This window comes from Fulvivirga sp. AWR4_260 (genome assembly GCF_056158185.1).
The window spans coordinates 346,030-461,372 of the sequence record NZ_JBSWSU010000015.1; the positions used below are offsets into that span (position 1 = coordinate 346,030).

Consider the following 115,343-nt stretch of genomic DNA (forward strand, 5'->3'; position numbering starts at 1 on the left):
GTGAGGGCATGGGCTATATCGCCTGTTAGCCTCCTTTTATTTTGTTTTACTCACTAAGTTTGGTTAATTCCTGTCATTTGGTAGTAGAAGAATGGTATGAACCCAACCTGTTCGCAGACAATGTTAGAGTCTAGCCTATCCCGATCAGTCATAAGGTAAACCATTCCATTTTTATTCTGAAGTTGATTTGAACAATGTGATAGAAGTACTTTGCCAAATCCATTGTTTCGATGCTCTTCTTTGGTAAACAATATCCCTATGTCAGGATCTAATAAGGTACAAAAACTAATGATCTCCTCCTCTTCATTTTGGAGAACAAAAATATTTTCATTCTTAATATGATTGAAAACACGTTCCTCCATTTCTTCAATTGACTTATCATTTTGTCCACTATACTCTTCATGGTAATACTGTTGTAGCATAATGGCCAAGTCTCCTAAATCTGGCATTAAGGCAAGCCTTATGTTTGTGCTTTCATTTTCAATGGTATTTATTTGGTTTGTTTGATAAAAAACTCTCCGCTTCTTCACTTCAGAATTTCTTGGTTGATAGAAATCTAAAATTTGATTAATGAGTTCGTCATCACCTGCAAGTGTAAAGTTGGTGAAATTATTGAGGTTAAAGGTTTGACATATTTCATGGATTTGATCTGTACTCCAGTTTTCTCCATAGATCAGAAGCATGTCGCTATGAAGTATTAACACCCATCCTGTTTCTGAAATATTTAATATTGATGTCTCATAAATTGGGACTTGACCATGTTGTGACTTCTGAATGCAATCACGTAGGAATTTATATTTGTACTCCTCTAAATTGATATCGTCAAAAAGAAACCGATTGAAGTCAGCTTGATTATTTACAGGATTGAGATTCATAAAATTCCGATTAACGTTTTATAAAACATTAACTATCAATTAATTACAATGCATACTTCTTTTAGCCTTTGCCCCGCTATTCTCAAACCGGCTTTAGCACCAGAAATCAATGGTTCTGGTATAGGGGGAATTGAGGCTAACATAGTAATTTCTCATTATAACTCCTTCTTAATCTAGCAAATTTTCAATATTTCGAAACCCTTTCATGGCTACATTAGAAACACTTTATACCATTGACCAATTGTAGACGTAGCCAAGGTTATACCTCTCGGACTGGTCGTAGCATCCGCTATGATCCATATATAGCTTGAGAGTCCGCTCAAATTCCATTCTTTATTTATAAAATGGTGTTCATGAAATACTGACTGCGCATTGTAGCCACAGACACCTGCTTATCTTATTCCGAGCCTATGCTCTTGATTATAGTATGTCGTAGGATCGCTCCGCCTAACCTAAGACCAGTAGGATCAGGTTTTCATAATTTTTGACTAGGTTGAGGCTTGATATCGCTACTTGTCCCAATGAGTAATTATACCACCATACGCAGCATGGCGAGAACGAAGGGACTTTTTTTTATTGAGAGGGCTTTATTCAAGCAATCTATAAATACTATATTGCGGCCAGTAATGGAGAATGAATATACTATCACAAGGGCTATAGTTAAGAAGAGAACCCTGAATTGGTTGGGGTTTGTCCTTTTTCCTATTGTTTTCATCGGAAGTTTCATTGTGATGGATCGACTGGACCTCCCCTTGTGGCTAGGTTTAGTATTTCATTTCAGTCTGATTACTATAATTATTTTACATAACTACAAGCACTTTTATAACCTACCTCAGATTGGATCAATTAAGATAACTGATGATAATATTGTATTGTCAGCGGATGAGAAAATAATAACTATTCCGGGAAATGAGATCAAAGTGATCAACGTATATCCTCATTTAAACCTAGGCTCTCACACATTACATTGGGATGGATTCAAACTAGTAGAAATAGTAATAAAACTTCACTCAGGCCACCATTTCACAAAGATTGTTTACAACACAAAAAATGGATTTGAGTACAAGCCCAACGACCCCTCCAAATTATGGGAAACTCTTGACCGTTTTGGTGGCTTACATAATTTTAGAGTGAACTTACTTTTGAGAAAAAAGAAAGTGAGTAGCTAACAGCGACCCATTCCAGCTAGGTCGCAATTGTATTGCGGCTACATCTTTCCATGCATTTGTAATGCCAGGTTAATATTCAAACATACAAATAATAAGCTAATGCTTTTGCCTACTGACTGGTTGATTGCCTCAGACCTCCACTTATCTCATTCCGAGCATATGCTCTTGCTCATGGTAGGTCGTAGGACCGTTGCGCTTAACCTACGACCAGTTCTCGGCACACCTTAGACCAGATTGAGATCTCTTATATGTTCTCATCCCTGATAGTATTGATTTTTCAAGAGACTTAACATCGGAATTAAGTAGTGCACTAGATATAATAATACTATTTTTAGCATTCCAATTGTTAGCGAAGAGAAGTACTTTTTTTAAAAGATTCAGTCTCTTTAATTTAAAAACCGGTTCTTTCAAAGTTATCTCAATACTATATTTTTTTAATCTTTTTATCTTCTTGATATCACTGAAATTAATTTTTCCTATAGATTCATATCTTGTATTATCAACTAGATAAGTCTCCGAAATGATCAAAGCTTCCTTTTTACTAAACAATTGTCGGATAAAGGAATAAAACATTAACAAACTATATATAAACCCTATAGTTCCAACAATTTGTATATGTATCTTTTTCATTAAAAAATTTCTTATAAAGATTTCAGGATCGATCAGAAACCAAATTGAAATAACATTGAAAAGGACAAGATATACGAGTCCAAACAAAATTTTCCTTTTTTTAAGTAAAAAAGTTTTATTCATAACTTTCTCTTGTTAATCAGTTTTTTTCGTCATCTACAACATTCTCATATATAATTTCAACTCTTTCCTCTCCTACGCATCCTCCGTTCCCGCCATGCTCTGCATGGTGGTACTGTTTCATATCATTAAGGTTACGGCCAACATTCCCTTACCACCAGCGTAGTCGATAGCTGAGCTATAGAGATAATGATGAGGTTCATTAACTTCTCCCGATTCTACAGGATTAAAATGTAAATAATCTAAGTTTTTCTGAATCGCTTCATTACTCCACAATTCTATAGGTTTATTATGTTGCTGTCAAAACTGTATTTTATTTTTGGAGGTATAGTTCCTATGAGCAGCTAGTTCCATAAACCAGATGTAACGTTCTCGCTTACTTTCTAGCGGATGAGTCTTAATCAATTCTATTAGTTCCTTGGCCGTGGAGCTTTTAAAGCTTTGTAACAACCTCTGAGGATTCTGCTCTTTGGCGGAGAATATTAAATGAACATGATTACTCATAATGATCCATGCTCCTAAAATCATCCCTTTCTCTTCTATGCAAAACTTCAAGTGTTTTACAATGCAATCTTTATAAACCCTTCGTGTAAAAATACTTAGCCAAAATACTGTAGCAAAACTCACAAAATACCAGCCTTCAGGATTATAGAATTTATAGTTCCTACTCATTGAATAAAAATAATATTTATCTATTCAGATAGCAAACCACCATGCAAAGCATGGCGGGAACGAGGCTTTTTTTGTTGCAGTGTTTTCTCGATAATATATGTCACCTTTACATAATTCTTTTGCATCTTTAGACGCACATGACAGCGCAGTTCCTTTAGCAACTTCAATGGTAACAATTCCATCTTTTTCTATCGAATTTAATACAATAAGATTGTCAGATAAATCATTTATAAATGAACTTAAAGTTTCAGTTTTGAGTAATTTCAGAATATGATAAGGTTGTGCAAAATATTCTAAAGTTTTATCATCGATACCTATAATTACCTGTCCACCGTCAGAATTGGACATTGCCGAAATTTCTTTGAAAAGTTTAGTTTTAATTGATTTCAATTGAGATTCAGAGTTAGTAGTATTCCTGAAGTCTTTAAATTCAAGTCGATGATTTTCGGTTCTAGATTCTGTTCTTTTCAAAATGTATTGTAACGTAATAATATATGCAATTGCCTATACCTTCATTATATCTTTTCTTCAATATAGCTATTTTTTATTCTTTTAAGTCTACATGTGTATAAATCTCAAAGCCAAGAGAAGAATAATGAACTAATAATTTTTGAATATACCGTAACCCTCCCCTTCCTATAGCAGATGATGAGTGACAAAACTATAATTGAGTATTTAAGCTGTGCCACTTAACGGAGATATTAGGTAAGCTCATAATAAACAAAGCCAGGAGTAACTCTCCCGGCTTTGTTTCATTTATAGTACTGTCAATTATGTACAGCACATAGTATTTATCGAAATGGATCTATTTCACTATGAGTTTTTGGTTAATACTAGAGCTTCCATCGTTGATTTCTACAATGTAGGTGCCCGGAGTTAATGGTCTGCTTACTGATAGGCGACCATTATTAGCCTGAATACTATAGGCCAATTTGCCCAGCATGTTATACACTTTAACTGATTGAATTTTATGGTTAGCATCACGTGCCTGAACAACAAAATTTCCGCTGTTTGACGGGTTCGGATAAAGCATGAAATCCGGTCCTTCCACCTCACTGTCTTCTATTGAGGAAGCCGTTCTTGCACTTTGGTTAGAACTCACAGGAATCAATTCCCAACGTTGGTTATCATTATCATGGCAGCCCCATTGTACTATGTTAGCTCCATTTTCTGAATTTGAGCCTGACAAATCAATGCACAGACCACTATTTTTGTTGATGATTTTGTAATAACCATCACTCATTAATTGAAATTCAAAAGACTGGCAGTCGTGGCCGTTATTGTACCACTGCTGTAGGTTGCCACCATTTTCGTTTGAGGCATCAATAATTTCAACGTTCAGGCCGCTATAATCTGATACTATGGTGTAATAACCATCACTCTGCCTGGTAAGGTTAAAAAACTGACTGGCGCCTTCCCAGTATTCCCATTGTGATATATTTCCTCCGGCAGCAGTAGACCAATCATATACTTCCATTGCTTTGCCGCTACTTTTAGAGATAATGGCATAAGTACCATTGGCTACATTTCCTGCAGCCGGTGTGGCTGATTGTGGCCCTACAGCAATCTCATTACCAGACTCATCGTAAGTTTTTAACCAATAATAATAGGTGGTGCCATTGCTAACATTGGTATCAGTGTAACTATTTTCACCCCACACTATGCCCACTCTGGTTCTGCCTACAGGATCAGGGTCTGTATCTCGCATGACTTGGATGCTGCTAGACGGAATAAAATTAGCTGTCCAGTTTAAGTTAACTTGGCCATTTCCTCCACTGGCGCTAAGTGACATGGTTTTATTGGTATTACCAACTATTACAATATTAGGATTAGGCGGTGTAGTCATGCCTCCTCCAAAATAAAAACCCAAGTTGGGCGGCTGGTTGTAAGAATTATTTTGCCATGCCACTGCCGAGCGGTAATTAGGGTCATGCATTAAGGTATACATTCTTTGAGAAGTACTGTGGGGCGTTACAAAAACCACTAATTGCGTATTGTCTCCACTTCGGTAAATCACCTCTTCACGCCAGTCACCTAAAATATCGGCCATCAGGCATGGGTTAGATTTTGTCCCATTATTATCACTAATACTGGTTATATTATAGAGTGTAGCCGCCCTGTCAGTTCCTTGGTTGGCAGCATTCCACTTGGTAATCACCATTCGGTCAAGCAATTCTCTTTGCACATCGCCATCCCACCAAACGCCAAAGTTGTAGGTACGTCCACCACCAGCCGAAGTCGGTTGATTGGTAGAAATACGTGTACCTGTACTGCTATAGACACCAGAACCTTCTGATCCCCAAATCTCCATACCATAATGGTTTTCATCAATATCAGCCGCCATACAACGGCCAATGTCGCCAGTAGCGGCTAGAGACCACTGAATATTGCCGTTAGCAGCATTTCTCAGCGATAAACCCGGTATAGAAGAACCATTGGCACCTTCCAGACAACTAAAAAACTCTAATCCTGGTATATTCGGATTAATATCGGCCAAATGACCGGCATCTCCATGACCGTGCTGTGTTGAATAAATGCTTTGCCCATTTTCGTTTACAGCCATTGAGCCATAGATGATTTCATCTCGGCCATCACCATCAATATCACCAGCGGCAAGGTTATGGAAGCCCTGTCCGGTGTACGCAGTAGCAGAACCATTAGGATCACTGTCCCAAGCCCATCTTTTAGAAAGAGAACTATTATGGAAATCCCACGCTTCTAATTTTATTCTATGGTAAATGCCACGGCTAATCACGATACTAGGATTTATGCCATCAAGATAAGCAACAGCCCACATGCACTTAGTAGCTCTATGCCCGAGCTGAGAATCGTTCATGCCGGGCAGGCCCCACTGCACCATAGGTTCACGGTCAATATACCAGTTCCAAGCTACTTCTTGTCCTGTTTCGCCATCGAAAATAGAAATATAATCAGGCCCATCAACCCGGTAATAGCTCGAATTAAAAGCCATGGTAGAGCGATAGCTTGTCTGCCCATCACCATCGCGGTCTCCTATATTATGGCCGGTGCCATCAATCATTCCGTCTGAGGTGCGGGTGGCAATCTCTGCCTTTCCGTCATTGTCAAAATCATACACCAGAAAGTTTACCTCCACCGGATTAGCAATGTTAGGCCCTAAATTAATAGCCCAAAGAAAAGTGCCATCCATTTCATAAGCTTCCAGATAATGATAGGTAGTAGCTGAAGGCGTAGCATCATTAGACAGCCGCTTAATAACAATTTCATAGTCACCATCACCATCCAGATCTCCAACCGAGGCATCATTAATATTATAAGCAGCATAACTACCATTAATAGGCCGAACAGGAATGGTAAAATACTGATTAGTAAGCGTACTCACGGCCTCAGAAAGCCCCTGTTCTGCACCATTGATTACCGCTGCTACGCGGTAGCTGGCATTGCTGTTAGTAGCATCTACATAATTAGAAACATTAAGGTTAGATGCAATCAGGCTTGAGCCCCGATAGAGATTATAAGTAGCTCCCTGGGCATATTCATCTCCCAGAATCCGCCAGTTGACCAATACCTGGCTAGTAGAGGTGCGCACGGCTACTGTGCCACGATTCAAATTTTCCATGTAACGTTGCGCATGGATAAGGTTTGTATTGCTTATGAATAGCCATAGCAATACCATAAAGTTAAGTAGTCTAAACTTCATAAGAATTGGTTATAAGGTTGAACGAATAATAATATCATTTTGAAACATTTTGCCTCCTCACGATCTTTTATGCAGACTGCAGGATACTATCAATGTAACTCGGTCCATTTAGAGTTGCGGCCATGAACATTACGTATCCAGTTTGAGCAATTAATTAGTGAAAGCTCATTTCATTCTGCTAATACAAAGCGGAACTAGAAAATCGGTTTACTTATGTATTATGCCCTAAAATCGAGTAATTAGCTCAGGTTTGAATCAAAATGATCAATAAAATAAGGATATTTTTTGGTAAAAGAAATAAGGAAACATTGAAATAATTCATGAATTGCGCTCCGTGTGTTGTGTTTTATCAAGTAGGTAGATTGCTGTTTTTTCTAAGCTTGAATTGAAGGTTGGTATTTACTTTTGATATTTTGCTCCACTTTATATTCCCACACTATCATTCATTGGGCATGGTTCGAAAGAGTAAGTTTCTGCTTCTATATTTACCCTTTGGGAAATGATTTGGAAAGTTTACTATCATCTCATTATTAATGGTTAGTGTAATGGTCTATGACTTTTTTTATACTGATTACGCACTTTACAAAAACTACTCTTTCATTTTATCATGCCTTTTCTTTCTTTTGGCTTTTAATTGTAATTCTATATTAGAATAACTCATTAATTACTACACGCTAATATTTCAATTAATTTAAGGATTTGCTCTACGCTTCAGAACATATCGCCAAGCTTATTAAAGCCGGAGATGAAAAGGCCTTTGAGCATCTTTTTAGATCCAATTATGCAGGCATGTGCGGCTATGCTATGAAATACCTAGGTACTAAAGAGCTGGCCGAAGAAGTAGTGCAGGATGTATTTATGAATTTCTGGGATAAAAGGACTGTCTTAGAAGTTAGTGGATCTTTGGAAGCTTACCTCTTTAGGTCAGTAAGAAATGCATGTTTGAATAAATTAAAACATGCTAAGGTGCGTGTGCAGTATGTTGAATATCAGTTAAATGAGGCAAAACATGAAGAGGCGCAGGTAGCTGATGGTGTAGTAGAGCTAGAGCTGCAAGAGAAAATAGAGGAGTGCATAGGCCAATTACCTCCAGAACGGCAAAAGGTGTTTTTGTTGAGCCGAGAAGAGGGACTTAAATACAGGGAAATAGCTGAAAAACTTAAGATTTCAGTAAAAACAGTGGAGGCCCAGATGGGTAAAGCACTAAAATTCTTAAAAGAAAATTTGCAAGAATATCTGCCTATGCTGTTGATTCTGTCCTATTATAAGCTTATCGGCTGGTTGATGTTATGGAAAGACTTGTTGAATAAGTAAGGGTAAATGCTGTTGTGGGTGTCACTATATAAATGGATTAAATGAAGCATGAAGAGGAACATATCGAATATCAGTTAGTTTCAAAGTTTTTAGCTGGCGAGGCTGATGCTCAGGAAGAGCTACAGTTACAGGCTTGGGTGAAGGCTTCTGAACAAAATAGGAAGGATTTTGCTGATATGGAACGCCTATGGAAGCATACTGGTCATGTTGTGCCTCATGAAAAAGCTGATGTGAATGTTGATGCCGCTTGGGATACATTTAGGCAAAAGACGCAACAAAAAAGTGTAGCAGCTTCGAATACACAGATTAAACCTATGTATTATTTGATTAGAGTGGCTGCTGCTATCATTTTTGGTGTGCTAGTTTATGTGGGTTATAGAGGCTTGCAGCCCAAAGAAGAAGTTTTAGAGAATAAATTGCAGGCAACAGCGGAAACGATGATTCATTCCCTTACTGACGGATCTCAGGTAAGCTTAAATGTGAATTCTACTTTAACATATTCTGATAAATTTAATAGTAAGGAGAGGGCTGTGCAGCTAGTAGGGGAGGCTTTTTTTAAGGTAGCTGCTGATAAGCAGAAGCCGTTCGTTATTAAGGCGGAGCAGCTGACTGTTACTGTAGTGGGTACTGCTTTTTATGTGAATGCTTACGATAGTCTTGGCAATATTACGGTTGGCGTGGAGGAAGGTGTAGTTAAAGTAGCGGCTAATGATGAGGAGTATACGCTTACAAAAGGGCAGCATATCGCGTTCGATAAAAATAAGTCACTTTTTACTGCTGTAAATAGCTATAACGCGAATAAAATATTTTGGAAAACGGGTACTCTTACCTTTCAAAATGATTCATTAAAACATGTTTTTAAAACCATTGAAGAAGCATATCATATATCTGTTCAGGTTGAAAACTCCGCAATATTAAATTGTAAGCTTACAGCGAAATTCAAAAATCAACCTGTAGATAATATAATGGATATTATCAATACTAACTTCAATCTAGTCTCGGAAAAAAGGCAGGGTAGCATTTATATTTCTGGGAAAGGATGTCTGTAGCTATGCTTAGGTATATCTTGCTCTTTGCTTTTTGCATTACCACTTTTACATTGTCAGCTCAGGATGACCTGCTGAAAAGGCGAGTGAATGCACACATCAATAATGAGCCACTAGAAAGTGCACTAATGGCATTGAGTAACATGGCTAGTTTTACTTATTCCTATGACGCCAGCATTTTCAATACTACATCGGTTGTAAGTATAGCGGCTGAAGATAAATCTGTAAAACAAGCTTTGGATCAAATTCTGCCAAAACATGTGGTGTATAAAGTTAGTGGCAACCATTTGATATTACTGAGAAGGCTACAAGAGCCCGAAAGTGAAAAATTTACAGTATCGGGCAATGTGTTTGATGCGAATACAGGAAAGCCCTTGGCCAACGTTATGGTATATGAGGTGAGTAGTCTAGTTTCTTCCATGACTAATGAAAGTGGCGGTTTTAAAATGTCGGTGCCAGTTCAGTATGATCAGTTTGGTATATCATTTAATCAAAATACAATTAGAGATACGGTAATAGTAATACCTCCTAAAAACCATCATTTATCCATTTCTTTATCGCCAATAAAAGCAGCTAAGCAGGTGCAAAATATCGATATTGTTACTGATAAGCCATCGGTGGAATCATTGAAGTTAGTGCAGAAGTTAGTGTCTGATGAAGCATTGGTGAGGACCGAAAATGCTGATATAGTTATTCATAAAAAGGCGCAAGTTTCGGTGTGGCCTAGTGTAGGTACTAATTTAAAAATGGGTGGTTTCATTCAAAATACCTATTCACTTAACTTACTTGTGGGCTATGCTAGTGGTGTTGGAATTTTTGAGTTAGGAGGTCTTTTTAATATCAACCGAAGTGATGTAAGTGGAGTACAGATAGGAGGCGTAGGTAACATTACCGGTGGTGAGGCGCAAGCGGTGCAGGTTTCAGGTGTTTTTAATCATAATAAGGCGGCTATGGACGGTCTTCAGTTAGGAGGCGTTTATAATTTTGTGGCAGATTCGCTTGCCGGTCTGCAGATAAGCGGAGTGAGCAACAATGTACTGCATCAAATGAAAGGTTGGCAGATAAGTGGAGTGAGTAATTTGGTGAAACACAGGGCAAAAGGGGGGCAAATTTCGGGTGTTTCTAACTTTGTGAAAGAAGAAATGACGGGCATGCAGCTATCAGGCGTGTTGAATAGGGCCAAAGATATTGAAGGTTTGCAATTGTCTGGCGTGGCCAATTGGGTAAAAGGAGAAATTAGCGGAGTGCAGATTACAGGTATGCTAAATGTGGCAGAGAGCTTTAAAACTTGCCAGATATCAACTGTGGCCAACTGGTCTAAAAAGCCATCTTCAGGTATGCAGATAGGTGCGGTGCTCAACTATGCGCAAGATATAGAAGGAGCACAGGTGGCTTCGGTTCTTAACGTGGCGAGAAATGTTCAGGGAGTTCAAATAGGGCTGGTAAATATAGCAGATTCAATTACAGGAATACCTGTGGGGCTTGTTAGTATAGTCAAAAATGGCGGCATTCGACCTATTGAAATATCCACCAATGAAGTAACGGCATTCAATGTAGGTTTTAGAACTGGCGTGAGGAAATTCTATAATATATTTACTGCGGGGTATGGAGCTCTTGGAAGTGATACTCGGTGGTCTATTGGATACGGTTTTGGTACCGAGCGTAAATTGTCAAAAAAGTCTTTTCTAAATATTGATTATACCTCCAATTGGGTAAATGAGGGGGGCGGTTTTGTGAAGGAGCTTAGTATTCTTAATAGGCTAGATGTAAACTTTGGTTATGGAAAACAGAAAGGCTTAAAAATGGTGGCTGGTCCTTCTTTTAATATATGGCTTTCTGAAAATAGAGACCCGGATAGTGGGCAATATCTTACTAAGGTGGCGCCATATACTATGGTAGATCACGTTCTGGGTACTACTCTTATGCAGTTTTGGATAGGGGGTAGATTTGCTATAAGGCTTTGATTTGCAGTGTTTTTTCTTTTTAAGATTAATTTTTGATAAATATTTTCAAAAGAGAGTAAGGGTAGATTTATTCATAGTTGTGATCCTGATATAAACCAAAAATTATATCGCAATGAATAGATTTAACTGCTTACTTGTAATGCTACTTACCGTGTTAGCTGGGCAACATATTTACGCTCAATCAGGTCAAGTATGCCCAGTTCAATTGTCTTTTGTCCATCCTCTTGGAACAAACGGTAATTCCGCTTCAGATTATGTAAATCATTTTTCTTTTAATGTATTATATGGCAGTTCTGCTGGTGTTAGTGGGGCTGAGTTTGGGGGATTATTGAATCAGGCTTATGGCGATGTTCGTGGACTTCAGATGGCAGGGTTAGGTAATTACTCTGCAAAAGTAATGGGGGCACAATATGCCGGAATTTTTAATGTTTCTAATAATTTTCAAGGCACCCAAGCAGCGGGCATATTCAACATTAATTCTGGAGATAGCTCTCTGTCAACGGGGCTGCAGATGGCAGGTATCATTAATAAAAGTTCGAATATAGTAAAAGGAGTGCAAGTGGCCGGTATTGTCAATGTACAAACCGATTCTTTGAACGGACTGCAAATGGCAGGGGTAGTTAACCAAGCTAAAGATGTAAAAGGAGTACAAGCTTCGGGTGTTATAAATAAGGCTACTACTGTTACGGGAATGCAAATTGGCTTAATAAATATAGCCGATGAAGTTATTGATGGAGTGCAGTTAGGGTTAGTCAATATTTCCAGAAATGGATACAAAAAAGTAGAGGTAGAATACAATGAGAGTTTCTATTTAAATGTGAACTATAAAATGGGGAAGCGGCCACTTTATAGTATTTGGTCTATGGCTTATCGTGCCGATGCAGGTAAGAAGTATTGGGCTATTGGTTATGGGTTAGGAACTTACCATCAAATAGGTATCCTTACTTCGCTCAATTTGGATGCTATTCATCTCTTTGTAAATGAAGATGAATGGTGGACAGAGAAACTCAATATTCTTGAAAAGTTAAAACTCACCGGGTCTTGGCAGCTAACACCTGGCTTTGAAGTATATGCCGGAGCTTCTGTAAACCTTCAGTTTTCGAAGTTGAAAGATGCGGAAGGGAAGTTGCAAGGTAGCTCATTAGCTGTGCCCAGCTCATTCTATGATGAGGTGCATCATAATACCCGCATTATGATTTATCCGGGATTCCATGCCGGAGTAAGGTTTTAATACAAGCACCTAAAATCCTACATCATGAAAAATATAAAGGTCAATATATATGGTTTGCTGTGTAAAACAGCGGCTATGGCAACGCTCATCTTTTTATCCAATACATCATTTTCCCAGACTATTACTCAAACTATTAGAGGTAGAGTTACGGATCAAGACACCCGAGGTGCATTACCTGGTACTAATGTGGTTGTGATTGGTACTCATCCTGTTCAGGGTAGTGTTACGGATTTGGATGGTAATTTTAGAATAGATAATGTGCCTGTAGGTCGTGTGACGTTAAAAATCTCTTACATGGGGTATGAAGAACGGTTACTTCCTAACTTGCTAATTACATCTGCTAAAGAAATGGTTCTAGATATTGCTATGCAGGAATCGCTTACGGCAATGGATGAGGTGGTAGTAACAGCAGTAAGAGATAAGGCTGAGATAGATAATGACATGGCGCTGATCAGTGCAAGAGGGTTTACAGTGGAAGAAACTAAACGCTATGCTGGGGCATTTAACGATCCGGCAAGAATGGTCTCTGGCTATGCTGGGGTTAGTGGAGATGCGTCTGGCAACAATTTTATTGTGGTGCGAGGTAATTCACCAAAAGGGGTTCAGTGGAGGCTTGAAGGTATTGAGATACCTAACCCTAATCATTTTTCTGATGAGGGGGCTACCGGAGGCCCTGTAAATGCTTTAAATAGCCAAATGCTTGCTGATTCAGAGTTTTATACAGGCGCATTTTCGCCTCAGTATGGTAATGCCTTATCGGGTGTCTTTGATATGAAATTAAGAAAAGGCAATAACGAAAAGAGAGAATATAGCTTTAGCATTGGTGCATTAGGAACCGAAGCCACAGCAGAGGGGCCATTCTCTAAGGGTAGCAATGCCTCTTATCTTATAAATTACCGTTACTCTACAATGGGTATTTTGGATAACCTCGGGGTGGTAGATTTTGATGGAGTGCCAAAATATCAAGATATGTCATTTAAAATATTTGTTCCTACTAGTGCTATAGGCACATTTTCATTATTTGGCCTAGGCGGAAAAAGTAAAATTTTGGAAAAGGTTTATGATGATGAGGATGAAGATAAGCTGTTAGAACAGAATGATTATAAAGCTGATATGGGAGTGGTAGGATTGACCCACTATCTTTCGCTAGGTAAAAATAGTTACCTACAGAACATGCTTTCTATATCTACTAACGGAAGTGGGTTAAAAAGCTATAGACCTGATGGAAGTGCTAGCCTGATACTTCATGATGATGGAACGCTAAATAAGGATACATGGCGAGGAGCATCTACTTTCAATCATAAGTTCAATGCTCATCATAATCTTCAGGCTGGTGTCATTTACAGTGTGTATAACTTTGATTTTACCAATACTTATTTTGATGATGCCGAAGGTAGATTTATTGATGATCAAAATATCGATGGTGATGCAGGTCATTATCAGGGCTTTGTTAGTTGGAAGTATCGCCCTGTAGAGAAGTTGTCATTTGTAAGTGGTTTTCATTTGCATGGCACCACCCTTAATGATGAACTTTCATTTGAACCCCGAGCTAGCATGAAATGGCAGTTTAGCCCTGCTCAGGCATTTGTAGCTGGTTTTGGCGTACACGGTAAAATGGAGTCGCTTACCAATTATTATAGCATTATTCCTGATGCAAACGGTCAGGCTACTATGCCTAATATGAGCCTTGGTTTTTCTAAAGCCCTACATTATGTTTTAGGATATGAAAATCGGTTGGGAGCTAACCTGTTTCTAAAATTAGAAGCTTACTTCCAGCAATTGTATAATATTCCGGTAGAGAAGGATGTTAATAGCTCATATTCACTTATTAATCAGGTAGAATGGTTTACAGACAGGAAGCTTGTAAATGAAGGGAAGGGGCGTAACCTTGGTGTTGAAATTACATTAGAAAGGTATTTTTCTGATAACTATTTCTTTATGGTCACCGCCTCTGTGTATGATTCTAAATACACAGCGCTAGATGGCATAGAGAGAAGTACTAGGTTTAATGGGAATTTTTCTGGTAACGTGTTAGTGGGGAAGGAGTTTTTGTTGAGTAGTAATGACAGTAAAAGTAAAGTGCTAAGTGTTAATACCAAGTTATCCATTCTGGGGGCTAGGCGATATACCCCGATTAATTTAGAAGCCTCTATGGAGCAACAAGAGACTGTATTGTATGAGTCAGAGGCTTTCTCTCTGAAAGAAGATAATGTGTTTATTGGCAACTTGGCTATTAGCTATAGGGTTGATAAGAAGAAGACCAGTCAAGAGTTAAAGTTAGATCTTCAGAATGTTACTAATAACTCTGCTCAATTAAATAGCTATTACAATGATGTTTCTAATAAGCTAGAGTATTCAGAGCAGTTGCCACTGTTGCCTGTTATTATGTACGTGGTTCATTTTTAGTTAGATTGATCTGTATGAGCAGTGAAGGATATTAAATGGGTATATAGTGCATATACCCATTTAATATTTATTATTCTTTTATAAAAGTTAGTTGCGTGTTGGTAGCGGTCCTGATAAGGTATATTCCTTTTTTGAAATGAGAAACATTTATATCGGAATGGTTTTGTGTGCTGAGTACTTTCTGTCCTTTAGCATTGAATATATTAATTATTTCTCCAGTTTTAATTCCTTTAACCGAGATTGAACTGAAGGTGGGGTTAGGATAGACATTTACTGTGCTGATTTTTTCAGCGTTTAATTTAAGGTTGGTGTTTACTTTTGATATTTTGATCCAGTTTATATTCCATCCATCTGTCATGGCCCATAGCCCAAAAGAGTAAGTACCTGCTTCTATATTTACCGTTTGAGAAATGGTTTGCCAGTTTTGCCAGCCTCCTGTGTTTGGAATGTCCATTTCGCCCAGCCTTATGCTACCACTATTAAGGTCTGATGAAAATTGCTTATTATCATAAGGGGAGGCTACTCGATATTCTATCTTATAAGTTCCTGTTTCTGGTAAGGTAATGTTTTCGTATGCCATCCAACTGCCAGCTTCTATGTATGCTACATTTTCTCCGCCCTCGCTGCAGGCTTCAGTTTGCACGTTGTTATAGGCTGAATAATTTTCTGCCTCTATATGAATAGAAAGGTTAGAGGGTTGGTCTCCTGCCGGATTTATTTCGCGAATACTAACCATTTTGTATTGAGCTTCTTGTATGTCAGTATTTCTGATCAATACGGTGCCACCACCTTCAGAAATGATTTTGTTTTCAGCATAACCACAGTCTCCCACAGGTACGCTCCAAGACCCATCATCAATAATTTCGGCCACTTTTGTCCATGTAATGCCTGCCGAAGTATCACCGTTTGATTCTAGATCTACATAGCCTTCTAATTTCACATGGTTTGTGCCGGGTATATTATACGTTAAAAACTTAACACCTATCCACTTATCAGAAGGCATAATTTGGCTACCCGGTAAGAGCCTTCCTGATGATCCGTTTTCTCCAAAAGGATGAGTAAGTTCTTTGTAAAATACCCAAGTACCCGGATATCTAATTCCAAAATAGTAAGTGGTGGCTTCGCAGTTGTCTCTCCCATGGCCATTTATGCCGCTGCGTACTCCCATGATTAGGCCTCCATTGAAGGGGCCATCAGTCCCTATTCTTTTAAAATAAGCTGTAAACTCAGTGTTTTTGAAAAATAGAGGATGCTCTTGTGATGATTGAACGTAAAGGCGAGGCTGATTTCCTCCCATGTGTAACACCCCATTGCCATCGATATTAAATAGGTTGAAATCACCTCTTGGGGTGCTCCATCCAGTGGCATCATAAGGGTCGGGTGTATCTTGGTGTATATTTCGCGATGGACTGCCACTCCAGTGAGCCGAGTTCCACTCTAGTAAGGGCGAGGCTGAGGGCATTAAATATGGTATGCCAAAGGCATCTTTGTTTTGAGCGTTAACATCGAAAAAGACAAAAGCAGTAAGAATAAATGATGCCTTAATCAGGTAAATAAAATGATTCATTGGGTTAAGGTTATTGGTTGATTAATTAAGGGCATAATATACTTTAAAATATTAAATTTTCCGATGATAAATCGATTAAGCAAGTTATTGGGCTTGTCGTGGTTCAATGTAATGAATGATAAGAGGTAGAACCTACTTGATAGTAGTAGTTGCTAAAGTTGAATTTTGCAGCCGCAGCAGGGGCATTTTTTTACGGCATTCTTTTTATTGATTTTTTCCATAAAACCTGCACTTATTATTCCTGTTGGTAAAGCAATTAACCCGATGCCAAGTATAGCAATCAATCCACTTATAAATTTACCTGCTGCTGTAATTGGATAAACATCTCCATAACCTACAGTAGTAAGGGTAGCTACAGACCACCAGAAACTATCTAAAATGTTGCTAAATTTTTCTGGTTGAGCTTTACCTTCTATCTCATACATTAAAAAAGATGAGGTTAGTATTACTAAAAGTGATACGAATCCGGTGATTAATAGCTCCGATTTTTTATTGTTAATGACTGCCCAGATTTGTGTTAAAGCATTATTATATCTATTAATCTTGAAAATTCTGAAGAACCTCATTAGCCTTAATAATCTTAAAAACCTTAAATCTATAGTGATTAACAATGGTAGATAAAAGGGTAGTATGGCTAATATATCAATAATTCCAAATGGTGAAAATATAAATTTTAATGCGGATTTAGTGTGATTGTAAGCAGGGTGGCTTAGGTTGGAGATGTATACCCGTAAGATGTATTCAATTGTAAATATAATTATAGATATGAGTTCAAATATGCTCAGGAAAGAAGATAAAGTCTGGTGTGTTTTTGGGAATGTTTCTAGCATTAGAGCTATAACATTTAATAGAATAAGTGAGGTTATAAAGTAATCAAATATAATATTGATGCGAGAGCCGTGTGCTCCTTTCTCAATTAGTTTATAAATTATTAATTTCATCAATTAAGGTCAGTCAATAGGTTATTCATTTAAAGTATTAAGCCTTTTTAGGTCTTCTTCATATTCTATGATAAATGATTTTAGCTGTTTAGACATAAAGTTTTTTGAGAAATTTTTTTTGTGACGAGCGTCCACGTTTGAATGGCAAAGGATACAAAGACATTTTAAATTAGTATTTGAATTGTTGGATTTATTTCCATCTATATGATGAGTATGCCACCAACGTCTATGTAGTGGGTTTTTAGGGGCTATTGAACATTCCTCGCATATATAGTTTTTTTGACTTCTGTATTGCTTACTTACTTTTTCTTGAGTGTACTGGTATCCAGAAATATCTACATCAAAAATGTTTGCCTCTGTTTCATACTTTTTTAATATTTCATAAAAATCTTGAGTGTTCTTGATCTTTTCTTGAAGAGCACTTTTACAGTAAGCACACACTTCGAGTTTTATATCGTTGTGCTTTGTTTTACTTTGCTTGTCAATTAAATCATTTACATTGGAGTTAGACCATTCATATCGTTGATTGAACTTTCCTTTTCCTATGAATTCTTGAATTTTGCTACATTTTAATAAGTGAAATTTAGGGAAAACAGGAGGTTGACCATTGTAGGATATATAGGCTTCTTTAATGAACATATAACCCCGATATTTCTGACCTTCATTCTCTAAATAAATGCCATCATCTTCAAAATGGATTGCCCCGACTTTGTATGCTTTTGTGAAGTTTATTCCTTGAATTGTTTTGAATCCACTTTTGTAGTCAACCTTGGGGTATTCAAGCAGATCTAATTTTTTATCTAATTTTGAAAAGTTATATAACATTACTTGTCAATTTCAGTTAAGATTTTTTCTACAAGGTTTTCACTCTTAGTGACTATTCTGAATTCAACCCGTCTTGAAAGTTCATTGTTGATTTTCTTCTTACTTTTTATGGTTAAGGTTTTGTCAGAATCTAAAGTTCTGCCATAAGAAAGACCATTTGCGGTTATCCAGAATTGGAGTAATTGTTCAGAGGAGTCAGAAAGTTGTTTGTAATAAGACATATTGCGGAAATATTTTAATACTTCAGCTGAGCGAAATTGGGACAGCTTAACGTTTCCAATGTACGGATCTGAATCGTATTTTGGAGCAGGCACAGCATCTGTATGTCCTTCTATTCTTATTTCAGCAATTTTATCTAAATATTTTTTCTGTAACAAAATGCTAAAGTAGCGAGGTAGAAATCTATTTAATATGAGAGCAAAATGCGGACGGATTTTTGATTTTCCCGATTGAAATAATATGTCGGGGTTCGTGAATTTAATGGATAAATCTTTCCCTAATTCAACTTTCCAGTTTTTGAAGTCATTTGCAAATTCCGTATTTAATTCAGAGTATAATTGCTCTTTAGTTTCTCTAAATTCTTTAAATATAACATTTCTCCTTTGCTGCTCCTTCTGTGCTTCAACCATATAAGATATAGCAATGAACATGAATATCACCATTAACCCTGTCATAATATCACTTAATGATACCCAATTACTTTCTCCGCTATTTGATTTTTCTAATTTCATCATTAATTATAGTTAACAATGATTCGTTGAATTAATGTATCGAGGTTTTGTAATGTGCTATTCAAGCGGTTATAAAATTCATCATTAATACTTTCTAAATCACTTGATAAACGTGTGTTGGCTTTTTCTATCATGGAAACACCTTCATTCAGTTGTGCTTGTGTATTCTCCCAAAATATTTCATTGATATCTTTTATGCGATCTATATCTTCTAGTCTTGTTAAAAGTATAGATACACTGTCTGAAAAGTTCATTTGGTTTCGTACCCACGTATTTAATTTGTTAGTAGATTCATCAAATGAATCAGTATTATCTTTTAAGGTATTAACGGTAGAAGTTAATTGAGAAACAATTTTTTGATATTGCGTGTCTTCAATCATAACTTTTTGGAGTTCAGATATTAATTTGGTTAAATGACCATTGTTGTTAGTTAGTTTTCCTGTGTGGAGTGTTATTTCTTTTATTGCTTCGGATGTGGTTTGAAAGTTTTGAGATGTTTTTTGAAAATGATTAGTTAATTGTATAATCATTTCTTTGTTTTCCTTTTGCCATCCATTCATTTGTTGAACACTGTTATTTAACTCTTGAAAGTTTTCTTGAACGAGTTTTTCAATAAGTGATGACATTTGCTCATTGAATTGTTCTGTGGCAGATTGCATTACATTAACCAGCGCTTCTGTATTGTTTTTAGCTAATAGAGAGGTGAATTCATCGAATTTTTTAGCTAGAAGCACGTTGCTATTGGCCATCGAATCAATAATAAGGTTGATATATTTTTGTGTAGCGTGGGACGTTTCAGTTTGTTCAAGCCTTAGTTTTTGAATTTCAAAAAGTATACTAGCATCTTCATCATTTGATAGCGCCTGTTGAACATTAATTAATGTTTCATTTTGTTTTTGTGATTCAATTTGAATTTCATGCAGGTATTTAGCAATATTTTTATTCTGTTCTCCTAATAATGCTTTAATTAAATCAGCATGATTGTTTCCAAATTGATGTTTTATTTCTGATAAATTTTCAGTTACTAATTCGAGTATTGCTGCCTCTCCTGTAGGCTTAGAGGGGAGTTTGTCCTCAGAGCGTTTATAAGCCCATTTTGTTGTTTTATTAGTTATGAATGAACCACATATACCAAAAATTGAAGTGAGAAATGCTGTTTTAAGACCTTCTAAAAGAGGGGGAATACTTTCTGAGACATTATTTACATCGAATTTTTGTAGGCCGAAATAAATGCCTAAGAATGTCCCTAAAATCCCGATTGTAGTAAAGCCATTGGGGAGTGATTCATATAAATAAAGGTTTATTTTATGGGGCCCTTTTTTCAGGATGCAGAAAATGAATCCGATTGTGATTATACCCCAGATAATTAAAAGGCTATAAATGGCAATCATATATGTTTCCATCTTTATGTATTTCTTTGTTGCAATTTTTATTTTCAGGGTAGAGCTACTAACTATTCTTTTATGATATTATAGTCTACTTCTTCTTTCGTCCTCCAATATTGTACACCTCCATGATGAGAGCACGCCCCACGACCGGTAGCTGAGCTACCTGAGCCATCATTGCATATAGCTCCTACTCTATATGAGTGTTTGTATTTTTCACATCTGCCCTTTTCTATATAATTTTTAGAAACAAAGCCAGTGGTGTCTTCGATTGAAATTTTAATCCAGTCAGGATTTAAAGAATCATCTAATAGACTTACATTATCACAATAGGAAAGTTGGGTTATGATTTTGGCTGTTAGACCTGCTTCATTTCTCAAATTCAGAGATTTTGCGCTCACATAGTAATTTTGACCAAGTAAGTTGCTAGCCGTTAAAAGTAGTAGCATTGCTAGAATGCTTGTATATCTGTTCATCCTCTATATTATTTGAGTGTAAGTTTTAGCTGCATTTGCATCCAGTCCCCTGTATCCATTGGCAACACGGGCCATTACATTGATCTTTGTTTTTGCCAGAACACCCACAATTGGCCGAAGTAGGGCATATTTTTGTTTTTACAGATTTAAGGTGTTCACATGCTTTTCCGTCATTGTCAGCATCTAAGCTGCCATTACAAGTGGGGTCTGCTTCATATGCCGCTTGTGCTTCTTCTTGTGTAGAATAGTTCTCACAAGTATATCCGGGGCAGACTGAGTTGTTTTCAGATCCGCAATTGAAGAGTCCTATGGTGCTCAACAATAAGATTAGGTAGGTTATTATTTTCATTCTTACAGTAAATTCTCTTAATATTTTGTGGCCGTGAAATGATTTTTCCCAGTAAGGTCAATATGTTTCCCAAAGTGCATATTTGGTTTTCAGGTTACTACAACACATAACCCATTACAGGTTATGTGGAGGTGAAAATTATTCTTTGTGACATTCTTTACAGCAAGTCTTGCAGCCGTCTACATTACTGTAATGTTGCTGTGCTCGTATAATAGCACTGTAGCAGTTGGAGTGTAGCCCTAAGGGTGTTCTGTTAGAAGGTTTGGGCATATGAATGCAACCTTCTTTATGAACTTCATGGCTGTAGTTGGGGTTTGAAGCAGTGTTGTTATTTACCCGGTAATTATTCATGTTTTAATGTTTAAATGGTTAAAATATGATACATAGGTAGTGAAGTGAATGGAGGTGTAGAAATAGACTTTCCAAAGCTGGAGTTTTTATTTCCGAATGAGATGTTTAATTGTTTTCGGCTTGAATAAGTTTGGTCTCATTCACAATAGCAACTATTTCAATATTGATATTTATTCCATACATGCTGTCAGGATTTCTGACGCCTAAATACATGGCAGTGTTTGTTATTAGGGGTAGTTCCACTATTCCCGACTTGTAGTTTTCACGACTTCCTGAAGGGAAATATTGAAACGGTTCTTTAGCCAAAAAAGTATTATGGTTATTGGCATCAATGAGATAAATATCGCAATAATTTGAGCCAGGAGCCTGTGTTAGCTGGTTTACTCCGAAGGATAGTGAGCCTGTATTATCTATCAAGCTACTTATTTGAGATAGCAAATTAAGCTTTTTTTCAGTTGATTTAATGTTGCTACTTTCTCTCGATGCAGAAAAGGAGTAGTAACACCTGATAGTATTCTGAGGCAAGGAGAAAGCTAAGCAAATCCTTGATTTACCATTTTTAAAAGTGGCATTAGAACCACTGTTGATATAAAAACTTTGATCGGGTTGTATTACTTTGGACGTGTGAAAATCTTTTGAGATTACTTTGGTAACAAAGTCAATGGTATGGTGAGATGATGGGGTTCTTGATATTTTCATTTTCATATCTCGAGGGAAGGTATGGTAAGTTTTAAAAGAGAGACCATAAATACCCCTTTTTTTAATTTGTATAGTTTCATTGAGATCTTGAAAATTATCTTTTGTGTAGAGCACATAGTTATCAGGGTATGAAAATATAGAAAGGGAATTTGTCCCTTTTTCATTTATCATTTCTAAGTCAACTTTTAGGATGTCTCCTTTTTCTAAAGCATAATAAAAGGTTGGAGTATTTGATGTTTCACTGTGAACAATGGATCCGGGAATAGTAAAATCTACTTCGGCTATGGTAATGGTTTCGGGTGAGTCATCTATATTAAATTCAAATTTTAACACCTGTTGTGAACCAGTTTTCAAGTTCAGGATTTTATTTTTTTCTGTGCCACTTTTGGATAAGGGCTTAACTTGTAAATAATGCTCTCCTGCATTAATCTCGATTTTTTTTGGTATATCGGATGACAGTATTCCTATCGAATCAGCATCTAAATATATGCTTGAATTCTCATTAGATATTAAGATTAAAGTAGAGGTATTTTGACTATATATGGAGCCAAAGTTTATCAGTAAAAATATTAGTACAATAAAGAATTTCATGGTTTTAATGAAAGGTTTATGGGGGAGGGTGTAGTGAATATTAAATAATTGATAAGTGTGATGCTCCTCCCTGATAGTGATGGCTCCTTAAATTTTTATTTTGCTGTTGTTAGAGACGATTGACTCTGGCCTTTTCTATTTGATTTATTAAGTGCTTGATATTGTCTTGGTCTATTCCTTTTGTGAAGAACTCAATTTTGTTGCTTGCTGAAGATATAGCTATAACATGTTTTCTTGAATTAAGAAACAGGACGATAGATGTAATAAATGCTACTAGAAGAGGCATGGAAAAGTACATTTGTGAAGCGAAAAAAAATATAATTCCTCCTATTGCACTGAGAATTGCTATGAGTAATAATATGGGTTTGCTCGTATACTTCACTTCTATGCCGCTTATTTGATCTAGCATAATTGATGTAAATTTGTTGCTGTATGTGTACCTGATTCGATGGTTGGTAACAATCAGATCGTTTAATTCAGATCTTGTTATTAAATTTTCGTTATTCCAGAATTCCATAATATTTTACTAATGATATAGCGTACTTATGTTTGGGGTAAAAGTTTGATTCTGATATTTAAATCAGAGATTAATTTTGAATAGTACTAAAGTAACATGTGTTCTAAATGACATGGATTGAATTTTCCCAATGTAGGTTTTGCGTTTCCGAAAGAAGGATTATTGTGTGCGAGCTAAAACCCATTCATTGTGCTGTTTGGTGAAAGTGAAAACTTCATGTGGCTTAATGCCTGAGAAAATTGTTTGCCTTTTCTTTATCCAATCACTACTTCTAGAGTATGTCAAATGAACAGTAAGGGTACGGATATAATTTTCATAACCTACATATACGTTATATGTCTGAGTGTCTTGATGGTTTACTCCTGTTATTGAATAATCAACCGGTTGCGTATTTATAAATGTGTACTCAGCATCTAATGAAGGAGGTTTAAGTCCCTTGTTTTTAAAATATATTCGAGGAGCTTTAAAACCGTAATTGTCATAAGGGGATAGTGATTCTAAATCCAACTCTATAATGGGCTCTACGTATTTTTTGTACTTGTAATTATTATTGATTGTATTGAAATAGTACTGATTTCTATATTGTGATCTGATGTTTATGTAATTTTCATAAACATCAGTTATTTCAGATAGTAAGGCGGGGCGTCCATCTGTTGTGTTTATTGATGAAAGGTTGTTTAATGCTTCTTCATTTTGAGTTTCTATTCGTTTTATGATACTACTTTTGATTAGTTGTTCAGAGGGTGAATCATCATTGAAGTAAAAGAAACCCATTGAAGTTATCATTAATAATATAAGAATTATACTAATAGATAAAGAGCTTTTTTTTAGATGCTGACGCTTGATTTTTATCGGGGCTCGATTCGTGTCACTATGGTCTTTAAGTGCCTTTACTAATTTTCTGACGATATGATCTATGCCCTTGTCACTTTGAATAGCGAAGTTGTCTTTTAGATTGGGATCATATTTTTCTACATCAGCTTTTTTTATGTTATGCCAAACTGAAAATATAAGACTATTTTCACTATGTTCTCTAGCCCAAAGAACATGCAATTCCCTCTTGGTCCATTCACTTTGGATATAATTAGGGCTGACAATAATAAGGCCGTGTTTTGATTTATGTATACCTTCCTTTATTGTTTCATTAATATCTTTGCCAAATTGTAATTGCTGTGCAGCGTACCATACTTTTATTCCTGCATCCTTTAATTTATCAACTAACTCAGTGACTATGCTTATTTTATCCTCTACTGAGTAAGAGATAAATACATCATATTCATAATCTTTAGAATTCATATCAACCCGTTTTTTGTGGGATAGATATCTTTTCAGTGAGGATTATACAATTTTTATTTCCGAGAAGATGGGTTTGGTTTCCCAATACCTTATTTTACGAGGTTAATTTTTTGCATTACTGAGTCTCGATAGTTGCTACTCATTTGTACGCTATGTTTAAAGCCAAGTTTGATCATGTTCCCATCTATACCTGTGATGTGATTTATGTTGATCACATGGCTTCTCGATATTTTAATGAAGTCATGACTTGCAAACTGATCAAATACTTTTTTGAGACTATTTGAAAGGATATATTTCTTGTTTTGGGTCACAATATGACTGTAGGATCTATTGGCTTCTAAATATAGGATATCGCTATAAGTAATCATATCGGCAGACTGGGTATCTGTGCGGACTAATATACGATCTGTCAACTGAGGTGAGGTATTATTAAGTTGATGATTGGCGTTGTAAAATGCTATCTCCAAAGCTCTCAATAAATCGGCTGGATGAAAAGGTTTGGAAAGGTAATTAACAGGTTTAGTTTGTTTGGCTCTAGAAACGGTTTCATTATCTATATAGTCAGATAAGTATATGATTGGAATGTTTAATGTTTCATTAATTTTTGAGGCTGTTGCAATCCCGTCTAAGTCTCCGGATAAGTGTATATCCATTAAAATAATGTCAGGTCTTTTATTTTCTAATGATTCAAGAGCTCCTTCACCAGTGTCTACAATGTCAATAACATTAAATTGATGATCCTCGAGTTGATATTTTAAATTTCTAGCGGTAATAAGATCATTTTCAACTATTAATATTTCTACCTGTTTCATTTTTGTTAAGGTTTAAGGTTAGTGAGAAAATAGTTTGATTTGAGGTTTGCCATTCAGCGTCAGCTTTAAGCTGGCGCACTAAAGTTTGTATAATATTCATGCCCATGGACCCTGTTTTGTTTTCTTTAGACACAAAGCCTAGTCCATTATCTTGTACTTGTAGTTTTAGAGTTCCTTTTTCATGAGTTAAATGTACTTGCAATCTTGGATTAGGAACTTTAGGGAATGCATGTTTAAATGAATTGCTAACTAGTTCATTAACAATAAGACCTAGAGGTATAACTTTATCAACATCAAGGTTTATGGGGGCAATTCTTATAGATAAATTCTGATGAGTTAATTTGTGTCCATAGCTATATGCTAATGCATTAACGAGATCCGAGAGGTATTCTTGCAAGTTTATGCTTCTACTGCCTGTTTTTCGATATAGCTTTTGATGTATAATAGCCATGGCATTTACCCTATTCTCTCCACTTTTTACCGCCTCAAGGGCATTTTCGTCATTAATAGACCTAGATTGAAGACTAAATATGCTTGATAAAAGTTGTAAATTATTCTTTACCCTATGATGCAGTTCTTGCATTAGCGTTTCAACTTCTGCCTTTCCAGCTTTTTCTTTTTTCCATTGAGTGTATATTAAAACCCCGATGAATAGTAAGAGAATTGCAGTAATTACTAACGTGGAAATCCAAGTTTGTCTGATTTTTAATTCAGCTTCTTGTACTTGTTGGCGCTCTTCTAATAAACTTATTTCATATATTTTTCTATCGGTCTCATATTTTACTTGCATCTCTACTAAAGATTCAATCTTGCTTTGATTGAGAAGACTATCTTTTATTATAATGAGTTTCTTTGAACTTAGTAAGGCATTATTAAGTTGGCCAAGGGCCTCATAGGTTAAAGATAGGTTTTCGAGGTTATTTTTTAACTCCTCTAATAATTTGAGCTTTATTAGATCTTTATTCGCATCTAATAGGTATTTTAATGCAGTTACGGGTTGGTTTTGTAGATAATATAACTTACCCAAATTATTCATTGTAATTACCCTTCCAGTATAATCTTGCGTTTGCTCTCTATTCAGTAGGGCTTGATGTAGGTATATAGAAGCAGAATCATACTGTTTCATTTCCATATACACAGAACCCATATTATTCAGTACCACCCCTATGCCACGGGCATCTTTCGTTTGTTCTTTAAGTGAAAGGGCTTTTTTATAATAAATGATAGTACTATCGTATAAGCCAATTTTCTTGTAAATTATACCAATATTATTGTATGAGGATGAAAGCCCTTGCGTAAGGTTTAGCCGTTGCTTTAGGTTTATACCTAAACGATGATAGTGTAGAGCTTCTTGAAAATCATTTTGGTTAGAGTAAATAGAGGCTATTGTGTTATAACAACTAGCAAGGTCTGCATCTGCTTCTATCTTTTCAAATATTAGGGCGGAAAACGTTAAGTTATCTAAAGCTCTTTCATATAAACCGAGCAGTTTATATTGTTTTCCTAAGTTGGTCGAAACTGAAGCTAAATTTACCGTATCCTTTAATAGCAGGTACTCTTCCTTAGATTTGTTGTAGAAATAAATGCTACTGTCAATTTTGAAATCACTATAGGCGATACCTAGGCTGTTATAAATAAATGCCTTCTGTCTTTGGTTACTTCGTAGGCTGGAATGTAATGCTAGGTGTAAGTACTTTCTGGCACTGTCGTATTCCTTTGCATTTAAATATTCAAATGAAATTTGACTATACCAATAATCCTTTGTTTTAGGTGTTGACTGTAATGAGTCTTTATATCTGGTTAATAGACTTTTATTAATGCTTTGTGCAAAAAGACTATTAGTGATCATAAATAAAATTAAAAGCCTATAAAACATAATATGGAAATGTATCTTAAAAATATTATTTAACAAAGTAAAACCACCGTTTAAGAGTGGTTTTACTTCTATTAATTTTAATTAATAGTATCTAGAGGATATGTTGTGTTATTGGTAGGGGCGGGAGGTGCTATTATAATAGGGTCATCTTCCTCTTCGTCCCCACCGCGTTGAATCGGATTTACTTGATTATCACTACAGGCGAATAACATTGAACTTGCTAGTAAACTAATAGATGTGAAATATTTAAATTTTTTCATGATTTTGTTTTTATAATTTTTGAATTCGCAGGAGTGAGATTGAAATAGACATAATGGTAGTTTGTTCTTACTGATTGATAATCAGTGAGTAATAAGGAAGTCTAATTCCATTCTGGTGAACTGCGTTTACCTGTGGGATTGACCTGAGATGAATTTTTTAGAGGGAGTAATTCCCACTTTACTCTTCTAAAAAATTCATTGATCAGATTATAGAATCAGTTTCGCGAATGCTGATTCGGAATGATTAATCATTACAATACAAATATGAGAATTGGTAGAGGGACCGGGTTCCTTATAGAATACCTGTGTTCACGGTTATTTTACTTTTATTTACGGTTAAATTCTGTTTATTTGAGGTATGGCTAGTTATAATGTGAATTATTTGCAAATGTTGCTCACAGAGGTGTGTGCTAAGTATGGAGTGAATTCAGATCATTACGGATTGATCCATGTGGGGAGAAATATTGACCTAGGTTTTTCTGAGAGGTATTTGTATGAGCAAATATTCAAAAGGTGTGAAAAATCCCAAATAGAAGGTGCCGCTGAGATAAGTTTAAATGCAGACAAGGTGGAGTCTTTAAGCAAACATATAGGGTACCATAGTTTTAAACATTTTGTATCTAGTAAGTCTCCAGATATTCATGATTCTTTATTATCTATGAAAGGACATTATTATTCTTACTTAAGGATGAATAATCGTCAACGGGCATATATTTTACAATCACCTGTAGAGATATATCAAGATGATACTATGAAAAAGATGCTTTTTTTATTGAATGGACCGAAGCGAGATTACGTAGGCGAATTATCATTTGTGGAAGGTGTAGTTACTGTACTAATGAGGAGCGCGGAAGGCAAAATATTTTTTCATATTTATAAACTGGGAAAAACATTTGCGCCTTCAGTTATTCAAGGGACATTTTCGGGGACATCAATGGGGAATGATCCTATAGCAGGCCGTTGTTTGCTAATAAGGGAAGAAAATGAGACTGAGTTTAGAAATCAAAAACATAATATTGTTGATTTGGAAAATTCTTTGGACGATAAGGATAGAAGTATTGCACATTATTTTAAGAATTATGAGAATAATAATCTCGCTATCAATAATCCGATGAGTTATAATATTGAAGATTTATATTAGTTATTATATGATGATAATAATTGCCATGTTGTAAATTGTTGATTTTAAGGTTTTATTCCGTCATAATACCTGTGATCCTGATTGCCCACTGTCTTTACAGACGAACCTATTTCTCATTTCATATTTTTTTACTCCATCATGATGTGTTGCATTTACTGAAATTGCGTAATGACTTCAAAATCCGAAATTATTCGCATTGTTTTACGCAGCACTATTGATCTACTTTTCTAGGACTATTGTAATCCTCCTTTCTAGAAAAGCCATTCATCTTTATGATTCCAAGGATATTCAACTTCAATCTAACCCCCTTGGATAAATAAAGTGAATTTAAAAACTATGAAAAAACTTATTCTAATGTCATTATTTGTGGCATTTGTTGCTACTAGTGTAATGGCTCAAAGCCCCACTAATTTTGCCCACCCTGGAATTATGGTTACTCAGAACCAAATTGATTTTATCAAAGCTCAGGTAAATTCCAATTCAGGAAGTCCATTAGTTGCAGGTTATAATAAATTGGCTTCCGATTCAAAAGGTAGTACAAATTATAACCCTACACCGTATGCTAATGTCCATGTAATTGCGTCAGGTAGTAATGCAGAAGAACTTGCTTTCAGGAGAGATGGTCATGCTATGTATATCCACGCACTTAAATGGGCAATTACGGGTAATACAGCTAATAGAGATAAGGCCATACAAATTGCGAACGCTTGAGGTAATACCTTTCAATCAGTAATTTCTGAGTCTAACCATTCTAACCAAGGTACCTTAGAAACTTCTTGGGCATGTCCTATATGGGTAGCGGCTGGTGAGGTTCTCAAATATGCTAATAATGGCTCGTCAGGTTGGAATTCATCTAGCTTCGATGGTTTTGTTAGAAAACTTTTGACAGCCGTTAATGGTCCTATCGCAAATGCACCTAACTGGTATATATCTAAATATCTTTCACTAATGGCTGCAGGTGTTTATTTTAATGATGCCTCAATGTATAATACCGGTTATAATGGTGTTGCAGGTCAAATCGATGGTATTTCTGCTTCAGGACAAATGCCTGAGCTAACACGTGATTTTGTGCATCCTCAGTATTGTCTTATTGGTATGGCACAGTGCGCTGAAATCGCTTTCAATCAAGGTAATGAGGCTTTATTTACAAGATCTAACAATCGACTGAAGGTTGGGGCAGAGTCTTATGTTAAAAACTTAATGGGTACAGGCATATACAACTGGGTGTCTACATCAGCATGGGCAAGACACAGTGCTCCTTATGAGATTCTGTTAGCGCGTTATAATCAATTAGGTCAGTCCGCACCTAATGTTGAAAATTATGTATTGAATTTTGGTAACCGTGTGGAAGATGGAGCTGAAGACCATTTCATTGGTTGGCTAAGTGCTACGCACGCTGAAGTAACCTCTGCTTACAAACCAAAACCGGGTAACCTAGCGGCTAATCAACCCGCTACAGCTTCTGCAAATGATGGTAATCTGCCTGCCAATGCAGTAGATAATAATGCAGATACTCGTTGGTCTGCCAGTGGTTTTCCTCAATGGTTAGAGGTGGATTTGGGAGCTGTAAAAAGTATAGGAAGAACGGAGCTGGTTTGTTATAGTAATAGAGCTTATCAGTATAAAATAGAGGCTAAAACTAGTGCATCAGGAAGTTATACGCTGCTTGTAGATAATACAGGTAATACTACACCAGGAACAGCCTCATCTCCTATAGTAAGTGCTTTTTCCACAACAGATGCTCGCTTTGTACGCATTACAGTTACGGGTGCTTCGGGTTATACAGGTAGCTGGGTAAGCCTTGATGAATTTGCGGTTTTTGGACCTAATAGCTTTAGCCAAGCCATAGAGGCCGAAAATTATAATTTAATGAATGGAGTGGAAAGTGAAGCTTGTGTAGAAGGAGGTCAAAATATAGGTTATATTGATGCTAACGATTGGATGGTGTATAACACCATTAACATACCTGTAGGCGGAGTTTATGAAATAGCTTATAGAGTAGCCAGCCAAGATGGAGGAGGTGTGTTGCAGTTTGAAGAAGCAGGAGGGGTGCCAGTGTATGGAACCGTGAACGTGCCTGCTACTGGAGGATGGCAAAACTGGACAACCGTTTCTCATACTGTTAATTTAACTGCAGGGATACATAACTTTGGACTGAAAGCACTTGCTGGAGGCTGGAATATCAATTGGTGGTCTATTTCTGCGTCATCGTCAGCACGCATGGCCCAAGAATCACTATTAGTCTCTGAAACTAAGCCGTCAATCATATTATCGCCCAACCCAACTGCGAATTATATTTCTTTAAAAGGACTTAACAAAGATGAGAAAATCACTATTGTTGATAGTCAAAGTGGTAGGTTAGTATTAGAGTCTACAGTTACAGAAGGTGATAAAATAGATGTTTCATCACTGCCTTCAGGAGTATTCTTTTTAAGAGTAAATACTACTGGTAAAACAGTGAAGTTTATTAAAGAATAGCATCTTAAATATTACTATTAAATAAAAGGTCGGCTTGTTTTAATGAGTAGGCCTTTTGTTTAATATATAAAGAAGTTACTCTGCCAAAAATTGTAATAATTCACTGGTTTTGGTTGGTGTAAATTCTATTATTTCATAGTTAGCTAGGTCATTTATTTTGAAAGGATCTAAGGATATAATTTGTTCTACTTCGGCAAGGCTCGATGCTTTTGTAATTATAATACCTCCTGTTCTGGGGTTTTTCCTGCCCGACATTAAAAATTTCCCTTGTTCATACTGCTCATTAAGAAACTTTACATGATCTTCAATGTGAATGTCAATTGCATCTAAGGATGTTTTGTAAGTAATGTTAATAATAAACATGGTTAAAAGAATTTATTAATCGCTGATAAAATGAAAGGCTTTAAATGCCAAAAGCTATCCACGTACTGGTGGATAGCAGGATTTGGAGCCGAATATTTATAGTCCATATAGTGAGTCATGAATTAAATATAAGGCTAATTGGCTGGTGTCTTTAATTTTTAGATTTAATGATAAAGGCCTAGAGATAATTTTTCTCTTTCTATTCCACCACCATCATTTCTTTGATTTCATGTTCTAGTTGTTTAATCCAAGCCTCCATTCTTGATTCGCATAGCTCATATTGATTTTCGAAATCTAAAGCCAGCCCATAGAAATGATCATCATCGTATAAGCCTTTTGATTCATCAAACTGATAACCCGTGGTAGGCCATTTTCCAATGATATAGCCACCGTTTTGAACAATGATCTCGCCAAGAATCCCAAGGCCGTCAACAAAGTATTCTGCATACCCGGTTTGATCTCCTAAACCAAAAAGAGCTACTATTTTGCCTTCAAAATCTATAGTTTTAAAGTCTTCATAAAATCCTTCAAAATCGCTTTGTAAGTCACCATCATACCAGGTAGATAGGCCCAGAATAATTATATCATACTGCTCGTAGTCAGAGGTAGACATGTCGCAAGCTTCGATCATTTCTAATTCAGAAATTTCCCATAATTCTTTAAATAGGTGTGCTATTTCTTCTGTGTTTCCGGTATCTGAACCGAAAAAAAGAACGGTTTTGTTTTCTATTTGAAAAGACATGATATTGATTTAATGTGTTTGATCAGTAATTTGGTTTGAGTATTTCATATACTTCATTCATAATTTGGCACTGTTGGATTACGCTTAGTAGTTGCGTTACCTCTTTGCTAGTCATATACACCCCCATATAGCCTTTGCTGTTTTTTAACAAGGCTTTTGTTGTGCCAAAATGATTATAAGTAAAATCTGATGGCTTTAAGCTTTCTAGTATTTTTATGAAGGTAGCCAGCCCCCTTTTAGTGAACGACAGACAGCTGCAACCGAAAATGATAGTATAGGATTTACAACCGGTACACCACCTGATACTGATAGGTGCTTCTTCTGCTAAAACGATCTGATTTTTTTGATTACACATAGTAGCATTGTTTGAGTTGTGCCTCATAAAGTTGCGATACTTTCTATCGCAGCTTTAGAGGACTTGTATCAGTATCTTTTGATTTTATTGATAGCATGTAAGGACTTACATATTAAAAGATCACTGTTTTTATTTAGACTTAATATAAATAATGCAATTATACATAGTACGACTTAGGCTGTCAATAGCTAATAGTAGCTATTTTAAAATAATAAAAGCGTTAAAAGCCCCAGTCTCCATTATCTGTTATAGCAGCTGATTAAGCGAGCAGGCAGTTATGGTTTTTTCGATGAGACCGTTTTCTCGCTATAGTTGTATTTAGCTGAATGTGAGTGCGATGTATCTTCAATTTTTGTATTAATATTTGAAATTAATCCTTTGAAATATTGACTGAAGTATATTCTTAGTGTATCCTTGTGTTAATTTAGACTTAATCTAAATAATGTAAAAGGTTAATATACTGTCATTTGAATATTTTAAAGAGAAGAAAAGCCGATGTTGCCATGCCTGATTTCAGAACAGAAATTGGTTTTAAGCAACTCTACAACCAGAGTATTGCAAAGCTTTTCTCTATTTGCTACAGTAGAATTAACAACCGGGAAGATGCCGAAGAGATTGTTCTTGATGTATTCAGGTCAGTTTGGGAAAGACGATACGCTATCTATGATGTTGATGGCTCTATTGAAGGTTATTTAGTTAGATCCGTTAAATTAAAGACCATAGATTATTATCGAAAACAATCACACAACACTCAGTCTATAGATGTGGAATTGGAAGAAGCATTTATTGGAGGAGAATGTACCGATGAAAATCTTAATTTTTTAGAACTTCAAGACAGGGTTTCTTTACTGGTAGATCAATTACCATTTATGTGTAAAAAAGTTTTTAAGATGAGTAGAGAAGACGGGTTCAGCAATAAAGAGATAGCTACCAAATTACTCATATCTGAGAAAACTGTAGAATCACATATGACTAAAGCATTGCGTCATTTAAGGAGAAACCTTGTTGCTTGCATTATAGCATTAACGTACTTCATCTAAAATTTTCTTTTTTTTTCATTTCCACTCAGGGGTCAGCTTGTTGTTTACGATTGTATGAATAGATCAAAGTATTTATACAATGAAAGTTACTTCGGCACTATTGCAGAAATATGTAAGCGGACAATGCACTGCGGATGAGATAAAGGAAGTGGAGCGCTGGTTGTCATCTAATGAAGATGATGCTGTGCTATCTGCAAAGGAAATAGGCGCTTCACCTGCAACTATCCAAACTAAGCTATATGCATCATTATTTGAAGAGTCTGTAGCTACAGTGCCGTTGTATAGAAAATTCATCCAATATGCAGCAGCTGCGTGTATCATTTTTGTGGCTTTTTTTGGAGGTAGGTTAACCGCTAATACTGCTACTGCTGATGCCATTAAAGAGAACCATCCCAAAGATCAGCTCTATATTTCGGGGGGTAAAGGAGCTAAGGGTAACTTGCCCGGAAACTCTTTTAAAATAGGGTTTGATGGCGTGCTCAGGTTATATAATAACTCTCATAATCAGAAAAGTATCCATGTTGGAAGTTCTACTTTTTTATTAGAACCTAACCAATTTTATTACCTCATAGGCTCAACCAAAGCCCCCAAACTTATAAATAACGATGATTATACAGATGATCAGTACCAAAGGAGTGTACTTGAGGGGGATTTTTCTATTTTAAGATTGGACAGCAAGTAAGTTGAAAAATAATCTGTTTTTTATAGCGCTGCTGTGTATTTCTTTTCAGGGAATGTCTCAAATAAGGGCTTCTCTAAATGGTAAAGTTACTGATGAACATTCGAATGTTCTTCCGGGCATATCTGTAGTGCTGAAGCCTTCGGGTAAGGGCATAGGTACCAATGCGAATGGTGAATATGAAATTAAAGACATAGCCCCTGGTCACTATTCACTGGCAGTTTCAGGAATAGGCTTCACACCACAAACTCTGGAGTTAGAGCTTGCAGAAGGTCAAAAACTTAGGTTAGATATAAAGCTAAAAGAGACTGCTACCGAAATAGATGAGGTAGTAGTAACAGCGCAATCTGAAAGTCAATTGTTGAGGCTTTCGGCCAAATCAGTGCAAGTACTGGAAACTCGTGATGTAAAAACAAAATCTGCGGACTTAGGAGCTGTGATGGCTAACATAGAAGGGGTAAGTGTTCAGCGTGCGGGTGGCCTGGGCTCTAATACGCGCTTTTCTCTCAATGGTCTTTCAGGTGATAAGGTTCGTTTTTTCTTCGATGGTATTCCTCTTAATTATACTCCATATGCTTTTGGTATAGCCAATGTACCGGTAAATATGATAGATAGGTTGGAGGTTTATAAGGGGGTAGTGCCTATACAGTTTGGAGCAGATGCACTTGGTGGTGCTGTTAACTTGGTGCCTCCTGATGTTTATGAAGGTTGGGCTGGTTCGGCTTCGTATCAGCTAGGTTCTTTCAATACTCACCGTGTAACGGGTAATATAAATTATGCCAATAGTCAATCCGGAGTATACATTGTAGCAGGCGGTTTTTATGATTATACAGATAATAACTACAAAATAGATGTAGCTATAGCTAATGACAAAGGACAACTAGAGCAGCAGAAGGTTAGGCGTTTTCATGATGGATATAAAGCCTATGGTGCTCATGTGAGACTGGGAGTTAAAGATAAAAAATGGGCCAAGAACCTCAGCGTTGAGGGCTATTATGGTAATTATGATAATGAAGTTCAAAACAGTCAGGCACCGGGACTGATTGACCTACCTAGTTTGGGAATAGAGAAAGCCGTGGCAAGTAACCCTTTCGGAGATGTGGAGTTTACCAGTTTTTCTGAAGGTGTTAACCTTAACTATAATGTAGATTTTACAGATGAGCTAGCGCTGGAACTAAAGGCCGGCTATAATTATAATGAAAGGGTGGCCATAGATACTAGTAGGTGTCTTTATAATTGGTTAGGTGAATGCGTTAGAATAAATAATGTAGCCGGTGAGTTTGGAGATGCAAACCACCTGATTACCATTAGTGAAAGTGCATATTTAAGGCAGCAGTTATCATATATTTTATCTGAGAATCATGCTGTTAAACTTACCATAGCACCTACATATAGCTACCGTTCTGGCGATGATTATTTGGTGGATGGCGTATATGATCCTGCATTAGCCCAAGGTTATTTGTTCGATTTGGTAACAGGGCTAGAATATACATTTAATGCAGTGAATGAGAAGCTGCAAAATATTGCTTTTGTTAAAAATTACAGGCAAAATATTCGTATAGAGTCCAATGATCCTAGTTTGGATCAGAAAGCTGTAGATAAACGTGCTGTTAGCCAATATGGTGCGGGTACTGGCCTTAGGTATCGTTGGTCAGGGCGCTTCACTACTAAGCTGAGTTATGAATATGCCTATCGCTTGCCTCGGCAAGATGAGATTTTTGGAGATGGGCAGCTGGTTGCCGAAAATCTTCAATTAAAGCCAGAAAACAGCCATAATATTAACCTTCAATGGAATTATGATAGTAAGCCTTTAGCAGCTTTGCAACTGCAGGGTAACTTCTTTATTCGTAAAATTAATGATCTAATATTTTTATTGGTAGATCAGGATGATTTAGGCTCTTACCAGAATGTGTGGAGTGCTACTTCGCAAGGTGTAGAACTTAGTGGTAAGTGGAGGGGGCTGCTAAAGGGGCTAACGCTTGGCGCCAATACTACTTATCAGCAGTATCACAATACCTCTAGTGAAGGGCCATTTGCTTCATTTGAAGATGACCGCATACCTAATACACCATATTTTTTTGCAAATGCCTCTGCTGATTATCAGATAAAAGATCTATGGGTAAAGAATGACCAGCTATCCCTTTTCTGGAATGCTCGCTATGTGCATCCTTTTTTTATAGGCTGGGAAAGTGCCGGTTTACAACAATCGAAATCGGAAGTGCCTCGGCAAATGATACACACCGTAGGAATCACTCACAAAACTATCATTAAGCAATTTCAAAATACGCTGACCCTTGAGGTTAATAACATAGGAAATGCTAAGGTTTTTGACCTTTTCGGAGTGCAGCGCCCTGGTAGGGCAGTTAATCTAAAAATGACAATACAATTCTAAATTTTAAATAAAAATGAACAAACTAAATAATATAATGAAAGGCGCTAAGCAATGGTCATGGATTTCGATGCTATTCTCGTTCATCATTTTCATAGGTATAACTTCTTGCAGCGATGATGACGATGGAGCTGAGGAAGTAAAAGAGAATGACCCGACCACAGCTTGGCTTTACGGGTACAGGCTTGAGACTCCAGAGGGTAGGGTGTACTATATGAGTGTACATGAAGAGATTCCAGAGAAGGCTGATGCTTCTACTGCCATAGAGTTGAGTTTTAATGCCCGTATTTATTCTTACGGAGAGCATCCTTTCACTTGGAATGGAGATGCTGCTACCATGACTAAATGGGATGTGAATAAAGCTACGCTAGATTTGTCTCCTAGTGGTATTATTAGCTTTGCAAACACTGGGCTATCCGGAGCTAACCTTGCCGAACCAATATTTCTGTCTGAAACACAGGCAATATACTCTAACTTAGCTGAGGGTGTAGTGGTGGACTGGAACCCAACTACCATGGAAATAACCAAAGTTTATGATGTAGAACCACTACCAACACCATTGCTAGATGGTATGGACTATAGCGAATGGACCAAAAATTTAAGTAATGGGAAGATTATTATTCCTATTAGAATGACTAGCCCGGACAACTGCTGCGAATACCCTGAAGAACAAGTGGGAGCTATGGTAGCTGTATTTGACCCAGCCACCGGAACAGTTGTTTACCATACAGATGATCGATTAATATCGGGTTATTATAAGTTGTTAACAGATGTAAGCAATGGAGCTATGTATGTTCAACCTAATAGAGATAACTCGTATATATCTCCTTATTTTGATGTAGAAGACTCAAACTTACCTGATCCATTTGCTTTGCTAAAATTAACCGCTGACGGGAGTTTTGACCCTGATTTTTATATTGACCTAGCAGAGGTGGTACCCATGTCATACTTTGGTATAGCTTCATTTGTTTCTGATAATAAATTAGTCTTTAACTATATAGATGATACCCATGAATGGCCAGCTTCTTATGACGATGCCAGCGGCAGTGTTTCAGGTGTGGTAAAACCGTCTGTAATGGTTGACCTAGAAACCTTGGAAGTGACACCTTTTACTGCTTTTTCTGAGTACGGAGGCGTAAATCCATTAGGCACAGTAGATGGTACTAACTATTATTGGGGCTATAGTTTCTGGGGGAATGGTTATGATGAAGACCATTTGATTGTCCAGAATTCCGCAAATAGCTTTACTGTAGTTTCATCTATAGAAGGTGGAGGATTTCAGCATATTAACAAGTTGTGGTAGTCTATCACAAATTTTAGTTGATTTAAAATGATTATTCAGCTATAAGGATGATGCATGTCTCCTAAAAAAATAATAGGGAAAGTACACCTCTGGCTCGGATTCACTTCTGGGCTGGTGGTTTTTATTCTTGGAATTACCGGAGCTATACTAGCTTTTGAAGACGAAATTAAAGCTATTGTATACGCTCATAAATTACAAGTGACTCCCGAAAAGTCGCAATCGCTCTTGAGTGAGAGCTTTCTCAAAGCTCAGCGTGCCCTTGGTGACACCATACCTATTGAGCGTATTCGTATTTCAAATGAGCCTTCGCATGCTTACATTTTCACACATTATACCGCTAACAAAAAAGCATCTGGCATTTGGTATGGGAGTGATGTTAAGCATTCTTATTGGGTGTATACTAATCCTTATAGCAGTGAAGTTATTGAAGTGGAAGATCATACCTTTGAGTTTTTTAGGGTGGTGGCAGTGCTACACTGGAGGTTGTTACTTATCAATGATATAGGCCAACCCATAGTAGGCATAGCTACTCTTATATTTTTCGTAATGCTTGTTTCTGGGATTATTTTATGGTGGCCTAAAAATAAGGCAGCCCGTAAGCAACGGCTGTGGTTCAGGTGGAAGTCAACTACAAACTGGAAACGGAAAAATTATGACATTCATAATGTGATAGGTTTTTATAGTACGTTCTTGGTGTTGTTTGTAGTTTTTACAGGTCTGGTGTGGGCATTCGATTGGTTTGAAGACAGTGTAAAGTGGATTGCTAATGGAGGTAAAAACATTAAAGCCAATAAATTAGAGGTGTATTCTACCCCGTCAAGAGAGGCTGTTGGTCACCCTGTAGATATTGTATATCATCAGATTAAAACTCGCTATCCACGGGCTATGAGCTATAGCATCAATATGCCAGATGACTCATTGGCACCTGTTAAAGCTTCGATATACTTTCATGAGCGTTATAAAAATTTATCATTACAATTTGATCAGTATGATGGCAAACAATTAGCCATTGCTCGATGGGAAGATAAAAGCAATGGCGACAAAATACGCGATTACAATAAAGACATTCATACTGGAGTTATTGGTGGGGTTGTAGGTAAAACCATTGCTTTCTTTTTAAGTGTTTTTGCCGCTAGCTTGCCGGTTACGGGCTTTTTTATCTGGTGGGGCAGAAGAAAGAAGAAAGCGGTGCCTACACCAACAAGGCTGAGTAAGACTAAACCAACTCGTAAGCCTAAGCCTTTGCTTACTAAGCAATAGGGAGCAGGCATTGGATCTATTAAATGTCTACTGGTTTACTTTGCGGATGTCAGTAGGAGTGTGACCGTATTTTTTTTTAAAAGCTACAGAAAAGTGGGATAGACTCTCAAAACCCAAATCAAGATATATATCTGCTGGCTTTAAATTCTTATGAGCCATTAAAACATAGGCCTCTTCTAATCTTTTTTTTACTAACCAACGGCTGGGCGTATCGTTATATGTTTTTTTGAAGTCTCTTTTAAATGCTGAAATACTGCGGCCTGTAAGAAAAGCAAACCGTTCTATTCCCACGTTGAATTTATAATTCTGGTTCATGAATGATTCGAGGTTAATTTTTTCGGGCTCCGCAAAATCAAAAAATATGCTACTGAGATGTGGTTCGTGTTTTAGTAGGATGATCAGCAACTCCTCATACTTTAATTTTTCAAAGGAAGGATCGAGTGACATAACACCTTTATAGTATGGGGCTAATGACTGAATAAAACTTTGCATCATGCCTATTTTACCTATGGAAACAAAAGCATCTTGGGTTTTAAGCGAAGCCATAGGCGGTACATGTTTTTGCTGAAATTCCCTTAAAAAAGGTTCTTCGAAACAAAAAAGTATAGGATGAAACTCTTCCTTAGTTTCTAACAATATGAACTTTGCTAATTGGTTTTTTCTGGCAATACAGCCTTCTCCGGCATTTAAAGTATATGTTTTGTTGCCATCAAAGAAGCTAATGCCCCCTTTGGTTACATAAATAAAAACATGGTCGGGTATAAACTGCTCTTTCAATAACCTTGACTGAGTATCTTTAGTAATGTCTCTCATTGTATTACTCCATATTTAATCATGCTTTTTAACGCGGCTTCAATCGCTTCTTCTTGCGATGAAATGGGGAGCCAGTCCAGTAGGCGTTTAGCTTTTGAGTTACTAATATTTCTATTAATATTCAAAAGAAGCGCTCCTTCTTTGGCCTTTTCATTAAACAAAGAGGCCATTTTTATAATCCAGTTCGGGATTTGCTTTCTAGGTACTTTTGAGCTTATCGCGGGCATATTTTTTCTAATCCATTCGGCTATTTCTGGCATAGTTATTTGGCTGTCAGCGCTAGCAATAAATCTATGGCCGTTTGCTTCAGGCATTGTCATAGCCTTGATATGTAGATCTGCCACGTCACGCACATCAATAATATTAAGAGGTATGTTTGGCACTGCTTTCAATGAACCATCGAGGAGATGTTGTAAAATAGAAAAACTACCTGAAACGTGCTGATTTAAAGCTGGACCAAGTATTGCTACTGGGTTGATAGTAGCGAATTCTACAGGGTAGTTGTTTTCTTCGATGTATTTCCATGCAGCTTGCTCAGCCAGCGTCTTGGATTTTTCATATACTGATAATCCTTTTATAGAGGTATCTGTCCAGTGTTTTTCTGTAGTTATTATATTGGTGTTGGTTTGGCTAAAGCCAATAGCACCAAAGTTAGAAGTCATAACTACACGTTTCACCTTCGCTATTTTTGCAAATTTAAGAATGCGCAGTATACCTTCAACGGCAGGTCTGGTAGCCTCTTTTTCATTCTTGGGCTTATCGAAAAATACCGGAGAGGCCACACTAAGTACGTAATCACATCCCGTCATGGCTTGTAGCCAGTTATCATCTTTAGTAAGCTCGGTGGTAACAAATGTTAAATTGCCCAACGATGAAATGCCATGGTTATTAAGGGTTTTAATGAGAATATGTTTTTTATTGATGTCACGCAAAGTTGCCTTTACTTTATAGCCCCTTTTTAATAGCTGATAAACTATTTGCATGCCCACAAAACCGGTTGCACCGGTAACTAATACGGTATTAGAATTTGCCATTGCTCTATGGTTTAATAAATATCAATGCAAATATCAGGGGCGTGAGGTATTTCTGTTTTAGTAGGCAGTCCATTCTAACTTTACTGAGAGGTCCATAGATGGTAAAGGGAGAATACCTGAAAAGCTACAGGTTTAACCTGAAATTATACCTGAATGAGGAGGAGAGCTCGGTGTTACTTTGCAGTATGTTCAACGAGAAAAAATATAATTTTGACATGAAACGTATAATTAAGTCAATTAGCCTTAGTGGATTGCTTTTAAGTATAGGGTTTTCCTTTGCTTTGGCGCAGCAAGCTCCTGAATTAGTAGACCAGGCAGGTTATTATAACATGTGGGTAGGGAATATAAAGGTTATAGCATTAAACGATGGCACGCTAGGTATGCCTGCCGATGAGCTATTGATAGGTATAGAACCTAAAAAAGTAGAGAATATGCTAAGAGAAAATTTTCTCTCTTTGCCTTTAGAAAATTCTATTAATGCTTTTTTGATTCAAAGGAATGATAAGTTGATATTGGTGGATGCCGGTACTGCTGGTTTTTTTGGACCAACACTAGGTAAGGTTTCAGCTAGCATACAGCATGCTGGATATTCGCCAGCAGATATAGATGCAGTGCTAATAACGCATTTGCATCCTGATCACTCCGGAGGTTTATTAATTAATGGTAAGAGGGCTTTTCCTAATGCTACGGTGTATTTACATCAAGATGAGTTAGATTTTTGGATGGACGAAAGCCTTACAGAAAAGGCAGAAGGCAATATGAAGTATTTTTTTACTACTGCTCAGCAATCGATGAAGCCTTATTTACAAGCAGGGCAGGTAAAAACCTTCACAGGAGAACAAGAGGTGTTGCCAGGTGTCATGGCTATTCCTGCAGCAGGGCATACTCCAGGACATACTTTTTATAGTCTACAGAGCCATGGCGAACAAATGCTATTTGTGGGTGACATCATACATGTACCTGCCGTACAATTAGTAAAGCCAGAGGTGACTATTCAGTATGATGTAGACACTAAAACGGCTGCCAGCATCAGAAAACAGGCTATGGATGCAGCAGCAAAGGGTGGTTATTGGTTGGCTATTGATCATATGCCATTTCCCGGAATCGGACATTTAAAAAGTGCGGGAGCAGGGTATCAATGGTTTCCTGTAAATTATAGTACCTATAAATAAATGAACGTTCACCTCATGTTATGAGTATAATAAATGGCATGAGGTGAATTTTATTATAAATACAAGAAAAGAGTAATGCTGGTAGAACAAGTAAAAGAAACGTTTGATATATCTATTATAGAGTCAGATAATTGGCAAAACCCATTGCACAGGCATAATTTTTTTGAGCTTATATACGTAGAAAGTGGCAGTGTAAAGCAGCAAATCAATAATAATGCTAAGGAATACCAAAAAGGAAACGTTTTTTTGCTAACACCTGAAGATTCTCATGCATTATATATTACGGCTCCGTCAAAATTGTATTTCATCAAATTTAATCAGCTTTTCTTTAGAGAGCAGAAATGCCAAGGTGATTATGAACAACTGCAAGAGTGGCTGAAAAAGCTAGAGTACGTACTACATAATAGAAATAAATACTGTGGAGCCTTGGTGAGAAATGATGGCGACAAGCAGTATATGCGCACTTTAATTAATTTAATGATAACTGAGCATATTAATAGAGAGGCATATTATAAAGACAATTTAAAAAACCATATACTCACCCTACTTAATATTATCGTGCGCAATGTGGAAAATGAGCAAATGGAAACATTGGCCACTCGGCAGACTAATAATGTGCATTACATAAAAATCATGAATTACATTCAGGCCAATATTTATGAAAGTGATAGACTAACGCATACTCATTTGGCCGATCAGTTTAATATGTCTAAAACATATATAGGTGAATATTTTAAGAAACATACAGGAGATAATCTTTCGCAATATATTATAAAATATAAGCTTAAGTTAGCCAAAACTCGCCTTCAGTGGAGTGACCTCTCTATAAGTGAAATAGCTGACGAACTTGGTTTTACTGATGAGAGCCATTTTAGCCGATCTTTCAAAAAGTATTTGAATTTAAGCCCAAAGCGGTATAGGGTCAACCATACTACTTAGCATGATTTAAAAGCTGAAGAAAAGAAAGTTAATAAACTTTCACTTTAGTGAAAAATGGGAGCTTTCTTTTTGTAAAACTTTGCTTCATAAATAAAATTAAAAATTATGGAGCTTTCATCTATTGGCATATTTCATACAATAATCGGCATAGTAGCGCTGATATCTGCAATTATTTCATACATCAAGTTTGGTAAAATAGAGCTCTCTAACTTGGTAGGTAGGGTATATTTTTATGGAACGGTGATAACGTCCCTTTCATCTTTGGCTCTTGTAAAACATGGTACATTGAACCCGGGACACATAGCTTCATTGTTCATTGTTTTTCTCTTGCTGGTGGCATTTGTGCTGCATTATAAGCTGGCACAAAATAAAAGTGCACGCTACTTTGAAAACTTTATTTTATCATTCACTTTTTTCTTTTCTTGGGTGCCTACTATCAACGAAACTTTCACCAGAATGCCAGCAGGGCATCCCCTGGCTCAAGACATAAGTGACCCTATTATAAAAAATACACTGCTATTATTTTTTCTACTCTTTATTATTGGTTCAGTATATCAATTTCTAGCTCAGCGTAAGGCCAATAGATTGATAGAATCATAATAGATTAACTATAAATTTTGTTAGCTTTTTTTGGGTTGGGTCAGCACTTAGTCGAGAGCTGACCTTACTTTTGTTATTGAAAATAGCCTAAAATATTTCTTCCTATCCATCAAGTTGAATACGGCATTCTATTATAATCCTACTTTATAGAAATTTTAGCCGCATCAACCCAGTCAATACAAATGCATGTCTGGCAGTTATGAGTTAAACTTATCTCATGTCCGCAGTTATCAAAATCACCGTTTTGCCATTAACCCAATTAGTATAATCTTATGATAAATGCTAAGCAGCGAGGTGGGAGATAAATAAAAACGATCTTACTTGGAATGATCGTTCCGTTTAATTACGTTTACGGAATAATCATTCCAAAATAATTTAGATCATAAAAAAATGGAAAAACTAAAAGATAAAATAGCTGTAATTACCGGTGGAAGCACAGGAATTGGGTTTGCGACTGCTGAAGAGTTTATTAATCAGGGAGCTAAGGTGGTAATAACAGGTAGAAATAAGGATACCCTTGATGCTGCCGTGCAAAAGCTAGGTAAAAATGCGCTGGGTATAAAAGCTGATGCCTCTATATTAGATGATACCGAAAACTTGGTTGAGCGGGTAAAAGCAGAATTAGGCTTGGTAGATATACTTTTTGTAAATGCAGGTGTAGCACAACAAGAGCCCGTAGGGTCAATAACAGCGCCTGTTTTTGATGAGCTAATGAGCATTAATTTTAAAGGTGCCGTATTTACAACAGAAAAATTTATTCCAATTTTAAAAGATGGAGCTTCTATTATTCACATGACATCAATTAGCGCATTTGCATATGTTGCTGGCACGTCTATTTATGGAGCCAGTAAAGCTGCATTAACTGCATATAGTAAATCCGTTTCATTAGAATTAGCCGACAGAAAAATTAGAGTGAATACTGTGGCTCCTGCTATGACGGAAACGGAAATCATCTACCGTGGGCAGTTTGCAAGTGAAGAGATACATGATTACATAAGAAGTAAAATGCCTTTTCAAAGGTATGGGAAGCCTGCGGAAGTAGCCAAATTGGTGACATTTTTAGCTTCAGATGATGCCTCATTTATTTCTGGAGCTGAGCACGTAATTGATAGCGGAAGTAGTGTAAATGCACCACTTAGAGACTAACTTTTTTTTGTGTTAACTTGGAACAATCGTTCCAAGTTAACTACCTTTAGCCTATATCTTATACTAAGGAAAGTGATATGGCAAGAAGTAAGGTGTTTGACGAACAGCAGGTGCTTGAAAAGGCGATGAAATTATTCTGGCAAAAGGGCTATAATGCTACTTCTGCGCAAGATTTGGTAGAAGGTTTAGGTATAAGCAGATCTAGCATGTATGACACCTTTGGAGATAAACACTCGCTATATGTGAGTGCCCTTAAACAGTACCGCAAAGAGCGCATAGATCCATATTTAAACGGTGTAGATAGTGCTGAAGACATTGAAGAATATATTAAATCAGTATTTTTTGCATCTATAAATGATGTGCTTAATGAAGAGCATGTTAAGGGCTGTTTTATGGTAAATTCGGCTATAGAATTGGCTACGGCAGATAGTGAGGTGGCGAACATTGCCTACAGCATTATGCGTGATACGGAAAATGCTTTAATCAAGGCCATAGAAAAAGGTCAGCAACAAGGCGTATTTACTAAAAAACAATCTTCTAGGGCTTTGGCTCGCTTTATATTTAATGCACTAAACGGTATAAGAGTAACAGTAAAGTTAGCGGATGATAAAGTGTTATTAGAGGAAATAGTAGCTGTTAACTTACAGGCTTTAAAAGACTAGCCTCTATACCTGTTCTTTATTACTTATTATTTTCATAATGACCAGATGGCGAAAATCCAAAATGCTTTTTATATGCATATGAAAAGTGCGATAGGTTTTCAAAGCCAGCTTCTAGGTATACTTCAATTGGTTTTCGCTGGTTGGTACTTATTTGATAATGAGCAAACTCCAATCTTTTTTGTGTGAGCCACTTTTGAGGAGAGGTATTATAAATTTTTTTAAAATCACGCTTAAAAGTTGTAAGACTTCTGCCTGTGAGGTAGCCAAACTTTTCTGTGGTAAGATTAAACATATAGTTCTTCTCCATAAATTCTGCCAAGTTGATTTTTCCGGGTTCAGAAAAATCTGCCAATATGAAATTTACGTTACTGTTTAATGTTCTCAATATATTGACAGCTTCTTCTATTTTAAGGCTGATGATTTTTTCTGGAATGGCTTTTTGTAGTTCAAAATAAGGCATTAGAGAGGCGAAAAAGCTTTCTAATAGCGCATGTTGTTTAAAAGTATTAATACTAGGCTTTTGAGTATTTGATAGTTTTATCTCCTCCTGACTATATATTTGTTTTAACCGATCAGTAGTAAGCGTAATTAATATCACCTTACAAAAATCTCCATTTTTAGCTGATTTAATTACCGTGGCTAATTGATGCCTTGGTATTAAAAGTGTGTCGCCTGCATTATAACTATGGGTTTTATCAGCCTGTATCACCTTCATGTCGCCAGAGATTACTCGTGCCAAAGTATGGTGTTCAAATACTATTTCATGCTTAAAATATTTCTCTTCTATGCATGACATAACTATCTCTGCATATTGGTTTTGTTGCATCTTGGGCATAATCCTACAAGTTTAAATACTACAGTAAGGAGGAGTTTCAAAATACCTCACTGTAGTATTATTAGTGGAGCAAAGGTCTATATAACTATACGTAATGGCTATCCTAAAAAGTCCATTTCGGCTGCACTAATTTTGATATTGGCTGCTTTTATATTTTCTTCCAAGTGGGCAATAGATGTAGTGCCGGGTATTGGTAAAATTATATCTGATTTGTGCAGTAACCATGCAATGTTCACTTGAGCCACACTAACGCCTTTTTCAGTTGCTAGTTGCTTTAGCTTGTTCTGTTCTGCAGGAAGTGCCGTTTCAAGTGAAAAAAATGGTATAAATGGAATTTTTAGTTCTTCGCAAAGCGGTAGCACTTCTCCTCCTTGCATTTTAAAAGGATTGTCAGGATCGGTCAGCCTCTGAGAGTAACCATAAAGATTTTCTACACTGGCTATATCACAAATTTTGCGGGCTTTGTTGAATTGTTCAACACTTGCATTAGAAAGTCCGATGTGTTGAATTTTTCCTTCTTTTTGCATGTCAGCCATCACACCCAGTGAATTTTCATAATCTTCTTGGCTGTGTGCTGATTGACCAAAGTGCACTAGTTGGAGCTGTTCTAACTTCAGCTCTTTTAAGTTGTTTTCTATGCTTTTTCTAAGTTCTTCCGGTTGGCCGTAAGGTTGCCAACTTTTATCACTTCCTCTTTTTGCTCCTACTTTTGTGGCTATAATTACTTCACTTTTATAGGGAGATAAAGCTTCTGCCAAAAGCCTGTTGGTTACACCAGGGCCATAAAAATCTGCAGTGTCAAAAAAATTAACACCTAGCTCTACAGCTCTTCTTAGTAGTGCAATGGCTCCCTGCCGATCTTTAGGTTCACCCCAAATATCGGGACCTGTAAGTCTCATGGTGCCGTACCCAAGTCTTTTTACTTCTATAGGAGTGCTAGTATCTGCTCCAATGATAATTGATTGCTTCATGATCTATCTTTTTCACAAAAGTACCGTGGGTATTGGCTCGCATGGTTTGTTGAAGAGACCGAATTAGGTTTGTTCAGGAGGCCATTTTTGAATATAAATAACCTTGATTAAACTTATTTCATGCTTCTGTTGAGTATCACTCTAAGCTTTTGCAATGCTTCAGTTATACCTTCTACTCCAGCAGCTTCTTGCTCGCTAACCCATGCATCTTGGATGGCCTCATAGTCTGTGGCTTCTTTAAAAGCATTAACTTCTTGGCGGCTTAGTTCTCTTACAGTAGTGCCTAGTTCTTTAAGTTCATCTATTTGTTCATTATAGCTCATATCCATTCTCTTGCCTAAAAGTTTATAAGAGTAAAATGCAGCTCTTTTAATGGCATCCTGATCTCTTTTCTCAAGTGAATTCCATGTTTCTTTGTTAATGGCTACCATATAAAGGTGACCTAACCACAGGTTTTTAGACATGAGGAGATGTGGAGCATGTTCGTATAGCCTTAAGTTGTAACCGCTATCAACATTAACCATAATACCGTCTAAGGTACCATCGGCCAATGCATCATAAACTTCTTGTCCCCAATGCATTCTTACAGGTATTGCACCTACATTTTTCAAAAAATCTAAATGCCAGAAACTTGCAGATCTCCATCTCCCATCTTTTAAACCATTGAGACCTGTCATAGGATCACGGCTATAAAAACCTACAGGGTAGCCTGTGCCTAAGAATATTTGTACAATGTTGTTTTTGTCTAATTCTTGGTCAAATTGCGGTACATGAGCAAAAACATTTCTGAAGAAAGAAACTTGCTTTGCACCAGAAGGGCCAACGGGGAAACTTTTGAATAATTGGTGAATAGGCAGTTCAGCAGCAGTATATTCAGGAACTACTGTAGCTATATCCGTTTTATCACCTGCGCTTACGGCTCCCAAAGCATCATATGCAATAGCTATTTCACCATCCCAGTGCGCTTCAATTTTTAATCTGCCCTGAGATTCGTGTTCTATTGCAGGGAAGAAAATTTCCTTTAGAAATTTAGTGCGCATTCCTTCTAAAGGTTGATGGTCAGAGTAAATAAGCACTTTCTGTGCTAACGCAGGTTGAAGAGATGACATACCTAATGTAAGCAACAGAAAGCCTAAGAATGGTATGGATTTGAATTCCGTTTTTTTAAATGCTATCATAAAATTTATAGTAATTAATTGTGTAAAGGGGGTTAATTCATCTTTAAAAGCTGATTACTCATTGGGCATACCTCTCCCGTTTTCACTAAAAGTGAATGTTTGGTTTTGAGTAAAAAGGGTGATTATTAGTTAAAAGATTGCCGAAATTTAAGGGGCGAATATTGTGTCTTGGCTTTGAATAACTTACTGAAAGACTGAGAATGTTCGAAGCCTAATTCTATGGCTATTTCGCCTATAGACAAATCGGTAGTCGTTAGTTTAATTTTAGCAGCATTAATGATAGTATCATGAATGTGCTGTTGAGTGCTTTTCCCAGTGAGCGTTTTTAATAATCGGCTGAGGTAGTTTGAAGAAATATTAAGCGTATCAGAAAGGTATTTTACCGTAGGGATGCCTTCTTCCATTATCTGAGGGCTTTTAATATAAGCCTCCAGCACCTCTTCGAGCTGGTTGATAATAATGTGGCTGCTTTTTTTACGTGTTAAGAACTGTCGTTGATAGTACCTGTCTGCATAAATCAGAAACGACTCCAACTGTGCAATAATCAAATTTTGGCTAAAAGCATCTATGTTAGTACTGTATTCAGTAATAATAGTGTCTTTAATATTTTTTAAGGTATTTTCTTCTTTATCCGAAAGGAATAAAGCCTCGTTTACCGAGTAATTAAAAAACTCGAAGTCTTTTATACTTTTTGCTAATGGAGTATTCCATAGAAAATCGGGGTGAAAAAGTATTAAAAAACCTGATAAGTTAGTGTTGAGGTTGACATCGAAAGAAAATACCTGCCCTGGACCAATGAAAGATAATACACCCTCATCAAAATCATACTCTTGCTGTCCGTATTTCATTTTGCCTTTGAATCCTCGTTTTAGAGCAATGGCGTACAGATCGAAAATGTAGGAAATCTTTTTTTCATGGGTAGGATTTTTAATAGTGGTAAAGTCAATTACGCTTATCAGTGGGTGATCTGGAGTAGGAAGCCCTTTTAATTTATGATATTGAGAAACGGTTTTAATTCTATTGATTGCTGGATTTCTCATGAGTATGACTTTAACTTCTAAACGCCTCTGTTATTTTACATGTACCTTCTTATAGATTATAACTTAAATCATTTTATATGATGGTAGCAGATTTCTATAATACAAATCTAGATATGCTACAGGTATAATTTGTGACCAAATCTGCCTTTGTTGTAGTCAAAATTTAAAACTTTGTTAAGGATCTCAATGGACTCCAGAGGCTAATTTTTACTTTCTAAACGAGACCATAACATTGTAGAAAAGTAATTAATGCCGGTTTTGATGCAATTTTCATCTAATGCGAAGCTGGGAGAGTGTGGAAATGCAATAATTCCTTTTTGAAAATCTGATCCGCCCAAAAGGAAGTAAACACTAGGAACTTGCTCTTGAAAATAGGCGAAATCATCTCCTCTGCCATCTGGGATTACGCCATATAGCATAACCGCTTTGTCTGCGCCATATATGGTAGACATGCTTTTGATGGTTGATGCAGCTAATTTAGCATCATTATTAATATTGCCTCTATCTTTAGAAAAAGCTAGTATTTCAGAGCCATAATTGATGTCCATCAACAGTTTTGCATACTCAGAGTCACCAATTTTACTTTGTAGCATTTGCGGAATTGAATCAATTAAGCCCTTGTTACTTGCACTTACATAAGTGCTGATAATCAATTCATTTTTCTTAGTGGTGGTCTTTATTTTTGAATCTACAGTAATATAATTTTTAAAGATGGTATTGGGGTTTCCGATACCAATGTTCGGATCCATAAGATTACGAGTATCCCAAAATTTACTGTCAGCGCTTACATTTTGTAATCCTATTAATGTCTTTTGAATATAATTTTCTAATGCTTTATTGTCTTTATCTTTCGTAAATATGAGATTGATTTTTTTATAATCAGCGTACAAGTATTGTGGTTTGGTGGCTACTACGTTAGAAGGCATGGGAGAGATATGTGCGGCATAAATTTCTTCAGGTTCAATGATATCGAATAAATTGTCGGCTATCATGGCTTTTGCTCCCAGATAGTTTTCTTCTGATGGCTGAAAAATGAAATAAATAGTACCTTTCAACTGCTCTTTTTGAGTGGCTAAAACATTGGCTAAGCCTAAGCCAATAACAGTGTGGACATCATGTCCGCAAAAGTGGGCAACACCTTCAATAGTTGAAGCAAAAGGTGTTGATTCTATATAGTTGACAGGAATGGCGTCAATGTCAGCACGCCAAGCAATCTTTTTGCCTGGCTTTTTGCCTTTTAATATACCCACTACTCCATAGCCACCTATTCCTGTTTTCACCTCTAAACCCAACTTTTGCAGGTAGCCTGTAATTAAGGCAGAAGTGGCTTTTTCTTGCCCACTTAGCTCAGGGTGTTGATGAAGCACTCTTCTTATGCTTACCAGACTATCAAAAATAGCATCGGTATTTTTCTGGAATGTACGGGTCTCATTAGTGGAGTATTGGCCATATGCATTGATAGAAAACAATGCCAGATAGAATAAACTGGTCCACTTAACAAGAGCATGAAATTTGGTTTGCATTAGGTAGGGTGATTTATGAATTTGATAACTGTATGTTTACTTGGACCAATTGTGTTGTTCAAACCGATTCGTCCTTATTTCTATAATTAAGTGTTTGCAAAGGGTTTTGATTAAACTATTTATACTATGGCTTGAGGTGAAGCACTTTGATTAAAGTAATGATAATTAGTGTTTTATCAAAATTTTATATTCATATTTTAATAAGTTGAAAAGTGTTGGCTTATGTTTTTGCTGCTTCGCTTAGAGATTCTGCTGAGTGTTGTTCATGCTGTTAATGGAAAGTAGCTGGCTGTTCTACTGAAATAAAACAGCCAGTTACGTTATTGATTTAATGTATTCATAAACTTCTCTGGATATCTTAAGCCCGAAACTATACCTGAAGGCATAATCTCTTCTAATTTTTCTAACTCATCAGCAGATAGTTGTACGGATGTTGCCGCTACGTTTTCTTCTAAATATTTAATTCTTTTTGTACCAGGTATGGTAATAATATCTTCACCTTGTGCTAAAACCCACGCAATGGCCAACTGAGAAGTACTGCAGTTTTTAAGCTTGGCAAGCTCCGCGAGTTTTTCCACTAGCAGCACATTCTTGTTGAAGTTTTCTTCTTGAAAACGAGGCATAAAAGCCCTGGCGTCTTTTATATCTTCTGTTGTTTTAAATTGACCTGTTAGAAAGCCTCTGCTCAGTGGAGAGTAAGCCACCAAGCCAATGCCTAATTCACGAATGGTGGGTAATATTTCCTTTTCTATGTCTCTGGACCATAGCGAATATTCGGTCTGTATAGAAGTGATTGTGGCTGTTGCTGCAGCGCGTCTTATACTTTGAGCAGAAGCTTCTGATAAACCTATATATCTCACCAGACCATTTTGGACTAAATCAGCTAGTGCACCTACCGATTCTTCTATAGGAATTTCTGGATCTATACGTGCAAGACTGTAAAGGTCTATAAAGTCAGTTTTTAGGCGCTGTAAACTTTGTAGCACTGCATTTTTGATGTATTCGGGGCGCCCACAAATTGGTCCGGGTATAGTCTTGCCATCAGCATTAGAAGATAATAACTGACCTGTTCTTACTGCAATAAAGGCGTTATCTCTTCGGCCCCTTATAGCTTTGCCGATGAGCATTTCATTGTGCCCGGCTAAATAATGGTCTGAAGTATCAATATAATTATTGCCTAGTTCTAAGGCTCTTTGAATGGTCGCTATCGAATTTTTGTCATTGCTAGAGCCATATGCGCCAGACATGCCCATGCAACCTAAACCTACTGCGGATACTGCGGGCCCGTTTTTTCCTAATATTCTGTTCATCACTTAGATTATTTGTTTAATCAAAGTTGATAATCAGTGGGTCAGAATTGCCGGACAAAACGGATTAATACCCTGATAAATCCTGAATAAAGGAGGGGATGCTTTGTCCTGTAGATTTTTTGAAAAGCCTTGAAAAGTATTCTGGGTCGTTATAACCTAGCTTAAAGGCTAATTCTTTTATTGATGTACATTCATTATAATAAAGTAGTCTTTTTGCTTCTAAAATGAGTCTGTTAGAGATGAATTCTTTTGGTGATAGGCCTGAGAATTGTTTAACCAAGTAATATAAACTATTGGTGTTAAGCCCTAAGGATGTAGCTATTTCCTGAATAGATGGCTGATCAGTAAGAGTAGCTTCAATATGCTGTTTAAACCTGATATATTCGGAGAGCTTTGTGCTCGTAGGATTTTTTTCTGAATCGAAGTAAGCTATATTAATTTCTGATAAAAGGCTGTTCAGGTATGGTAAAATCAGTTCGGGGTCTGTGTCAGTGGAAGTCAATAAGCTGGACAGTGATTCAAAAATGGATGTAATGCGTTTAACTATTGCGGGTGTAAGTTTTAATTTTTGGTTGTTATAGGGATTGAGCAAAAACGGAAAATGCTTGGGTAATAATGATAAGCAGTGATCATCAAATCCAATTTTAAAGTAGTTGGTATCATGCCTTGCAGTTGGCAATTGGTGAATTTGGTGAGGCACTATGAATAGGAGTTCATTGGCCAGAATGCTATAATTTTGTAAATCTACCCTTTGAGAACTTTGCCCTTCTAACATTAACAAAATGAAGTAGTATGGTTTTCTATGCGTAAGTCCGTAATTACTCTTTATTTGCTGTGGGACATGACCAAACGTGGGAGAAATTAACCTGATGGCTAGTTTTTCATTCTGAGATATTTCTTTCAGAGAAGTAGGCGAGATTGGCATTTTTAACTTCTGATATTAAGCTTAAGTTGCCTTAAATCTAATAGATTAAATTACAACAACACAGCATATAGGGCTGTGTTGTTGTTCGTCACTATTATTGATTTATTGTATTCATAAAACCTCTTATTTTTTCAATAATTTCTTCAGCACATTCTTCTAATGCAAAATGGCCGGTATCATAGATGTTATAGTCTATGTTTTTGATGTCCTTTTTAAAAGCATTAGCACCGCTTTCAGGGAAATATTCATCGTTTTTACCCCACACAATTAATAATGGAGGCTGATGTTCTCTGAGGTATTCATGCCATTTTGGGTAGAGCTTAAGGTTGTTTTGGTAATCATAAAATAAGTCAAGGTTGATCTTATGTGCACCTGGTCGTGACATTTTCAAGAAGTCCAAATTCCATGTATCGGGGTTCACATTTTCAGCATTTCTGGTGCCATGGGTGTACTGCCAGCGTAGACCATCTAGAGAAAATACGGGTAGTAATGCTGCTTCTGTACTTGCATTACGGTCTGCCCAAAAAGTTTTTACATCCTTCCAAGCTGGCCCTATACCTTCTTCATATGCATTTCCATTTTGGTTAATTATTCCGGTAATTCTTTCAGGGTGGGCTGTTGCTATTCTGAAGCCTACAGGAGAACCATAGTCTTGAATCATAATGGCGTACGATTTTAGCTCTTGCTGTTCCAAAAACGAATCAATCACTTTGGCGATGTTATCAAAAGAGTATTCGAAATCATTTGGCGAAGGGAAATCGCTATTTCCAAAACCAGGGTAGTCCGGAGCTATTAAATGATAATCGTCAGCTAACTGAGTTAATACTTTTCTGTACTGGTGTGATGAAGATGGAAAACCGTGTAACAAAACTATTGTGGGGTTTTTCTTATCTCCAGCTTCTCTGTAAGCGATATTGATTCCTTCAACATTGCTGTTTTTATATTTTATAGTTGTCATATTTATAAATATTTATTATTTACGGAACGATCGGTAAAATTAATAATCAAATTTTTTTAATGCGATGAATAACGGTCTTCAATGTTTTGCATTGCCTGTTTAAATACATTCAAATCATTCATTCCTTTGCACACGATAAGGCTCCCTTGGATTTCTACCAAAGCTTGTGTTGCATATTTGCTGGCAAGGTTTTCTTCTAAGCCAAAAGCTAATCCTAGTTGATGAAATTTATCTATCCAGCTTTGCATGCCTTCATTAATCTGATTTTCGAAGAGTTCTAATCCGCTTTGCATAGACAGTGCACGGAAGAGACACACATTATTACCGTGGTCATAAAAAGTGCTTATATTCTCTAATGCTATTTTCAACCTTATTTTTGGACTATTTTCTTCATTAAGCAATTCAAAAAAGATATGCTCTTCCACCCAGGCAGAAACATACTCTAAGACCATAGCAGCCATTTCTTGCTTGCCTTTTGGAAAACGGTGGTATAAGCTGGCTTTTTTAAGACCTGTAGCGGCAGCGAGTTCTTGCAAGCTGGCTCCTTCATAACCTTGGTTGCGAAAAACTTTGGTTAATCCTTCAAAAACGTCTGTGTCTAAAACTTTTTGTGGTCTCATGCATCAATGTTAGGGTTAAGAAATATAATTACCAAACGATCGGTAAAATATTTTAAATAATAACTCAGCAAGTTTCGGATTTTATTACTGTGCATGTCAAGCGAATTTTGTAATATAAATTTTAAGATAATGGAAACGCAGGAGAACATAAGCTTTAATAGAATAGCTACTGCCATTGAGTATCTAAGAACTCATTTTAAGCAGCAGCCAGATTTGAATGAGGTGGCTGAAAAAGTCCATTTGAGTCCTTCTCACTTTCAACGGCTTTTTACCGAATGGGCTGGTACCAGCCCCAAGAAATTTTTACAATACATCAGTTTAGAACATGCTAAAGGCATTTTAAAACAGCAGGAGGGGGCAACTTTGTTTGATGCTACTTACGAAACTGGCCTTTCGAGTACCAGCCGGTTGCACGATCTATTTATAAATATAGAAGGCATGACTCCGGCTGAGTATAAAAATGGAGGCAAAAGCCTTGCTATTAATTACAGTTGGGCAGAAAGCCCTTTTGGTAATTTATTGGTGGCCTCTACGCATAAGGGCATTTGTCATATGGCTTTTCATGATGGTGAGGATGATGCATTGCAGGTATTACAATCCAAATTTCCTAATGCTACTTTTTCTAAAAAATTAGATTTGATGCAGCAAAATGCATTATTCATTTTTCAAAAAGATTGGAGCCAATTATCTAAAGTGAAATTACACCTTAAAGGCACGGATTTTCAATTAAAAGTGTGGGAGAGTTTATTGAAGATTCCAATGGGACAATTATCCACTTACGGAAGAATAGCCCAGCAAATAGGCAACACAAAAGCATCACGAGCGGTAGGGACGGCCATTGGGAGCAATCCGGTTGCCTTTTTAATTCCTTGCCATAGGGTAATACAGTCTTCAGGAGTATTTGGTGGTTATATGTGGGGACCGACCAGAAAGGCCGCAATTATAGGTTGGGAAGGAGCCAAAGTAGCGCAGTAATGGAGAATATGAACTGGAAAGTGAATGCTGTGGACTGGAAGTCTGTGGCATCAGATATGAATGCTAATGGTTATGCGATATTGCCTGGGTTTTTATCAGAAGAGGAATGTGAGGTACTTAAAACGTTTTATACTGATACGCATCTTTACAGGAAAATAGTGCCTATGGAAAGGTATAGGTTTGGTCGCGGTGAGTATAAGTATTTCAAATATCCTTTGCCCGATTGTATTGATACTATACGAAGAAATGTATATCCTTTTTTGGCTCCTATTGCTAATGTATGGATGAATGTACTCAATATTGATAAGGAATTTCCGAGTAGCTATGAGCAACTGCAGGCCGATTGTCATGCAAATGGACAAATGAAACCGACTCCTTTGATTTTAAAATATGGAGAGGGAGGCTATAATACGTTGCATCAAGATTTGTACGGAGAGGTTTATTTCCCCATCCAAACGCTTGCGGTGCTTAGTGATAGAGATAAGGATTTTACAGGTGGTGAGTTTGTAATGACAGAACAGGTGCCCAGAGCACAATCTAAGGCCATAGTGTTGAAACCCAATAAAGGTGATTTGGTAATTTTTACTACTAATTTTCGACCTGTAAAAGGTGCTAGAGGATATTATAGAGTAACAATGAAACACGGAGTCAGTAAAGTAGAATCAGGAGAAAGGTATGCTATGGGTGTTATTTTTCATGATGCTATGAGTTAATGTTTTTTATATGCTAAATCACTCATCACTATCAAAGAAACAGCTATTTAGCCTCATTAAGTCAAATAAAATCTACTTTGCCGGAAATCAAAAATTGAAAATATATGGTATGCTTCATTGTAAATCAGGGAAACGGATGAAAGTTGAGAATAGGGTATTCTTTACATCTGAAAATGAAGCTATAGCGCAAGGTTATCGCCCTTGCGCACATTGTATGAGAGAATTTTACGAACTTTGGAAATATGGATCTGTTTAGCCCTCAACCCGATAAAAATACTAATTGGCTTCCTTATGAAGGTACGGTACATTACTATGGTCACGTGCTTAGCCAAGCGAAAGCAGATACCTACTTTAATATTTTGATGGACACCATTGCTTGGAAGAATGATGAGGCGGTAATTTTTGGTAAGAAAATTATTACTAAAAGAAAGGTAGCTTGGTATGGAGATCAGGCTTTTGAGTACACCTACTCCAATACCACAAAACATGCATTACCCTGGACACAGGAATTGTTGGCACTAAAGAATATTACAGAAAAAGCTACAGGAGAGACGTACAATTCATGCTTGCTTAACCTTTATCATAACGGAGAGGAAAGTATGGCTTGGCACAGTGATGGAGAAGAAGATTTGAAGAAGAATGGCTCCATAGGTTCGCTGAGTTTAGGGGCCGAACGCAAGTTTGCCTTTAAGCATAAACAAACCAAAGAAAAAGTAGAATTGGTGCTGGCGCATGGTAGTTTGTTGGAGATGACAGGCACTACACAAACGCACTGGCTTCACAGGCTGCCCCCCACCAAAAAAATAAAAAGGCCAAGAATTAACTTGACCTTTAGATGTATTGTGGAATAATGTTATTTCTTGGGTTGTTTTACTAAGTCTTTTTTATACTTTTCTACATCCCAAGAGATATTCCATTGGCTTACATAATCTTCTATGTTGTTAAGTCCCATGTTAGCTCTTCTTTCATTAACATGGTCAGGGGCCTCTAAAGGTATAATATAAAATCCTCCAGCTTCTTCATTTTGGGCTATCTGACTACCATATATTTGTTGTTTTCCTAGGTTTAAAGCAAACCTATCTTCTAACAGAGCTAAACTACTTAAGGAGGCATTGTCTTTGCTCTCAGCTTCTCTCATTATAGGCAAGTATTTTTGTTGAATCTCACTTGAATTACTAAAAATAAAGCTGGGTTCCCTCTTATGCCTATTTTAGTGTCTCCTAGCCATCCTTAGTCATCAATTATTTCACGAGATGCAGGTCCATACATCTTTCTCATTTCACTTTCCTGTAGTCGATATTTTTAATCTTCTTGATAGATAGAGTCTAGCTTATGTGACAGTGCTTTGTATATATTTTGATCTTTCTTTTTTTCAACGTTACGGTTGCATGCTACTAGAGAGAAGATAAATGATATTAAAATAACGATGGCTTTACTTAAAGTAGGTATTGGTGAGATTCAATAAATTAAATTAAGGCAGGAAATAAGATAATATTTATTGTCATAGGTTTCTTTTTTAATGCGATGAAGTCTTTTTGTTTAATTGGATTATTTCTATAGCCCTAGGGATAATAAATGTCGTTTTTAGCCCTGTCGTTTTTTTGTCAGTCTTTGTCGTTTTTGTAACATTCATAGGTTAATCATTCCACTATACTTGTAACATCAAATAAGGCTGAAAGCATAAAATGCATGGCTTCATTAGTAAAAGTGTTAAATGTTTGAAGAACCTACATTGGCAGTAGTTTGATGGGATGGGGAATCATCAGACTCAGCTTTTTGATTTTTAGGTTTTCATGGCAAGTCAAATTTCATTTGGCTTGCCTACATTTTTTTAGCCTGTAGTAATTGATATCAATTAAATGGTTTTCTATTCTTCATCTTCCGATAGAAAAAGTGCTTCGTTTTCCGTATCGTGAAAAAATCATATTCCTATTGTTTCATATTTGTCCTTGTAGTTCATTCTTTTAACATCACCTTGTGAAGGTCAGGCTCAAAATAGCCATTACACTGATTAATGTGTTTGGCTTATGGGAAGCACCTCAGCTGATAAAATTCTGTAACGCTTTTTACTTTTTGAACTTCTTTCGTGTGGCTCGTTTAAAGGTGAAGCAAAATTGACTTTTGCTTCACTGTAGTTTATGTCTTCAATGATTTTATTTGAAATAAATTCCATTTTTTAAATCATCTATTAAAGAAGGTGCTGTAGGAGTCCAGCCCAATGCTTGCTGCGTGGCTTCGCTAGATGCCGGGTTATTAATAGTAGCGAAATGTGCGAACGAACCGTAATATTTTTCAGCCTCGTCAGCATTAATTGATTTGGTATCTATTTTTAGCTTATTGGCTATAATATTAGCTATTTCGTGAAAAGGCACTTGCTGGTCTGCCACGGCATGATAGCGAGTGCCCGGAATAGATATTTTTTCTAATGCCAAGCGAAATGCCTTAGCAGCATCTAACCTATGAACTGCCGGCCACACATTTTGTCCTCCATCTATAATAGGTAATATGTTTTGTTGCTTCGCAATGCTGATCAAAATAGGAATAAATCCGTGAGCATCACCTTCTCCATGTACAGAAGGAGGTAATCTTAATGCAGCTACTTTTACTCCCTTTGCGGCAACATAATTTACGGCTTCTTCAGTAGCTGTTCTTGGAATGTGTTTGTTTTCGGCTTTGTCTTTTTCAGTAACCATACTTTCTTTTGCGGCTACGGCTGTGCCTGAAGTTACTATAAACGGTTTTTCCGTTCCTTCCAGTACTTCGCCCATGGCTTTGATGGCTTCTTTGTCTATTTGGCAAACTTCAGCAAAGCGTGTAAAGTCATGAATAAAGCCTAAATGTATAACGCCATCGGCAATTGTGGCTCCTTTTTTTAATGAGTCCGTATCGGTTAAGTCTCCGCTAAGCGCTTCGGCTCCTAATTGTTTTATCTTTTCTGCAGATGCCTCTGACCTTGACAACCCTACCACCTGATGTCCTGCGGCTACTAGCTCTTTTACTACTGCTGTACCAATGAAGCCTGTAGCTCCTGTAACAAAAACTTTCATAACTATTATTATTTGTTTCGTTACAAATTTCAGTGACCTCAATGCCTTTGATGTATTCAAAACACCTTTGGTTGTAGTCAAAAGGGAAGCATTTGCACCTATACCTAATTCATTTCTGGTTATCATAAAACTAGGTTAAGTTTTGTCATTTTTTTCAATAGTTAATTTGTGTCATCTAATCAAAACACAGTGATTATGGAAAAGAAACAAGCGGTGGAGGAGATGATACAGCAGTATATGAAGGCATGGAATACTCAAGGAATGGGAGTGATTACTCAAGTATTGAGTACTTGCTGGGCTGAAGGAGGCACCTATGTAGATGTTGTTAACCCTCTAACAAAAGGAGTAGATGAGCTGGCAGCTCTTATTAATTATTCGTATGAGGTAATGCCCGGTCGAGCGTTTATCTGTATTTCTAAAATAGAATATAAAAATGGTGTAGGTCGATTTTTCTGGCAAAGGATTCTGCCCGATGAGGAGGTATTGTATGGCATGGATTATTTCGAGTATACAGCAGCTTTTAAGCTCACCAAAATTGTAGGTTTTTTTAATGCCTTGTGAAATTATAGATGATAAATATTGAATTATGGAAATCAACACATTAAATACCGATGCACTAGACAAAGCTGCTGCCCTTTTACCTAAAAACACACCAATAGTGATGGTAAACTTTGTTAAGTTCAATGACCAAGCTCAATATGTTAATGATCAGGTTTTTGAGCCTTGTTCTGGCAGAGAGGCATATTATTACCGTTATGCTCCTGCTTTTAATCAATTGGCGGCTGATTTAAAGATTGAAGGAGTGAAGGTGAGGTATGTTGGAGCTATAAAGGCAGGTTTGGCTATAGCTGACGGTGAAGATTGGGATGAAATAGTATTGGTAGATTATCCTTCTTTCGAAGATTTTAGGAGAATATTGGAAAGCACGGCTTATATTAATGAAACCGAGCTACATAGAAAAGCTGCACAACAAAATTGGCGGCTCTGGGCTACGGTTAAACCTTAATATTAATTGAGATATGTATGATCAAATTATGGCCAGTTTTGCCATGCACATAAGTTTGTCTGAAGAGGAACAGCAGCATATTCAAGCCATGCTGGAAGTGCGTGAGCTAAGGAAAAATGAAGCTCTTCTTAGCGCTGGCCATATTTGTAAAGCGATCTATTTTGTAAACAGAGGTTGTCTGCGCACCTACCATATTGATGATCATGGCAACGAACATACACTTTCTTTTAGTCCTGAAAACTGGTGGGGAGTAGATGTAGTTAGTTTTTCTAGTCAGACTAGGGCTATTTTTTCTATTGAAGCCACAGAAGATAGTGAAGTGGTGAAACTCACTAAAAATAAGCTTGATATTTTATACAAAGAGGTGCCTAAGTTAGAGCGTTTTTTTAGAATCCTTACAGAAAATGGTTATCGCCTTTACCAAAATAGAAATATAGCTAATGTATCCCTTACAGCAGAAGAACGATACCTTTTATTTAAGGAGCAATATCCGCATTTAGAGCATAGAATAGCTCAAAAGGACTTGGCTTCATATTTAGGTATTACACCAGTTTACCTAAGCAGATTGCGTAAACGTATGATTCGTTGAGTTTTAAGATACGAATAGGCAGTTGCTCACTACCTATTCGTAATAATTCCTTACCAAGGAATTTCGCCACCTTCGGGGTTAGTTTCTTCACAAAAGAATTTTCCAGAAGGACCAGATTGATCAATTAATGCATATTTCACTATTCTTTTGGCAGCTTCCATTACACTGCCGCCCCTGTTTCCTGTAAAATCAGTACTTGTAAAGCCAGGGCTTACGGCATTTACTTTTATAGTAGTGTCTTTAAGTTCATAGGCTAATACTACGGTGTACATATTCAATGCAGCCTTAGAAGATAAGTAAACGGCCCCTTTTACATCATAATATTTATAAGTAGGATCACTATGTAACGTGATTGAACCTTGGCTTGAGCTCACATTCACTATTCTTGGCTCATTAGCATTCTTGAGTAAATCCAGAAATGCTTGTGTCACACGAATGGTGCCGTATACATTGGTGTTATATACACTTTCGTAAACTGATATTTTGGTATCAGTGGCAGTTTGAGGAACGAAATTGCCTTCCTCGTCAAATTCTGCTCCGCTAATCCCTGCATTGTTTATCAGTGCATCTAACTTTTGAGTTTGTTGGCCTACGATTTTGCGAGCTTCCTTTACGGACATTTCATCAGTAACATCAAGTTGAAGTACCTTAATGTTGTGAAAACCCTCACTTTTAAGTTGTGCTGCCGCCTTTTCTCCATTAATTTGATTTCTACTGGCCAAATAAACGTAATAACCATTTTGCAATAACTGCCTTGCTGCTTCGAATCCAATTCCTTTATTGGCCCCTGTTATTAATACTGATTTCATTCTTGTGTTATTTATTTTAAACACTACAAAGTTTGAGGATGGAACTATGAAATCATTTGACATAAAGCAAAAAGCAACCTAACGGATGTTTTTTCTTATTCTGCTTAAAGTTGATTGTGTAATCCCGAGATAAGATGCCAAGTAAGACAATGGAATGCGGTTGGCTACTTGCGGATATTGTTCTAAGAAAGTTAAATAACGAGAGGTCGCATCTTTTTCAACAAGAGGGGCTTTCCTCTCTAATTTTTCGATGAGTCCCTTTTTAATGATTTGGTTGACAATACTATCCCATTCAAGAATAGTACGAGATAGGCTGAACCAGTCAGTTCTTGAAAATGCAATTAATTCACAATCGGTAACGGCTTGCACATATTCTGATGACTCTGTGTTGGCTTCGAAATTTTTGATATCTACGGCCAAATGCCCTTCATCAATAAAATATCGAGTAAACTCATTACCTTGATTATCATAATAACAAACCCTTAAAATCCCCTCTTTAGTGAAAACAACATGTTTCGGAACTTTACCTGCTTCAGTAGAGTATTCCTCTTTCTTAAGAAATAGAGGTTTTGCTTTTTGCTTTATAAGTTCAATTTGCTGCGTATTCAAATTCCCAAATTGCAAAAGGTAGTTTATTAGCTCGTTCATTCGGTAAAATTAAAAATGAATAAAGGGTTATTTTTTGACAAATAACAAAAGCTTTTAAATAAAACTTTCTCTATAAGCTTTAGGAGTCCTTTGTGTTTTCTTTTTAAATAGTTTATTGAAGGATTGTGGGTGTTCTATATTTGATGAATATAGTGGAATAGGTTAAAAATTAATTATATTTTATTTATTTTGTATCTATTAGGTGTTTTTTTTAATATAGTGTCATGAGAAAGTTATATATATTCATTTTTGTCATATCTATTCTGTTAATGTTGGTGTCGGGTGTGATATTCATATATGCTTTATGGGAAAATTATACTCATATCGTATTATTCTGGTCGGGGTTGAATATGATTACTCCTGTGGGATTTATTTTTTATCCGACAGCAATAAGCACTTTCCTTTTATGCTTTTCTGTTATAATGCTCAATGACAGGAAATTTTCAAAGAGAGTTTGGCGCTTTTGTACTTTCTTCCTAGCAATTTGCTTCTTTATAATGTTAATGAAATTTTCTGATCAGGGGCTTACCTTGGTTTTTTCAATATTGGGATTTGTATTGCTTGTAGCTGGGATTCTTTCCTTTATTATTAAAGGGGATAGATGGGTTCACTTCGTTTTAATAGGGCTAATAATTGTGGTGTTTTTTACATCTTTAGCCGGAGGAATTCAGTTTTTAAGGGATTGGTATGAATTAGGAAAAGAGAGAATAATGTATGTTAAAGAAGATGATAATTCTCAGTATATTATTAAAAGTAAAAATGGAGTAAATTATAGCCTAATAAATGAGCTGGGCTTTGGTTTGAAATTACATAAAAATCTTTACGATAGGGTATTTGAGTATGGTGATAAGGTCGCTGTTGAAGATGGCCGCTGGCTTAAGAAAGTTACTAATTGTGATTTAATAATAAGAGACGGAGAGGTTCATGATTTTGAAAGTTGCTATAGTAGACAAGCAGATGAATTGGTAGGGACTAATGAGGTTAAAGAATTCGATGCTTCAAAGGAAGGTATGGATGATGCTGTAGAAGAGGAATACGTAGAGGAAGAGCAGGAAGATGTCTCCAATGATGATTTTAAGCTAATTAGCGAGGAAAGTAAAAGTTGGAAAGCAGGAACGGTTCCATCCAAAAAGGTGAGAGAAGATATTTTTAAATATTTACTATTAAATACTTATCAGTCATTTTTTACTGAGGATGATTATGCTGAACCTGATTTTCTTTCTCATTCCATTACTTTCAATGGGAGAAAATTGCTTCCAGTAATTAATGGTATATATGGATTTGTCATTTATGATGGTGCAAATAAAGCATTAACCAAATATAATGCTGATCGTAGAGAGGAAGCAGAAGGTGAATCAAGTGTTGGAGTGGTGTTTGAAACCGATATTTTTCAGGCTCTGATAGGAGAAAAAATATATAATGAGCCAACAGGTATTGTCCCTTTTCATAGTTATAACCCTGCGGCTATTGACTGGGTAACAGATTATATGATTCCTGATCCTGAAGATGAATTTGGCGACTATACATATCAGGATATATATAACAGTAAAGGATTGAGATATTTTCGTTTAATGATGCAAGTTTATTGGCTACTTGAGGCCAAAGATATCACTAATGAATTGTTCCACTATAAAGAGGCCATCGATAGAGGAGAGGATGGGGTAGATTACCTTGACACTCACTATTCATATTATTTTCCGCAATATATGATTAATGATGATTTTGCATACTTAACACCATCTGTTGCGGTAGGATATTGGTTAAGGCGAGCTTGGGATGGCTCCATTTCCTCGTTCTATAGATTTCATAAAAACGTATTGAGAAAATATGATCAGGACTGGTATAATATAAATAATTTACATGATGAAAGGCCTGTGTTTAAAGAAGGAGAGCAAGAAACTTCTGTGTATACTATTAAACAATTCGATCAAAAGTATTTTTATTGGGAGTTCTTTGAGAAGCAAAAAGGTATTAATATTAAAGAATTACCAGAGTTTTCAAATGGCGTTGAAATACTTAAATCAATGGGTACGGAGGTTGGGCCAGGGTTTAACCTGACAGATTTTTCAAAAACGGACAATGAGTTGTTAGGTCGAATATTAATTGGAGGACGAAATGTATTGATTATAAGAAGTAACGCGGGCATGGAAAGAGATTTAATAGGTCTTGTTTATGAAGATGATGAATTTACAGGTGAGTACATTTGGCTCTCTTTAATAGAAAGGTACAGTGAGCAAGAATATGAACTGTCTACTTATATTGATGAGGAAAATGGTGTTGCTATTCAAACAAAAGAAACCTCTGGGTGGGGGTACAATAGACCCACTACTCATGATTATGAAAAGTATAGATTTAATTTAGCAGAGTTTTACTATGAAGAATAATTGTATAAAATGTTTTTTGAACAAAAGCTTTTAAATAAAGCTTTCCCTATAGGCTTTTGGAGTCTTCTGTGTTTTCTTTTTAAATAGTTTATTGAAGGATTGTGGGTGTTCAAAACCTAGTTGATATGCTATTTCGGCTATCGATAAATTGCTGACAGTGAGGTATTCCTTTGCTTTTTCAATCAGCTTGTCATGGATATGTTGTTGAGTATTTCGGCCTGTTACGGACCTTAGCATATCGCTAAGGTAGTGGGTGGAAATATTAAGTTCTGTAGCGAGAAACTCCACAGTAGGCAACCCTTTGTGTAATGATTTGTCACTGTCAAAATAACTGTTCAACAGGTGCTCTATTTTTGTTAGGGTGTCATTATTGGCCACTTTTCTGGTAATAAACTGCCTTTCATAAAACCTGTTGCAGTAGGTAAGGAGTAGCTCTATTTGTGCTATTATAATATCCTGAGTATGATGATCTATATGTTGATATTCAGCATCAATTTTATGATAAATATCAACGATGTTATCTTCTTCTTTTGCAGATAAGTGCAATGCCTCATTTACTTCGTAGGAGAAGAAACCATATTTTTGGATGCGATGAGTCAATGGATGATCACCTAAGAAGTCGGGGTGAAAAATTAAAACATATCCAGTACCACACTGCTCTAACATATTTTGTACTTCTGTCATGTCTATGGACTGTACCTGACGAGGTGTGGTGAAACTCATTATGCCTTTATCGTAATCATAATATTTTTGACCATACTTTACCTTTCCTTTAATGCCTTTTTTTAAGCCAATGGTGTAAAAATCGGTGTAAAACCGATCCCAGATCGGGTTGGGCTGAAATTTCATGTCTTCTACTTTAAATATGCTCACCATGGGGTGAGCAGGTTCAGGTATAGACAGCAACTGGTGAAATTGCGATATGGAGCTAACCGTATTCATTGTAATAAAAGAATTAACGTACAGGTAATTAACAGAGTTAGTTAATTACCTGTAAAAATTAATAATCATTAAGTGCCATTCCGAAATCATCGTATGGATTTCCGGTGTCAGTGCCTAAAGGGACTATATTCTCTAAAGTTTGCAGGTCAGTCTCGGACAATGTTATTTCAGTAGATGCAATATTTTGTTCCACATATTTCACACGTTTTGTGCCTGGTATGGGCACTATATTTTTGGACATTATCCATGCTAATGCAAGCTGAGAGGATGTAATTTTCTTCTCTGAAGCCATTTTTTCGATGGCGTGAACCAGCGTTATGTTTTTATGAAAATGTTCTTCTTGAAATCTGGGCATATTTCTTCTGAAATCATCAGCTGGTATATCATCCATAGATTTAACCTGTCCAGAGAGGAAACCTCTACCTAATGGAGAGTAGGCTACAAAGCCTATTCCTAATTCTTTTAATGTTTTTAGTACACCTTGTGCTTCGGCAGTTCTTTCAAAAAGTGAGTATTCGCTTTGCACAGCTGTAATGGGGTGAATGGCATGTGCTTTCTTTATTGTCTGAGAAGATGCTTCTGAAAGACCGATGTATTTCACTTTTCCTTCTTTTACCAAGTTGCCCATGGCTTCTACGGTTTCTTCTATCGGAGTGTTTTTATCTACTCTATGGAGGTAATAAAGGTCTATGCAGTCGGTTTTGAGGTTTTTTAAAGACCTTTCTACTGATTTTTTAACATATTCCTTTTTTCCATTTATTGCCCAGGTCAGCTTACCTTGGTCATCTATTTCCCATCCAAATTTGGTGGCAATAATGTATTTATCACGATTTCCTTTTATAGCTTTACTAATCAGTTGCTCATTCAGAAAAGGTCCATAAAGGTCTGCCGTGTCAAGAAAATTGCCTCCCAATTCTAATGACCGGTGAATAGTGTTAATGGCTTCCTTTTCATCAGCTTTTCCATACATATCTGCATTGTCGAGCGTAGTCATTCCCATACATCCTAATCCTATTTTTGGAGTGATTAGCCCTTGACTTCCTAATTTAACTTTGTCCATTATATATTATTTTAACCTAAAATCATTTGTCCTAGCTCTTTTCTAAAAGCTTCATTGCCAAGCTGAAGCCTTCTTTGGTACATTTCGTTTGCATCTTTTCCTGCTACATACCGTACTTGATCTTTGTTGTCCGTTGCTGCTTCAAATACTACTTGTGCGATTTCTTCTGCACTGGAGGCCGATTGCATCAGATCATCAAAGGATGAAAACATTTTGTCATGAATTTCCTGGTATTCAGGCATTGAATTAGTATCGAGAGACCTACCAGAAAAATCTGTTGTTATTCCACCCGGGGCTACGGTTTTGATGGCTATACCTTGCTGTGCTAATTCGAAAGACATGCTTTCAGACCAGCCTTCTATTGCAAATTTTGTAGCATGATAAACCGAACTTAAAGGGAAAGAGAATAGGCCTCCTATAGAAGTGGTGGCGATAAATGTGCCGCTTCTATTTGACCTAAAATGAGGTATAAAGGCTTTTGTAACTCGTAAAACACCTAGGAGGTTGGTGTTCAGTTGCTTAGTAATTTGCTCATCAGTAAGAGCTTCTAATTCCCCCATTAGCCCATATCCAGCATTATTAAATACAACATCTATTTTCGCTGATTCGGTAGCCTTAGTTACGGCAGTTTCTATTTGTGATGGCTCAGTAACATCTAGGGGGAGGAGCGTTACATTTTCCAATAGATTTAATTCTTGCTCTTTTTCTGGTGAACGCATGGTGGCAATAACCTGCCAGCCTTTGCTTTGAAATAGCTTTGCAGTGGCCTTGCCTAGCCCTGAAGATGCTCCTGTTATGAATATTGTCTTTTGCATTGTGAGGTCTTTTTATTAGTACAATGCAAAATTTCTGAATAGACAGCACTAAGCTGTTTCCAAAATGAAGCTTAAAGTAGCCAAAATACTGAATTGAGAATTGAGGTATGGAAATGGTGGTTTACAAGATTTGTAAAGTATAGTTCAGCCAACTTTGGAAATATTTGGCCACTGTAAAGCTTGCTGCTATTAATATAATATTGATACATGCCCTAACTACCCATGAATAATTGGAGAAATTATGCTTTAATACCTTAGAGAGTAAAAGCATAATAGACATAATGAAAAACCAATAAGTAAATAGGAGTGAGGTCTGCGATTTCACAATTAGCGATATCAAATCATGGATAGCTCCGCACAAAATGAAAGTTACAATTAATGCCACAGGAGCAGGTATTATTCTTTTAATAGGCTTATATACTTTAGTGCCTAAATAATATCCAAATATAGGATTCCAATGCTGCCAAAACTTACTGAAGTTTTGCGCTCCTAGTGACCTGTAAAGGTTGTTGGAAAGAGATTTATGGCTTGCCGCAGGCTCTCCATTGCGCTTAAGAATATATTCAGATAACCTCATAAAGTTTAATGACTAGGGATGATATTTATTCTAATATATTAAATATCTGTTTTTATACCATATAAATGGGTAATGGCTCTACAGAAGCAGCTGCAGAGCCATTAGGAGCCTTATTTTGCTACTGTATTATTGTTGAAGATATAACGATATATTTTCAATTGATTATTTTCCTTTTTAAGGATAAAAACCTCTTTATTGTTGACATTTATTTCCTCTTCAGAATTCAAAATTTTGGTACTACCCGTTGAGTGAGTCTGTACTATGGTGAAGTTCTCGTCTTCCATTACATCATCAATAACATAATTTACCTTTAGTTGAAACGAGGTAAATAATCTCAGGTAAGCGTCTTTAAGTTGCGATGTAGCGGGTGCTCCTTGTGGCATGAGTAGTCCGTTTTTAGCAAATAGCTGAGCTATAGCCGAGGCATCTGAGTTGTTTAATGCTACTTTATAATTGTTAATAATTTTAGCAGTTGCTGTATTGTAGATCATTTTCGTATTTATTTTAACTGTAATGATCTGTGCACAAATCTTAGTATAGTTTTAAAACATGACAAAGGTGAAGCTTTAAGTCTATTGGCACCCTTAAACTAGTTTAAGAAATTACCTTTGTTGAGCCAGTTTATTTCTGATCTTGCTAAGAAATTCAGGTGTAATGCCCAAGTAGCTGGCTATTTGAGTATTAGGAAGTCGATTAGCTAGTTGCCGATGCTCAGATATAAATTGTAAGTATTTCTCTTCAGCATTGGTGGACAAATGGCTGAGCATTCGATTTTGTAGCGTTATATACTGGTTTTCTATAATTACCCTGAAATCAATATTTAGTTTTTTGTATTTACTGAAAAGAGCAACCAAGCCTGGCTTGTCTAGTTGTAGTAAAGTGGAGTTTTCTAAGGCTTCAATATTTAGCTGGCTAGGCTTGTTGGTATGAAAGCTACTAATGTCCATAATCCAATCATTTTCGCTGGCAAATTGAAGGTTGTGTGCAGTGGCCTGTTCATCTATGGCATACATTTTCAATAAACCTTTTGCTACGAATGTATAATGATCGCATACCTTGTTTTGATGTAAAATGATTTCTTTTTTCTTGACCTTTTTCTCTTTAAAATACTGGCTAATGTCTGATCTTTCTATTGATGTTAGCGGTATTATTTTATCGAAGTAGGTTAAAAGAAGTTCTTTGCTCACGTATTGTCAGGAAATATTTGCTGTAGACTAAGCTAATACCTAATGATAAGAAATGAAAAAAATAGTGCCGAGAGCATGCATCTCGTTTGATGCTGGCTCTGCTCCCGGACTTGATTTCGTGTGACGTCATTTTGTTGTCATTGCGAAGCTACCACATGTATATTTATTTATAACATCATGTGTATTAAACCTATATTATTAATCTGACCGATGATTTAATCTTAAGTTTTTAATACCTAAACCATTCAGCAATACTCACCCTGTTTAGCTAAATGCTTTTTGCCATTTTTTAGAGAGTAAAATCATGATAAAGTTGAAAAACTTAAATGATAAATAGTATAATTTTTCTTTGCTCTATAAAGAAGAGGTTCTTAGTTTAGCATCAATCAATCCTAAACATAAGTATTTCTATAGCCTATAGAATTATAGGGGTATATAAGCTCTGACTTGTAATTTTTTATTTTTTTATTGAAACAGATAATGCTGTTCATTTTCAGCTGTTTACGCACTTTTAATGGGTGCTTAAATACTTGTAATTTTTTAATTTAATCGGGCTGTATTATAATTATTTCAATCTGATTAAGAGCGTTAATTATTGGGTGCCAACAGTTTAAGCAAGAGCTGCTGACATTCTTTTATGATAAAACCTTATTACTTTAATGAATCAATTTGACAAAAGCAAAATCATCACCTTTGAGCCAGGCTCTGCTAGCTCTATTCAGGAGGCACTCAATACATATCAGGAACTACTTAACACTAAACAGGCCTTTAGAAGCTCTACTTTTGATGTTGAATTTAAGGCTAAAACCGAAGATGGAGAAAGGCGCCTACAAACCAGTGACCCTAAAAACAGAGAGGTTTTAAAAGAGGCTTTATCTTATGGAAACGAAGATTTCTATACTGAAATTAAGATTGCAGAAGGTAAAGAGATCTATCTCTCCGAACCTATATTTTTTGCCTTAGCACTGGAGCATGAAGAAATCCTGCCTGACGTAGTAAAAACAGCAGAAGCCATGGTGGCCGCCATCCGCAGGGTTAATGATACGGACGCGGTATGGGTAGATGACATGCGTGTGTTTGGCGCAGAAGCCTTATTTATGTTAGCTGTTCAGCATCCTGAATATGCTTACCTGCTCGGATCATACTTTATACCGTACTGGGATCTGGAGCATGCCACCGGTTATGAAGATTATTTATTCTCCTTATTAAAAAAATATGGCTGGACCAGAGACCTGATTAAAGCTTTCATATGGTGTGATAATGACCACTTCAGACATCATATGCTTGAACCCTATGAAGTTTTCATGGATTCCGACATAAAACCTAATCCTGCTTTGGGAGATTTCTTAAAGGAAAACCCAGAAGAATACGCCTGGTTTAAGCAAGCAATAAAAGAGCGCTTTGAAGCCCAACCGATGCTTTGCTACTCAGAAAATACAGTGATTGAAGAGGAAAATCCGGTACTTAGTCTATATATCTCTCTTTTCTCGCTTAACCGCAACAACGAGTACTATGGTGAAGATGAAGACCAAAGCCCCATTTTACAACAGCACTTCATTACAGACACGCTGGAAAACGAAGCGATGGACCTGCAATTGGAGATCAAAAAGGCCATTAATGGCCCTTTAATGAAGTATGATGAGCGCACTCAGGTAGATATAGACAGAGAAAATTTTTACAACAGAGATGTATACCGAGGTGATGGCACCAGAGATCTTAAAGAGTTTATTTTAGCCTTACCTAATGGTAAAGAAATATGGGATTACATTGAAAAAGGTGATAATGTAGAGATCCTTAGCCAAATCCCTAAGACGAATATGGTAGCCATAGCTGAGCAACACGCGCTCAACTTCTATTATCAAATAACCTATTCCGCTTTTCCTCCTTTCGGCCCTGCGCAAATCAACGAAGAACTTTATAACATTCTCTCTAATGTTATATTCGATTTGGATATACAGGAAGAAGATGATGATGAAGACGTTCGGGAATCTGGCAATGGCTTGATTTTGACAATGACCGTTACCCCGGGTTCTGATGGTGAAAAATCTACTAAAAAAGATAAAAACGAAAAGTTCCTTCGCGTTCTCGATGTGTTTTACAGATTAATGGGTGTAAAAGAGATATCCAGTGAAATGCGAAATATCATAGCTGATGAAGAGGACTACCATATCATTTCTGAAGAGGATTTTTACAAGCGTTATAGTAAAAAAGCACCCAAGAAAAAGGTATGGAAGCTTTCTGAAGACGCCTTTGCTCCCTCCAGTGAAGAGATAGATCATGACGCATTTAACATGGTGAACCGCATCTTAGAAAAAGGTGGCCGTGCAATGTATGACAGCTCTAACTGGAAGTCTGACTCACTCAGCACACAAACACTAGCTGCCTATCTGCTCAATAAAGACAGAGAGGCTATGGTTTTTGATGAATATTCTCAAAATCTGGTAACCCTAATAGGAAAAGGCCCCTGGGAAAGCGCACTTAAAAAGCTAAAAAAACAGATAGACAAAAAGGCAATTTCTGATGAAGAATGGGAACTGATAGCGGACTACTTCACCACTCCTATGATGCCAAAGGCTGATCAGGACACCATCCTGGACTTATTAAAAAAGTACCTGTACCGTGAAGAGTGCTACAGAGGCAGCATTACGCTGAACAAGTATTCAGAACACCAACCTAGTTATGCTTTATTCTTCTATAAAGATGCCTACCAGCATGTACTATTATGCTGCTATTGGATGAGATTCTTCCCGCCACCATTAAGAATACAGGCTGACAGAATATGGAAACTGATGGTAGCACTGGCTCCTCAAAGGGTCATCAGGCTCGTTACTAAAATCTATTCTAGTGATTATTCTACCACCAGAATAGAAGATCATACTCAAGAGGAGCGCATATTTGATGAATTAGAAAAGGCAAAGGTTCCAAGAGAACAGGTGGCTGCTTTCCAAATGTCTCAGGCCCAAGACACTCACGCTATTTCTGAGCCATGTGTGGCAGATAAATACCTCTTCTGGCTAGACTTATATGATGAAATAGATGAGGAAAACCCAGGCATGATTGGCGCCTACCGTAAAAACCTGGCTATATCGTTAGACAAAGGCCTTTCTTATATAAACGAGAGTTCTAAAATCAGGTATTACCGTGACCTGGCCTTAAGAAACCCTCGTTTCCCTTTTTCTCAGGATCATGACTTGCTCCGCGCCTTAAAAATATTTGTAGAGTTTAATGCTAAAGAAGAAGCTGTAGATGCAGAAGCTCTTGCCAACCAAATCATGCAATACATGAATGGTGAACTGGATTATGCCGTAGTTTCAAAGGCCTTTGAGGAAAAAATTGATGAGAGAGATTGGCAAACAGAGCCTTCAGAAAGGATAAGCCAGTATTCTTTGGCGTCCTTCATCTGGTGGATTGAAAAAGAAAGACAAGACCGACTGGTCACTTTATTAGTAAACCATAGTGCCGATGGATATTCCATTCTGGACTATGAACTATTCCCAGCTTATATGCACCAGCTGGTAAGAGAGGAAGAACTCGACATGGAGGAAATGCTCTATTTATCTCCTGACCAATACGGTGATGAGATAGATGAATACAAAACTGGCATGAGAAAAATGCTCATAGACAAGGTAAACAAGCTGGACATCAATCTCGAAAACTGGATTGCATTCCTCCTTAGAGAAGAAGAAAACGATGAATATAATGAGGTGATTATATCATTAGCCAAAGAAGGGAAAATAGCTCCATTCCTAGAAAAGACAGGACTAAAACACAGGATGCAATTGGTTACCACACTGGCTGAAGCGGGTGAAAAAGCCCTATTAAAAGATTTTGAAAATGACCCTTCAAGAAAAATAAGGGACATGGTAAAACACTATAACTAATACATAAATGGCTTTTGAAGAAAAGACTCCTAAATACATCATTCATTATTCTCCCAATGACGTCACTTCTATTAGAGACGGGCTCACCACTTATGGTGAGCTGGTAGAATCAGAAAAAGCATTTAGTTCAGACTATTGTGTGGCGGCTTTTAAACCAGAAGTAGAGGCCATCCCTTTAAGCTTTTTTAAAGATCATCCGGTGATTACGAAGTTTCTGGAAGAGGCTATATACCCTTGCGAAGAGGAAGAAAAAGAAGATCTGACGAAGAATACGCTTACAGAAACCTTGTTTTTCGCTTGTGCTTTAATGTACCCTGAGCTGGAAGAAGACATAAAGAAAACCTGCGAAAAATTCGTTGATTACTCCAGACTCATTAACGATTCCGCTAACATGTGGATTACCGTAGAGGCTCCATTCGCTATTTCTCCACTCAAGCTTACAGCCAATGTATACCCTAAGTACGGGTATCTTATGGCAGGCTTCCTTATTCCTTACTGGGATGATGAGCACATGATGGAGCCACTATTTGAGTTAGACAACTGGGCCAGGCCACTAGGCATTACTGAAGATACACTCAAGGCATTCTGTTATTGTGACAATAGCATGGCTCGGTCATACATGCTAGGATATGATGTTTATAATGGACAAGTTCCAGAAGACGCCATTGGCAGTCATTTCGATCTCATTAGTTTCTTTAGAGAAAAAGAAAGCAACTATCAGCTTTTTAAAGATTTGCTAGTTGAGCGTTTCCAAAATCAGTCGTTCTTACAACATACTGATGACATCAGGTACGTCATTACCAACCCCATAGAGCATATGGTGCAGGAAATGATGATGCTGCATTATCCTTATGACTCCTGGGATGATGATTTTGACATAGATGAATATCTAACACAAAAGCTGGTAAATAAATCTGCCGAGGAAGAGATCGCGGAGCTCAAAGCTTATGTAGAAGAACGACTAGGCAAACCGATTGTATCCGCATCAGAGCCTCCGCAAGCAGGCAGACAAGGCAAGAAGGAAGTTTCAAAACCTGAACAGCCACTTACCAAATGGGAAACCTTCATTAAAAAAGGTTTTGCTTATGGAGAGCCTTTATGGTCTTATATAGAAGAAGGCACAGATCCTTCGATCTTAAAAGCCATTAAGCATAGAGACATTTTTCAACGCGCAGAAGAGGCTAGCTTTGACATTTTCGAAGATTTTGAAGAAGTAGGTTATTCTCTAAGCAGCATGTGGACTGATCTGGAATTTCTATTCAATCCACTTATAAAGCGTTACAAAAAATGGTGCTCTCAAAATGGCATTGAAGCAGAAGAGTGTCATGCTATTCTGCTTAGGTTAATAGAGGTGATTTTCCATCTTAATGGCAAAGCACCATTTCCTCCTACAGTTAAAGATTGTCTTGTTTTCGATCGAAAAATTTGTAGCAAAGAAGAATACGAAACCAGATATGCTACAGATTGGCTAGTTGAATTAGAAACCAAGCTTAACTCATTTGTTAGCCGTAAGAGTACGGTTACTCAAGAATTTCTGCACGAATTCTATAAGTTGATTAGAGACAACCGCATAGAGGCCAATGAGAAATTGCCTGAAACGCTGTTCGTAGCTCCTTCACCCTTCAATGAAGATGATGATGACAACTATACTTTTGCACAGCAATATGGTACTGAAGAAGTATCAGTAATAGCTGCCTATATCATACACCGTGAATCTGAAAATGCAGAAAGCACCAATATGGTAAGTGCAGCTGCTGATTACCTCAATAAGTATGCAGTAGATGCTATTATAAGTGACTTATATCATGACACTGAGTTCCCTCAGCAGTATATCATAGATATGCTACAGTCTGATCAGCCTAACACGCTCACCGAAAGTCACAAAAAGGAAGCGCGAGCACTTATCCCTGTTATGAACGCCTTTTCTGATTATGTTAAAACAGGTGTTTACATTCAAAATGGCAAAAAGTTATCATTAAAGGCAAGTGAAAAAGCGGCTTTTGAATCCATAAAGAAGCACCTGAAATATGATGATCATGAGATTTCGGGAAAACAAAAAAACATAGATTGGCTGAGAAACTTCTCTGACAAAACGCAAAAGCTACTTTATACAGCCCACATTGGAGCGCAACATGAAGAGTTAGCGTGTACTGATGCCTTAGGCAGATTGCTAAAACTAGCCTTTCATCTGGCCCCGGTAAGGGTGGTTAACTTGTTATCTAAAGCTTATAAAACAGATGAATATCGCCTCGATCATTCGGGCAATATGCTGAATATGCTAGAGCTATTTACTCCACAAGGGCTTCCTGATGCTGGCTATTGGGGCTATTTAATAGATGAGTATGCTGGTGATGCTGACCCTAACAGAAATGATCATTATAAACTTTTGCTCACCGAATGGGTAGATAGGAAAAAACCTGCCCCTAGTAATCACTTTCTGGCCTCTACCATTCAAGAACAACGCAAAGCTCTTGATGAAGGAGTACAACTTCTTCCCAGAGACACACAGCTCAAAGTGCTCAATGATGCAGCAAGAGCATTTCCTGAAGATGATTTTACCAGAAACTATGACAACCTTCTGACCGACCTTATCTCAAGGGAACTCAAAAAGGAATTTGTGGTAGAGCACCCTGCTATTTACTTTAAAAACAGGCTTCAATCTGAGAACATTTATTTTGAGTATATAGAATGGGATAAATGGGGAGAACACCCGGGTTTGGTCAGCAAAATCCTTAACGAAATAGAGGTGAGCAAGCCTGAGCACCTGGCAGATGAAAACCATGCTGAACAGGTAATCAACCTAAAAGAATGGGGACATCTTGTTTTACAAAGACAAGGTGACAAGCTCGTTCCTGTGTATGGAAAAGACTTATTATGGCTTATCCAAAAAGGTTTTAATGCAGAAAACACACATCAGGCGCGTACTAAACTGATCATAATAGACACAACTTGTCCACAAGCCAACTATGAGGAACTGATTGAGTTTTCAAACTTAGACTTTTCTGCACATGTGCTTAGGCAAGCCTTGGGTTATTTGATGGGATTTGCACCCCAGGAGCAGGCGGAAAAATTCATCAGGCACGGTATCAATAACTATTGGTTCCTCAATGGGATGAAAAATTATTACGACATAACTATTTCTGAGCTGATCCTTAAAATCAAATTTCAGCTGCAAGCATCTACCTTGCGTTTGCTCGGCATGATATCCTATAAGCACCTGCAAATGCATCTAGACATTCAGGATAGTGCCTATTTTGATATGCTAATGAACCTGAACGTAGATAGAAAGGCTATTTTCAAAAAACTGGTTAGTGAAAATAACATCTCGTTCATTAACAATCTGGCAAAAAGAACTGACATCAGGTCTTATGTATTAGAAGAGAAAATAGCCACGCAGTTACCTCTACTTTCGTCATTGGTGCACCTGCCTGGTTATCATGCTTTTATACTGAGCCTTGCCAACAGCGAATCCCTAAAACTTAAGGATCATGTGCAGATGCTTATAGAAAGATATAAGCTCAAGCCTGATGCTAACACAAAATTCCACATAGTAGACTATGGTGTGTATATGATGGGCGGCAACACTGATCCTGAAAGTGGCTCGGCCAATAAAACCGCTCGTGAGCCTGAGTGCACTAACCAAACTACGGAAATTAAAGCGGAAGTAGGCATGTACTTTGGATTCCGATTTACAGCTACTGACCCTGAAAATGCGCCAAAAGTACTGGTGCATGATGTTAAGGTGAGCCATCCGGTTATGGATCCTGAAACCAAAGAAATTAAAACGCAGACCTCTGGCTGGCAACAAAATGGCTATAGCAATTCGAATATTTTCTTAGGCTGGTTCTTTGAAACCGAGGAGGAAATAATACCTGGAAAATATGAGTTTTCTGCCTATGATACAGACGGACGACTTTTAGCGGAGAAGGCTTTTTTTGTTAAATGATATTGCTGAATCTAAATTTCTCTCGGTACATAAATGTGCCGAGAGAAATAAATATATTTAATTATTAATAGATGGATTGTTTTCAAGGAAAACAGGCGCATTAAACCTTTCTACAATTACATCCATGTAGTGCTTTATGCGTGGATACTCTTTTGGATTGTAAATTGATTTTTTGAATTTATAGTTGCCATTAACAAATAATAGGTTATTCTCTATTTTATAGGTTAAGTGAATGTCAGATAATTCATTTTCCATATGGTAGTCGCTAGGTATTTCAGAAATCTTATAACCTTCAGGTATTTCTAAAGTACATTCGAATGAATCGTTCCACGGGTAAATGAAGTCTATAGGATAGGTTCTTTTGCTTTGAGTTAAGTGATTTTTGCTAATAGGAAGGTTTAAGAATGGTTTAACTATTATTGAATTTTCAATTTTCTCAGTTTCATATAAGCTTTGTAAATAAATGGAATATGGCATTTCATTATTAGGCATGCCAATAACTCTTGCCGAGTTGACTTTCCCAATTTTATCTTCATAACTATCTTTTATTTTAAGAGTGTCATTTTTGAATTTTCTTCTATTTGAATATGCTTCGTATTCAGTTGCTTGAAGTGAAACCCGCGCTTCAACATCTAGGGTAGATTTATTAATGCTTAGCATTACCATTCTTTTGCTTAAAGAAGTGATGCTGTTTTTTAAGTCGATCCAATATGGTGTTTCTGATTTATCTACAATTATTCCTTTTTCATTATAGCATCTTAGGGGAAGCCTATTGTAAGGGAGTAAATCATTAGTGGCATCGGCAAGATATGGAGTATCTGTTTCTATTAAGGCTATTACATAATTAGTGTAATGATCAAAAGGGTAATTACTAGCAATTTTTCCATGACTTCTTGTGCTTAAAATGACTGGACGAGCAGCAATGTCGGCTTCGTGAAGTAAAGCAATTAACAGTAGGTTAATTTCAGCGCTATTTCCTGTTTTGCTTTTATATACCGAGTTAGCTGATTCAAATGCATATTTTGAGGTAATCTCATTCCATGTGAAATTTTGCTTTACGTATTCAATTATTTTTATTGCTTTTTCATTCGTTGTTAGCCCTTCGATGTTCACTTCTTCTTTAAATATCTTACTGGCTATCTTTGAACTGCTTTTTATATACTTCCCAAATGCATTATTTTTCAAAAGTTCTTCGTTTAAAGCCGGCCATGTTGATATTATATCAGAAGAGCCTCCAGAAGGGGAATGAAACTTCGCTAGTTGAAAATCCATTTTAATTATGTAATCGTTAATGGATGTTATGTAGGATTCATCTTTAAAAGCGGGTACATCTTTCATTACATATGTATGTACATAATCTTGAAACTCCACCCCAGAGCCTACATTTTGACCATAACTTTTTGTTACATGCCCCCATTTTCTTTTAATTTTAGATACAACTGATGAAGTATGGTCGAATCTGTTGATTCCTTGAGCGTTATATATATATTCATAAAATGGAATCATAGCTACCTTATATTCGCTATAGATGGTAGGGATTTTATCTTGAAATGTCCAATCGGGTAGGTTAAAGTGAAACGGTGTAATTAATTCGTACTTAATATCCAATATTGAGCCTTCTTGTACTCTTGGTAGGGCAAACTTTTTTTGGCTCCAATGTTTGTTTAGTTGCTCTACATAAATATTGGACTTGTCTAATTTGTAGGTATTTGATGCTCCATTTTCTACATTGAAAGTTGTAGCTTCGATAGATTTAATAATTTCGGTTTTGCCATACCCGTCACTATAAAGAGGTATGCTGAACTCACTGTACACCAGTCCTTTTTTATTGAATATTTTAATTCTTCTATGCCTGATAAATTTGATATCATACCCATTGTCAGAATCAATAAATTTTGATTCACCTATGTCAAATAATATTACAGCTTCTGCATCAGGGTCTTGTTCATATGTTGTAAGTTGTATTTCCTCTTGACTCAGTTTTCCAAATTCAGGTTGTAGGTTTTGTGAATAAGCATAGCTAACAATGCTCATTAAAACCAATACTATTATAGGTCTCATTTGATTGTTATTAAAGATTGTTTCTGGTAGTTATTTATGGATTCTATGAAATTGTAAAATTTAGAATATTCATCGATCGGGTATTTCCCATTTAGCAGGACAAATGATTCTGATACCTCCAAATAATTTTGTGTTTGTTGAATAGAGGTGGTGTAAGATCCGTATTTGGTAATTATTTCAATTTCACTAGGTAAATTGATTTCCATGGAATTGTCTTCCAATAAATACTTTGATTTGATTTTAATATTAGTTGGGTAGTCAATTTTCACATCATTTTTGCGTAAGTATATAGGCGATAATTCTGGGGTAGGTATTTTAAATGGATATATCATTTTAAGATGACCTATTTCCCGATAACTCTTAGGGTTGGTGCCAGTTACATTAATGTGTAAATTCAAACTGTCTCTATTGTAATCTATTATATTGTAGTCGTCTATTTTAAAATCATTTATTAAAATGATTGATTTGAGATAGTTTTTTATCTCATCATCGGCATAATTAATGATAATGTCTTTTAAATATTCAAAATGCTCGCCTCTAATGGTCAAGTCTAATGGAGTTGTATTTTTGTTAGAATCATTGATGATATAGTTGTATTTATGAAGTTCAAATACATCATCTAATTTAAGTGTTGGTGTTTTTATTAATTTACCACTATTGCTATCAGTGGCTAGCACATATCTATTTTGTGTAAAAGTGCCCAGATAATTGAAGGGAGTAGAGTTTGAGGTGTTTTCAAGCCAGATAGTGTCTGTCTTTAATGGAACCATTAATATCACATGGTTGAATTGTTGGCTCGGGAAACTGGTTATTGTCTCATTAATTTCTTTGCCTGCATTTACAATACTGTAATATGAATTGATGTTGTATGCTTTTAATAGAGCCTTCATATAGGTTGTTAGTGCTTTACAGTCCCCATATTTATTTTTACACACGTATGAAGCAGGATAGGTTTTAAGTCCTCCGGTTTCAATGGATATATTGATGTATTTTGTTTTATCCTGTAGATAGTGATAAAGCACTTTTACTATCTCCCTTCTGTCAGTGATACCTTCTATGATTTTATCAGTAGTCACTTTCTCCCATGATGGAAGGATATCAGTTCCTTCATTTAACTTTGATATCCACTTTCCAATTTCTTGCCACGAATCTGATGATCCAGAAACCCCATATTTAAAATTTGAAGGAATAGCAACTACAAAGTCAGTGTTTGAGAATGGTGAGGGTGATAGGGGTTCTTGCGTGTTAAATTTTTTATATGATTCATTCCATCTATATATTATTTGATCATTGTTTTTGATGGTTTTATAATTGGTGCTTGGGCTATAAATATTAAGCTTGTAATTGATAGGTGTGGCAATGGTTAAACTTGCATTATTTGTGTTAAAGTTGGAATATAAGGATGGTGTCCAAAAGGCAGCATTCAAAAACTCATCTTCTTGTATGGAATATGAATAATTAATTTGATAAGGATATACGTTCCAATATAAATCAAATTCTGTAATTAGATCATCTTGATAGAAGGTGTTGTGAGATAGATCATTTCTGGTAATTAGGTCTTTCTTTTTAATCTTTCTGACAGTATTTCCATGTCTGTCGGTTACTTCAGCGTATTTTAGATTGAGTTTTTGAAGGGGAGAATGAAGTATTTCTACATGTGAAGGCCAATTATCTTCCTTAGAGTTAATTTGAATTCGAATTATTTTTGTCACTGTTTTTGAATTATGATCATCGATCTCAATAGCGGTGCTATATTCAATTACTTGACCGTAGCTTGCTAGATGTAGGAATATGAATGAGAATATAATAGCAAACTTTATAACAGGCTTGAGCTGTATTGATAATATATAATTCAACTGGATTCAATTTATTAGAGTGTTGCAAAAATATGTATAAAATGTATTTGTTAATGTGTTTTAGTTTCTAATTTATTAGAATTGTTTGATTATTTTTAAAAATTAATGTTTTATTTCTTGTAAAAACTCGCTAACTCTTCAATTGAATAAGAAAGTAGAGCTTCGTAAGGATTGGTAGAGGTGAGCCCAAGTAATTGGGCAAAGGCGGGTTCAGTTTTTATGCCAGAGGCTTTTAAAGCGATGATTTTATTCCTGAAATTATTGCCTAGTTTCTGGATTAACTGATGCTCTATAAGCATGTGTTGATAGGCGTATTGCTGGTTGGTGGGGAGGTTTTGCCCAAATAACTCTATTTCAAAATTTTGGAATAAAAACCTGCTTACCACACAATTGTTTTTGTTGGTGTAGCAGGTGAATTCAGCAAAGCCTTTAAAGTTATTATTTATAGCAGTGAGGAATTTTTGGTGGTCATTGCAATAGCAAATAATGTCTAAATCACTGTTGTCTACATCGATGCCTATTGGAATCGTGCCTGTTAAAATGGGAGAGAAATCTTTGAGTACCTCAAATATTTTCAGTTCAGAGAGTGCGTAAAAAGCGAGCTGTTGCTTTTTGCTGCCTGATTTTAAATAGTTGATGTTACTAAAGTCCATAGGTCAAAATTATCATTCTAAGAATAAAAGCCCCTCAATAGGAGGGGCTTTTTAATGAATGGCAACCTTAATATAATAACTTATGTTTTTGGGTGACGGTGTTTTGTTAAAATGATGAATAATACGCCTATAATTCCCATAACACCGCAGCTGAGCATCATAGGCGGGATATTGTCTGTGTTGCTGGCATAGTATGATCCTGAAATGAGTGCTCCAAGGCCAATACCTGCTTCAATAGCAATGTACATGGTGGCTATGGCTTTACCTCTATGATCATTCAGACTCCAGTCTACAGTCCATGCATTTAAGGTTGGGGTGAGTATTCCCATTGAAAGGCCGTAAACAATAGCTCCGGCCATTAATCCAGTCATATTTTGAACAGAACCCATCGTGAACATGCCAACGGCTAGTAGTATCAGTCCTATGAGGGTGATGGGCATTCTTCCGTATTTGTCTGATAACTTTCCTGCAGTAAACCTTATAAATAAGGAGGCAATGGTAAATACAATAAAGAACATTCCTTTATTACTTATTCCTACATGCACACTCCAGTCAGGTATTAAAGTAAGCATCATCCCAAATGCTAAGTAGCCTAAAAATGTAACTATTGCAGGGATAATGACCCTTGGTTCGAAAATGTCTTTGCGAGCGATCTTTAATAAAGAAAACTTAAATGATTGAGGACTATTAAGAGTTTCTCCAATACCCATCATTGGTAAAATAGAAATAATAGCAAACAATGAAGAGCTATAGAAAAGCACATCATATGAGTATTGCATTTTTATATAACTACCTATAGCGGGGCCAAGTGCCATGCCTGTGCTCCAGCATAGCCCTTGTATTCCTAGAGCTTCGCCCCATTTTTTTTGAGGAGTTATGTCCGCTACATAAGTGGAAAGGCCGGTAGGGCTAAATCCGGTGGAGAAACCGTGAAATAATCGTAAAAATAGAAAGCCTGCTACGGAGCTCAGTAGAGGATACATGAAACCACACACAATACATACAATGGCTCCTATTATAATAACAGGTCTCCTGCCAATGGTGTCTGTTAATTTACCGCTGAAAGGCCTGCTTAAACCAGCAGTAAGTGTGAATAATGATATGATTAGCCCAATGTAGTGCTCACCTCCCATGCCGGTTAGGTAGGCAGGGAGTTCAGGTATAATCATGTTAAAGCTCGCAGAAAAGAACAACGAACTGACGCAAAGCAAAATGAATTTGTTGCTATATATTGTTTGTTTCTCTTGACTTATGCTAAAGCTATCAGATCTCATAATGCTGCAGTAGTTCTATGAATAAAATAGTAGTGTCCTATGGTGTAATTACCATGCACTATAAGTTATATATCAATTAATAAATTAATGATCTTAAATAATTAATTACATCACTAACCATGAGGGTGCGTTACATCCATTCATAATTAGTTGTTACTTCACTTTTTGCTTTACAAACGGAGATACTTCCGTTGATTTATACACAAATTAAAAGTTGATTTCCCATAAAGGGAAGGACATATGTCCCATTGCCGATAAAATGATCAGAATAAATAAAGAATTGGCTCGGTACCTTGATTTTTTGATTAAAAATGAGAGTCAAAATAAAATCGAAGAGCTTATTTATAAGCCTGTTTCTACTATTGTTACCCCAAAAGGAAGCGGAAGAAACGTCTTTTTTATAAAAAAAGGGCTAGCTAAGTGTTATACTCAAGAAGATACTGAAGAAGATTTTATACAAGAATTTTTTGGGGAAGGCGAAGTGTTTGGAGAGGTGGAAGCTATAAGTGCCGAGCCCGGTTTTGCTTATATCGATAGCATTACAGAAGTAGAGGTCTATAAATTAAGAAGCGATGACTTTTTAGAGATGCTTCAAAATGACCATAAATTTAATGTATTGATATTAAGGGCTTTAGCTCAAAAGGTGAAATATAAAGCCCTAAGGCATTCTTATAATAATTCCCATCAGGTAGATGATAACCTATATCGTTTAATACTTAAAGCACCTGATATTCTGTCTGTTATATCCAAGCAAGATATTGCCAATTATTTAGGCATTACATTAAGAAGTTTGAATAGAAGTATTATTTCCCTCAAAGAAAAACATCAGATTTAGGGCGTTTTTTCTCTTCTGTTTTTTTGTTTTTATTGTGAATTCCATATAAAAATTACATGGATTAGATAATTCGTGAATTTACTATTAGCAAGTTTCTTTGCTATCCATTTCTTTATCCTGATTTATAGATTGTTTGCCTCATCCCTTTAAAGTGATATTCTTGCCATAATAACCAAAAACCAAGGTCTATAAGAGGGTCTTATTTGAGTTTTTTAAGTAACAAAAATTAGTTTTAGGATTATTTTTATAACTATGCCAATTTTTGGAGTTGTTTAATGAGGTTTAAATTTCGATAAATTAGCCCTGCGTTTAGCGTGAATCCAGACTGCGATAGTCTTAAGCTACCTAAATAAAACCATAATACGGCTGCTGGTAGTGGAGCCGTATGAAAGCTTACGTGCTTTTGCACATATTTATTAATCAACCCCCAAAATTTATGTTCAACCCGAAATCCTTAACCACACTCTTGCTTGAGCAAGTGTGTGAAAGACCTCAGGATGTTGCTATCAAACATGATGATGATGTATTATCATTTGAGCAGCTGGGTGAGGCAAGTCACAAGATTGCACATGTGCTACGAGTACGCCAAACTCAGCATCATGTTGTAGGTATTTACTTAAACCCATCTTCACATTTGATTATATCCGTGTGGGGAACTTTGCTAGCGGGTAAAGGATATATGCCTCTCTCTACAGAATACCCTCCGGCAAGAGTTAAGTACATGATTGAAGACAGTGGAGTAAATATGATAATTACATCACGGTCTTTAAGGCAAGAGTTTGAAGCTTTTGAACTCAATGGAATAGAGTTAATTATAATAGATGATTTATTGGAAGAGCATATTGCTGATTTGCCAAGTGATATTATTGATTATAGCACTGATGAGGCCAATGCATATGTTATTTATACTTCTGGCAGCACGGGCCAGCCAAAAGGTGTGCTTATAGGAAGTAAAGCTATTTCTAACCAATTACAATGGTTAAAGCAAGATCAGGAAATTAATGAACACAAAGTCATATTGCAGAAAACTCCCATCAGTTTTGATGCTGCACAGTGGGAAATTTTAGCTTCTGCTTGTGGTGTGAAAATTATTATTGGCTCTGAAGATATTTACAGAGATCCTGAAAGTATTATTGAGCTTATTCAGGAAGAGGAAATTACTACTTTGCAATGTGTGCCAACACTGCTGCAGGCGCTTTGTCAGTTTAATGAGTTTTCAAACTGCGATTCATTAAAACAGGTTTTTAGTGGAGGGGAAGCTCTATCGGTGAAATTAGCCAAGCGTTTTTATGAAATATTACCTGATTCGCAATTAGTCAATTTATACGGACCTACTGAATGCACAATAAATGCTTCGTCATTTACGGTAGCGAAAGATGCTGATTTTGGAACTCAGCATATGATTTCTATTGGCTTGCCCGTAGCGAATACTAAATTTTATATCCTTGATGGGGACCTAAAACCTGTGCCAGTGGGCAAAACCGGTGAATTATTTATTGGCGGCATACAGCTGGCTAATGAATATATAAATAACAAGGAGGCTACCGCCAGTAAGTTTATTAATAATCCTGAGTTTGAACCAGAATACCCTAAGCTGTACAGGACAGGAGACTTGGTACAATGGAATGAAAACGGTTCAGTACAGTTTAAGGGCCGCAATGATAATCAAGTAAAGCTCCGGGGTTACAGGGTAGAATTAGATGAAATTCGCGTAGCTATTGAATCTCACCACTGGGTGAAAAACGCTGTGGTGTTAGTGCAAAAGGCAAAAAGAACCAATGCCGATTATTTAACTGCATTTGTGGAGTTAGATGCTGCCGAAGCTGCTCTTATGGATCAGGGTAATCATGGAAGTCATCATCAATCTAAGAGTAATAAATTACAGTTAAAGACTCAGTTGTCGAACTTGGGAATGAGGCAGGTAGATTTCGATAAGGATATTACTGTTAAGCTTTCGGCTGTTTCTGATAGTGAGGCGCGCACGCTGGCTTTTGCTCGAAAAACATATCGGTTTTACCAAGGCGAAGAGGTGACAGAAGCTAGCCTAAAGCATCTTTTTAGGTATAATCATAAAAGAACTATTACTGAAGAATTGGAAGCGCTTAATGAAGAAAAACTATCTTCTATTCTTAAATACTTCAGTCCTTTTGGTAGTGAAGAGAGGCTATTACCTAAGTATTGTTATGCTTCGCCCGGAGCGCTCTATGCTACCCAAATGTATTTAGAGATCTACAATATTGAGGGTATTAGTGATGGTATTTATTATTATCATCCTGCAGAACATCAGTTGGTTTTTATCCATCGGCACAGCGGAGCGGACAAGGCAAAAGTGAAGGTGCACTTTATGGGAAAGAAATCTGCGATAGAGCCTGTTTACAAAAATAATATTCAAGAAGTGTTGGAGATGGAAGTAGGGCATATGCTTGGTGTTTTTGAAAAAGTGCTACCAAGTTATGGCCTCTTTGTAGATGAGGGCAGGTTTACGCCAGAGGTAAAACAGAGGTTAGATTGTGCTGAAGAGGATTACTATCTAGGTACTTTCGAATTAACTCCATTTACTGCAATTCCGGCAAATGATGGGGTAGAGGTGTATTTGCAGGTAAATAATAAGAGTGTTGGCAGTTTGCGTAAAGGGACTTATGAAGTTAAAAGAAGCGGATTTAGAAAAATTTCTGATGAAGTGATAGAACGAAAAGAGGTCATTGCTATTAATCAGGATGTATTTGACAGGTCTTCGGTAGGGATTTCTATGGTAAGCCATGGAATAGCAGATTGGAAGAAATTTATTGTGTTGGGTAAGAAGCTTCAGCATTTACAAATGAATGATTTGTCATTTGGCTTTATGTCATCCGGGTATAGTTCCAAGTCAGGGCATGATTTGCCGGCAGCCATTAAATTGAAATCTATTTTAAGTAAAGCGGGCAAACCTATTTCAGAGTGTTATTTCTGTATAGGAGGTCTTATTTCGGCTGATCAGAAGTTGGCTCAAGGTATGGCAGAAGATGTGGTGCATATGAAAGGCCCTGCAGAAATGCTGAGGGATGATTTAGCACAAAGGCTGCCTCATTATATGATTCCGAATCATATTTCTATTATAGATGATATGCCTTACACGCCAAGTCAGAAGATAGACGTAAAGGCTATAGAAAAGCTAGGTCAGGAGCTGATTAACAATAATAAACGTGCTTTTGTGACTCCGCGAACAAGAGCTGAAAAATGGCTAGCCAAGCAATGGTCTGAGCTTTTAATGATGGAGGACTTATCGGTTACTGATGACTTCTTTGAAATGGGAGGTAATTCTCTACTGGCAGTGTCATTAATCAATAAAATCAATAAAAAGTATGGCTGCAAGTTGCCTATGCAGCTGGTTTTAGAGAATACTTCTATTGAAAAGCTAGCTTTGAAAATAAATGAGCGCTCAGAAAGAAAAGTGTCAAGAGCGGTTAACCTGCAAGCTGCGGGTGATGGTCAAATGATTTTCGGATGGTCTGGATTGGGAGGTTATGTGATGAACCTGAAGTTGTTGGCTGAAAAATTAGGAAAAGAGAGGCCTTTTGTTGGCATACAGTCACTAGGGTTAAACGAGAATGAAAAGCCAGCCGAATCTATCTACGAAATGGCTATAAGTGATTTGGTAGAGATAAAGGGTAAGCAAGCTCAGGGGCCTTATACCTTGTTGGGTTTTTCTTTTGGTGCTCGCATAGCTTTTGAAACCTGTTTTCAACTAGAGCAACAAGGGCAAAAAGTAGATAACTTAATTTTAATAGCACCCGGTGCGCCTAAGGTTTGGGCTGATAATGAAAAGCATGATGGAGGTGGTGAAGGCTTTAATAACCTCACTTTTGTTACTATTCTTTTCTCTGTATTTGCCGGTAGTCTTAAAGATAAAAGGCTCGAATCTTGCCTGAAGCAAACTAAAGATGAGGATTCCTTTATTCACTTTATTCATGGAAACTTCGCTGGCCTGTCGGTTGACCTTATCCATAGAATTGTCAATATAGTGAAGCTGAATTATGACTTCCGTTATAATTTCAGTGAACTCATGGAACGCCAAATTAAAGCTCCAATTACCATTATTAAAGCAAAAGGAGATGACTATTCATTCATAGAGAGCGTTCAGGGTTTTTCATCCAACGATCCTTCTGTATATGAGCTAGAAGGAAATCACTATGAAATACTTAAGCAGCCGCACATAGATGAGCTGGCTTCAAGGCTGAAGAAAATTCTTGGTCTTCGCAAAAATGATTTTGTAACCTTTAACTAAACCAATAATGCCACATATTAATATTAATCACTTTCCTAAAGATCTTGATGAGAAAGTGAAAGCAGAGTTAGTAGAGTCTATTTCTAATTTGATAAAGACCACCTTTGAATGCGATGATAGTGCCATTTCGGTGGTAGTAAAGCCGGTTTCGCCTGAAAATTGGCAAAAGGAGGTGTACGAGCCACAGATAGTGGATAATATAAAATGGTTAGTAAGAAAGCCGCAGTATGGGGCATTAGCTAAACTTTAAGATATGAGGACTAGAAATAATTTACCATTTGTCTTTTCTGAGGAGGTGCATGATGCGCTGAATGAGGGGAGACCTGTTGTGGCGTTAGAGTCTAATGTGATTACACATGGTTTTAAGTACCCTCAAAACGTAGAAACGGCATATAGAGTAGAGCAAGCTGTAAGGGCTTCGGGTGCTATTCCAGCAACTCTAGGTTTGGATAAGGGCAATATTCTTATAGGTATGGATGAAATGCAGATAGAGAAATTTTCAACTACTGCCAATATTCCAAAGGTAAGCAACAGAGATGTGGCTGCTATTCTTTCATCAAAAAGTTTGGGGGCTACTACCGTAGCTTCATCGGTTCTTTTAGCAGAGTTAGCAGGTATAAAATTTTTCTCTTCTGCTGGTATAGGCGGGGTGCATAGAGGGGCGGAGACGTCTATGGATATTTCGGCTGACCTTATACAGTTTACCCGTTCTAATATGGCTGTGGTTTGTGCTGGTTCTAAAAGTATTTTGGATCTGAACTTAACTATGGAGTACCTAGAAACACATGGTGTGCCTATAGTTTCTTACCAATTCGATGATTTTCCTGCTTTTTACTGTAAGTCCAGTAATATAAAAAGTCCTCATAGAGAAGATACTTTGGAAGGGCTAGCTGGCCTACTCAATTATCATTGGCAGTTGACTGATTACGGATCTGTATTAATAACTAAGCCAATAGAAGACAAGTTTGCTATAGATGAGGCGGAGGTCAATGGTATATTGGCTGAAGCTATACAGCGTGCTGAACAGGAGCAAGTAAAAGGCCAAGCCATTACAAAATTTTTGATGCAAGCCATAAACCAAAAAACAGAAGGGAGAACTGCTATAGCCAATCAGGAGGTGTTGATAAGCAATGCCGGATTTGCTGGTGAATTGGCTGTGGCTTATTCTCAGCTTCAAGATCAACCGTTGAAAACACTTAACCCTGCCTAAAACTACAAACCATGAATTACTCCATAAACAACGATAATAAAATTGAAAAAGACGATATAGTGTCAACATTGCTTAATGATGACCAATATCATATTGAGTTTAACGGCCACCTTACTAATCATGCCAAGCATGCCGTGATAGCCTTGGCAGGATTGGGGATGGAACCTGAAAGAATAAAGGCCTTTTACGAAAATCATGCTGATGAAACTACCTATGGTTATGGTTTAGAGCCTCGAAGAAGCTCCAAATATGCTATTACAGAAGATAATTGGAAGGAATATCTAGGGAAAAGGACCAGCTTTAGTTCTTATATGAGCTTTTTTGATGCAGAAGCCGATAGGTTGGGAATTAAAGGAATGGTAGAAGCCTATTTACCAACTTTGGTGAATGGCTGGGTAGGAGCTTTTACTCATGCCACTATTCATTTCGGGTGGGCACTTAGTGTCAATAATCGGTATATGATTGTTGAAGGAATTGCGTATATGGCATTTAGTTATGTGTCTTGTCATCCAGATAGAATGGCCAGTAGCACACTCTCGGCTAATGCAGAAGAGCGCCCGGTAGATTCACTCATTTCTATTGCCCAAAACATAGACCCTAAAAAGAAAGAATTCAAACAATGGGTGTTGGAGATGATAGAAAATGAAGATGCGGAGCAGGCAAGATTGATTCATCCTGAGTTGAGGAGGTCAGGTTTGCAGTATAGAATAGCTCGCATGTTGGGCGAAGGGCACGAGCTTATATACCAACGTCCGGCTTGGTTAGATAATACTGAGCCGCAGGAGTTATGGAGTGAGCTAAATTATATGGCTTCCATTCTTTACTTGGCTAAACCTGGAGACTTCGTGTGGCTGCACTTGATTACATCACTTTATGCTATGGAGCAAATAGCAGTGTACTTGCCTGAAGAAGCGCAGAAAAAGGTTATTCAATGTTACTGGATAGGGCTTTTATGTGTGGTTTTTTCAGGGGGTGAATTTCCTAAAAGTACCAAATTGCAGGCATTAAACGCTAGGTTTAAAGGTTTGCATGATAATGCAGACTCCAAAGAAATGGCAATGGAATGGGAGACTATGATAGCTCGTGCCTACGAAGAAGAGGAGGAGCATAACCCTAAGTTGGTATTTGTATTGAAAAGAATGTGGCATATTAATGACGGGCAGTCTGTATTTAGAACTGCAGCCTCTCAATTTACACTAACTCCAGCACTTCCACCTTCTTTTGAAGAAGATCCTGTATTAGAGGAAGAAATAGAGGCTTATTATGATCAAAGATTGGGCATAAACCATGATAACCTTTACTTATTGCCTCAGACTAATTTATTGAAGTCATTGCATACTATAGTGCGAAATAAAGATATTTCACGTGCTGACTTTAGATTTAATGCTGATAGAATTATTAAGATGTTGCTCAATAAAGGGCTCGATTTATTGGAATATGATGCAGCGGATGCGCCTACTCCTGTAGGTGAGTTTTACCATGGAGTGAAGCTGAAAGGAAAGGTGTGTGGGGTGTCTGTAGTAAGAGCAGGAGAAAGTATGGAGCAGGTGCTCCTTCAAGTAGATGATACTATTAAGATAGGTAAAATATTAATACAAAGAGATACCGAAACTAAATTGCCTTCTCTTTATTATAAAAAATTACCTTCTGATATAGCTGAGTCAAAAGTGCTTTTGCTTGATCCTATGCTTGCAACCGGAGGCACGGCCAATATGGCTATAGAGGTGCTGCTCGCTCAGGGAGTAAAAGAGAAAAATATTATTTTCATCAGCTTTTTAACTGTAGAGCAAGGTGTTGCTGCAGTGCATGTTAAGCACCCTCAAGTTAAGATAGTGACTTCAGCTATAGATGAAAGACTCAATGAAAACGCCTATATGATTCCAGGGATTGGAGATTTTGGGGATAGGTATTTTGGAACCGATAAATAAAATAGAATATGGATGTTATTATAGATTCAAAAATTGAAAAGGCAATCAAGTTTATTATAGAGGTAGATAAATTGAAGGCCGTAACACGAAAGGTGAAGCCATTGCATGTGCCTGAACGCTACGAAAACTCTGCGGAGCACAGTTGGCAAATTGCCCTGTTGGCTCTTACTTTGTCTTCATATGCGGGAGATGGTGTAGATATCCATAGAGCCATTGAGATGCTGTTAGTGCATGATATTGGTGAGATTGATACCGGTGATACTATGTTTTTTGCGGATGGCGATTGGGGACAGCGAAAAAAAGATGAGCTAAGGGCAGTTCGTAGAATTTGTTCATTGCTGGATAAAGAGACCTCAAGTTACTATGTAGGTTTGTGGCAAGAGTTTGAAGCGGCTGAAACGCCAGAGGCAATTTTTGCTAACGCTATAGATAGGGTGATGCCTGTTTTGTTAAATATTAATAATAACGGACAGAGCTGGAAAGAGAATGGTATTACTTACGACAAGGTGCTGAGTAAGGTAAGGCCGCCTATCGAAAAAGGATTTCCGTTGCTATGGGAGTATATTGAAGACAAGCTAAAAGAAGCCAATAAGAATAGATTATTCGCATAACGTGGTTGTTAAACAAAAAAAAGGTCTCAGTAATGAGACCTTTTTTCTATCTATAACTATTCATCATTTAATGACATTGAACTGGCGGACAGAGGTTTTTCCCTGATCCGATATTTTCATGATATACATTCCTGAGGAAAATTCACCTAGAGGGATGTTCGTAACATTATCTGTTAATTCATATTTATTCATGAATTTACCTATAGAGCTGTATATTTCTATATAAGCATTTTTGCTGATATTGTTATTAATCCTTTCAATATTGATGTTGTCATTGGCAGGATTTGGATATATGATTAATGATTCTAATAAATCACTATCTAATCCGGTAACTGCAGCTTGCTTTATGTTGATGTTGATGTTCTCTTCTTGTGCCTGAAGAGCTTCTTTTATAGGGTATCCAAACTGGTTAAGCTCAGGGCCATGCACATACTGAACTATGCCTACAAGGCTGTAATCTCCCGCATTGCCATTATTTAATGGTTTCCATGTAGAGTTGAGTGTTAATTCAGCATTGCTACCTGCTTTCCATGTGCCTGCCTTAGAAGCGCCACCCATTACAGGTAAATATTTTATAAATACATTGCGCAGTGTATCTCCCTGATAAGGCACTTTCTTTTGTATAACCGCTATGGTGAGCATTATCGTTAAGTTACCTTCCCAATTGTCCAAAACTCCATGAGGGTTTAGGTTTCTGGTGGCGGTAGCGTTTACTGCAATGTTGCCATTTCCATCTTCTGAGTAATTGATATCTACATCAAATGGAGTAGCCATTAATGCTTCGCGACTATATTGCTTAGCTCCCCAGCCCGAAGTAAAAGAAGTGGTATCTAATAGCTCTCCATTAACAATGGTGTAGCCCGGGCCATCTAGACCATAGAAATAACGCCTTGTTAGGTGGTCATTATCCATGTCTTTAGGGAAATAGGCATTGTAATAATATGGGTCGTTACCTTCATGCGTGTGGTATTGTATATAAACTATGCCGCTATGGGTTGATGTGAATTCTTCTACTTCCTCACGTTCTTTATTGATGGTATTACCTAATGTAACATTGGTAAAGTGCTCAATAAGTACATTTCTGCTCTTGTTTTTGATGATCACATCATCAAAAGCAAAGCCTTGAACTTCGTCAGTATCTCTTTGTTCTTGATTTAATGTAGCGAAAGCCACTCTAAACTTAACAGGTAAAGTATCCCCTGCATCTGTTTTTGCATCACTAAGGTCAAACGCTGCAGTTGTCCAGCCTGTAGAGTCTAATGAAGATCCTGCCCAACCTTTAATAGAGCCACCAGGGTTAGCTGAGATACTAGTGCCTGAGTACCAATTAAGTCCTCGTTCTTCCACTCCTAATATCTGCCAAGTCGCATTTTCTTTTTGAACTTGGTATTGTAAGACAGCGCCTTCTAGAGACGGAGTGTTGTACCATACTTTCATTTCTAGTAGGGGGTAATCCCAAAGAGAAAGATCAAAGCAGGGGCTTTCTACCCAGCTTTTCTCGTCATTATTAAATGAACCATTGTTTTCTGAGGTTGCCCAGGCATTCGAACCGTAAACATTGGAAATCTCCCAACTGCTATTTTGAGGAGTAAAGTTGTTGGCATCAGCATCACCATTGTTATTGTCCGTTTCTGTGGTAGATATCCATCCGCTAGTACTATCGTTAAAACTTTCTTTATATATAGTGACTCCGTTTTCTGAAATGGTGGAGGATGCTTGGAAAATTGGAATTTTCTTAGTGATAGAATCAGTACATCCAATTGCGGATTCAGGTTTTACGGTTACATTGTAGATGCCACTGGCGGGAAAGTTGTATATAGTATCAGGTGTATTTGATGTTAAAGTATCTTCATTGAAATACCAATGCCATTTAACTAATTTGTCAATCTCATTAGTGTTGGCGGTTGATATATCGGTAAATGTCATAGTCTCATCAAAACTACATATTTGATCAAATGAAAAGTTTGCTTTTGGGTTATCTCCAACGTACACTTTAACATCTGAACTGTTACTAAAACAGCCTGTAGTATCACTTCTAATTTTCGTTTTTAAATTAGTTTCTGAAGTTACCTTGTTGCTTATCTGAGCGTTATATGACCAACCTGAGTCTAATAGAATGTCAGAGCTGCTGTACCAGAAAAGATCATTATAGTCAATTATTGATGAGTCAGTTTCAACTGTTAATGTGTCTATGATATTTATTTCTGCTGTTGGGGCTAGGCAGTTTTTAAATACCAATGCACCAATAGAATCAGGTGTTGAGTATACATTTATATTTTCTGTAACTTCAGTAAAACAGCCGTCATCACTTTTGTAATTTAATGTAATATTATAGGCATTAGCTGTTGGTGGGAAATAGTTTGCTTTTTGCTGTTCTTCTACATCGGTAGGTGCCGTATAAAAATACATATTCTTATTTTCATCCAAAACGGTTTCTTGAGCGGTAGTATCATTAGTGACAATTACCTTAAAAAACTTTTCACCTTCAGGACTACCTACTAGCGTAATTGCTTCTCCTTCACAATAACTATCGCTTAAAGTACCTCCAGAGGCAATTGTAATGGCAGCTAATTTTGGAGGTACGATAGCAAGTGTTTGGGTTATTGTTTTGACTTTATCTTCTCCTGTAGTTTTATATGAAATGGTCAGCTTTAATTCCTTGCTGCTGGTGTTTTCAATTATATTGTGTTTAATTAAATAATAATCAGTGCCGTCTTCTTTAACAAGTGCATTTGCAATGGACGATGTTATTCCTTGAAGGGTTACTCCGTCTAAGTTAGTTCCAGTCCAATAAATTCTTACATCCTCATCTAAATTGCTGCATATTGCTCCAGTTTTTAAATCTAGGTCTGGGCTAATGATTTGATCCGCTCCATTAGCGTTATAAACGTTTATGATTATATAATTTGATTCGGCACAGTAAGGATAGTTATCAGGATAATATCTGACAGAAAAGGATGGTGAAGTGTTTTGATTGTGGATGTTAGACATATCAATGTAATATTTATTTCCTACTTTTTTTACATAGGAACCCGTGCTAAAATACCCTGATATGTCTTCGGTTAAAGTAAGTTCGATGTCATCCTCAATTGCATTAGAGAGAGAGATGCTTTGGGCATACTCAACCACTTCATCGCCCACTTTAATATTGTAATCTTCTACTTCTATTTTGTCTATTGTTTTTGCTTTTAATTCTAGAATTCCTGGGCAGATATTCTGAGAACTTTTACCCGATGATGTGATATAAATACTTTGGTTATTACTTAATTCTGAATTACGGATGGCAAATTCTTCAGGGAATGGAGATTGTGAAATGTTAATTTCAGTATCATCATCTGAATTGTATACTGCATAAGGAGGGGTGCCTCCAGAAACTGTAAAGTATGTATATGTAGACGATGGGCAATAGGAAAACTCATTGCCATTGGTGAGGTTAGGGGATATAACATTAATCTGCTCCCTGCCATTAATTGTGAATTGTGCAAAAGTATCTCCTGCTGAGTAAGAAATTCCAGCGAATGAATTATCTATTTCAGATATGATAATGTCATATGTAGTAGACGTGCTTGGAGGTGTGAAATCTTCATTAATTTGAATTTTTACATTAGTTATGAGTAACTCATCTACACTTTTATATGTTGTAGGTATATCGTTTGAAAAACCAAAATTTAGCGCTTGGTTACCATCTACCACCTCAATATATGCTTCTCCTTCTATGTCTACGTCATCTGGTGCACCTGTATCAACGGTATTAGTAATATCTCCGTTAATCCAAGAAAAGCCATTTGGTAAAGTAAGTTTTATATTTTGGTGATCGCCTTGAGATCCTCCTGTAAAGTTTGCCTTAAAACCTTCGTTGATGGTTATCTCAGGCAAATCGATTTGTCCATCACTAGCACAATAAGTGGAAGGGAAATCACTTGTGATTAGCGTGGGGAGGGCACCTGTGGTGAAGTTGAAAGTAAAGGGACCGGATTTATTACCGTCCGAATCTGTTGCTTCTTTTAACGTTATGGAATAATTGAAATTTTCAGAAAGGTAGTTTTGATCAAAAGCTATTTCTAACTTATTTTCCGGCACTATATAATTGGCTTGAAATGTTTCCCCATTATTAGCTGTTACAGATTCAATTAAATCAAGAGCACTACCACTGTAATCAGATGGAGTGGATGTAAATGTAATAGTTGCAATGTTATGTTTTGGCGAGATTAAAATAGTGTCTCCTGGAGAAAACTGAAGTGTGCCATCAAAACTTAAACTCACTGAAATTTGGCTATATACATTTATCGATAGCAGTGATAATACAAATAGTAGTACTCTTGATTTTTTCATATTTACAACTTTATAAATCTAATGCTTAATCCTACATTCGGTATGTCGCTATTCGTTTTTACTTGCGAGTTTGTGTAATATAGGTAGTCAGGAAAAGATTCTGTTTTAGAAGAAGCCCAAAGTCCTCCGTAACTATCCTTTCCTTCGAATCCACCGTTTGTTAATCTCTTGCCTGATAGTTGCGCTTTAAAATCACCATTTAAAAGGGAAGTTGCTTTATCATTACCTAAATTTAATATTAAAGTTTCGAAATCAGCTTTAGATGGTAATGCCCAACCTTCAGGGGCAATTTGTTGTGCTACATATGAGGTATATAACTTTCCATAAGTATCACAGTTAGTTGACTCACCATTATAACACCAAGAAGATGTAGAGTCATTTGTATTAGTATCTAGGTTGAAGTTTTCACCAAACCAAATTTGGCTTCCTATTTTTACTACTTTGTAGCTTTCTCCTTCTACAGTTACTTGTTGTAAATCTGCTGCTTTTACTATAGTAGAAGTAGCTGTACATCCGTTAGCATCTTTTACCATTACAGTAACATCTGTTGCTTCTGTTACTTCTATTGAAGCATCTTCAGTGTATGTAGTTCCTCCATCTACACTGTAGCTATAAGGGGCCATTCCACCTTCTGCTGTCGCCATTACTTCAAACGCAGCACCTGTAGCCGTTACTGATAATCCGCCAAGTGTTATGCTCTTTTCTGAAGTACAGTTGTTTCCATCTTTTACCGTTACGGTGTGGTTTCCTTCTGCTACACCAGAAAAGGCTGCAGCACTTTGGAAATCACCACCGTCTAATTGATACATATAATTTCCGCTGCCACCAGAAGGGCTAGCTACAGTTATAGTAGAGCAGTCAGTTACGGCTGTTTCAAAGCTTATGGTTGTGCCGCTGCAGTCGGTGCCGTTATCGTCATCATCACCACAGCTCATCCAGCTCATAGTAGCCAGGGCCATAGCAAAAAGTGGCATTTTACTTTTCATTGTTTTGAACATGGTTGGTTTTGAATTTTTCATTGTATTGAATAAATAGTTAAGATTTTCTAAAACATATAGTCTAATATATTCGAAGATAGCGTTTCTATTAGCGCTTTTCTATTTAATAGACTATGTTTTTAATGATTTAGTTGGTTTCAAATGTATAAGGCGTTGGTTACTATTTAATCAATATGTATGATTTAATGCAATTTTGTAATTTTTTCGACTAAAATCAAGTTTGTTTATTTAAATACTTAAAAAATCCTATTATTAAAACTCAAGAGCTTAAAAATTTTATATTATAAATATTTCAAAATAAAGTTAGGTAACTGCTTATTTTAAGAAAACTGGGGGAATTTCTTTCTTTTGATAAAAACAACATCAATAATTAAAATTAAATGCCTGATTTACAGTGTAATATGATTGATCTTGTTTTAGTTGTTGTTTTATAAATAAAGTGATATATAATTTAACTAATTATTTTGTACTGATGTGCTTTATTTCGTTAAAGTGCATTGCTGCTCGATGAGTAACGGAAGGCTATTCTGTGATAAAATTCTGAGTAAAAGGATGTTTTCAATGATGAGTATAGCACTGATATATGTATCTGATTTCTTTCGTTTCTAGTGTGCATGACTCTTGGTTTCTATTCTTTAAAGCGTAAATCCAGTAATTGATTTTTTGTAGCGCGTTTCATTATCACTACCATCCTTAATTTCCGACTTTCAGAGGAATAGAGTTCTGTGGTTAATTTGGGTTTCTTAGAAGTATAAAGGGTGAGTTGCCAAAGATATGATGCTTGGGTTTATCTGTTATTCCTGTAATCAAATGAAGGTTGCATGCTTCTATTTGCTATTCTTCCACCTTTCCATACTTCTCTTCGTACAGCTTTTTAAAATATGCTGGAAATGTTTTTACCACGCTTAAGTCTAGCCTTAATTCGGACTGGATGTACTTGGTTTCCTCATAAGGATTTATCCTATAATCTATATAAGATATCACACTTTCATCAGGGTAGTTGGCGTAGGATTGTTTAATATTCGTCCTAGGATCTAAATAAAGTGCATATCCTATATAATATAACCCTTGGTAAGGCAGCCAAATATAAGATTTGTGTTGATTAGTTCGGTAGGAATAAGTATCAAGTACGCCTAATACAGGTAGAGTAGAGCTATCACTTGTTTCGTAGTTTTGCATATCAATGCACAACATTTCCTTCCCGCCACTCATAGCCTTAATACTGACATTCCTTACATAATTTTCCATTTTTTCATCAAATGAAATACTATCACAAATAACTTGTATTTCATATTGATCAAAATTCTTGAACTCCTCTTGAGCAAAAGCGGTGTTATTTGCAAATACTAGCAATACCGAGATAAAAAGGATGTGCAGCTTCATGTCAATCACTCTTCCAGTTTCCCATACTTCTCTTCATACAACTTTTTAAAATATGCTGGAAATGTTTTTACCACGCTTAAGTCTAGTCTTAATTCAGACTGAATGTACTTTGTTTCCTTATAAGGAGTAACTCTAAAATCGTGATAAATAGTTACACTTTCATCCGGATAGTTGGCATAATCTTGTACAATATTCATTCGCGAATCCAAGTAGAGTACAAGACCTATATAATACAAGCCATGGTATGGTCCCCAAATGTATGATTTATGCTGATTGGTTTGGTAGGAATAAATGTCCAGCATACCTAATACAGGTAAATTAGAGCTATCACTTGTGGCATAATTTTGCATATCAATGCACAACATTTCCTTCCCGCCACTCATAGCCTTAATACTGACATTCCTTACATAATCTTCCATTTTTTTATCAAATGAAATACTATCACAAATAACTTGTATTTCATATTGATCAAAATTCTTGAACTCCTCTTGAGAAAAAGCGGTATTATTTACAAATGCCAGCAATGCCGAGACAAAAAGGATGTGTATCTTCATGTCAATCACTCTTCCAGTTTTCCATATTTCTCTTCATACAGCTTTTTAAAATATGCTGGAAATGTTTTTACCACACTTAGGTCTAGCCTTAATTCAGATTGGATATATTTAGTTTCCTTATAAGGATTTACCCTATAATCTATATACGATATCACACTTTCATCGGGATAGTTCGCATAGGATTGTTTAATATTAGTCCGAGGATCTAAAAAATGTACAAGACCTATATAAAACAAGCCATGGTATGGTCCCCAAACGTATGATTTATGTTGATTGGTTTGGTAGGAGTAAGTATCCAGAATACCTAATACAGGTAAAGTAGAGCTATCACTTGTTTCGTAGTTTTGCATATCAATGCACAACATCTCCTTTCCGCCACTCATAGCCTTGATGCTGACATTCCTTACATAATTTTCCATTTTTTTTTCAAATGAGATGCTATCACAAATAACTTGTATTTCATATTGATCAAAATTCTTGAACTCCTCTTGAGAAAAAGCGGTATTATTGATCGAAAGTAATATTATACAAAAACACAAGCTGAGTAATCGTTTAATTTTCATATTCATATCGTTTTCCTGCTTCTATACATAATCTACCTCCATTCTCTAATAGGTATGTCATGGATCTGTTCACTTTTAATAAAGTTTGATTATTAGATTTAATGACTGTTGCCTCAATGCGTGTTAATTCGAATTTACATAATGCACTATTGTAGTAGGTGCTTAATTCCAAATTGAATTCCACATTCGCACCATCAACCAAATCTCCTTTTGTTATTATTATCTTCTTATTCGAAATAGCTCGCTTGGGTCCATCAAATGATTTTCCCCAAAGAGTCTCAATAATCTTTACTTCATTGGTTTCTATTTCTCCAGCTCCTTGAACTACTGTAAACTCATCCTTCGCAGTGTTATCTTTTCCTTTTATATTGCCACTTACCTCTTTAGGATGCTCTTCTTCTTTTTCTTCTTTGCCTCCTTTTTCATCTTCACTTTCTATGCTAGGGTTGCTGCTTTTTATTGATTCGTGCAATATATAACCTTGCTCAATTAATTCTTGATATTGCTGGGCAAATCTTTCGTAGGTTTCTTTAAGCATTTGCTCTGTTTCTTTTGCTTCTTTTTCAGCCCCATTACCATCATCTCGCCAATCAGTAGAGGTAGGATCACCTTCTTTTGGCTCTGGACGATGGTTTTTATCCGTGACCTCTTTTAATAATGTATCTGCGAGCATTTCTGATAACTCATTCAAACCAATATCATCAAGTGATCGTCCATCATTAACAGTTATTTTTGCTCCCCTCCATAAAAGCACTAAAATCTCTATTCCCATGAAAACAAATTCCACATAATTCAAGAAGCTCAGTAACTTACCTAGTAATTTCCCTATTCTTTTAAGGGTTTGATTAGCCAGTTTCTTGAAAAACGGATTGACTATTTTTTTTTCTAGCTGTCTGCCTTGAGATTGTAAGGCTTTGAGTTGTTTTGCCTGCCTTCTGCCTACTTTTTTCAAGGCTACCAGTCTTTCTCGAAGAGCCTTATTTGTCTTATTAAATTGTTTTTCTAACTTTTCCCATTGCCTAGCACTAAGCTCATTTGCATTTTGTAAGCCTAATTTTCTTGCAGAATCATCTGCAAATTTGGCAAACTCTTTAGTTTTTTTTGTAACTAATGTATTAACCTTCTGTTGGGTTTTTAGTGCTGCTTTTTCAATTTTTCTAGCCTCGGCCATCTTTCTTTGAAAAGCCTTTAGTTGGGCTGCATCACCTCTGGTTAAATCAATAGTCAAGCTTACGTATAAACTCAAGTTACATCCGCTTGGCAACCTCTTGGTGAGCCCCTCAAACTCAGTAATACCTAGCAGTTTTAATCCTTCTTTACTGAGCTCGATTACATTAGAGCTGAATGTAGCAGAAAGAAAATCTACCTCACCATCTTCATCAATCTGCAATAAATTAAGGCTAATATTTATTGTAAGACCAGGAATTAACTCAATATTAGACAGCGTAGGTTTTGCTAGTGCACCTTGTGCTTGTTGTGCTAGGTAATTGGCTTCTAGCATGCCTATATTAGGTGTGAATTTTGCTTTTTGGCTTTTCGCTTTAGCTTTTTTCTTAGGCACATATGCCATTCCAATATTCAGTGTTCCAATACCTCGAACAGGCACTTTCTTAATCGCGTAATCAAATTTATGCTTTACAATTGACCCTTTACCAAAATCTTCCTTTTCTTCCTGATCAGGACTTCCTTTCAATTGAGAAGAATCATTATTGCTTTTTGTTTCTTGTTCTTCTTCGGGGGTACCATATGCAAATAATTTATCCATCGGCTACTTTTTAAGGTAAGGGTTTCGTTGCATACTTGTTCTTGCCATATTTTTATTGATACCTTCTCTTTTGTATATATCCAGAATGTAAGGCTCAATAATATTTTTGGTCAATACTTTAGACTGATTTCCAAGCGCCCGCACACAAGACAGTTTCATTACATTAGCGATGTAAGCACCTGTTAATTCATATTTTTCGGCAAGCATGTTAATGGTCTCGTCACTTTCAAAATTAAAACCATTAGGTAAGTGAGCCTTCCATAGTTTTAACCTTTCTTCCGCATCGGGGCGTGGGAAGTGTGTCCAAGACAAGACCCTTCGTTTAAAGGCATCATCCATATTATCTTTAAGGTTAGTAGCCAATATTACAATACCACTAAAAACCTCCACCCTTTGTAGTAAGTATGATATTTCCTGATTTGCATACCTGTCTTTAGCATCCTTCACTTCACTTCTTTTCCCAAAAAGTGAGTCGGCTTCATCAAAAAATAGAATGCAATTTTTACCATCAAAACGCTGAAATACCTTTTCTAGGTTTTTTTCTGTTTCACCGATATACTTAGATACTAATCGACTCAAATCTATTCGGTAGACATCAATATTCAGTTCATTGCCAATTACTGAAGCAGTTAACGATTTACCTGTTCCTGGAGGGCCGTAGAATAGTCCAATAAACCCTGGTTTAATAAGTCTTTGTGCATCTCTATCTTTTTGTAGCGCTTTAACATATTGCGCATAAAGCATTAAATCCTCTAATTGCTCTTTGGTGCTGTCCCTTAAGATAATTTCATCGAATGTGCGAGAGGTGATGAGTTGCTGTGCAGGAAAATCAGGGGTAATGCCTAGTCTCGGCTGTTTGCCCGTAGTGATATAACTAAAATAATTGTCATTGAGGCTGATGATAGCATTTTTAAAATTATTGTTGTCAGCAGAGTAATGCAGATTAATTATTTGCTCCTGAATAAGTCTGCTGGCTTTTAGCTGTTCATATACCAAACCAATATTTGTATCGCTATTACCAGCTATTAAAAACGCAACCGTCTTTATGGTAGGTAGAAACTCTTTAAACTTACTATCATACACTCCGCCTACTTCAGGGTAATCATTCATTAGGTGAGTAAGAGGAGTTAACTTATTTTCATAAGCTTTAGAGGCAAGAGCAAGCGCGAGAAGGGGTAAGTTGATATATGCATTTCCTGCATCTTCTAATATTTGGCTGATAGGTGAGGACGCATCCTTTGTGACACACTCAATCTCCAACTGCGATGCGGATAAGTCTCTATCGAGTTCTTCCTCACGTTGTTGGATGAGGGTGGTAAGCCAGTGAATGGATTCCAGAGGTGAGTATTCTGATATTACTATCTTTTCATCGATAGTAATGCTTTCTATATTGGTGTTTGTAAGTGTCTTAGAATTCGATTTATCTTCCCTCTGAATCATAATAAAAAAATTAAAAAATGACGCGTAAATATAATTATAGATATTTTAATTAGTAATTAAAGTGTCTTTAATTTCTGCATATGTACAATAACAATAAAAAAAAGCCACCTCCCAGGTGGCTTTCATTTATTCGTAGAATGATATTGTTGTATTTGGAAGTAGAGCTTTAATTCTTTCTATCTCGCTTTCATCTTCACAGAGAGGGTTTTTCTCTAGCTGAAGAAACTTGAGGTGATGTAGCTCTTTGATTGCTTCAGGTAATGTGGTGAGCTTGTTTTTGCTTAAGTTAAGATGCTCGAGGTTTTTAAGGTTCTTTATGCTCTCTTGTACTTCTAAAATGTCATTATCACTCAAGTCTAGTGATTTTAATTTGCTGTGATTAAGAATTAATTCAGGAATGGTTTCCATGCCACTTTCGGCTTTACTTAAACTAACGATGTTGTCCGGTAAGTAACTCAGGTTGTCAAAAGTTTCTGTACCACTATTATTTATTGATAGGTGATTTAGGGATTTAATGTCTTGAAAATCAGATGGTAGTTTGTAAAATTGATCACCTGTTTCAAAAGAGGAAATTAAATTGAGCGATAACGATTGAATATTTAAAGCATTAAGTATTTCTATTATTTCAGGTAGTTCGAGGTATTGTTGATAAGACAAATCAATGGCGCGCAAAGATTTCAACTCTTTTAAGCTTAATGGTAAGTGTTTAGCTTTTTCTGGCTTGTCTAGCAAGGAGGGGTCAGAACGATCTAGGCTAATTTTTTCTAATGATTTAAAAGCTGCAATGCTATTGTTTAGTGCGTCAAAATTAATATTGCGATTTTCGTTAAGGATCAGAGAAGTGATTTCTTTGTGTTTTAAAAGGCTTGTGGGTAATTCTTTTAAATTCTTGTCTGCTGAGATTTCTACTTCTTTTAGTTTTTTAAGTTGTGAGAAAATACGCTCATAATCAAGATTAGGGCATCTTATGATATGAATATTTTCAATATCCAATTGAGAGAAATCAGCAGTAATGTCATCGTCAATAGCTAGTATCGTTAATGTTTTTAATGAAGGCAGCTGTTTAAGTATTTCAAAATGTTGTTCGAAATTCAGGTTTTGAGATAGTCCAATTTGAATTTCTTCTAGCTCGATTAGTTTAGTAGTAGAAGGAGGTAGTTCTGAATATGGTACATCGTATAACCTGAGAAGTTTAAGATGAGGTAATTTTGACGCCTTATCAATAACTTCTTCAATGTTCACATTTGGAGTACTTTGAAGCCTTAAAGTTTCTAGCTTATTGAGCTTTTCAGGATCAAAGGGTAGAGCTGTGAAATTATTGGAAATAAAACCTAAGTAAGTTAAGCTTTCAAGGCGATTAAAAATTTCTTCTGCATTTCTCCAGTCAAGATTATAAGAATCTTCTATTCTTAAAAGTTTGAGATTTTTCGCTAGTTCAAACTGATTAGGTAATACTTGATATGGGAAATCATCTATATATAAATCGTATACGGTCTCAGGTTCTTTAACTATTGATCTTAGATAAGCTCCTCCTGCATATTCTATAGTAGTTTGTTCTGAAGTGTTGGTAGTCATTTGTTTGCTGCAGCTTGAAAATAAAATAAAAAAGAAAAATAATGGATAGTTTCTTATGCACATGTACAAAAAATTATTGATTAAATGTGAAGTTAACCAAAGGAGTGAAATCTACAATCTGTCCTTTGAAAAGCTCAGCATCTACTGCTATTTCGGTAGCACGGCCTATCTGGAATAGGAGCTCAGGTTTCTTGTCCCCTTCGGCAGTTATTTTTAATTTACCCTGTATTTTATCAGTGGTTTCGAGCATGCCGCCCATGTTACCCGTTGCTTCTAAACCGTCTAATAGCATGGCACCTGTAGTCTGAGTTAAAGCTGATTTTGCCTGTTTGCAAATACTATCTGTGGCCTCATGAGAGTTTAACGAAAGAGGTCGTGCATCAGGATCTTTTTTTCGTGTCAGAGCTCTGTGAGCATTGTAAGCTGATACTCCTGCTTGAATAAGTTGTTGTAGAATTTCCCTTTCTGTAAAATCTAAACTGGTAATATTTTCAAGGGCGTAGGCAATGCTAAATTCAAGTTTTTGGAATTTCCATCCGCTGTTTTCATCGCTTCTCCAGCTGCTTCTTTTTTTGGTTTTATCAAACGTTGCTATCATTTCTTTGCTGCCACTAAAGGAGCCTACATTAAACGCACTGGCTAGTTTTAATGCAAACTCTCTTTGTCCACCTACTTCGTAGTCTTCAAAAAATCCGGGATTTCTCTGTGCTCCCATAATGCCGGAGTCTCTTAGGGATTGCTGAGTAAGTTTGGTGGCCAAGCTGCCTTCTAGTTCACCTGTAAATGTGTCATCGGCAACATTAATTCCGAGCTTTGCAGCTGCGCCATAAGACGCTTCATTATTATTACCGTCTTCATAGGTGCCATCGGTGTTAATTCCAAATAGCTCACGTTCCATTTCTGCTACGTTGTCTTCAGCGCCTACATCATCTTTTGCCTGCGCTAAAATGCTTTCATTATTATCTGCATAGATATAGTTAAGTCCATAATATATTGCCAGCGAAGATGGTAAACCTCCTTGTGCTGCAGCTTTCCAGTTATTTAATAAATCTGCTGCTACCCGGCCAGATTTATAGAATCCGTAAGATAATAGCTGTGCTGATGTTTGGAAGTCACTGCTTTCTGCACCTAAAAACATGGCGAACTCGGCACTTCCCTCTCCTAAATGAGGTATTTTTACGGCTATGCCAGCCATACCTTTCAGTTGATTGGCTATTTGTGTTTTGTCATCTTTTCTTTCCTGCTCCACTTCAAATCCAAACTTTAATCTACCTACGGAAATGGGTACCTCGATCCCAAGGTTTCCTGTAAGTTTAGAGCCTTTTGAAGAGCCTAAGTAGGTAGACATCATGTTGAGCATGGTGCTAAGTAGTGCTTGGATAGGATTTGCGGCTCCATCAGCTGCGCTTTCGGCTTTTTGTTTTACTTTCTGAGATTGTTCTGCTGTTAAAGAAGTTTGGTCTACTTCATCTTCTTTTTTTTGCGGAACTCCAGAGGCAGCAGCAGATACTCCCGGAGTGTTGCTTGTTTGTCCATTAGCTATTTCGGCTCCTTTTTGATCAGCTTCTTTTTCTAAAGAAGAGTCATCATTTACAGCCTGTCCTTTCATCTGGGTGGTTGGACTTACTTGGCCTTTTTTCTGCTGAGCTACATGGGTTAGTTCATGTCCTATTAATTGCTGACCTTCATTAGTTTCGGGGGCATATTTTCCTGGGGCAAAATGAATGTCATTTCCTCTAGCGAATGCCAGTGCGCCCATCTGGGGGGCTTCTTTTGATTCAGGGTGAACTTTTACGCTAGACATGTCTTCGCCTAAGACTTCTTTTGAGCGGTTAATGAAAGATGATGGCAATGCCGTAGTAGCAGAAGAAGTTCCGTGGCTCTGTGAAACATTGCCAGCCTTTTTTTGAGTTGTCTCCTCGTTCTCCTCTTCAGGATCTCGCATTAGTTGAGCTGGGGCCGGTTTGGAAAATGGACTTTGTTGTGCAGCTTTTTTTTGCTGCATAGTATAGTTTTCACTCCCAGTAGCCTTTATATCAGTTTGACTAAATTCTTGAGGGTTGTGTTTTTTGATTTTTTCATTGCTTGCAAAAACGCTATTATCCATGTCCGTTGAGGCCGATTTTTCCATTTAAGATAATGTTCAAGGGTTGTATTTCTGAATCGACAGTAAACATATTATTTTTTTTATAAAAAACTAAACAAATCTATTTGAATTATTAGTGTTTTACATGTAAGTAATTTCAGATTTTGGATTAAATTCCATTTATGGGACAAAAATTAAGCCTTGGTATGGCGTTTTTTTAAGCAGAAATTATGTTGATAAATGTTTAAGTGTTTAATTTTTAGTTTTTTAACTGTTTTTCTGCTTTGCCATGTAAGTTGTAGAGCCGGTATTGGCAAGGTATTCGTATTATCCTTTACAGCATATTTTCTTTTTCATGAACGCTTATACTAGTCGTTCGGATGTGATGAAGTATTTTTAGCGGAACGAAGATATTAATTAGCATTTTTTAATGCTTTTGGGTTACCCTAAGGGAAGAGGCGATATAGGGACAGCACCTCCTGAGAGCGAAATAATCCGTCTTCATCACATCCTGCGATTTAGTGTTCTTACTTTCCTCAACGCTTTAATCGTACTTTTTTGAGCTTCCATTAACTTTTTATAAATCAATTAGGTTGATTATAATGTAAGATTTATTTTTATATTTCTTAAAAGAGTCAATTATTAATGATTAGGATTATTCCAGAAGGTTTGCGCTTAACGATAAAGCTTATAGTTAGAAGCTGGTATGATCGTTTTTTGGGCATTAATGATAGTTTGGCTAAAGCATGTGTTGACGATTATCAGTTTCAAGAAGTATTTTCTTTAAGTAAGCCAATACCTACTATTCCTTCAGCTTATGCATATACCTCTAATATAAAGACCGCTGTTAATTTAATAGAAAAGGTAGTCATTGAGGAAGATGAGGTTTTTTCTTTATGGCATATTTTGGGTAGGCCTACGTTAAAGCATGGGTACTTGAAACTGCCAGATGAAGCAAATCAAAAGCCTGAAGGGACTTATTTTGCAGGATTATCTTACTTGTCTAGTTTGCTACATTATATAGCGTTAGAAACGGGGCTTGAAATTATAGAGCGTCATCATCATTTTAGTAAAGGGTTTGACTCTGATCCTTGGCTCCCATTTTTGCAGGGGGAAGAGGCAGTGGTGGCCTATGGTTTCAAAGATTTGAGATTTAGAAATACTTATGGCTTTCCTTTAAAATTTAAATTTGACGTTACTGACCTCAAAATTACCGTTAACCTTTTATCCACCTCACCCATAGAGCGTCAAATGATTCACTTCGAAAAACAAGAAATATCTGAGAAAACTCAGGTTTCGGGGCGCAATAAACGCGGTAAGATTGTTAATATCTCTGTTTATAAAAATACCGAATCCATTATAAAAATGTAATAGAATACTGATGCTTTAAATGTATATTAAGGTTATCAGCTATTTACAGGTTTTGTATTAAAATGTACAAGTATTAGCTGCTTGTTTAGGTATAGTTTTGTGATCAATTAAGAAAAGATATGTCTGTTTACGTTTTTGCAAGAATGAAAGTTAAGTCAGAAAAGAGGCAAGAATTTCTGGCTGCTATTGAAAAATTAGTTAATGCAAGTCGTGATGATCATGGTTGTATTCAATACGATCTGCATCAAAGCGCAACAGACTCTAGCACTTATTATATGAATGAAATTTGGGAAAATAAGGGCGCCCTAGATAGTCATTCTCAACAATCGCATTTTAATAAGTTTATAGAGTCATCTAAAGATTTATTAGCTAAGGAGGTAGACATTTTTGTTTCTACCAAATTGGATGTTTAAAGCAATTAAGAATGAAAGCATATATTGTAGAAGAGCCGGGTGGTTCAGAAGTATTAAAACAGGTAGATGTAGCTGTACCTCAACTTAATGATGGAGAGGTTTTAATAGCGGTGAAAGCCATAAGTATAAACCCTGTAGATGTCAAAAGTAGAGAAGGCAAAGGTATTTATGGGCGAATAAAAGAAGAAACTCCACTTATTTTGGGGTGGGATGTTTCTGGTATAATTAAAGAAGTGAAAGGTAATGTCTCTGGTTTTAAAGAGGGAGATGAAGTTTTCGGAATGGTTAATTTTCCTGGTCATGGTAAGGCATATGCAGAATATGTGGCTGCTCCGGCTGATCAGCTAGCACTTAAACCATCTAATATTTCTCATGAAGATGCAGCAGCATCCACACTGGTAGGCCTTACGGCTTGGCAAGTAATGGTTGATCATGGTAAAATTAAAGAAGGAGATAAAGTGCTGGTGCATGCGGCATCAGGAGGAGTTGGGCATTTTGCTGTACAACTGGCCAAGCATTTAGGGGCTTATGTTATAGGCACTTCTTCTGCTAAGAATAGAGATTTTGTTCTTAGTATGGGGGCTGATGAGCACATTGATTATACATCTCAAAATTTTGAAGAGATAGTAAGCAATGCTGATTTTGTGCTAGATACTTTAGGAAATGATAATATTGCTAAATCTGTAAGTGTAACTAAAGATGGAGGGATGGTGATCAGTATTCCTTCGGGGGTAAGTGATGCTGTTTTGGGAGAAGCGGAAGCACGGAATATAGAAGCCTATTTTGTGTTGGTGCAGTCTGATGGTGAAGATATGAAAGCTATCGCTGATTTATTAGAAGCTGACAAAATCAAAATGCATGTATCTAAAAAATATAGTTTTGATCAAATGGCTGAGGCTCATAACCAAATTGCCAGTGGCAGAACTGTAGGTAAAATCGTTATAACTTTATAATATCATTAAAAGAGAGTGGCATCACTCTCTTTTTTTTCTAAACTCCTCAGGGGTTACGCCTTCATGTTTTTTGAAAAATTTGCTAAAATAAGAGTTGTCATTAAAATTTAACGTGTAGGCTATTTCCGAAACACTTAGATGGTTAATCACTAACAAGCGTTTTGCTTCTAAGATAATTCTATTTCTAATCACTTCCCCTGCCGGTATTCCCAAATGTTCTTTGCATACCGCATTAAGATGATTTGGAGTTATGTATAATAGTTCAGCATACTCTTTAGGTAGCTTTAGTTGGGTGAAGTTCTTTTCTATTAATTGTTGAAAGTTTTTAAGAATGGTGTAATTGTAATTGGGTGATTTTGCAGGAGTCTCTTTCATGTTCACCTGCTCTATAATCATGAAAATGTGGAGTAGTAGAGTCCTACATAGATCCCAATATACTGTTTTGGTATTGTTTACTTGTTCAAAGAGCTTCTCTGACATGGATGTGACCTCTTGCAGCGTAGCTGATGGGAGTTTTAATACGCCATCTTCAGCAATGCCACTGAAAAAACTGAAGTTATCTATTTGGTCAGTTTTTAACAGAAATGATTCGTAAAATGATTTATTGAAGTTAATAACATAACCATCTACATCAGCAGAGAAATTCCAAGTATGTACCTGTCCAGGTGTCATAAAATAAATTTGGCCAGGAATAATGTCAAATTTTTTAAAATCAATCGTGTGATGACCAGAACCCTTTGTGAAAATTACTAAATGATAGAAACTGTGCCTGTGAGGGAAAATCAGATTTTTGTTTTTCTGTAGATATGGGGCAAAGTGATCGATTAATATATCACTCTTATTTTCATCTGATAAAGTGCAGCTATCTAAAATGGGGATGTATTTCTTCATAAAGGCATAAAAATAAAATTTTAATGCCTTTATGAAGTATGAATTAAGAATTTATTAAACTGATGATGTATTTGCCGTAGTGAAGGATTCTTTTTTATAGCTTACTCCTCCAAAGAGATGAAGAAATAATATTCTACTATAGCGAAAAAGAACCGGTAATAATATAATTACTGATGAAATGGTAAGAGTAATGTAGGTGCTAAGAGGAAAATCTCCCAATACGCTAAGAGCTACTCCCACGGTAGTAAATATGGCTACAGAAAATGCATAGCTAATATACATAGCACCAAAAAAGAAGCCGGGCTCTCTTTCAAAATGCAATTGGCAATGAGGACAGTCCTCATGCATTTCTGAAAATTTCCTTAAGTTGTATGCTGAGTACTTAAACATTTTTCCTGTTCTACATCTAGGGCACTTTCCGTGTGCTACAGCATTTAATGCACTTGGTTCTTTCATCTTCTATCGATTTAAGTATGCAGCAAAATTAAAAGTTCATCAAGCTATTGTCTGGGTGTTTTTCATGGTTAATGTGGTAATATTTACTGGTGAAAAAGCTTTCTTACATTCTGTTATTTTATGCTGAGTATATAATTAAAATGGGTTTTTAAAATTATTTTTTACCTGTAACTTCATGTCGAAAACCAGATAGCTTTATTATGAATGTAGCGTTTTTTAGTACTAAATCATACGATAAGGAATTTTTTGAACAGTTTAGGCCAGAGGAGATTGCTATAAAGTATTTTGATATTCAGTTGAACCCTGATACTGCCAATTTATCCATTGGTTATGATGGTGTTTGTGTGTTTGTTAATGATAAACTAGGGAGCGATACCCTAAAGAAACTCGCGGACAATAATGTTAAATTTATTGTGCTAAGGTGTGCCGGGTTTAATAATGTGGATTTGGATACTGCAGCTAATTTAGGTCTGAAGGTGTTTAGGGTGCCAGCATATTCTCCACAGGCGGTGGCCGAACATGCATTGGCGTTGATATTAACGCTTAATAGAAAAACACATAAAGCATACAATAGAGTAAGAGAAGGTAATTTCTCCTTAGAGCGTTTGAGGGGCTTTGATCTATTTGGTAAAACTGTTGGCGTTATTGGTACGGGTAAAATAGGTGTTCTTTTCGCGAAAATAATGAAAGGGATAGGATGTAATATTATTGCATATGATGCCTTTCCTAATGAAGCACTTAAAAGTGAGGGTATCAACTATGTGGCTTTTGAGGAGCTTTTGAGAAATTCTGATATTATATCTCTCCACTGTCCTTTAGTGCCAGAAACTGAGCATATACTGAATAAGGTGAGTTTTGATAAAATGAAGCAAGGTGCTATGGTTATCAATACCAGTAGGGGAGGGTTGATAGATACTAAAGATGCCATTGAAGCGCTTAAGTCGGGTAGGTTAGGGTACTTGGGAATAGATGTTTATGAACAAGAAGAAAAATTGTTTTTTCAAGATTTGTCTGAAAGCATCATAAAAGATGATTTGATTGCAAGGTTGATATCTTTTCCTAACGTATTAATTACGGCTCATCAGGGGTTTTTAACGCAGGAAGCCTTGCAGCAAATAGCCAAAACCACTATCAATAATATTATTAGTTTCGGGAGTGGGAATGCTTCTGAAAATGAAGTGAAAGTAGAGCAATTTCAGGTTAATAAATAACCTGAAATTGTATTTGGCGGTATTAAAAATTGGTTGATTTGGACCAACTTTCCCATGCCTGCATGTTGGTTTTAATACTTTCGATTTTATCGTTAGCCCTGTTAAATGCATCCTCTCCCAAAAATAATAGCGATGGGGGTGATGGATGATTGGCAAGTTTTATTAATGCTTCTGCCGCTTTTTCAGGATCTCCGGCTTGTACACCATTCATGTTTTGGTATTTCTGGTGAGAATCCCTTACTGCCTTGTAGTCTTCAATAATAGTTGCAGACATTACCAATGAGTTTTGAGTAAGAAATTCAGTACGGAAGGCACCCGGGTCCACAGCAGTTACATTAATGCCAAATTCTTTGAGATCTAGAGCTAGTCCTTCACTAAGGCCTGATAATGCGTATTTTGATGCCGCATATAGTGGCCAGCCTATTCCAGGGGCAAATCCTGCAATGGAAGATATGTTAATGATATGTCCTGAGCGCTGTTGGCGCAAATGGGGTACAGCGTTTTTAATAACTTTCAGTGCCGCAAAGAAGTTGATTTCAAAGCTTTTCATGATTTCATCTGTATTTACTTCTTCTACGCTGCCGCCTATGCCATAGCCAGCATTGTTAATTAATACATCAATACCTTTAAAACGATCTATGCATTTGTCAATGCCGTTTGATATTGATATGTCATCAGTAAGGTCAACTTCTAAAGGCAATAAATTATTTGTGTCGGTATTGCTTAAGTTGCTTTTTAAAGCCTCGATGTTACGTGTGGTAGCCGCTACGTTCTCTCCTTGGTCTAATAAAGTTTTTACCAGACTTAAACCTAATCCTTTTGAGGTTCCTGTAATGAACCATGTTTTAATTTTACTCATAGCATTCGTGTTTTATGAGTGCAAAGTAGGAGCAATATCGGTTAAGGGCTGATGTTCAGATCAAACCGATGATTGCGCAAATCAAACAATTATGGAGTCTCGAAAGGATTTTGGCGTTATGCCTAAGTGCTTTTTGAAAAAGTTGATGAAATGTGGTGGTTCTGTAAACCCCATGCACGTAGATATTTCAGCAATGTTCCAGTCAGTATGCGCCAGTAATATTTTAGATTCCTGAATAAAACGTTCTGCTATCAATGTTGAAGTTGTTTTTCCGGTAACTTCCTTAAGCGATCGGTTTAAATGATTTACATGTATTGAGAGTTGGTCGGCAAATTCTACTGGTGATTTGAGTTTTACTTGCTGAGCTGCGGTTTCTATAGGGAATTGTCGTTCTAGTAATTCTGTGAAAAACGAACTGACCCTGACCGCAGCGTTGTTATTCTTATGGTTAGTGCTCTGTGCTGGCTGTAATTTTAATGCGGCATGAGTTATTTCATACACCAGATTTCTTAGTGCATCGTACTTAAATTCATAATCTGATTCTAGCTCTGAAAAGATTTTATCAAAAGTAAGTTGGAATTTTTCAGCCTCTTCATTGGTAAGCTGGAATATAGGTGTGGTACCCGGTTTAAATAGCGGGTAGTCTTTTAAATGACCAAACTGATTAAAAAATGTTTCGGTAAATATGCAGAAACAGCCTTCTAACGTTTTGTTTACATGTTTCCAACTGTAGGGTATTTGAGGATTGGCAAAGAGTAATGCATTTTCTTTAACATCTACCGTCTGATCTGCATAATAAAACTTGGCCCTGCCTCTAATTAAGCTTATTTTATAATAATCTTTACGGCTGTAGGGGGTGTGCTGTGCACAGTTTCCTGCAAACTCTTCCATTCTGAATGCATTGAAATGACCTAAACCTTTTTTAAGGTTAGATGGCATCCATTTTAATTTGTGTTTATAAAAATCTTCTAAGCTTTGCGTCTTATTCATTATATATTAGATACGCAAATCAAACAAAGAAGTTGGAAGCTTTGGGGAGTAGAAATAGAGCACTACATAAGGTGCTCTATTAACTTTTTATATATCAAATACTTGCATTAAGCTATAGCAATGCTTTCTACTGCTTTTCCTAAAGCTTGTGGTTGAAGCTCAGGTACTGCAGTACCTTCTACACGGTATACAGTAATGTCTTGTACGCCTAAAAATCCGAATACTGATTGAAGATAAGGAGCTACAAAGTCAAACTGCTGACTAGGGCCTTCTGAGTATATTCCTCCAGAGGCTAAAGCTATATATATAGTCTTATCTTTAATAAGGCCTTCAGGGCCATTTTCGGTATATCTAAATGTGATACCAGCTCTCGAAATATGGTCAATCCATGATTTTAAGCCAGAAGGTATTCCAAAATTATATAAAGGAGCATCGATAACGATATAGTCAGCATCCATTACCTGAGCTATTGCCTCATCAGAGCGGCCAGCAGCAACTTTTTGCTCTTCAGAACGTGAGTCTTCAGGAGTAAAAAATGCACCTAAAATATGACCATCAAGGTGTGGGTAAGGTGTAGAAGCAAGGTTATTTACAGTTACTGTGCTGTCAGGAAATTTTGCTTGTAATTTTTCTACTATCGCATTTCCTAATTGAGTACTGTAAGCTTCTTCTCCTCTGGGACTTGATACAATTCTTAAGATCTTTGTCATGTCACTAAATATTTAATGTTTAAACAAAGATATGAAATTTTACTATTTTTTCAGCGTTGCTATCATTATTGATAGTCCTGTGCTATACAAAAGTATAGTGAGGTTCTGCCTTGTTAAAGATTAAAGATAGATTTTATATGAGGAGCAATTTGAGTTAAAGGTAAAATTTTATCAGCAGCACCTATTTTTATGGCTTCTTTGGGCATACCAAATACAATACATGATTTTTCATCTTGAGCAATAGTAGCTGCCCCAGCGTTTTTC

100 protein-coding genes (1 of these 100 running past the window's edge) are annotated in these 115,343 nt (G+C 36.7%); 39 read left to right on the top strand and 61 right to left on the bottom strand.

Annotated features, from left to right (window positions below):
- Nucleotides 1–53: 53 nt before the first annotated feature.
- Nucleotides 54–875 (bottom strand): GNAT family N-acetyltransferase, encoded by an 822-nt coding sequence (locus ACXACQ_RS07990; protein ID WP_474975404.1) that lies wholly within the window; start codon nt 873–875, stop codon nt 54–56.
- A gap of 548 nt (nt 876–1,423) precedes the next feature.
- Here ACXACQ_RS07990 and ACXACQ_RS07995 point away from each other — a divergent pair.
- On the top strand, nt 1,424–2,044 hold the full coding sequence (locus tag ACXACQ_RS07995; protein ID WP_474975405.1) for a hypothetical protein: 621 nt from the start codon (nt 1,424–1,426) through the stop codon (nt 2,042–2,044).
- Between the two features lie 201 nt (nt 2,045–2,245).
- Here the strand turns inward: ACXACQ_RS07995 and ACXACQ_RS08000 are convergent, their stop codons facing one another.
- From ACXACQ_RS08000 to ACXACQ_RS08020, 5 genes are all read right to left on the bottom strand, one after another.
- Nucleotides 2,246–2,797, bottom strand: a complete 552-nt coding sequence (locus ACXACQ_RS08000) for an STM3941 family protein (RefSeq protein ID WP_474975406.1) — start codon at nt 2,795–2,797, stop codon at nt 2,246–2,248.
- A 117-nt stretch (nt 2,798–2,914) separates the two neighbouring features.
- Entirely contained in the window at nt 2,915–3,070 is a 156-nt protein-coding gene (locus ACXACQ_RS08005; RefSeq protein WP_474975407.1) for a hypothetical protein, read from the bottom strand.
- 24 nt (nt 3,071–3,094) lie between these two features.
- The gene (locus tag ACXACQ_RS08010) at nt 3,095–3,466 is read right to left on the bottom strand and encodes a transposase (RefSeq protein WP_474975408.1); all 372 of its coding nucleotides are present in this window, start codon (nt 3,464–3,466) and stop codon (nt 3,095–3,097) included.
- A 24-nt stretch (nt 3,467–3,490) separates the two neighbouring features.
- Nucleotides 3,491–3,937, bottom strand: a complete 447-nt coding sequence (locus tag ACXACQ_RS08015; protein WP_474975409.1) for an AlbA family DNA-binding domain-containing protein — start codon at nt 3,935–3,937, stop codon at nt 3,491–3,493.
- Nucleotides 3,938–4,271: 334 nt separating this feature from the next.
- Nucleotides 4,272–7,145, bottom strand: coding sequence for a rhamnogalacturonan lyase family protein (locus tag ACXACQ_RS08020; protein ID WP_474975410.1), 2,874 nt, complete (start codon nt 7,143–7,145; stop codon nt 4,272–4,274).
- A gap of 699 nt (nt 7,146–7,844) precedes the next feature.
- On the opposite strand from ACXACQ_RS08020, the gene ACXACQ_RS08025 reads away from it, so the two are divergent.
- From ACXACQ_RS08025 to ACXACQ_RS08045, 5 genes are all read left to right on the top strand, one after another.
- Nucleotides 7,845–8,459 carry an RNA polymerase sigma-70 factor gene (locus ACXACQ_RS08025; protein ID WP_474975411.1) on the top strand — a complete coding sequence of 205 codons (615 nt, stop codon included), beginning with the start codon at nt 7,845–7,847 and terminating at the stop codon, nt 8,457–8,459.
- 41 nt (nt 8,460–8,500) lie between these two features.
- Complete coding sequence (locus ACXACQ_RS08030; protein ID WP_474975412.1) at nt 8,501–9,508, top strand: FecR family protein; 1,008 nt, start codon at nt 8,501–8,503, stop codon at nt 9,506–9,508.
- A gap of 50 nt (nt 9,509–9,558) precedes the next feature.
- Nucleotides 9,559–11,469, top strand: a complete 1,911-nt coding sequence (locus ACXACQ_RS08035; RefSeq protein ID WP_474975413.1) for a peptidase associated/transthyretin-like domain-containing protein — start codon at nt 9,559–9,561, stop codon at nt 11,467–11,469.
- 112 nt (nt 11,470–11,581) lie between these two features.
- Nucleotides 11,582–12,700 (top strand): LA_2272 family surface repeat-containing protein, encoded by a 1,119-nt coding sequence (locus ACXACQ_RS08040; protein WP_474975414.1) that lies wholly within the window; start codon nt 11,582–11,584, stop codon nt 12,698–12,700.
- A gap of 24 nt (nt 12,701–12,724) precedes the next feature.
- Nucleotides 12,725–15,106 (top strand): TonB-dependent receptor, encoded by a 2,382-nt coding sequence (locus ACXACQ_RS08045; RefSeq protein ID WP_474975415.1) that lies wholly within the window; start codon nt 12,725–12,727, stop codon nt 15,104–15,106.
- Nucleotides 15,107–15,176: 70 nt separating this feature from the next.
- Here ACXACQ_RS08045 and ACXACQ_RS08050 read toward each other — a convergent pair whose 3' ends face one another.
- The 12 genes from ACXACQ_RS08050 to ACXACQ_RS08105 form a co-directional block, all read right to left on the bottom strand.
- Nucleotides 15,177–16,673, bottom strand: coding sequence for a carbohydrate-binding protein (locus ACXACQ_RS08050; protein ID WP_474975416.1), 1,497 nt, complete (start codon nt 16,671–16,673; stop codon nt 15,177–15,179).
- Nucleotides 16,674–16,825: 152 nt separating this feature from the next.
- Entirely contained in the window at nt 16,826–17,614 is a 789-nt protein-coding gene (locus ACXACQ_RS08055; RefSeq protein ID WP_474975417.1) for an ion transporter, read from the bottom strand.
- Nucleotides 17,615–17,635: 21 nt separating this feature from the next.
- Nucleotides 17,636–18,439: an HNH endonuclease signature motif containing protein gene (locus ACXACQ_RS08060; RefSeq protein WP_474975418.1), complete on the bottom strand. Its 804-nt coding sequence runs from the start codon at nt 18,437–18,439 to the stop codon at nt 17,636–17,638.
- On the bottom strand, nt 18,439–19,173 hold the full coding sequence (locus tag ACXACQ_RS08065; protein ID WP_474975419.1) for an OmpA/MotB family protein: 735 nt from the start codon (nt 19,171–19,173) through the stop codon (nt 18,439–18,441). The genes ACXACQ_RS08060 and ACXACQ_RS08065 overlap by 1 nt, the downstream gene beginning before the upstream one ends.
- Nucleotides 19,173–20,573, bottom strand: coding sequence for a hypothetical protein (locus tag ACXACQ_RS08070; protein ID WP_474975420.1), 1,401 nt, complete (start codon nt 20,571–20,573; stop codon nt 19,173–19,175). Before ACXACQ_RS08070 ends, ACXACQ_RS08065 begins: the two co-directional genes overlap by 1 nt.
- A gap of 50 nt (nt 20,574–20,623) precedes the next feature.
- The gene (locus ACXACQ_RS08075) at nt 20,624–21,031 is read right to left on the bottom strand and encodes an SH3 domain-containing protein (RefSeq protein ID WP_474975421.1); all 408 of its coding nucleotides are present in this window, start codon (nt 21,029–21,031) and stop codon (nt 20,624–20,626) included.
- Nucleotides 21,032–21,056: 25 nt separating this feature from the next.
- Entirely contained in the window at nt 21,057–21,380 is a 324-nt protein-coding gene (locus ACXACQ_RS08080; RefSeq protein WP_474975422.1) for a hypothetical protein, read from the bottom strand.
- Nucleotides 21,381–21,518: 138 nt separating this feature from the next.
- Nucleotides 21,519–21,731 (bottom strand): hypothetical protein, encoded by a 213-nt coding sequence (locus ACXACQ_RS08085; protein ID WP_474975423.1) that lies wholly within the window; start codon nt 21,729–21,731, stop codon nt 21,519–21,521.
- Between the two features lie 105 nt (nt 21,732–21,836).
- A complete protein-coding gene (locus ACXACQ_RS08090) occupies nt 21,837–23,021 on the bottom strand; it encodes a hypothetical protein (protein ID WP_474975424.1) in 1,185 nt (394 codons plus the stop codon).
- Nucleotides 23,022–23,697: 676 nt separating this feature from the next.
- Nucleotides 23,698–24,834 carry a toll/interleukin-1 receptor domain-containing protein gene (locus tag ACXACQ_RS08095; RefSeq protein ID WP_474975425.1) on the bottom strand — a complete coding sequence of 379 codons (1,137 nt, stop codon included), beginning with the start codon at nt 24,832–24,834 and terminating at the stop codon, nt 23,698–23,700.
- An 89-nt stretch (nt 24,835–24,923) separates the two neighbouring features.
- The gene (locus tag ACXACQ_RS08100; RefSeq protein ID WP_474975426.1) at nt 24,924–25,646 is read right to left on the bottom strand and encodes a response regulator; all 723 of its coding nucleotides are present in this window, start codon (nt 25,644–25,646) and stop codon (nt 24,924–24,926) included.
- Complete coding sequence (locus ACXACQ_RS08105) at nt 25,618–27,495, bottom strand: tetratricopeptide repeat-containing sensor histidine kinase (protein WP_474975427.1); 1,878 nt, start codon at nt 27,493–27,495, stop codon at nt 25,618–25,620. Before ACXACQ_RS08105 ends, ACXACQ_RS08100 begins: the two co-directional genes overlap by 29 nt.
- A 645-nt stretch (nt 27,496–28,140) precedes the next feature.
- Here ACXACQ_RS08105 and ACXACQ_RS08110 point away from each other — a divergent pair.
- The 3 genes from ACXACQ_RS08110 (at nt 28,141) to ACXACQ_RS08120 (ending at nt 31,401) form a co-directional block, all read left to right on the top strand.
- A complete protein-coding gene (locus ACXACQ_RS08110) occupies nt 28,141–28,923 on the top strand; it encodes a hypothetical protein (RefSeq protein WP_474975428.1) in 783 nt (260 codons plus the stop codon).
- Between the two features lie 336 nt (nt 28,924–29,259).
- Complete coding sequence (locus ACXACQ_RS08115; protein ID WP_474975429.1) at nt 29,260–29,634, top strand: hypothetical protein; 375 nt, start codon at nt 29,260–29,262, stop codon at nt 29,632–29,634.
- Nucleotides 29,635–29,805: 171 nt separating this feature from the next.
- Nucleotides 29,806–31,401: a carbohydrate-binding protein gene (locus ACXACQ_RS08120; RefSeq protein WP_474975430.1), complete on the top strand. Its 1,596-nt coding sequence runs from the start codon at nt 29,806–29,808 to the stop codon at nt 31,399–31,401.
- Between the two features lie 75 nt (nt 31,402–31,476).
- Here the strand turns inward: ACXACQ_RS08120 and ACXACQ_RS08125 are convergent, their stop codons facing one another.
- The 3 genes from ACXACQ_RS08125 to ACXACQ_RS08135 all read right to left on the bottom strand — a co-directional run bounded on the left by ACXACQ_RS08125 (nt 31,477) and on the right by ACXACQ_RS08135 (nt 32,861).
- A complete protein-coding gene (locus ACXACQ_RS08125; protein ID WP_474975431.1) occupies nt 31,477–31,764 on the bottom strand; it encodes a YciI family protein in 288 nt (95 codons plus the stop codon).
- A gap of 199 nt (nt 31,765–31,963) precedes the next feature.
- Nucleotides 31,964–32,506: a flavodoxin gene (locus tag ACXACQ_RS08130; RefSeq protein WP_474975432.1), complete on the bottom strand. Its 543-nt coding sequence runs from the start codon at nt 32,504–32,506 to the stop codon at nt 31,964–31,966.
- Nucleotides 32,507–32,528: 22 nt separating this feature from the next.
- Nucleotides 32,529–32,861 carry a hypothetical protein gene (locus ACXACQ_RS08135; RefSeq protein WP_474975433.1) on the bottom strand — a complete coding sequence of 111 codons (333 nt, stop codon included), beginning with the start codon at nt 32,859–32,861 and terminating at the stop codon, nt 32,529–32,531.
- Nucleotides 32,862–33,328: 467 nt separating this feature from the next.
- Between ACXACQ_RS08135 and ACXACQ_RS08140 the strand changes: the two genes are divergently transcribed.
- The 5 genes from ACXACQ_RS08140 (at nt 33,329) to ACXACQ_RS08160 (ending at nt 39,532) form a co-directional block, all read left to right on the top strand.
- On the top strand, nt 33,329–33,901 hold the full coding sequence (locus tag ACXACQ_RS08140) for an RNA polymerase sigma-70 factor (RefSeq protein ID WP_474975434.1): 573 nt from the start codon (nt 33,329–33,331) through the stop codon (nt 33,899–33,901).
- Nucleotides 33,902–33,980: 79 nt separating this feature from the next.
- Nucleotides 33,981–34,583, top strand: a complete 603-nt coding sequence (locus ACXACQ_RS08145) for a hypothetical protein (protein ID WP_474975435.1) — start codon at nt 33,981–33,983, stop codon at nt 34,581–34,583.
- 52 nt (nt 34,584–34,635) lie between these two features.
- On the top strand, nt 34,636–36,972 hold the full coding sequence (locus ACXACQ_RS08150) for a TonB-dependent receptor (RefSeq protein ID WP_474975436.1): 2,337 nt from the start codon (nt 34,636–34,638) through the stop codon (nt 36,970–36,972).
- A gap of 13 nt (nt 36,973–36,985) precedes the next feature.
- Entirely contained in the window at nt 36,986–38,272 is a 1,287-nt protein-coding gene (locus ACXACQ_RS08155) for a hypothetical protein (RefSeq protein WP_474975437.1), read from the top strand.
- 54 nt (nt 38,273–38,326) lie between these two features.
- A complete protein-coding gene (locus ACXACQ_RS08160) occupies nt 38,327–39,532 on the top strand; it encodes a PepSY-associated TM helix domain-containing protein (protein ID WP_474975438.1) in 1,206 nt (401 codons plus the stop codon).
- A 27-nt stretch (nt 39,533–39,559) separates the two neighbouring features.
- Here ACXACQ_RS08160 and ACXACQ_RS08165 read toward each other — a convergent pair whose 3' ends face one another.
- Nucleotides 39,560–40,345 (bottom strand): helix-turn-helix domain-containing protein, encoded by a 786-nt coding sequence (locus ACXACQ_RS08165; protein WP_474975439.1) that lies wholly within the window; start codon nt 40,343–40,345, stop codon nt 39,560–39,562.
- Entirely contained in the window at nt 40,342–41,379 is a 1,038-nt protein-coding gene (locus tag ACXACQ_RS08170; protein WP_474975440.1) for an SDR family oxidoreductase, read from the bottom strand. The genes ACXACQ_RS08165 and ACXACQ_RS08170 overlap by 4 nt, the downstream gene beginning before the upstream one ends.
- Before the next feature lie 215 nt (nt 41,380–41,594).
- On the opposite strand from ACXACQ_RS08170, the gene ACXACQ_RS08175 reads away from it, so the two are divergent.
- From ACXACQ_RS08175 to ACXACQ_RS08195, 5 genes are all read left to right on the top strand, one after another.
- On the top strand, nt 41,595–42,551 hold the full coding sequence (locus ACXACQ_RS08175; protein WP_474975441.1) for an MBL fold metallo-hydrolase: 957 nt from the start codon (nt 41,595–41,597) through the stop codon (nt 42,549–42,551).
- 75 nt (nt 42,552–42,626) lie between these two features.
- Entirely contained in the window at nt 42,627–43,490 is an 864-nt protein-coding gene (locus ACXACQ_RS08180; RefSeq protein ID WP_474975442.1) for an AraC family transcriptional regulator, read from the top strand.
- A 105-nt stretch (nt 43,491–43,595) separates the two neighbouring features.
- Nucleotides 43,596–44,090: a hypothetical protein gene (locus ACXACQ_RS08185; protein WP_474975443.1), complete on the top strand. Its 495-nt coding sequence runs from the start codon at nt 43,596–43,598 to the stop codon at nt 44,088–44,090.
- A gap of 390 nt (nt 44,091–44,480) precedes the next feature.
- Nucleotides 44,481–45,236 carry an SDR family NAD(P)-dependent oxidoreductase gene (locus ACXACQ_RS08190; RefSeq protein WP_474975444.1) on the top strand — a complete coding sequence of 252 codons (756 nt, stop codon included), beginning with the start codon at nt 44,481–44,483 and terminating at the stop codon, nt 45,234–45,236.
- 77 nt (nt 45,237–45,313) lie between these two features.
- Nucleotides 45,314–45,898 (top strand): TetR/AcrR family transcriptional regulator, encoded by a 585-nt coding sequence (locus tag ACXACQ_RS08195; RefSeq protein WP_474975445.1) that lies wholly within the window; start codon nt 45,314–45,316, stop codon nt 45,896–45,898.
- Nucleotides 45,899–45,917: 19 nt separating this feature from the next.
- Here the strand turns inward: ACXACQ_RS08195 and ACXACQ_RS08200 are convergent, their stop codons facing one another.
- The 9 genes from ACXACQ_RS08200 to ACXACQ_RS08240 all read right to left on the bottom strand — a co-directional run bounded on the left by ACXACQ_RS08200 (nt 45,918) and on the right by ACXACQ_RS08240 (nt 55,258).
- Nucleotides 45,918–46,733: an AraC family transcriptional regulator gene (locus ACXACQ_RS08200; RefSeq protein WP_474975446.1), complete on the bottom strand. Its 816-nt coding sequence runs from the start codon at nt 46,731–46,733 to the stop codon at nt 45,918–45,920.
- 98 nt (nt 46,734–46,831) lie between these two features.
- On the bottom strand, nt 46,832–47,704 hold the full coding sequence (locus ACXACQ_RS08205; RefSeq protein ID WP_474975447.1) for an aldo/keto reductase: 873 nt from the start codon (nt 47,702–47,704) through the stop codon (nt 46,832–46,834).
- 113 nt (nt 47,705–47,817) lie between these two features.
- Nucleotides 47,818–48,882 carry a TRAP transporter substrate-binding protein DctP gene (gene dctP, locus ACXACQ_RS08210; protein WP_474975448.1) on the bottom strand — a complete coding sequence of 355 codons (1,065 nt, stop codon included), beginning with the start codon at nt 48,880–48,882 and terminating at the stop codon, nt 47,818–47,820.
- A 125-nt stretch (nt 48,883–49,007) separates the two neighbouring features.
- Entirely contained in the window at nt 49,008–49,922 is a 915-nt protein-coding gene (locus ACXACQ_RS08215) for a helix-turn-helix domain-containing protein (RefSeq protein ID WP_474975449.1), read from the bottom strand.
- 200 nt (nt 49,923–50,122) lie between these two features.
- Nucleotides 50,123–51,445 (bottom strand): M20 metallopeptidase family protein, encoded by a 1,323-nt coding sequence (locus ACXACQ_RS08220; RefSeq protein WP_474975450.1) that lies wholly within the window; start codon nt 51,443–51,445, stop codon nt 50,123–50,125.
- 320 nt (nt 51,446–51,765) lie between these two features.
- Nucleotides 51,766–52,755 (bottom strand): aldo/keto reductase, encoded by a 990-nt coding sequence (locus ACXACQ_RS08225; RefSeq protein ID WP_474975451.1) that lies wholly within the window; start codon nt 52,753–52,755, stop codon nt 51,766–51,768.
- Between the two features lie 64 nt (nt 52,756–52,819).
- Nucleotides 52,820–53,680 (bottom strand): helix-turn-helix domain-containing protein, encoded by an 861-nt coding sequence (locus ACXACQ_RS08230; RefSeq protein ID WP_474975452.1) that lies wholly within the window; start codon nt 53,678–53,680, stop codon nt 52,820–52,822.
- A 94-nt stretch (nt 53,681–53,774) separates the two neighbouring features.
- Nucleotides 53,775–54,638: an alpha/beta fold hydrolase gene (locus ACXACQ_RS08235; RefSeq protein WP_474975453.1), complete on the bottom strand. Its 864-nt coding sequence runs from the start codon at nt 54,636–54,638 to the stop codon at nt 53,775–53,777.
- Between the two features lie 56 nt (nt 54,639–54,694).
- Entirely contained in the window at nt 54,695–55,258 is a 564-nt protein-coding gene (locus tag ACXACQ_RS08240) for a TetR/AcrR family transcriptional regulator (RefSeq protein ID WP_474975454.1), read from the bottom strand.
- Nucleotides 55,259–55,387: 129 nt separating this feature from the next.
- Between ACXACQ_RS08240 and ACXACQ_RS08245 the strand changes: the two genes are divergently transcribed.
- The 4 genes from ACXACQ_RS08245 to ACXACQ_RS08260 are packed head-to-tail and all read left to right on the top strand — an operon-like array spanning nt 55,388 to nt 57,797.
- Nucleotides 55,388–56,233: a methylated-DNA--[protein]-cysteine S-methyltransferase gene (locus tag ACXACQ_RS08245; protein ID WP_474975455.1), complete on the top strand. Its 846-nt coding sequence runs from the start codon at nt 55,388–55,390 to the stop codon at nt 56,231–56,233.
- A complete protein-coding gene (locus ACXACQ_RS08250) occupies nt 56,233–56,946 on the top strand; it encodes a 2OG-Fe(II) oxygenase (RefSeq protein WP_474975456.1) in 714 nt (237 codons plus the stop codon). Before ACXACQ_RS08245 ends, ACXACQ_RS08250 begins: the two co-directional genes overlap by 1 nt.
- A gap of 10 nt (nt 56,947–56,956) precedes the next feature.
- Nucleotides 56,957–57,202, top strand: a complete 246-nt coding sequence (locus tag ACXACQ_RS08255) for an Ada metal-binding domain-containing protein (RefSeq protein ID WP_474975457.1) — start codon at nt 56,957–56,959, stop codon at nt 57,200–57,202.
- The gene (locus ACXACQ_RS08260; RefSeq protein ID WP_474975458.1) at nt 57,189–57,797 is read left to right on the top strand and encodes an alpha-ketoglutarate-dependent dioxygenase AlkB family protein; all 609 of its coding nucleotides are present in this window, start codon (nt 57,189–57,191) and stop codon (nt 57,795–57,797) included. Before ACXACQ_RS08255 ends, ACXACQ_RS08260 begins: the two co-directional genes overlap by 14 nt.
- A gap of 2 nt (nt 57,798–57,799) precedes the next feature.
- On the opposite strand, the gene ACXACQ_RS08265 is transcribed toward ACXACQ_RS08260, so the two are convergent.
- Together ACXACQ_RS08265 and ACXACQ_RS08270 are read right to left on the bottom strand one after the other, a co-directional pair.
- The gene (locus ACXACQ_RS08265) at nt 57,800–58,129 is read right to left on the bottom strand and encodes a DUF6624 domain-containing protein (protein ID WP_474978466.1); all 330 of its coding nucleotides are present in this window, start codon (nt 58,127–58,129) and stop codon (nt 57,800–57,802) included.
- A gap of 970 nt (nt 58,130–59,099) precedes the next feature.
- Complete coding sequence (locus ACXACQ_RS08270; protein ID WP_474975459.1) at nt 59,100–60,119, bottom strand: SDR family oxidoreductase; 1,020 nt, start codon at nt 60,117–60,119, stop codon at nt 59,100–59,102.
- A gap of 69 nt (nt 60,120–60,188) precedes the next feature.
- On the opposite strand from ACXACQ_RS08270, the gene ACXACQ_RS08275 reads away from it, so the two are divergent.
- From ACXACQ_RS08275 to ACXACQ_RS08285, 3 genes are read left to right on the top strand one after another with little or no spacing between them, the layout of a single operon-like run.
- On the top strand, nt 60,189–60,554 hold the full coding sequence (locus tag ACXACQ_RS08275; protein WP_474975460.1) for a hypothetical protein: 366 nt from the start codon (nt 60,189–60,191) through the stop codon (nt 60,552–60,554).
- A 25-nt stretch (nt 60,555–60,579) separates the two neighbouring features.
- Nucleotides 60,580–60,999 (top strand): hypothetical protein, encoded by a 420-nt coding sequence (locus ACXACQ_RS08280; protein ID WP_474975461.1) that lies wholly within the window; start codon nt 60,580–60,582, stop codon nt 60,997–60,999.
- A 13-nt stretch (nt 61,000–61,012) separates the two neighbouring features.
- Nucleotides 61,013–61,588, top strand: coding sequence for a Crp/Fnr family transcriptional regulator (locus ACXACQ_RS08285; protein ID WP_474975462.1), 576 nt, complete (start codon nt 61,013–61,015; stop codon nt 61,586–61,588).
- 50 nt (nt 61,589–61,638) lie between these two features.
- Here ACXACQ_RS08285 and ACXACQ_RS08290 read toward each other — a convergent pair whose 3' ends face one another.
- Both ACXACQ_RS08290 and ACXACQ_RS08295 read right to left on the bottom strand, forming a co-directional pair.
- Nucleotides 61,639–62,397, bottom strand: coding sequence for an SDR family NAD(P)-dependent oxidoreductase (locus ACXACQ_RS08290; RefSeq protein WP_474975463.1), 759 nt, complete (start codon nt 62,395–62,397; stop codon nt 61,639–61,641).
- Nucleotides 62,398–62,475: 78 nt separating this feature from the next.
- Nucleotides 62,476–63,045: a Crp/Fnr family transcriptional regulator gene (locus ACXACQ_RS08295; RefSeq protein ID WP_474975464.1), complete on the bottom strand. Its 570-nt coding sequence runs from the start codon at nt 63,043–63,045 to the stop codon at nt 62,476–62,478.
- A gap of 503 nt (nt 63,046–63,548) precedes the next feature.
- Here ACXACQ_RS08295 and ACXACQ_RS08300 point away from each other — a divergent pair.
- Nucleotides 63,549–65,429 carry a hypothetical protein gene (locus ACXACQ_RS08300; protein WP_474975465.1) on the top strand — a complete coding sequence of 627 codons (1,881 nt, stop codon included), beginning with the start codon at nt 63,549–63,551 and terminating at the stop codon, nt 65,427–65,429.
- 30 nt (nt 65,430–65,459) lie between these two features.
- Here the strand turns inward: ACXACQ_RS08300 and ACXACQ_RS08305 are convergent, their stop codons facing one another.
- The 6 genes from ACXACQ_RS08305 to ACXACQ_RS08330 all read right to left on the bottom strand — a co-directional run bounded on the left by ACXACQ_RS08305 (nt 65,460) and on the right by ACXACQ_RS08330 (nt 70,010).
- Complete coding sequence (locus ACXACQ_RS08305; protein ID WP_474975466.1) at nt 65,460–66,371, bottom strand: helix-turn-helix domain-containing protein; 912 nt, start codon at nt 66,369–66,371, stop codon at nt 65,460–65,462.
- A 58-nt stretch (nt 66,372–66,429) separates the two neighbouring features.
- The gene (locus ACXACQ_RS08310) at nt 66,430–67,431 is read right to left on the bottom strand and encodes an aldo/keto reductase (protein WP_474975467.1); all 1,002 of its coding nucleotides are present in this window, start codon (nt 67,429–67,431) and stop codon (nt 66,430–66,432) included.
- 11 nt (nt 67,432–67,442) lie between these two features.
- Nucleotides 67,443–68,246 (bottom strand): SDR family oxidoreductase, encoded by an 804-nt coding sequence (locus ACXACQ_RS08315; protein ID WP_474975468.1) that lies wholly within the window; start codon nt 68,244–68,246, stop codon nt 67,443–67,445.
- A 121-nt stretch (nt 68,247–68,367) separates the two neighbouring features.
- On the bottom strand, nt 68,368–68,823 hold the full coding sequence (locus tag ACXACQ_RS08320; RefSeq protein WP_474975469.1) for an acyltransferase: 456 nt from the start codon (nt 68,821–68,823) through the stop codon (nt 68,368–68,370).
- 110 nt (nt 68,824–68,933) lie between these two features.
- Nucleotides 68,934–69,314 carry a Cif family virulence factor gene (locus tag ACXACQ_RS08325; protein ID WP_474975470.1) on the bottom strand — a complete coding sequence of 127 codons (381 nt, stop codon included), beginning with the start codon at nt 69,312–69,314 and terminating at the stop codon, nt 68,934–68,936.
- A 111-nt stretch (nt 69,315–69,425) separates the two neighbouring features.
- A complete protein-coding gene (locus ACXACQ_RS08330) occupies nt 69,426–70,010 on the bottom strand; it encodes a Crp/Fnr family transcriptional regulator (RefSeq protein ID WP_474975471.1) in 585 nt (194 codons plus the stop codon).
- Nucleotides 70,011–70,669: 659 nt separating this feature from the next.
- Between ACXACQ_RS08330 and ACXACQ_RS08335 the strand changes: the two genes are divergently transcribed.
- On the top strand, nt 70,670–73,891 hold the full coding sequence (locus ACXACQ_RS08335; protein ID WP_474975472.1) for a hypothetical protein: 3,222 nt from the start codon (nt 70,670–70,672) through the stop codon (nt 73,889–73,891).
- Between the two features lie 7 nt (nt 73,892–73,898).
- Nucleotides 73,899–77,837, top strand: coding sequence for a DUF3859 domain-containing protein (locus ACXACQ_RS08340; RefSeq protein ID WP_474975473.1), 3,939 nt, complete (start codon nt 73,899–73,901; stop codon nt 77,835–77,837).
- A gap of 57 nt (nt 77,838–77,894) precedes the next feature.
- Here the strand turns inward: ACXACQ_RS08340 and ACXACQ_RS08345 are convergent, their stop codons facing one another.
- The 4 genes from ACXACQ_RS08345 to ACXACQ_RS08360 all read right to left on the bottom strand — a co-directional run bounded on the left by ACXACQ_RS08345 (nt 77,895) and on the right by ACXACQ_RS08360 (nt 83,681).
- Complete coding sequence (locus ACXACQ_RS08345) at nt 77,895–79,898, bottom strand: transglutaminase domain-containing protein (protein ID WP_474975474.1); 2,004 nt, start codon at nt 79,896–79,898, stop codon at nt 77,895–77,897.
- Nucleotides 79,895–81,610, bottom strand: coding sequence for a DUF3857 domain-containing protein (locus tag ACXACQ_RS08350; RefSeq protein WP_474975475.1), 1,716 nt, complete (start codon nt 81,608–81,610; stop codon nt 79,895–79,897). Before ACXACQ_RS08350 ends, ACXACQ_RS08345 begins: the two co-directional genes overlap by 4 nt.
- A gap of 254 nt (nt 81,611–81,864) precedes the next feature.
- Nucleotides 81,865–82,407 carry a DUF4269 domain-containing protein gene (locus ACXACQ_RS08355; RefSeq protein WP_474975476.1) on the bottom strand — a complete coding sequence of 181 codons (543 nt, stop codon included), beginning with the start codon at nt 82,405–82,407 and terminating at the stop codon, nt 81,865–81,867.
- A gap of 80 nt (nt 82,408–82,487) precedes the next feature.
- Complete coding sequence (locus ACXACQ_RS08360) at nt 82,488–83,681, bottom strand: MFS transporter (protein WP_474975477.1); 1,194 nt, start codon at nt 83,679–83,681, stop codon at nt 82,488–82,490.
- A gap of 259 nt (nt 83,682–83,940) precedes the next feature.
- On the opposite strand from ACXACQ_RS08360, the gene ACXACQ_RS08365 reads away from it, so the two are divergent.
- The 6 genes from ACXACQ_RS08365 to ACXACQ_RS08390 all read left to right on the top strand — a co-directional run bounded on the left by ACXACQ_RS08365 (nt 83,941) and on the right by ACXACQ_RS08390 (nt 92,529).
- Nucleotides 83,941–84,516, top strand: a complete 576-nt coding sequence (locus ACXACQ_RS08365; protein WP_474975478.1) for a Crp/Fnr family transcriptional regulator — start codon at nt 83,941–83,943, stop codon at nt 84,514–84,516.
- A 436-nt stretch (nt 84,517–84,952) separates the two neighbouring features.
- The gene (locus ACXACQ_RS08370) at nt 84,953–88,780 is read left to right on the top strand and encodes an amino acid adenylation domain-containing protein (protein ID WP_474975479.1); all 3,828 of its coding nucleotides are present in this window, start codon (nt 84,953–84,955) and stop codon (nt 88,778–88,780) included.
- Nucleotides 88,781–88,787: 7 nt separating this feature from the next.
- The gene (locus ACXACQ_RS08375) at nt 88,788–89,030 is read left to right on the top strand and encodes a tautomerase family protein (RefSeq protein WP_474975480.1); all 243 of its coding nucleotides are present in this window, start codon (nt 88,788–88,790) and stop codon (nt 89,028–89,030) included.
- 3 nt (nt 89,031–89,033) lie between these two features.
- Nucleotides 89,034–89,990: a pseudouridine-5'-phosphate glycosidase gene (locus tag ACXACQ_RS08380; protein ID WP_474975481.1), complete on the top strand. Its 957-nt coding sequence runs from the start codon at nt 89,034–89,036 to the stop codon at nt 89,988–89,990.
- Between the two features lie 11 nt (nt 89,991–90,001).
- Nucleotides 90,002–91,918, top strand: coding sequence for a uracil phosphoribosyltransferase (upp, locus tag ACXACQ_RS08385; RefSeq protein ID WP_474975482.1), 1,917 nt, complete (start codon nt 90,002–90,004; stop codon nt 91,916–91,918).
- Between the two features lie 8 nt (nt 91,919–91,926).
- Entirely contained in the window at nt 91,927–92,529 is a 603-nt protein-coding gene (locus ACXACQ_RS08390) for an HD domain-containing protein (RefSeq protein ID WP_474975483.1), read from the top strand.
- Nucleotides 92,530–92,592: 63 nt separating this feature from the next.
- Here the strand turns inward: ACXACQ_RS08390 and ACXACQ_RS08395 are convergent, their stop codons facing one another.
- From ACXACQ_RS08395 to ACXACQ_RS08435, 9 genes are all read right to left on the bottom strand, one after another.
- A complete protein-coding gene (locus ACXACQ_RS08395) occupies nt 92,593–96,861 on the bottom strand; it encodes a T9SS type A sorting domain-containing protein (protein ID WP_474975484.1) in 4,269 nt (1,422 codons plus the stop codon).
- 2 nt (nt 96,862–96,863) lie between these two features.
- Complete coding sequence (locus tag ACXACQ_RS08400; RefSeq protein ID WP_474975485.1) at nt 96,864–97,880, bottom strand: FISUMP domain-containing protein; 1,017 nt, start codon at nt 97,878–97,880, stop codon at nt 96,864–96,866.
- An 813-nt stretch (nt 97,881–98,693) separates the two neighbouring features.
- Nucleotides 98,694–99,242: a hypothetical protein gene (locus tag ACXACQ_RS08405; protein WP_474975486.1), complete on the bottom strand. Its 549-nt coding sequence runs from the start codon at nt 99,240–99,242 to the stop codon at nt 98,694–98,696.
- Nucleotides 99,243–99,247: 5 nt separating this feature from the next.
- On the bottom strand, nt 99,248–99,796 hold the full coding sequence (locus ACXACQ_RS08410; protein WP_474975487.1) for a hypothetical protein: 549 nt from the start codon (nt 99,794–99,796) through the stop codon (nt 99,248–99,250).
- Between the two features lie 5 nt (nt 99,797–99,801).
- Nucleotides 99,802–100,359 carry a hypothetical protein gene (locus ACXACQ_RS08415; protein ID WP_474975488.1) on the bottom strand — a complete coding sequence of 186 codons (558 nt, stop codon included), beginning with the start codon at nt 100,357–100,359 and terminating at the stop codon, nt 99,802–99,804.
- Nucleotides 100,349–102,124 carry a hypothetical protein gene (locus ACXACQ_RS08420; protein WP_474975489.1) on the bottom strand — a complete coding sequence of 592 codons (1,776 nt, stop codon included), beginning with the start codon at nt 102,122–102,124 and terminating at the stop codon, nt 100,349–100,351. Before ACXACQ_RS08420 ends, ACXACQ_RS08415 begins: the two co-directional genes overlap by 11 nt.
- Nucleotides 102,125–102,127: 3 nt before the next feature.
- Complete coding sequence (locus tag ACXACQ_RS08425) at nt 102,128–103,564, bottom strand: ATP-binding protein (protein ID WP_474975490.1); 1,437 nt, start codon at nt 103,562–103,564, stop codon at nt 102,128–102,130.
- 126 nt (nt 103,565–103,690) lie between these two features.
- Nucleotides 103,691–105,139 (bottom strand): leucine-rich repeat domain-containing protein, encoded by a 1,449-nt coding sequence (locus ACXACQ_RS08430; protein WP_474975491.1) that lies wholly within the window; start codon nt 105,137–105,139, stop codon nt 103,691–103,693.
- A 73-nt stretch (nt 105,140–105,212) separates the two neighbouring features.
- Complete coding sequence (locus ACXACQ_RS08435; RefSeq protein ID WP_474975492.1) at nt 105,213–107,270, bottom strand: eCIS core domain-containing protein; 2,058 nt, start codon at nt 107,268–107,270, stop codon at nt 105,213–105,215.
- Nucleotides 107,271–107,870: 600 nt separating this feature from the next.
- Here ACXACQ_RS08435 and ACXACQ_RS08440 point away from each other — a divergent pair.
- The 3 genes from ACXACQ_RS08440 to ACXACQ_RS08450 all read left to right on the top strand — a co-directional run bounded on the left by ACXACQ_RS08440 (nt 107,871) and on the right by ACXACQ_RS08450 (nt 109,962).
- On the top strand, nt 107,871–108,596 hold the full coding sequence (locus ACXACQ_RS08440) for a VanW family protein (protein ID WP_474975493.1): 726 nt from the start codon (nt 107,871–107,873) through the stop codon (nt 108,594–108,596).
- Between the two features lie 119 nt (nt 108,597–108,715).
- Complete coding sequence (locus tag ACXACQ_RS08445) at nt 108,716–109,009, top strand: putative quinol monooxygenase (protein WP_474975494.1); 294 nt, start codon at nt 108,716–108,718, stop codon at nt 109,007–109,009.
- Nucleotides 109,010–109,020: 11 nt separating this feature from the next.
- Nucleotides 109,021–109,962: an NADP-dependent oxidoreductase gene (locus ACXACQ_RS08450; RefSeq protein WP_474975495.1), complete on the top strand. Its 942-nt coding sequence runs from the start codon at nt 109,021–109,023 to the stop codon at nt 109,960–109,962.
- A gap of 21 nt (nt 109,963–109,983) precedes the next feature.
- Here ACXACQ_RS08450 and ACXACQ_RS08455 read toward each other — a convergent pair whose 3' ends face one another.
- A complete protein-coding gene (locus tag ACXACQ_RS08455) occupies nt 109,984–110,853 on the bottom strand; it encodes an AraC family transcriptional regulator (RefSeq protein WP_474975496.1) in 870 nt (289 codons plus the stop codon).
- A 54-nt stretch (nt 110,854–110,907) separates the two neighbouring features.
- Nucleotides 110,908–111,309, bottom strand: a complete 402-nt coding sequence (locus ACXACQ_RS08460; protein ID WP_474975497.1) for a DUF983 domain-containing protein — start codon at nt 111,307–111,309, stop codon at nt 110,908–110,910.
- 200 nt (nt 111,310–111,509) lie between these two features.
- Between ACXACQ_RS08460 and ACXACQ_RS08465 the strand changes: the two genes are divergently transcribed.
- Complete coding sequence (locus ACXACQ_RS08465; protein WP_474975498.1) at nt 111,510–112,520, top strand: 2-hydroxyacid dehydrogenase; 1,011 nt, start codon at nt 111,510–111,512, stop codon at nt 112,518–112,520.
- A 22-nt stretch (nt 112,521–112,542) separates the two neighbouring features.
- On the opposite strand, the gene ACXACQ_RS08470 is transcribed toward ACXACQ_RS08465, so the two are convergent.
- The 4 genes from ACXACQ_RS08470 to ACXACQ_RS08485 all read right to left on the bottom strand — a co-directional run.
- The gene (locus ACXACQ_RS08470) at nt 112,543–113,379 is read right to left on the bottom strand and encodes an SDR family NAD(P)-dependent oxidoreductase (protein WP_474975499.1); all 837 of its coding nucleotides are present in this window, start codon (nt 113,377–113,379) and stop codon (nt 112,543–112,545) included.
- A gap of 81 nt (nt 113,380–113,460) precedes the next feature.
- Nucleotides 113,461–114,369: a helix-turn-helix domain-containing protein gene (locus ACXACQ_RS08475; protein WP_474975500.1), complete on the bottom strand. Its 909-nt coding sequence runs from the start codon at nt 114,367–114,369 to the stop codon at nt 113,461–113,463.
- Between the two features lie 107 nt (nt 114,370–114,476).
- Nucleotides 114,477–115,079, bottom strand: coding sequence for an FMN-dependent NADH-azoreductase (locus ACXACQ_RS08480; RefSeq protein ID WP_474975501.1), 603 nt, complete (start codon nt 115,077–115,079; stop codon nt 114,477–114,479).
- A 113-nt stretch (nt 115,080–115,192) separates the two neighbouring features.
- Nucleotides 115,193–115,343, bottom strand: partial view of a protein-glutamate methylesterase/protein-glutamine glutaminase gene (locus ACXACQ_RS08485; protein WP_474975502.1) — the 3' portion only. It continues 920 nt past the right edge of the window; the window shows 151 of its 1,071 coding nt (coding positions 921–1,071); its start codon lies beyond the right edge, outside the window — the gene reads right to left on this strand; its stop codon occupies nt 115,193–115,195.

Bases quoted from the DNA above. Each gene is read 5' to 3' on its own strand.
- ACXACQ_RS07990 (WP_474975404.1), bottom strand. From the start codon at position 875: ATGAATCTCAATCCTGTAAATAATCAAGCTGACTTCAATCGGTTTCTT.
- ACXACQ_RS07995 (WP_474975405.1), top strand. From the start codon at position 1,424: ATGGCGAGAACGAAGGGACTTTTTTTTATTGAGAGGGCTTTATTCAAG.
- ACXACQ_RS08000 (WP_474975406.1), bottom strand. From the start codon at position 2,797: ATGAATAAAACTTTTTTACTTAAAAAAAGGAAAATTTTGTTTGGACTC.
- ACXACQ_RS08010 (WP_474975408.1), bottom strand. From the start codon at position 3,466: ATGAGTAGGAACTATAAATTCTATAATCCTGAAGGCTGGTATTTTGTG.
- ACXACQ_RS08020 (WP_474975410.1), bottom strand. From the start codon at position 7,145: ATGAAGTTTAGACTACTTAACTTTATGGTATTGCTATGGCTATTCATA.
- ACXACQ_RS08030 (WP_474975412.1), top strand. From the start codon at position 8,501: ATGAAGCATGAAGAGGAACATATCGAATATCAGTTAGTTTCAAAGTTT.
- ACXACQ_RS08040 (WP_474975414.1), top strand. From the start codon at position 11,582: ATGAATAGATTTAACTGCTTACTTGTAATGCTACTTACCGTGTTAGCT.
- ACXACQ_RS08045 (WP_474975415.1), top strand. From the start codon at position 12,725: ATGAAAAATATAAAGGTCAATATATATGGTTTGCTGTGTAAAACAGCG.
- ACXACQ_RS08050 (WP_474975416.1), bottom strand. From the start codon at position 16,673: ATGAATCATTTTATTTACCTGATTAAGGCATCATTTATTCTTACTGCT.
- ACXACQ_RS08055 (WP_474975417.1), bottom strand. From the start codon at position 17,614: ATGAAATTAATAATTTATAAACTAATTGAGAAAGGAGCACACGGCTCT.
- ACXACQ_RS08060 (WP_474975418.1), bottom strand. From the start codon at position 18,439: ATGTTATATAACTTTTCAAAATTAGATAAAAAATTAGATCTGCTTGAA.
- ACXACQ_RS08065 (WP_474975419.1), bottom strand. From the start codon at position 19,173: ATGATGAAATTAGAAAAATCAAATAGCGGAGAAAGTAATTGGGTATCA.
- ACXACQ_RS08070 (WP_474975420.1), bottom strand. From the start codon at position 20,573: ATGGAAACATATATGATTGCCATTTATAGCCTTTTAATTATCTGGGGT.
- ACXACQ_RS08075 (WP_474975421.1), bottom strand. From the start codon at position 21,031: ATGAACAGATATACAAGCATTCTAGCAATGCTACTACTTTTAACGGCT.
- ACXACQ_RS08080 (WP_474975422.1), bottom strand. From the start codon at position 21,380: ATGAAAATAATAACCTACCTAATCTTATTGTTGAGCACCATAGGACTC.
- ACXACQ_RS08085 (WP_474975423.1), bottom strand. From the start codon at position 21,731: ATGAATAATTACCGGGTAAATAACAACACTGCTTCAAACCCCAACTAC.
- ACXACQ_RS08090 (WP_474975424.1), bottom strand. From the start codon at position 23,021: ATGAAATTCTTTATTGTACTAATATTTTTACTGATAAACTTTGGCTCC.
- ACXACQ_RS08095 (WP_474975425.1), bottom strand. From the start codon at position 24,834: ATGAATTCTAAAGATTATGAATATGATGTATTTATCTCTTACTCAGTA.
- ACXACQ_RS08100 (WP_474975426.1), bottom strand. From the start codon at position 25,646: ATGAAACAGGTAGAAATATTAATAGTTGAAAATGATCTTATTACCGCT.
- ACXACQ_RS08105 (WP_474975427.1), bottom strand. From the start codon at position 27,495: ATGATCACTAATAGTCTTTTTGCACAAAGCATTAATAAAAGTCTATTA.
- ACXACQ_RS08110 (WP_474975428.1), top strand. From the start codon at position 28,141: ATGGCTAGTTATAATGTGAATTATTTGCAAATGTTGCTCACAGAGGTG.
- ACXACQ_RS08115 (WP_474975429.1), top strand. From the start codon at position 29,260: ATGAAAAAACTTATTCTAATGTCATTATTTGTGGCATTTGTTGCTACT.
- ACXACQ_RS08125 (WP_474975431.1), bottom strand. From the start codon at position 31,764: ATGTTTATTATTAACATTACTTACAAAACATCCTTAGATGCAATTGAC.
- ACXACQ_RS08130 (WP_474975432.1), bottom strand. From the start codon at position 32,506: ATGTCTTTTCAAATAGAAAACAAAACCGTTCTTTTTTTCGGTTCAGAT.
- ACXACQ_RS08135 (WP_474975433.1), bottom strand. From the start codon at position 32,861: ATGTGTAATCAAAAAAATCAGATCGTTTTAGCAGAAGAAGCACCTATC.
- ACXACQ_RS08145 (WP_474975435.1), top strand. From the start codon at position 33,981: ATGAAAGTTACTTCGGCACTATTGCAGAAATATGTAAGCGGACAATGC.
- ACXACQ_RS08150 (WP_474975436.1), top strand. From the start codon at position 34,636: ATGTCTCAAATAAGGGCTTCTCTAAATGGTAAAGTTACTGATGAACAT.
- ACXACQ_RS08155 (WP_474975437.1), top strand. From the start codon at position 36,986: ATGAACAAACTAAATAATATAATGAAAGGCGCTAAGCAATGGTCATGG.
- ACXACQ_RS08160 (WP_474975438.1), top strand. From the start codon at position 38,327: ATGTCTCCTAAAAAAATAATAGGGAAAGTACACCTCTGGCTCGGATTC.
- ACXACQ_RS08165 (WP_474975439.1), bottom strand. From the start codon at position 40,345: ATGAGAGACATTACTAAAGATACTCAGTCAAGGTTATTGAAAGAGCAG.
- ACXACQ_RS08170 (WP_474975440.1), bottom strand. From the start codon at position 41,379: ATGGCAAATTCTAATACCGTATTAGTTACCGGTGCAACCGGTTTTGTG.
- ACXACQ_RS08175 (WP_474975441.1), top strand. From the start codon at position 41,595: ATGAAACGTATAATTAAGTCAATTAGCCTTAGTGGATTGCTTTTAAGT.
- ACXACQ_RS08180 (WP_474975442.1), top strand. From the start codon at position 42,627: ATGCTGGTAGAACAAGTAAAAGAAACGTTTGATATATCTATTATAGAG.
- ACXACQ_RS08185 (WP_474975443.1), top strand. From the start codon at position 43,596: ATGGAGCTTTCATCTATTGGCATATTTCATACAATAATCGGCATAGTA.
- ACXACQ_RS08190 (WP_474975444.1), top strand. From the start codon at position 44,481: ATGGAAAAACTAAAAGATAAAATAGCTGTAATTACCGGTGGAAGCACA.
- ACXACQ_RS08195 (WP_474975445.1), top strand. From the start codon at position 45,314: ATGGCAAGAAGTAAGGTGTTTGACGAACAGCAGGTGCTTGAAAAGGCG.
- ACXACQ_RS08200 (WP_474975446.1), bottom strand. From the start codon at position 46,733: ATGCCCAAGATGCAACAAAACCAATATGCAGAGATAGTTATGTCATGC.
- ACXACQ_RS08205 (WP_474975447.1), bottom strand. From the start codon at position 47,704: ATGAAGCAATCAATTATCATTGGAGCAGATACTAGCACTCCTATAGAA.
- dctP (WP_474975448.1), bottom strand. From the start codon at position 48,882: ATGATAGCATTTAAAAAAACGGAATTCAAATCCATACCATTCTTAGGC.
- ACXACQ_RS08215 (WP_474975449.1), bottom strand. From the start codon at position 49,922: ATGAGAAATCCAGCAATCAATAGAATTAAAACCGTTTCTCAATATCAT.
- ACXACQ_RS08220 (WP_474975450.1), bottom strand. From the start codon at position 51,445: ATGCAAACCAAATTTCATGCTCTTGTTAAGTGGACCAGTTTATTCTAT.
- ACXACQ_RS08225 (WP_474975451.1), bottom strand. From the start codon at position 52,755: ATGAACAGAATATTAGGAAAAAACGGGCCCGCAGTATCCGCAGTAGGT.
- ACXACQ_RS08230 (WP_474975452.1), bottom strand. From the start codon at position 53,680: ATGCCAATCTCGCCTACTTCTCTGAAAGAAATATCTCAGAATGAAAAA.
- ACXACQ_RS08235 (WP_474975453.1), bottom strand. From the start codon at position 54,638: ATGACAACTATAAAATATAAAAACAGCAATGTTGAAGGAATCAATATC.
- ACXACQ_RS08240 (WP_474975454.1), bottom strand. From the start codon at position 55,258: ATGAGACCACAAAAAGTTTTAGACACAGACGTTTTTGAAGGATTAACC.
- ACXACQ_RS08245 (WP_474975455.1), top strand. From the start codon at position 55,388: ATGGAAACGCAGGAGAACATAAGCTTTAATAGAATAGCTACTGCCATT.
- ACXACQ_RS08250 (WP_474975456.1), top strand. From the start codon at position 56,233: ATGGAGAATATGAACTGGAAAGTGAATGCTGTGGACTGGAAGTCTGTG.
- ACXACQ_RS08255 (WP_474975457.1), top strand. From the start codon at position 56,957: ATGCTAAATCACTCATCACTATCAAAGAAACAGCTATTTAGCCTCATT.
- ACXACQ_RS08260 (WP_474975458.1), top strand. From the start codon at position 57,189: ATGGATCTGTTTAGCCCTCAACCCGATAAAAATACTAATTGGCTTCCT.
- ACXACQ_RS08270 (WP_474975459.1), bottom strand. From the start codon at position 60,119: ATGATAACCAGAAATGAATTAGGTATAGGTGCAAATGCTTCCCTTTTG.
- ACXACQ_RS08275 (WP_474975460.1), top strand. From the start codon at position 60,189: ATGGAAAAGAAACAAGCGGTGGAGGAGATGATACAGCAGTATATGAAG.
- ACXACQ_RS08280 (WP_474975461.1), top strand. From the start codon at position 60,580: ATGGAAATCAACACATTAAATACCGATGCACTAGACAAAGCTGCTGCC.
- ACXACQ_RS08285 (WP_474975462.1), top strand. From the start codon at position 61,013: ATGTATGATCAAATTATGGCCAGTTTTGCCATGCACATAAGTTTGTCT.
- ACXACQ_RS08290 (WP_474975463.1), bottom strand. From the start codon at position 62,397: ATGAAATCAGTATTAATAACAGGGGCCAATAAAGGAATTGGATTCGAA.
- ACXACQ_RS08295 (WP_474975464.1), bottom strand. From the start codon at position 63,045: ATGAACGAGCTAATAAACTACCTTTTGCAATTTGGGAATTTGAATACG.
- ACXACQ_RS08300 (WP_474975465.1), top strand. From the start codon at position 63,549: ATGAAATTTTCTGATCAGGGGCTTACCTTGGTTTTTTCAATATTGGGA.
- ACXACQ_RS08305 (WP_474975466.1), bottom strand. From the start codon at position 66,371: ATGAATACGGTTAGCTCCATATCGCAATTTCACCAGTTGCTGTCTATA.
- ACXACQ_RS08310 (WP_474975467.1), bottom strand. From the start codon at position 67,431: ATGGACAAAGTTAAATTAGGAAGTCAAGGGCTAATCACTCCAAAAATA.
- ACXACQ_RS08315 (WP_474975468.1), bottom strand. From the start codon at position 68,246: ATGCAAAAGACAATATTCATAACAGGAGCATCTTCAGGGCTAGGCAAG.
- ACXACQ_RS08320 (WP_474975469.1), bottom strand. From the start codon at position 68,823: ATGAGGTTATCTGAATATATTCTTAAGCGCAATGGAGAGCCTGCGGCA.
- ACXACQ_RS08325 (WP_474975470.1), bottom strand. From the start codon at position 69,314: ATGATCTACAATACAGCAACTGCTAAAATTATTAACAATTATAAAGTA.
- ACXACQ_RS08335 (WP_474975472.1), top strand. From the start codon at position 70,670: ATGAATCAATTTGACAAAAGCAAAATCATCACCTTTGAGCCAGGCTCT.
- ACXACQ_RS08340 (WP_474975473.1), top strand. From the start codon at position 73,899: ATGGCTTTTGAAGAAAAGACTCCTAAATACATCATTCATTATTCTCCC.
- ACXACQ_RS08345 (WP_474975474.1), bottom strand. From the start codon at position 79,898: ATGAGACCTATAATAGTATTGGTTTTAATGAGCATTGTTAGCTATGCT.
- ACXACQ_RS08355 (WP_474975476.1), bottom strand. From the start codon at position 82,407: ATGGACTTTAGTAACATCAACTATTTAAAATCAGGCAGCAAAAAGCAA.
- ACXACQ_RS08360 (WP_474975477.1), bottom strand. From the start codon at position 83,681: ATGAGATCTGATAGCTTTAGCATAAGTCAAGAGAAACAAACAATATAT.
- ACXACQ_RS08365 (WP_474975478.1), top strand. From the start codon at position 83,941: ATGATCAGAATAAATAAAGAATTGGCTCGGTACCTTGATTTTTTGATT.
- ACXACQ_RS08370 (WP_474975479.1), top strand. From the start codon at position 84,953: ATGTTCAACCCGAAATCCTTAACCACACTCTTGCTTGAGCAAGTGTGT.
- ACXACQ_RS08375 (WP_474975480.1), top strand. From the start codon at position 88,788: ATGCCACATATTAATATTAATCACTTTCCTAAAGATCTTGATGAGAAA.
- ACXACQ_RS08380 (WP_474975481.1), top strand. From the start codon at position 89,034: ATGAGGACTAGAAATAATTTACCATTTGTCTTTTCTGAGGAGGTGCAT.
- upp (WP_474975482.1), top strand. From the start codon at position 90,002: ATGAATTACTCCATAAACAACGATAATAAAATTGAAAAAGACGATATA.
- ACXACQ_RS08390 (WP_474975483.1), top strand. From the start codon at position 91,927: ATGGATGTTATTATAGATTCAAAAATTGAAAAGGCAATCAAGTTTATT.
- ACXACQ_RS08395 (WP_474975484.1), bottom strand. From the start codon at position 96,861: ATGAAAAAATCAAGAGTACTACTATTTGTATTATCACTGCTATCGATA.
- ACXACQ_RS08400 (WP_474975485.1), bottom strand. From the start codon at position 97,880: ATGAAAAATTCAAAACCAACCATGTTCAAAACAATGAAAAGTAAAATG.
- ACXACQ_RS08405 (WP_474975486.1), bottom strand. From the start codon at position 99,242: ATGAAGCTGCACATCCTTTTTATCTCGGTATTGCTAGTATTTGCAAAT.
- ACXACQ_RS08410 (WP_474975487.1), bottom strand. From the start codon at position 99,796: ATGAAGATACACATCCTTTTTGTCTCGGCATTGCTGGCATTTGTAAAT.
- ACXACQ_RS08415 (WP_474975488.1), bottom strand. From the start codon at position 100,359: ATGAAAATTAAACGATTACTCAGCTTGTGTTTTTGTATAATATTACTT.
- ACXACQ_RS08420 (WP_474975489.1), bottom strand. From the start codon at position 102,124: ATGGATAAATTATTTGCATATGGTACCCCCGAAGAAGAACAAGAAACA.
- ACXACQ_RS08425 (WP_474975490.1), bottom strand. From the start codon at position 103,564: ATGATTCAGAGGGAAGATAAATCGAATTCTAAGACACTTACAAACACC.
- ACXACQ_RS08430 (WP_474975491.1), bottom strand. From the start codon at position 105,139: ATGACTACCAACACTTCAGAACAAACTACTATAGAATATGCAGGAGGA.
- ACXACQ_RS08435 (WP_474975492.1), bottom strand. From the start codon at position 107,270: ATGGAAAAATCGGCCTCAACGGACATGGATAATAGCGTTTTTGCAAGC.
- ACXACQ_RS08440 (WP_474975493.1), top strand. From the start codon at position 107,871: ATGATTAGGATTATTCCAGAAGGTTTGCGCTTAACGATAAAGCTTATA.
- ACXACQ_RS08445 (WP_474975494.1), top strand. From the start codon at position 108,716: ATGTCTGTTTACGTTTTTGCAAGAATGAAAGTTAAGTCAGAAAAGAGG.
- ACXACQ_RS08450 (WP_474975495.1), top strand. From the start codon at position 109,021: ATGAAAGCATATATTGTAGAAGAGCCGGGTGGTTCAGAAGTATTAAAA.
- ACXACQ_RS08455 (WP_474975496.1), bottom strand. From the start codon at position 110,853: ATGAAGAAATACATCCCCATTTTAGATAGCTGCACTTTATCAGATGAA.
- ACXACQ_RS08460 (WP_474975497.1), bottom strand. From the start codon at position 111,309: ATGAAAGAACCAAGTGCATTAAATGCTGTAGCACACGGAAAGTGCCCT.
- ACXACQ_RS08465 (WP_474975498.1), top strand. From the start codon at position 111,510: ATGAATGTAGCGTTTTTTAGTACTAAATCATACGATAAGGAATTTTTT.
- ACXACQ_RS08470 (WP_474975499.1), bottom strand. From the start codon at position 113,379: ATGAGTAAAATTAAAACATGGTTCATTACAGGAACCTCAAAAGGATTA.
- ACXACQ_RS08475 (WP_474975500.1), bottom strand. From the start codon at position 114,369: ATGAATAAGACGCAAAGCTTAGAAGATTTTTATAAACACAAATTAAAA.
- ACXACQ_RS08480 (WP_474975501.1), bottom strand. From the start codon at position 115,079: ATGACAAAGATCTTAAGAATTGTATCAAGTCCCAGAGGAGAAGAAGCT.